Here is a 111,223-nt window from a genome sequence, read left to right as displayed (position 1 = left end):
GGCGAACCGAGGGAAGCCGTCCTCGCCCGCTGAACGGTCCGGCAGGCATCGGCCCGGCCTCGCCCCGGCAGCCCGAGATTCGCAGCTGTCGGCGTATCCCCTTGCGCTGATGGGGTTCGCAAAGTGTGCTGGGCGATGAGGTGCGTCTGCCGGAGCGGGGAGCCAGCACACTCCTTGTGCATAACTTATATGCAGAGATATTGTGCACTGGTGACCTCGACCAGCGACAGTGACCCGACCGGCCTCCAGCTCGATGCGGCAGCGCTCAAGGTGCTCGCCCACCCGCTGCGCTCCCGATTGCTGAGCGCGCTCCGACGCGGGGGGCCGGCCACCGCCACGGAGCTCGCCGGCGCGCTGGGCACCAACACGGGTGCGACTTCGTACCACCTGCGCAAGCTCGAGTCCGTCGGGCTCGTGACGGACACGGGGGAGGGTGCCGGTCGGCGGCGGCTGTGGCGGGCCGCCACCGACTCCCATCAGTGGACGGTCAGCGAATTCGCCGGGGACCGGGACTCGGAGGCCGCGCTGACCTGGCTGGTCCGGGACTACAGCCACCACCTCGGCCAGCAGTTCGAGCGCTGGCTCGACGTGGAGGGTTCCTGGCCGGGCCCGTGGCGCGATGCCGCCGGGATGAGCGACTACTTCGTGCTGGTCACCCCCGAGCAGGCCGAGGCGCTGAAGGCCGACGTCGACCGGCTCGTGACCAGGTATCGCACCGCGGGGCAGGGCAGCCCTGACGCGAAACGGCTCGCGGTGTACACGGTGCTTTTCCCGATGGACCTCGACGACCCCACGGGGCGGTGAGGGTGATGACAGCCTCGCCGGTCTCGGCCGCCCAGGCCCGCGCGACCCTGCTGGTGCTGACGGTCACCCGCTGGTTCCCGGTCGGCCTCACGGTCGGCATCACGACGCTGCTCGCGCTGGAGCGGGGCATGAGCCTGTCCCAGCTCGGGGTCATCCTGGCGATGCAGGGCATCGTCGTGCTCGGCCTCGAGCTGCCCACCGGCGGGTTCGCCGACGCCCTGGGTCGTCGGCCGGTGCTGCTCGCGGCGGGCGTGGTCGCGCTCATCTCGGGCCTGGTCTTCATCACCGCGCACACGTTCGCCGCGTTCGTGGTCGCGCTGCTGCTCCAGGGCCTGTTCCGGGCCCTCGACTCCGGGCCGCTGGAGGCCTGGTATGTCGACACCGCCCAGGCGGACGAGCCCGGCGTCCGGGTCGAGACGACCCTGGCTCACGCGGGTACCGCGCTCGGGCTGTCCATCGCGTCCGGTGCGCTCCTGTCCGGCGCGCTCGTGGCGTGGGACCCGGTCGACTCGATGACGGCGCTGGAGCTGCCGTACTGGGTCGCCCTGGCGTTTTACGCCGTCAACCTGGTCGCGATCGCGGTCCGGATGCGCGAACGCCGGTCCCCGGTCGACTCGACCCAGTGGGCTCGGGCGCTGCGGTCGGGCCGGGACGCGCCGCGCACGGTCGCCGCTGGTCTGCGGACGTTGTCGACCTCGCGGATCCTGCGTTCCCTCGTGCTGGTGGAGGTGTTCTGGTCGGTCGGGATGATCGCCTTCGAGACCCTCATGCCGATCCGCCTGGCCGAGCTGGTCGGCGGTCAGACCCAGGCGGGCGCCCTGATGGGACCCGCGTCTGCGGCCGCCTGGGGACTCTTCGCGGTCGGTTCGACCTTGGCCGGGCTGGCCAGCCGGCGCATCGGCGTGGGTTGGACGGCACTGCTGGCCCGCGTCCTGAACGGAGCCCTCATCGTCGTGATGGGCCTGATGGCGGGGCCGACCGGGCTGATCACCGCGTTCCTGCTCACGTACACGTTGCACGGTGCGGGTGGGCCCGCGCACAGCACGCTGCTGCACCGCGAGGCCGACCCGGGCAATCGTGCGACCGTCCTGTCGATGAACTCGATGGTGGCCGGCGGTGCGTACACCGTGGGCCTGCTGGCCCTGGGCCCGCTCGCCGAGCACACCAGCACGGCGCTCGCCATGATCGTGGCCGGGGCGTTCAGTATCCTCGGTGCGGCCTTCTACCTCCCGGCGATCCGAGCGCGGGACCCTCAGCTCAGTCCCGCGGCGGCAGGAGAGCCTCGGTGAGGACTCGGCCTTGAGCTGCCTCGGGCGCACGGACGCCGAGCAGCCGGGCGATCGTCGGCGCGATGTCGACGTGTCGCGGGCCCCGGGGGCGGCACCCGGCCTGATCCCGGCTCCGCTGAGGAGGAACGCCACGCTGAGGTCTTGCGTGGTCCCGTGACGGCCGCGGGTCAGGTCCGAGTCGGTGGCGAACATCCCCCAGCCCGGCTCTGGCTCCACGACGAGGTCGCCGTACGCCGGGGCCATCCGCATCGCGGCCTGCTCCCGCTTGTCGAAGACCCGGCTGATGCCATCGACCTCGCTGAGGGCGGCCGCGATGCGCGCCCGGGCGTCATCGTTCCCGGCGAGGTCGCCGACGAGGTGAACCGAGGTGAGGCCGCCACCGACCAGGACGACCTGGGTGCCGGGCGACGGGCTCGCGTTGGTGCTGACCCACTCGGCCTGGTAGCCCAGTGCGTCGATGGCGGCATCCGTCTGGGGTCCGTTGACGTTGTCGTAGGACGTGAAGCCGTGGTCCCCGGTCAGCACGAACGTGGTGCGGTCGTAGGTGCCGGCGCGCCGGGTCGCGTCGACGACCCGGCCGATCTGGGCATCGACCCGCGCCAGGGCGTCAATCGTCTCGGGGCTGTCCTCGCCGGTCGCGTGGCCGGCGCCGTCGATGTCGTCGCAGTACATCGCCAGCAGGTCCGGCACCTCCGGCACGGTGACCGCGCTGCCGGCGGAGCTCACGGGTCGGCCCTCGAGGATCGCGACGGCGTCGTCGCCGCGGCGCTCGCAGGTCCCGCCGGGCTGGGTGTACAGCGCGCCCGGGTCGCCGTACGTGACGCCGCGGTTCTGCAGGATGAACCACTGCACGGAGGCCACGCTGCGGCCGGCCGTGACGAGCGTCTCGGCCAGGGTCGGGGTGGCGATCGCCCGCGACTGGCCGCGCGCGATCCCCGCGGCGGGGTCGAAGTAGTACGCCGCGTTCAACGTCCGTTCGGGGAAGGCGCCGGTGGCGACCGAGGCCCAGGACTGGTTCGTGACCGAGGACATGACGCCCGTCCCGGTGGTGAGGGTCCCGCGGCGTGCGAGCTTCCGAAGGTGGGGCAGCGGGACGCGTCCGTCGAGGTAGTCGGCGTCGAACCCGTCGATGGCGAACAGGACGACCTTGTGCTCGCGCCCCGGGCGGCCGTCGTCCCCTGCCGGCGCGGTGGCACCCGCGGGCAGGGCGGTCGCCGCGACGAGCGCGACGGCCATCGTGGTGGTCACGAGGCCAGCGGTCAGGCTGGCAGGGGTCAGGCGGGCAGCGGTCAGGCGGGCAGCAGTCACGGAGGCGGGTCTCGGCTGGATGCGGTTCATCGTGGGCCTTCCGGTGCGGTGGAACGAGGCCGGCCGGACACACCGGAGCGGTCACCGACGTGGCGTCGGTGACCGCTCCGGTGGACGGGCACGGGGGTCTGGTGCCTAGTGGTGGCTGCGCGCGGGGTAGGCGCGGGGGAGGGCGAAGCCGTTGCGGGCCATCACGTCGCGCGCGATGTTCGGGTAGTCGGTGATGAGGCCGTCGACGCCGGCGTCGATCAGCGCCTGCATGGTCGCGTCGTCGTCGATGGTCCAGGGGATGACGAGCATGCCGGCGGCGTGGGCGTCGGCGACCATGGCCGGCGTCGTGTACGGGACGTAGCCGGGATCGGTGACCTTCCCGCTCTGCGGGTCGCCCGCCACGGGCGAGATCGCGTCGGCGTGGAACGAGGCCGCCGCGGCGACCAGGGATCCGCCGAAGTCGTCGATGTCGATCCCGCCGAGCCACGGCGAGGCGCCGGGCTGGCCGGCCTGGAGGAACTGCTGGCCGTTCGTGAGCGCGACGATGGGCAGTCGGGGCTCGACCTCACGCATCCGCATCAGCGCGCCCCAGTCGAAGCTCTGGATCGTTACCTGGCGCAGCAGGTGGGCGGCCCGGACCTCGTGGGCGACGACCTGGACGAACTGCTCGCGGGGCGCGGTCTGCTCCGGTGCGCCGGCTTCGACCTTGGTCTCCACGTTCAGCTTGACGCCCTTGGCGTGTCGGTCGTTGACGAGGTCGAACACCTCGGACAGCAGCGGCATCTGCGCGCCGGGCGACAGCTCTTGGCCGGGGAACTGCGGCTGGGCCAACGAGCCGCAGTCGAGCGTGCGCACCTGGGCGAGGGTGAGATTCGCGATGTAGGTCGTGCCGGGCACGTAGGGGAACTGGGGGTCACCGGGGGTGGCCGGCGCCGTGTCGGTGCACTTGGCGGCGCTCGGGTCGCGGTCGTGGGAGACCACGGCGTAGCCGTCCTTGGTGATCTGCACGTCGAGCTCGAGGGTCGTGACGCCGAGGTCGAGGGCCTTGCTGAAGGAGGCGATCGTGCTCTCCACCGTCAGGCCGATCCCGCCGCGGTGGGCCTGCAGGTCGAACGTGCGGGCTCGGGGGCCCTCGCCCTCGCGGGGGGCGGTGCGGTCGTCGGCGTGCCCGACGGCGGCGCTGGCCGGGCCGGTCGCGCCGAACAGCGCGATCCCGCAGGCCAGGGTGGCGGTCATCAGGGTGGTGGTGGTCCGGTGCGGGGCAGGTGAACCGAGCGAGGTGAGGCGCATAGGGCGAGCTCCTGGGGGTTCGGGCCGCGGGTGCGGCCGTGGGTGGCTGACATCGGGAGTGTGCGCGGCCCACACCACGGCCGGACGCGTCCTGGATGAATGGGCGACGGACAGAGCCCGAACTGTCGAGCCGTTAGCCTCGCGGCATGGATCAGGTGGTTCTGATGTGCGGTCACGCCGGATCGGGCAAGTCGACGCTCGCTCAGCGGCTCGAGGCCGAGGGCTACGTCCTGCTCTCCTTCGACGAGGAGGCCTGGCGTCGTGGGTATCGCACCCACCCGGTCGCCGCGGAGTCCGCGCGCCAGGTGCACGAGTACCTGCAGCGCCGACTCACCGAGCTGGCGGCGCGCGGTACCTGCGTGGTGATCGACACCTCGTTCTGGGCGCGAGCGTCCCGCGAGGCGTACCGACAACTCCTCGCCCCGCTCGGGGTGCAGCCTGTGGTCTACCACCTGTCAACGGATCGGGACGTCTGTCTGGGGCGACTCGCGCGGCGTCAGAACACGGGCCCCAACGACGTCGTCGTCCCCGTCGACCGCGCGATCGCGTACATCAACGGCTTCGAGGCGCCGACTCCGGACGAGGGACCGGTGCGCGTCATCCGCACGTGAGCCGGCGGCCGGCCCTCAGAGCGCGCGGCGGCCGAAGATCCTGCACGAGACGAGCGCGGAGACGGCGAGCAAGGCCAGCCCGGCGACGGTGAGGGTGACCGTGACGGCGGCGGCGGGGGCGAGGTCCGCGCCACCCTGGGGGAGCAGCGACGCGCCCACGACGAAGATTCCGACGATGGCGGCGAACGGCAGGTACGAGAGCATCCGGGCCCGGGTGTAGCCCAGCGCGAAGTACAGCGGGAACTGGATCCCGACCGTCAGCGCGAAGACCACGAAGCTCGTCGCGAGCAGCACCGCAGCCGTCGCGGGCTCGACGGGCAGCGACCGGGCCGCCGCGACGGCGAGCATGGCCAGGGTCGCCAGGACCACCGCCCCCAGGAACGTCAGCGTGGCGAACAGGTAGCGGCCGAGGACGACGGCGCTGCGCCGGACCGGCAGGGCGCCGAGGAGGGTCGAGAGGTCCGCCTTGTCGCCGATCGCGAACGGGTACGCGGCCGCGAGGGCGGCGTACACCGCGGCGGCCGGAAGCGCCACGGACGGGTCGGGCATCGAGATGGTGATCGCGAGGCCGACCGCGACCAGGACGAGGAGCTGCTTGCGGTACGGGCGCACGGTGAGCAGGTCGAGGCGGACGATCGCCTGGGTTGCGGACATGTCAGCTCCTGTTCTGAGCGCCGAAGTGGATGACGATCTGGTCGAGGTTCGGTGCCTCCACGGCCAGGCCGGTACCGAGCAGGTCGACCTGCTCGGTGCGCACGAGGGCTTCGAAGCCGGAGTCGTGCCGCCGGGTGCCGATGAGGTTCACCTGCCGTGGATCGGGCAGGTCGTCCGGTCCGCCACGGACGAGTCGGAACTCGTCGAGCAGGTCGTCCTTCGTGCCGCTGGACACGATGCGCCCGCTGTGGATGAACGTCACGTAGTCGGCGATGCGTTCGAGGTCGGCGGTGATGTGGGTCGAGAAGAGCACGCTGTGGCCGGGATCGGCCAGAAAGTCCCCGAGGATCCCGACGAGGTCGTCCCGTGCGACCGGGTCGAGGCCGCTGGTCGGCTCGTCAAGCACCAGCAGGCGCGCCTGGTGGCTGAGCGCGACGGCGATCGTGAGCTTCATCGCCATCCCGCGCGAGAGGTCCTTGACCCGTAACGTCCGGTCGAGGCCGAAGTGGTCGAGCAGCCTGCGGTACTCGCCGCGGTCCCAGCACGGGTAGAACGGCCGCAGCGCGCGTTCGACGTCGTCCAGGCGCCAGTCCTCGACGTAGCACGTGCGGTCCAGGACCACGCCGATGTGCTGCCGGATCTGCGACGGCGCCGGCATCCGGTGCCCGAGGACGTCGATCTGGCCGGAGCCCGGCACGAGCATCCCGAGGAGGCACCGGATGGTCGTCGTCTTGCCGGAGCCGTTGGGACCCACGAATCCCATCACGAAGCCGGTGGGCAGCTCGAAGCTCACGTCGCGCAACGCGAACGACCCCAACGACACGGAGAGGTCACGCACGGACAGGGCAGGTGCGGTGGTCACCACGGTGGCGGCGGTCATGCGAGGTCTCCTTGGTCGTCCGAGGCGAGAGCCTGGTCGAGCATCTCGATGAGGTCCGACGGCGTCAGGCCTGCGATCCGGGCCGAGCGGACGGCCGCGGACAGGGCCTCCTCGACCGCGCGGAGCAGCTGCTCGCGCACGAGGTCGGAGTTGGTTGGCAGCACGTAGCTGCCCTTACCCGGAACGTTGATGACGAAGCCCTCGTGCGCCAGGTCCGCATAGGTGCGCGTGACGGTGATGACGCTGATCCGCAGGTCGCGGGCGAGGGCGCGGACCGAGGGCAGCAGGTCCCCCTCGGCGAGCTCCCCGCTGAGGATCGAGGCCTTGATCTGTTCCTTGATCTGCTCGTACAGGGGGACACCGGCACTGTTCGAGATGACGACGCGCACGGGGCCTCCGGTTGTCCTACTGTGCATATGCAGTAGGTACAGTATGCACGCCCGAGCGACTGCACGTGTTCGCGGCTCAGGCGCCGACCAGGTCGCGGCGCTCGAAGGCGATCGTGCCGACGACGGCGGCGGCGGCGCCGATGGCCACGAGCGCCACCGCCGCGGTCAGGTCGAACGCTTCGATCGGGACGGCGCCGAGGTGCCAGAACGGCGATGCGCCCATGACGGCGTCGGGCCAGCTGAGCGCCGGTCCGATGATCGGCAGCAGATAGGCCACGGCGGCGCCCGACGCGGCCACGGCCACTGTGGCGCGCGGCGCGAGCCCGAAGACCAGGACCGCGAGCCCCCCGAAGACGACGGCGACGGGAACGGTGTTGAGGACCGCCGCCATCGAGTCGCTCAGGGTCAGGTCGGAACCCATGACGGCCGCGCCGGCCCAGGTCGAGAACCCCGCGACGAGGGCGAGGACGATCACCGACGCCAGGGTCAGCAGGACGTGCCCCGCGAGCCAGCGTCGGCGGAGCACCGAGCGCGTCGCGACGTGGTCGAGCCGCGTGGTCGCCTCCTCGGTCCGAGCGGCGCCGATCCGGGTGGCGGCGTAGATCGACAGCGCCACCCCGACGACCGTGGTGGTCATCACGATGTACCCCAGGGAGAGGTCAGCCACGTTCATCCCCATGCCCGCCAGGACGTCCCGGAAGGACGGGTCGGCGGCGACGAAGTCGTTCATCGTCGGGAGGAGGGCGCCGGTGGCCACGCTCCAGCCGGCGAGCGCGACCGCCCACGTGGCGAGCGTGCCGAGATTGGCCCGCCACGCGAAGGCGAGCGGGCTGGTCAGGCCCCAGGCGCGCGAGGGCCGCACGTTTCGCTCCGGGACGAGGCCGGTGCCGGAGTCCCGTCGCACCCGAAGCGCGATCGCGCAGCCCACGAGCCCCGCGACGACGACGGCCGGGACGGCCAGGGCGAACGCGTGGTTGTCGCCGAACGGCTGGAGGTGGTCGGACCAGCCGAAGGGGGTGAACCAGGCGAGCCAGGTGCGCGAGTCGGCGCTGTTCGCGGTCATGCGCAGCACGAGCGCTGCGCCGAGAAGACCCGCACTCGCGCCAGCTGCCTGCGAGCGGGACGCGAAGATCTGCGAGGTGAGCGTCGCCAGGCCCACGAAGGCCGCGCCGACCGCCCCGATCGTGGCGCCGAAGAGCAGCGCCCCCGACGCCGGGGTGCCGGCGGCGACCAGGGCGAGGCCGGTCGCCAGGCCGACGCCGACGCACAGGGCGAGCAGGGTCACGGCCTGACGCGCGAGCAGGCGTGAGGCCCGGACGGGCCCGGCCAGGACCACCTCGGCCCGCCCGTCGCTCTCGTCGCCGCGCAGGGTCCGCACGGTGGTCAGGATCGCCCAGACCCCGACGATGAGCGAGATGACCCAGCCGGCGTCCCACGCGGCGAGCGCGCCGGTCTCGGTGCTGTACGGCACCCCCTGCATGGTCCGCAGCATCGGGAAGTCGCCGAAGGTCAGGAGCGAGGCGCGGGAGGCGTCGTCCGGATACTTCGCCTCGATCACGCTCACCTCGAGCGCGGCGTAGCCCGCTAGCGCGAGCGACACCAGCAGGGTCGAGCGTCGGGTCAGGCGGACGGTGAGCCGCTCGACGGCCCACCTGGTGCCACGGTTCTCACTCATCGTGCGGCTGCTCCTTCGGTGTCGCGGACCCGGGGTCTGGTCCGCAGGTGATCAGTAGTAGGTGAGGAAGATCTCTTCGAGCGACGGCTCGTCGGTCCGCATCCGCTGCACGGGCAGCGTCGCGAGCCGGGTGAGCAGCGCGGCCGGCGAGCCGGTCACGGACAGGCGGGCCCCGCCGGGGATGAGGTCGACGCTGGTGACGCCCGGCACGTCGTCGAACGCGGGGAAAGGGCCGTCGACGGCGACCTCGATGACCGTGGTGTGCAGTCGGCGCAGGTCGTCGAGCGTGGCCACCTCGATGAGCTTGCCCTCGCGCAGGATGCCCACGCGGTCGCACAGGTCCTCGACCTCGTCGAGGATGTGCGACGACAGCAGGATCGTCTGTCCGCGTGCGCCCGCCTCGCGTGCGATGGCCTGGAACACCGCCTCCATGAGCGGGTCGAGGCCCGACGTCGGCTCGTCGAGCAGGAGCACGTCGGGTCGGGTCATGAACGCCGCGACGAGCGCGACCTTCTGCCGGTTGCCCTTGGAGTACGACCGCACCCGCTTGGACGGGTCGAGCTGGAGCCGCTCGATGAGCTCGGCACAGAAGGTGGCGTCGGCGTGCCCGGAGAGGTTGCCGAGCAGGTCGAGGGTCTCGGTGCCGGTGAGCTGGGGCCACAGGGCGACATCGCCGGCCACGTACCCGACGTGCTGGTGCGCGCGCTCCACGTCCCCGACGTCGATGCCCATGATCTCGGCAGACCCGCGGGTCGGGCGGATCAGGTTCAGCAGCAGCCGCACCGTGGTCGACTTGCCGGCCCCGTTCGGGCCGAGGAACCCGAACGTCTCGCCCTGCCGGACCTCGAGGTCCAACCCCTCCAGGGCGGCAACGGAACCGAAGTGCTTGGTCAGGTCGTGGGTGGCGATCGCGGGAGTCATCGGAGGTTCCTTCTCGTGAGCGGGCTGACGTGGGCTACGGCAAGGCGCCCTCAGGCGTCGGTCGTCTTCTGGACGCGCAGGTCGAGGATGTGCTCCACCGCCTGGCGGACGAGGGTGACGATGTGGGGGTCCACCACCCGGTACAGGAGGTAGCGCCCCTCGCGGCGCCGATCGATCCACCCGGCCAGCCGGAGCTTGGCGAGGTGCTGGCTGATCCCGGCCTTCGTCCCGCCGACGGCGGCGACGAGCGTGGTCACATCGACCTCGTCGTTCGACAGGATCCACAGCAGGTGCAGCCGGCCCGGCGCGCTGAGCAGGGCGAACACCTCGGCGGCGTCGTCCAGGACATCGCGCTCGGGTACGGCCGGGCTGGGGTTGTCGTTCATCACTGCCTCCTCGGGTCTCTTTTACTTACTATAGTTGCGCAATCACTTAACTGTCTAGATCACCCGTCCCGGGTGAGGTCGTCGGCTCGTCCCGGTCAGAGCCTGGGATGGAAAGCGCGTCGCGCCGATGGTCGGCGCGACCCGGCTGGGGCGCCGCAAGGGCCACCGGCAGATGGAGGGGACAGTTGACATGGCGATCGTGGAGTACCCGGAAGGAACCCCGTTCCCTGGTGTGATCGGCGGCACGACCGATGAGTCGAGCCCGGCGTGGCCGGCACCGGTCCGCGCGACGGCGGGAGCGCCCAACGTGCTGATGGTGGTGCTCGACGACACCGGGTTCGGCCAGCTCGGCTGCTACGGGAGCCCGATCGCCACCCCGAACTTCGACGCGCTCGCCGCGAGCGGCCTCCGGTTCACCAACATGCACACCACCGCCCTGTGCTCGCCGAGCCGGTCGTGCATCCTGACCGGCCGCAACCATCACAGCAACGGCATGGCCGCCATCACGGAGCTCGCCACGGGCTTCCCGGGCTACAACGGCATCATGCCGTTCGAGAACGGACTGCTGTCCGAGACCCTGCTCGAGCACGGCTACAGCACCTTCATGGTCGGCAAGTGGCACCTGGTCCCGAGCAATCAGGAGACCGCCGCCGGGCCGTACTCGAGGTGGCCGCTGGGGCGCGGGTTCGAGCGGTTCTACGGCTTCCTGGGGGGCGACACCAGCCAGTGGTATCCCGACCTGGTCTACGACAACCACCAGGTCGAGCCGCCGCGCCGGCCGGAGGAGGGCTACCACCTGACCGAGGACCTGATCGACAAGTCGATGGAGTTCATCGCCGACGCCAAGCAGATCGACCCCGCCAAGCCGTTCTACCTGCACCTGTGCTTCGGTGCCACCCACGCCCCGCACCACGTGCCGAAGGAGTTCGCCGACAAGTACGCCGGGGCCTTCGACGACGGCTGGGACGCGTATCGGGAGAAGGTGTTCGCGCGGCAGAAGGAGCTCGGCATCATGCCGGGCGACGCCGAGCTGTCGCGGCACGACCCGGACGTGCCCGACTGGGACGCGTTGCCGCCGGAGGCTCGCCGCCTCTTCAGCCGGATGATGGAGGTCTTCGCCGGCTTCCTCGACCACACCGACCACCACCTGGGTCGGTTGCTCGACTACCTGCGCCAGACGGGCGAGCTCGACAACACGATCGTCATGGTCATCTCCGACAACGGCGCCAGTGCCGAAGGCGGCCCGAGCGGCACCACCAACGAGGCGCAGTTCTTCAACAACGCCCAGGAACCGCTCGAGGACTCCCTCAAGGCCATCGACGAGCTGGGTGGTCCGGAGCACTTCAACCACTACCCGTGGGGCTGGACCTGGGCGGGCAACACGCCGTTCCGGCGGTGGAAGCGGGAGACCTACCGGGGCGGGTCGACCGACCCGTTCATCGTCTCCTGGCCCGCCGGGATCGCCTCGAAAGGCGTGGTGCGCGACCAGTACGCCCACATCATCGACATGGTCCCGACCGTGCTCGACCTGCTCGGTATCCAGGCGCCGACGGCGATCCGCGGGGTGACCCAGGCACCCCTGCACGGCGTGAGCTTCGCGGGCGCGATCAGCAACTCCACCGCGCCCAGCCGCCACCACACCCAGTACTTCGAGATGCTCGGCCACCGCGCGATCTACAAGGACGGCTGGCGGGCCGTGTGCCCGTGGCCGGGGCCTTCGTTCACCGAAGCGGGCGTGGGGTTCGGCGAGCCGATCTCGTCCGAGAAGTTGTCCGAGCTCGACGCCACGGGGTGGGAGCTCTACCACGTCGCGCAGGACCCGGCCGAGAACCACGATCTCGCCGCAGACCACCGGGAGCGGCTCATCGCGATGATCGCCGCCTGGTACGTGGAGGCGGGCAAGTACGGCGTCATGCCGATCGACGGCAGCGGGCTCGCCCGGATGGTCTCGGAGAAGCCCCTGGCCGCGTTGCCCCGCGACCACTACACGTACCGGCCGAACACCCAGTCGATCCCGTACTTCGCGAGCCCGCACGTCCTCAATCGGCCGCACTCCATCACCGCCAGCGTCGAGATCGCGGAGAGTGGGGCCGAGGGTGTCCTGCTGTGCCAGGGCACGGCCGCCGGCGGCTACTCGTTCTACGTCAAGGACGGGCACCTGCACTACGTGCACAACTACGTCGGCCGCGAGCTGTACACCGTCACGTCCCCCGACGAGATCCCCGTCGGTCGGCACGAGCTCCGGTTCGAGTTCGAGCCGACGGGCAAGCCCGACCTCCCGCACGGGCGTGGAACCCCGGGGCGTCTGCAGCTCTACATCGACGGTGGTCTCGTCGCGAACGCCGACGCCCCGGTCACGACGCCGTTCGTCCTCAACCCCGGAGCACTCAGCTGCGGGGCCAACCCGGGCTCGCCCGTCACGTCGGACTACGCGAGCCCGTTCAAGTTCACCGGGACGCTCCACGAGGTGAACGTCGACGTCGGCGGCGAGCTCATCCACGACGCCGAGGCTGAGCTCCGGATGCACATGGCCCGCCAGTAGCGGGCTGGTCGAGCGCCCAGCTCTGGTCGTGGCGGACCCAGCGTCGGCCGGACGTCGCGGGCCGCACGGCGTCGGCCAGCCACCAGGTGGAGTCGGGGTCCCAGCCGGCCAGGGTCGTCGTCGTGCCGGGTCCCACGGGGACGGCCTGGCCGGAGGTCATCAGCCAGGCGAGGACGCTCACGTGCACCCCGTCGTGGTCCGCCGCCACGGCGGACCAGTCGGGGATCAGCCAGGCGCCGTCGCGTGCGTCCACCGCGCCCCACCAGTCGGGCGCCCGCGTGGCGGTGACGTCGAGCGGGTAGGTCGCCACGAGCGCGGCCCAGGCGGCCGGCCCGTCGATCTCCAGGACGCGGGCAGCGGGGTCGACGGCGCACGGCACGAGTTCGGCGGCCACCCAGCCGAACTCGTCCTCCGTGAGCCACAGCGACGCAGACCCCGCGCCGGCGAGGGCGCGAGTCGTGGCGTCCAGCCCGGCCAGCGCCGGGGTGACCCACCACTCGCCGCCCATCTGGACCCTGGGGTGCCGGGCGCGCTGCCGCGCTGCCGTGCGCTCCTGGTCCGCGACGCCGTCCCGCCACCGGTGCAGGCGCTCGGAGGCAGTTCCCTGCGGCGGGTCGGAGGCTGTCGACGGCTCGAACCGGGTGGCGATCTGGGCGTCCCGGTCCACCGGCGCCGACCACCACCGGGCGCCCGGCTCAGCCAGGACGACGTCGGCGATCGGACCCAGTTCGGACCTGACCCGGGAGCGGGCCAGGACGACGTCCTCAGCGTGCGGCGGTTGCCAGTACATGGCAGACGAGACGGTCTCGGACAGCGCTGCCAGCAGATCGTCCGGACCCAGCGTCAGGGCGGCGGCCGCTTCGGTGAGCACGTCGGCGAGGGCGCGCGCGGGCGGCGGCCGCGGCACGGACCTGCCGGCGTTCTCGGCCACCAGGTAGGCGACGCTCCTGCCCAGGACCCCGCGCTGCTCGTCCACCCGATGTGCCAGGGCGGACATGGCGATGCGGATCTCGTCCCCGTGCGCGCTGCGCTGCGCGAGCTCGTAGCAGAGCCGGCGTCCACGCACGGTGCGGATGAGGTCGTCGGCAGTGTGCATGGCCTCACCCTAGGCAGTGGCGGTGGTCAGGAGTCCGTCGAGCCGCAGCGCAGTTCTGGCCAGTTCTCCTCGGCACGGTGGCACCCTTGGGTCAGGGGCTGGCGCCCCATCGGGGAGGTCGAGCAACGACCGGAGAGGAATGATCACCGTGACGGAGCCCGTTGTTCCGCGACCAGGATCTGACAAGGCGGGCGCGGTGGACTTCCGGGTCTTCCCCGAGCACGTGAACCTCGAAGACACCATTGCTACCCAGGACCCTGCCGTCCCGCCTGACCCCACGATGGGACGCGACGCCGACCTCAACTGGTTGCTACGCACTGCCGGCTAGCTGTAGTTCCCTCGGACCTCAGCGCGAACTCCTGCTTGGCACCCTGTCAGCGACGTTCCAGATCGAGAATGCGCGGGCCGCACAAGTGCCGTGACGGCGCGGGATTCAGGGGCGCTCGCGAGAGCGGCGACGGTTCTGGCTCCACATGATCACGCGAGCGACCACAGATCAACACGGCCGGCCAGGCCAGACCGCACGACCCGGTCGGGCACCGCGGTTCCTCGCCCTCGGGATGGTGCTGGCCGCGGACCTGCTGCTCACAGGATGCGCCGGCACCTGCTCGGGTGCGGACGCCGGGTCCACACCTTCCTCCCCGGCCCCTCCGGCCGGCTCGACGCCGGCAACCTCACCCACGCCGAGTGCCACCCCCGCCGCGGGGCCGGGCGACGACGCGACGTCCGGATCAGACACCGCAGGCGCGACCAGCACGCCCGGCAGCATGCGGTCCGACCGCTGCCGGTCCCGCGACCTGGCGGGCAGCATCACTGCTGGCGACGGCGGCGCCGCTGGCAGCGTTGAGCCCTTCCTGACAACTACGACAGTGCGACGTGCGGCCCGACGCCGGCCGACGGGTTCCGGGTGTACCCGCCCGGAGAGAAGGACTCGCTGTACGTTGCTGCGCCCGGGTTCACCGGCTGCTCGAGCACCACCGTCGAGCTGCTCACGGTCCAGGCGATCCGGCCAGGCGTGACCTGACCGGCCCCGGCGCACCGGCCCATGCCTCCGGCCATTGACAAGATTTATTGTCAATGGAACGTTGGTGTCATGCAAGACGTCGAGGTCATCGAGAGCGCCGGCGCAGCAGCGGCCGCGTTGGATCCGGTCCGGGCTCGACTGCTCGGCGAGCTGGTCGTCCCGGCCTCCGCCGCCGGGCTCGCCGCCCGGGTGGGCATCACGCGCCAGAAGGTCAACTACCACCTCAAGGCGCTCGAGGCGCACGGCCTGGTGGAGCTGTCCGAGGAGCGCCGGCACGGCGGGCTCACCGAACGCGTGCTGCAGGCATCGGCGGCGTCGTACGTCGTGTCACCGGCAGCGGTCAGCGCGTCGGCGGCCGACCCGGACACCAAGGCCGACCACCTGTCGGCGGGCTACCTTGTCGCGCTGGCCGGCCGGCTGGTGCGCGAGGTCGGCGTCCTGGCGCACCGGGCCGACGCGTCGGGCAAGCGCCTGCCGACGTTGACGATCGACACGCAGATCGGCTTCCGGTCGGCTGCCGACCGGGCCGCCTTCGCGGACGACCTGACCGTCGCGGTGCTCGACCTGGTCGCTCGCTACCACCATGACGACGGGCGCCCGCACCGGCTCGTCGTCGCAGCCCATCCCCTTCCTGAGGAGGCATCATGAGCACGATCCCGAACGTCCCGTACCGCCTGGAGTTCGCCGTCGAGGTCCCGGGCACCCCGGAGCAGGTCTGGCAAGCGATCGCTACTGCCAAGGGCATGAGCGCCTGGTTCCTGCCGACCGAGATGGAGGAGCGCGAGGGCGGTTCGCTGCACTTCGCCATGGGCCCCGAGATGGGCTCGGACGGCCGGGTCACCGGCTGGGACCCGCCGCGCCGCATCGCCTACGAGGAGGACTGGGCCGCCCTCATGGGCAAGGACCCGGATGCGCTCAGCCCGCTGACGTCGGAGTTCCTCGTCGAGGCGCAGTCCGGCGGCACCTGCGTCGTGCGGGTCACCAGCAGCGGCTTTGGGACAGGCGCCGACTGGGAGTCGGAGTTCTGGGACGACATGGGCGCCAACTGGATGCCGTTCTTCGACAACCTGCGCCTCTACCTCGCGCACTTCCCCGGCCAGGAGGCCACGCAGCTGGAGGTCACCGCCTCGCACCCCGGCGACGCGAAGGTGCTCTGGTCGACCCTGTACGACGCGCTCGGGCTGGGCGAGGAGGGTTCGGCGGTCGAGGTACGCGGCTCCACCGGCACGGTCGAACGGGCCGGCGAGCGGCAGACGCTGGTCCGGCTCACCGAGCCGGTGCCCGGGATGCTCAGCGTCTTCGTGTTCGGCGAGGGCAACGGCTCGGCGACGGTGGGAGTGCGGGGGTACCTGTTCTCCGCCGACGCGGCCGACTACGTGCGGCGCGAGGAGCCGGCATGGCGAGACTGGTTGCAGGGACTCTCCGTCCCGAGCTGACAGGAGTCCGACCTGCCCACGGCCCGCACGACCGGTGGTGTGGCCCTCTGCCTCGACCGTCAATCTCGTCATGCCGGGCCCTGTTCCGGCAGGTGTCGGGGTTGTTAGCATCTGGTCCCGAGATGGATATTCCTGAGCAGATCGAGGCCTACCTCGCCAGTCAGCCTGAGCCCAAGCAGACCGACCTCCGACAGTTGCACGCCCGGGTGGTCACGGAATCGCCGGGGTGCAGGTTGTGGTTCAGCGACGGCACCAATGAGGGCGGCAAGGTCGTGGCCAACCCCAACATCGGCTACGGCGTCTACACGATCAACTACGCCAACGGGTCTTCGCGCGAGTTCTATCGCATCGGCCTGAGCGCCAACACGACGGGTATTTCGGTCTACGTCCTCGGCCTCGACGACAAGACCTACCTCGCGCGCACCTACGGCGCCTCGATCGGCAAAGCAAGCGTCACGGGCTACTGCATCAAATTCAAGCGACTCTCCGTCATCAACGCTGACGCGCTTCACTCAGCCATCCGATACGGCATGACCATCGATCAGGCCGGTTGAGCGCAGGGGGCAACGTGATCGCGGCGCGCGTCCGTGCGGCGCGAGACTGTCACCATGTCGTTCAGCGATCACGAGCGCGGGATCCAGGCCCGATCCTTCGGTGTGGCGGCGCACCAGTACGACACTGGTCGACCGAGCTATCCCGAGGTCGCGGTCGATTGGCTGCTCCCGGTCGGTGCACGCACGGTCCTCGATCTCGGAGCTGGCACCGGCCAGCTCACCCGAAGACTCGTGGCACGAGGCCTGGACGTGGTGGCAGTGGAACCCTCCGACGGAATGCGGGACGAGCTGACCCGCGCACTTCCCGCGGTGCGGGCTCTGGCGGGACGGGCCGAGGAGATCCCCCTGCCCGACGACTCGGTCGACGTCGTGCTGGTTGCCCAGGCATGGCACTGGGTCGACGTCGAAACGGCAGTCCCCGAGGTCGCCCGCGTGCTCAGGCCCGGGGGCCGGCTCGGCCTGGTCTGGAACATCCGTGACGAGCGCGAGGACTGGGTCGCCCAGCTCGGACGACTCATGCACCAAGGCATCGAACAGGACATGGGAGCCGCGAACCCGCGCATCGGGCCTCCGTTCGGACCCGTCGAGCGGTTCGACGTCGAATGGACGCATCACCTCACCCCGCCCGACCTGCTCGACCTGGTCGCATCCCGGAGCTACGTCATCACCCTCCCCGCGGACGAACGCCACGACCTGCTCGCCCGGGTGGGGCACCTCATCGACACACACCCGTCGCTCGCCGGCGCGCAGCACATCCAACTGCCCTACATCGCACGATCCTTCCGAGCGAACTGGAGTCGTCGGGTCGCTGCCGGGGCACCGGCCAGGTAAGCGCCAGCCGGTAGGTAGGTCTTCTTCGACGAGAAGCTCGTCGTTCGCGTGATCGCCGGGCGTTGAAGCAGCAGGTCCGCAGCGAGGTGCTTGCTCCGCACCGCCCAAGGCTGGGTGGCGAAACACCTCACCCGGCGCGGTCAGGCGGGCGCGTGAGGGCCGCTCGCGAGCTGCAGCCGACCCAGGCCGACGGCGCGCGTGACGCCGATCGCGCGGGTCCGCGCGATCACGCTCAGCGCCGACGTGTGACGGTGCCGGGTCTGTGGACCTTGGCGAACGGTGAGAGCGCAAACCAGTGGGGGAGTGCTCGGCGAACCGGCTCGGGCCCCTCGAGAGCGATCCCGCCAGACCGCAGCGCTTCGCCCCAGCTGAGGTCACCGCGCCACACTTGGACCATCGACCGGAGGTCTGCGGTGACTGTCGCTGCGGTGTCGAACCCGGGGTCGAAGTCGCACACGTCGGCAGTTGGCGGGGTGATGACGACCCACCACTCGCGGCCTTTGCCGCGCAGCGCCGGGAATGAGAACCGGACGACGGTCCGGCCCGGCGGGACCGCTGATGTGTCGACGTTGCGATGCACGTCCCACATGAGCAGGTGCGGGTCGAGGTCTTCGTCGCCGAGCTCGGGGATCCAGCGCGTCCCCCACGCCCCCAACGCCTCGACGACCGGGCGGAGCTCCTCACCGGCGGGGGTCAAGACGTAGCGGACCTCGCCCGCTTCCGTGGACCGAGCCACAACGCCCCCGGCGACCAGTCGGTGGAGCCGCTTGGACAGCAGGGTGGGCGACATGCGCGGCAGTCCTCGACGAAGGTCGTTGAAGTGCTCGCTCCCGGTGGCCAGCTCACGGATGACAAGCAGCGTCCAGCGCTCGTCGAGCAGCTCCATCGTCTTCGCGACGGGACAGAACTGGTAGTAGGACGATCCCATCGTTGCAGGGTAGTCCCGGCCACGCGACGAAGTAAGGGTGGCCTCACGATCGGCCGGTACAGATCGTGTACCGGGTGGGTACAGATCGTGTACTGGGCTGGTGCTCACTCGCATTCCTACGTTGATGGCGATGGCGAATCCCCGCCACACCCTCTCAAACGAAGGATCGTCTGATGACTGCACAGACCGACACGGTCGACCCCGACCGTGCGCTGAAGACCAAGCACCGCGCGATGTGGGCGCTGGGTGACTATCCCTCGGTGGCGACCGAGATCATCCCGGAGCTCGGCCACATCCTGGTCGAGGCGGCCGGGGTGGGGCCCGGCGCCCGGGTGCTCGACGTCGCGGCCGGCTCCGGGAACGCGGCGATCCCCGCCGCCCTGGCCGGCGCCCGCGTTGTGGCATCCGACCTCACGCCCGAGCTCCTGAACGTCGGCCGTGCGGCCGCCGCGCTCCATGGCGCGGCACTGGCATGGGAGGAAGGCGACGCCGAGGCGCTCCCGTACACCGACGACGCGTTTGACATCGTCATCTCGTGCGTCGGTGCGATGTTCGCCCCGCACCACCAGACCACCGCGGACGAGATGCTTCGGGTCACCCGGCCCGGGGGCACCATCGGACTGCTCAGCTGGACACCAGGCGGCTTCATCGGCCAGATGTTCGCGACCATGAAGCCCTTCGTGCCGCCGGCCCCGACCGGAGCCCAGTCGCCCCCGCTGTGGGGCGACGAGGACCACGTCCGGTCACTGCTTGGGGACCGGGTGCACGACTTTCGTGCCCGACGCGGCACGCTCACGGTCGACCAGTTCGACGGCCCGGAGCACTTCCGTGACTACTTCAAGGCTCGCTACGGGCCGATGATCGCCGCCTACCGCGGCCTGGCCCACGACGCCGAGCGGACCGCCGAGCTCGACCGGCAATTGGCCGAGCTTGTCCGCCGCTTCGACCGCGGGCACGCGTCGACGGTCATGGACTGGGAGTACCTCCTCGTAACAGCTCGATCGCAGTGACGCGAGCACTGACGCAAGCGCTGGCGCGACCGAGCCGATCCTGGGTCGCGCCAGCGCTAGCCAAGGCTCTTCTTCCGACCGTCGCTCACTGGTCGCCACGAGGGCAGCCATGAATCTGGAGGCATGAACATGTTGTTGGCTCCGCAGGAGTACGTAGCAGCAATGCTGGCTTGCCGCCGTGACGCTGAGCTGCACGACCAGCACAACAAGGAGACGCTAAGGCCGACCCAGGGGGAATGGCTCCGCCAGGTCGTGTCCAACCTCGCGACGCGGCCGGCTCGGGCCTCACGTCAACGGACCCGGGTTGCCGGGACGCTTTCGCCCGCGATGACAAGCGTGCACGACGACCACGGCCCGCAGATTCACCTCGATCCGCGATGCTCGGCCGTTAATTCTCAGCCGAACCGAACACTCGCCCGATCCCCGAGCCAAGACCAGGCCTTGACACCCTGATGGCTAGTCGCTTCATAGCCCGGTCTGCGCCTGCATGGCTTCGTTGTAGCGCGCGCCCGTGACGCCGATGCGGGCAGCTGCGTCCCCGAGCGAGGCGATGTCGGCGCTGGACAGGTTGAGGCGGGTCGCCCCGATGTTCTCGTCCAGGCGGGACAGCCGGCGGGTGCCGGGGATGGGGACGAGCGCGGGGCGCTGGGCGAGTAGCCACGCGAGCGCGACCTGCGCCGGTGTGGCGGCGTGCGCGACGGCGACCTGGCTGACGAGGTCGACCAGAGCCTGGTTCGCGGCGCGGTTCTCCTCGGTGAACCGGGGGATCGTGGTGCGGATATCCCCGGGGGTGAATGCGGTCGTCGCGGCGACGGTGCCCGTGAGGAAGCCCTTGCCGAGCGGGCTGAACGGGACCAGCCCGATCCCGAGCTCGTCGAGGGTGGGCAGGATCTCGGCCTCGATGTCCCGGGTCCACAGCGAGTACTCGCTCTGCAAGGCGGTGACCGGGTAGATGGCGTGGGCGCGCCGGATGGTTCCCGCACCGGCCTCGGACAGCCCGAAGTGGGCGACCTTGCCCGCTGCCACCAGTTCGCCGACCGCACCGGCGACGTCCTCGATGGGCACGGCCGGGTCGACGCGGTGCTGGTAGAACAGGTCGATCCGGTCCGTGCGCAGTCGCCGCAGCGAGTCGTCGGCCACCCGGCGGATCTGCTCCGGGCGACTGTCCTGGCCGACGGACTTACCGTCGCGGATGTCTGCGCCGAACTTCGTGGCGATGACAACCTGGTCGCGCAGCGGCTGGAGTGCCTCGCCGACGAGTTCCTCGTTGGTGAACGGGCCGTAGACCTCGGCGGTGTCGAAGAGCGTGACGCCGCGCTCGACGGCGCCGCGCAGGACGGCGATCATCTCGTCGCGATCGCCCGGGTTGGGGCCGTAGCTCTGGCTCATGCCCATGCAGCCCAGGCCGAGCGCCGAAACCTGCAGGCCCTGGCCGAGTGTCCGGATCTCCACGATTACCTCCTCTGGTCCGCCGTCGGTGCGACGCGACGAACCGCTCGATCGGCCGTCGCGACGACGCTATCGGCGAGCGCCGTGTTAGCCACCGCGGACAGCCTGCGGTGTGCGCTTTGGCCAGAGCGTGTAGTAGACGGGCCAGCCGACCAGCCAGATGACGAGGGGGATCGTCAGTCGCGCAATCCATCCCTGCAGTTCCATGGTGCGGGTGGGGTCGCCGATCAACGCGATCGCCACCGCAAGCAGGCCGCACGCGATCAGCCAGCCGAGGAAGGCCTTTCTCCATTCCATCCATTCGTACCTGGTACGTGCCGCGCCGTAGCGCGGGGGCTTGACCGGCTTCGGCCCATCGGCGAATCGGTGCGCGACCCGCTGATCGGCCCAGCGGATCGTGCTGTGCCCAAAGGCGACCGAGAACCCGATGTACGCCGCGGCCAGACCGTGGACGAACGTCGCGGTGCTGCCGCCTCTCAGGTCGAGCACGGTTGCGGCCAACAGCACCAGGTCGACCAGAGGCACGCCAACGAGCAGCGCAGCACCCAACCGCGGTAGACGCAGGGCGTAGCGCGCCACCAATCCGGCCCCGAGCAGAACCCAGAACCCCACCTCACACGCGACGATCACGGCAACGAGCACGGCCAGCTCCCTCGGGTTCAACGCACGGCCGTCATACTGGCACGAGTGTGCTAGAACGGTTGGATGCCACGTTACGTCGACCCGGTCGCCCGCCGCAAGGACATCGCCGAAGCGGTCTCGCGTGTGATCCATCGCGACGGGGTCGACGGCGCATCGGTCCGCGCGGTCGCCCGCGAGGCGGGTCTGTCGTCGGGATCGTTGCGCCACTACTTCGCCACCCAGAACGAGCTGCTCGCGTTCACCATGCAGCTCGTCACGGAGCGCGTCCGCACCCGAATCCAGGCGATCACACCCTCATCCGACGTCCGCGCCCACGCCGAAGCCGTGCTGGCGGAGCTGCTCCCGCTCGACGCCGAGAGGTTGTCTGAGATGGAGATCTGGCTCGCGTTCACCGGACAAGGCCTCATCGACCCCACGCTGCGGACACTTCGCGCGGAGAGCGCTCAGCTGATGCTGGGGATCTGCCACCGGCTACTCGCTGAGCTGATCACCTCGGGGGATGTCGACCCCGGCCTCGATCTCGAACTCGAGGCAGAACGGCTCCATGCCGTCCTTGACGGCATCGCCCTGCATGCATTGACCATGCCCGAGCGAGTGACTCCTGACGTCATGCGCGCCGTGATCAGCGCGCACCTCACCAGCCTGCACACCCAGCAATAGCGCACCCCCGTCGACAACGTCTCTCAACGACAGCGTCGCGGTCGGCGAGGTTCGAGCGCGACGCGGCCCGCTCCTGCGGTGTCTTGGCAGTTCACGCTAGATATCTAGGTGCCCCGAGTGGGCTTCGAGGTGGTCCACCGTCGGCCGCTCCGAGGACGGCCTCTCGGACCGCCTGGTTCGTGGCCCGCACGGCTGAACCTCACGTCGATGGCCCGGGGGACCTAGGTCTCGGTCTTCCCGACAATCGGCTGTTATCGTCTGTTCTGGTGATGAAGCCGCCTCGTGGAGAGAAGTGAACCCGGGGGCCGGGCAATGACACAGGACTACAACTGGATCGACGACGCCGCACACGAGCGCCGGTCGACAGCGGTATTCGCGGCTGCCGACGTCACCGACGAGATTTTGGGGCTGGCTAGATCCCTCGAAGACGAGTGGTTCAGCCGCGATGTGTGGATCGACTGGTCGAGCTTCTTCGCCGACCTGAGCTGCGTCGTGATCCCCTCCACCGGGCGAGAGCTGGATTTCGGGATCGAGCCCGGGTCGCCCGCGAAGGATCGGGTCCAGCGTCACATCCGTATGCGTCGCATGGCGAGCATCGCCCGGTGGAAGCTCGCCGCGGACCGAACCATCCTGGTGGTCGACTCCGCGGCGCCTGCCTTGCGGGTGGTCTATGGCGGAAGCTCGGTCAGTGACCTGGGCTGTCCCGAGGTTCCGGATACCTCGTGGGAGACATGGTGATCTCCGCACCGGTCCGGGTCGGCGTCCGAGCGACACCGGACCCGAACGTCGGGCCAACGGTGCACGGTACGTGGGGCGACCCCTGCTACGAGCAGGGCAGCGGCTTCTACGGTGGGCTCTGCCTAGGACGCGGGCAGACGTCCACGTCCTTCGTCCCGAATCTGGGCACGGCGCAATCCCGCCCGCTGGCCGTGCAGGCCGAGCAGTGGTTGCGCCCGGCGGTCGGTGCGACTGCGACCCTGATTCAGGGCTGCAGCGGTGCGCTCGATTCCGGCGCTCTCCGGTCAGCGAAACGGATTCGTCTGTTCGCGCAGATCGAGTCGGAAATCCTCGTATTCCAGGCGGCGCGCCGGCGCAGCATCCTGGGCATCTCCGAGGCAGACCTCGAGCTGCGGTCTCGGGGCGAGGCAGTGGCAGCGCTCCGCAGGGGTCAATTCGCCGAGTCGGCGCGCCTCGCGCGGGTCCGTCGACACGGCGAGCCCGCTGCAGTCGCGTCGGGTTGCATTGCGGGGATACCCGACAGCGCCCGTCGTCGTCCGGCCGCCGGCGCTCGGTAGCTGCAGAACGCACTGGACCCAGCAGGCAAGGGAAGCACCCGAGCAGGACGATGCGGTGGCCGGAAGAGGGGGCACCTGCGTCAGGCGCTTCGTCTCTTCCTCAACTCACTCGGGCGCCGCGAAACCCTCTTCGACTGTTTGGCGGATGAGCGTGACCGGCGAGGTCTCGGGCAGGTGGAGTGCCTCGAGAACCTCGACACGTACCAGGTCGTCGTTGACCTCGGCGGCGGAGAACCGGACGTTCCCCGCGGCCTGACCCGAAGCCGTGTGCATCAGTTCCAGTGTGAGGATCGATTCAGGAGCCACGATCTTGTCTGTCACCTGCGCGTCCTGGTGGATCTGCTGGTCCTCGTAGGCGACGATGCCCACCCAGGTCTTGACCTGATCGTTCGGCAGTTCCACGGTTCCTTCTTCCGGGTCGCGGTCGTGTTCTTCGCAGCCCTTATCCCCGATCGTGCCGCGGGAACAAGGCTAGCGGGGCCAGGTCGAGGCCCGGGACACCTCAGCCGACGACCGTCGGAGCGGCATTGTCAAGGGCCATTGAGTTCTGCCCAGAGGCGGTCGTGAGACCTGCCCGGTGACGGCCACGAAATGTGCCCGGTGATGGCCATGGGATCTGCCCAGTGCTGACCATCGCCGGCCCGGGTTCTCAGCTCAAGGGGCTCACCCCTTGGCCCGCGAGGGCTTGTGCCTGTCGGACGCTCTCGCCGCTGGTCTGGCAGACGTGCGCGTGGTGCAGGAGCCGGTCGACGGTGGCCGTCGCCAGGGTCTTGGGCATCAGCTCGTCGAACGCGGCCGGGTGCAGGTTGGACGAGATCGCCACCGAGCGTTTCTCGTAGGCGGCGTCGACGAGCCGGTAGAGGCCCTCGGCCGCGTCCTGCGCCACCGGCAGCAGCCCTATGTCATCGACCACGACGAGGTCGGCGCGCAGGACCCGGGCGATGGCCTTGGTCACCGAGTCGTCCGCGCGGTGGCGGCGCAGCAGCGTGCCGAGGTCCTCCAGGGTGAACCAGGCCACCCGTAGTCCTTGCTCGACGGCGTGCTGGCCCAGGGCCTCGAGCAGGAACGTCTTGCCCGTCCCGGACGGTCCGCAGACGACCAGGTTCTCGCGGCGGTGCACCCATTCCAGGGTGCGCAGCGCTTGCTGGGTCGGGGCCGGGATCGAGGACGCGGCAGGGTTCCAGGCGTCGAACGTCTTGCCAGTGGGGAACCCCGCGCCGGCCCGCCGGGTCGCCAGCGCGGAGCGTTCGCGCCCCGCGGCTTCCTCGACCAGCAGCGCGCGCAGCACCTCGACAGGTTCCCACCGTTGGGCCTTGGCGGTGGCGATCACGTCCGGGGCGTGGCGGCGGATGTGCGGCAGCCGCAACCGGTGCAACAGCGCCTGGACGTCCTCGGGCATCGCCGGCGCCGACGGGACCCCGATCACCGGCACGGACGCCTCGCGGGTGCGGGTCGGGGCGCTCACGCGGTCACCTCCGTCGCAGAGGTCGCCGTGCCGAGGGTGGCCCAGCCGCGGGTGCCCTGGGTCAACGACCGGTCCTCGCCGGCCTGGTTGACCGGTCCGGCCGCGGTGGCCGCGTGGTGGTGGTCCAGGATCGAGGCGAGGTCGGCCTCGGCGAACCGGGCATGGACCGCGGCGTGGCCCAGCGCCCAGTCGACCTCGCCGGGGGTGAACAGCTTGGCGAGCTCCACGGCCTGGGCCATCTTCACGCGCATCTTGGTCGTGCCCGCTGCGGCGGCTTCGGCCAACCACACCCTGGCGCCGTCGCCGAGGACCAGGAACGCGGCCTCGGCGGTGGTCCGCGCGAGCGGGACCCGGCCGAGCGCGCCGGGCGGCGGAGGTGGGAAGTGGGCGTCGATGATCTGCGGGCTGCCCGGGGTCGCGCGCGGGTGGCGGGCGACCTCGAGCGGTCCAGTGGCCCCGACGTGGACGATGACGACCTGCTCGTCGGCGCCGCGCCCATGGACCCGCACCCAGACCGTGGCCCCGAGCAGTTCGTGCGGCACGGAGTACTGCCCGGAGTCGAACGTGACCATCGGCGTCTTGGGTGGCACGACCCGTGTCAGGCCGAACGCGACCGTGTGCGGGTCGACCGGGACCGGGTGCAGGCGGGTGTGTTCCTCGGCGAGCATCGCGTCCGGAGCACGCCTGGTGACGCGGTGGACGCGGGCGTTGACCTGCGCGCAGAACGCCTCGCACGCGTCCTCGAGGTCCGCGAACGACGCGTAGGCGTCCAGGAGGTTGGTGTCCTTGGGGACCAGGTCCGCCTTGGCGATCTTCACCGACGACTCGCTACCGCCCTTGGTGGCCGGGTCCACCGGGACACAGGTGTGCAAGGTGACGCCGTAGTGGCGGGCGAAGGCAACCATCGCCGGGTTGCGAACCGGCATGCCGGCCACGTGCTCGACGGTCACGGTCTTCTCGTTGTCGGTGAGCAGATACGTCGGCGCCCCACCGATGCGCCGCAACGTGACGTCCAGGGCGGCCATCACCGACGGTGAAGTCTTGTCCCTGATCGCGAGCACCACCCGGAACCGCGACCACGCCAACCACGCGATGAACAGCGTGGTCTTGGCCCCGTCGATGACGGGCCCGTCGCCGAAGTCGTACTGCAGCCACATCCCGGGCTCGGTCACCCACGGCCGGTGGACCCGGGTCCGCCCGACCCGGAAGCTCGCCTTGACCACCGCCACAGCCCGGCGCGTGGTGCGCTCGGAGCCGGTGAAGCCCAACGCGACGAGCTTGTCGTGGGCGACGTCCGCGCGGACCTTGCCCTTGGACCTCTCGACCCACTCCTCGATCTTGGGCAGAAACTCGTCGATCAGCTGCGCGCGGGCCGCGGCCCGATCGGACAACGCACCCGCGTCGCGGGCCGCGACATAGCGGGCCACGGTGTGGTGGGACACCCCGGACAGCTCCGCGGCGTCACGCAACGACCCGGTCAAGTCGAACGCTTCCAACATGTTCATGATCTCCTCGGCAGACTTCACGGTGTCCCTCCTGGGGGCGAACGGCGCATCAGCACCGCCAACCGCACCCCGGGAGGGGCCTCAGCCGCGGGAAGCGGCGAGGCGAAGAACGTCGTGTCGGGCAGATCTCATGACCGCCAGCGGGCAACTCTCATGTCCGCTACCGGGCAGTTACTTGGCCGCCTCCGGGCAGTTTCTCGTGGCCGCTGTCACGGCATTCACAACCGCACCGAACCCTGGACAGGCCTGACCGGCATTACCTGTGCGGAATCTCGCGTCCGGAGGGTGCGGGGCCACCGTCGGACGGGGGCCCGCAGATCTCGTTCCCTCGGCAACGGGACGGCGCAGTAGCTCAGACCTGGTTCAGACCTGATTCAGACGCTTCGGTAGCGGGCCTCGAACAGCCCGTAGACCCCGAAAACGATCAGTCCCGTCGCCACCACGGCGAGCAGCAGCGCGCCGAAGGGTTGGTCGCGCAACGTCTGCAGGGCGCCATCGAGTCCGCCGGCCTTTGCCGCGTCGTAGGTCCAGGCCGCGGCGGCCACCAGGACGCCCGTGAGGGTGAAGACCAGTCCTCGCGCGATCGTGCCGACCTGGCCGAGGTGGCGGACGGTTCGCCGTGTGCGGGGCGGCAGGCTCCCGGCAGGGAAGTAGCGCATGAAGGTCAGCTTGACCCCTTGAGCCACCATCACCACACCCACGACGGTGATCGTGACCCCGACCAGGCCCACGACCCAGCGCCCGAAGGGCTGCGCCATGAGCTGGGCGGCGTACCCCTGCTGCTGGCTGCTCTGATCAGCGCCCGCGCCCCGGATCAACGTCACGGCCGTGTATGCCAGGAAGGCGTAGGCGACTGCCCGGGCCAGGGACACCAGGCGCGGACCGACCGCGCGCCCTTCGCCCGTGACGCCGAAGGCCACCTCCGTCAGCCGCCAGGCGGCGTACCCGACGAAGCCGGCGGCGAGCAGGGCGACCATCACCGGTCCGAACGGCTGGGCCAGCACCTGCGCCAGAGCGCCCTTCTGGTCCATCTTCGCCCCGCTGCCGCTCGCCACGGCCAGGGCCAGGGAACCGATCAGGAGGTAGACCACCGCGCGGGCCGTCAGGCCGGCCCGCGCCGCCCACCCCATCTGTCGGCTGTCGGCGGCCTGCCGGGTCGTGGCGGACACCTGTGCCGCGGCGTCGTTTGCGGGTGTGTCAGCCATCGGGGAGTGCCTCTCGGGAAGCCGTGAAAAGTGCGACCTAACTGACGACAGGCACCCTGCAGATCGGGCGATTGCGGTGATGGCTGTCCCGGTTGCAGCGTCCCACGGGAACTGATTCGAGCGTGAATCGGGGGTCCACGATGGTGCCCGCCGCGCCGGGTGGACAATCTGGGGATGCGCCCAGCAGCTGCCGACGGTGACCAGGATCCGCTCGAGCAGGATGCGCCCGAGCACGAGGCGACCGACCCGGCGATCCGTGCCTGGTTCCTGGCCGACGGCGAGCGGGTCAATCGGGCGTCCGACCTGAGGGGCTTCACCCCCGGAAACCGAGTGGTGCCGCTCGTGGACGGCCGCGACTACTTCGCCCGCCTGTGCGCCGAGCTGGTGGCCACGGCGTCCGGTGATCAGGTGTACTTCCTGGACTTCCGCGGTGATCTCGATGAGCGCCTCAACGGCATGGGGACCGAGGTCGGTGAGCTCCTCAGCGGCGCGGCGCGGCGCGGTGTCGGCGTGTTCGGGATGCTGTGGCGTTCCCAGACGAAGCTCCTGCACCAGTCTGAGGAGGCCAACGCGCAGTTCGCCCGGGTAATCGATCACAACGGTGGGCACGTGTTCTTGGACGCGCGGACCCGGCGCGGGGGCAGCCACCACCAGAAGCTGGTCGTGGTGCGCCACCCCGGGTCACCGGCCCGCGACGTCGCGTTCGTCGGCGGGATCGACCTGAGCCACAGCCGAAATGACGATTCGGGGCACACTGGTGATCCGCAGGCGTTCACTTTCCCGGAGGTCTACGGGCCTCGGCCGCCCTGGCACGACATTCAAGCGGAGGTGCGGGGCCCGGCGGTGCACGATCTTGAGCACACCTTCCGGGAGCGGTGGTACGGCAGCAGTCCGTTGGACCTGCCCGACCCCGTCCGTGAGCTCTACGACCGCGCTTACCACATCGGTGTGACCACCCGGCGGCCGCTGCCCGAACCCGTGCCCGACGACGACTCCCGTCCGGGCACGCAGGCGGTGCAGGTGCTGCGCACCTACCCGGCGCGGCTGCGGCGCTACCCCTTCGCCCCGTTGGGCGAGCGCAGCATCGCGCACGCCTACCGCAAAGCCTTCGCGCGGGCGCGCAGCCTGGTGTATGTGGAGGACCAGTACCTGTGGTCGCGCCCCGTGGCTGACCTGATCGCGTCGGCTCTGCGGGCGAACCCGGACCTGCACGTCATCGCGGTCGTGCCGCGCTTCCCCGATAGCGATGGCGCGATCAGCCGGCTCCCCGGCCTGCTGGGGCGCCACGACGTGATCCGGACCTGCGCGCAGGCCGGGGGCGAGCGCTTCGCGGTGTACGACTTGGAGAACCCCCAGGGCACACCGGTGTACGTGCATGCCAAGGTCGTCGTCGTGGACGACGTGTGGGCGATGGTGGGCTCGGACAACCTCAATCGCCGCTCGTGGACCCACGACAGCGAGCTGTCGATCGGCGTGCTCGACGCCCGCCTCGACCCCAGAGCGCCCCGCGATCCGGCCGGCCTCGGCGACGGCGCCCGGGTGTTCGCCCGAGACCTGCGCCTGCGCCTGTGGCGCGAGCACCTCGACCGGGATCCCACCGACGACGCGGACCTTGTGGACCCTCAAGAGGCGTTCGAGGCGTTCCGGCGCCAAGCCGAGCAGCTAGCGGCCTGGCACGACGGCGGCGAGCAGGGCGCCCGGCCACCAGGACGGGTACTGGTCCACGATCCGGGGAGCATCAGTTCGCTCCAACGCGTGTGGGCCGAGCCGGCGTTCCGGTTGGTCTTCGACCCGGACGGTCGCCCGTGGCGGGACCGGATCCGCGCCCGGCCCTGACCATGAAGGTCCTCGCTCCCCTCGGACACGCCTGCCGTGCGCGTGCAGGGTGACATCGCGCCGACACGCGAGAAGGAGGATGATCGCACTATGGCTCAAGTGCACGTCCTCAATGAGCAGCTCGCCGCTGCTGCGCGTTCTTTTGAAGCCGAGACGGGCAAGCAGGACCTGCTCGACAGGGGCGTCGCGATCGCGACCGAGATCTTCAGCGGGTGCGACTACGCGGGGGTGTCGATCGTGCACCGCAAAGGCGTCATCGATACCCCGGCGGCCACCAACGAGGCGGTCAGATGCTTGGACGAACTGCAGTTCACGTTGAAGGAAGGCCCGTGCTTCGATGCCATCTGGTCGGGTGAAACGGTCCACGTCGTCGACCTCGCTCGCGACCCCCGGTGGCCGCGATGGGGTCCTCGGGTGGTGGCTGACCTCGGCGTGGCGAGCATGCTCAGCTACCGGCTGTTCACCACCGGGGAGACGCTCGGGGCGCTGAACTTGTACTCGCGCAGCCTCGACGCGTTCGATCCCGACGACATCAACAACGGCTACGCCCTGGCGGCGCACCTTGCCATCGCGATCGCGGGAGCCGACACCACTGAGCAGCTGACCTCGGCGATCGCGAGCCGGACCGCGATCGGACAGGCGGAGGGGATCCTGATGGAACGCTTCGACCTGCAGCCGGCCCAGGCGTTCGCTGTCCTGACGCGCATCTCCCAGCACAGCAACGTCCGACTCCACCTGGTCGCGCTGGAGCTCGTCAAGACCCGCAAGCTCCCCGAAACGAGCACGGACGAACCAGGACCTGACGTCGGCTAGCTCCCGAACCTGCGCACGCACCGGGTGCAGTTCCGCCGACTTGTTCACAATGCTCCAGGCGACCCGGACGGCCCGCGCCTAACTCTTCGACGCAAGGCCGTCGGACTCGTTCGGAGCGCGTGATCCTGCTCAGGTGAAGATGCTCACGCCGCCCGGGCCGACGAGCAGCCCGACGACAATGAGGACGGCGCCCCACAATAGTTGTTTCCGTAGTATTGCGACGATCCCGGAAATGACCAGAATAACGGCGAGGATCCACAACAGTGTAACCACGGAGCAACCTTCCATTGTTCTATGTCGCGCCCCCTGTGTAGGCAACATACCGCATCGTGTGGCGTACGGGATTCGGTCAAGATCTCGCGCGAGCGCACCGCCCTAAAGCGATGCCCTTGCCCAACTAGCTGAGATCGAGGTGCTGGACGACCTGGATCGACGCCTGATTCTCGGCCCTCCGTGAGGTGAACGGTCGCCCATTTTCGAATATGGGCGACGTCAACACCGAGCCCCGGCGCAGGTGAGAGCCTTGAACCCGATTCTCGTGACGCCGTGGCAGGGGGATGGGGCTCGAGGCAATCGAGACGGAACTGGTCGTCGGCTTCCGCGGTCGCGGCCCGGGCAGGGGAGTCGCGTCACGCGCCCTGCGCGGTAGGTCCCTCGCGAAGATTTGTCCGTTCTGCTCCCGTTCGGGAACAAGAGCCGATTTGAAACGATTTCCGCGGCGAGCAAGAGGGCTCGGAGCGCGATCCTGCGTTGCGGTCCGACGGGTAGCTCGCGCGGGGTCAAGGGCTCTGCCGGTCGTCCTGGTTGCCGCGCTGGATGACGGTGTGCGCACACGAACGAAGTGAAGGCGTGTTCGCCATTGTTGACTATGGCCGGGTTTGATTATTTGTGACGAGTAGTGGTGAGTTACGAACACGGCTACGGCGCCGGCTCGCCCTCGACGGTGCCTCGATGAGAGGGCTGTATTGCAGCATGACGTCGACGTCGGTGCGACCCCACGCCTTCGAGGCGGCCTCGATCAGGGGGCGTCGCGGATCGGGGGTCGGGCGGTAGAGAAGGAACGTGCGGGCTTCTCTACAGCGCGGTGAAGCTCGCAATCCCGGCGAGCGTAAGCACCTCAGCTCCGACGTCGGGGCATTCCTCCTGCGTCAAGGTGTCAAGTTCGGTTCCATTGGGCACCGCGCCCTGTCCGTCGTACCAGGCGAAGAGGTTCGCGGTCACGTTGGCCATCACCCCCACCTCCGAGCCGATCTCCCGCAGCTGGGGTAGTTGACCGGTGAGGTACTCGCACAGCGCTGTGGCAGAAACGCCGCTCGAGGCGTCGCTCGCAGGTGGCGTGCTTTCCGAGGCCGATGGCGAAGCGCTCTCGGCCGGTGCGGCGGTCTCCGTCGCGGCGGGATCGGGCGTCGACTCGCCAGCCGGATCGGCACCTGAGCAAGCCGCCAGGCAGAGCGCAGCGCCGCAGCCCAATGACCACACCATCCAGTTCGTCCTGTTTCGTGTCACCACGTGATCCTGGCATCGCCGGCCGACCTCGGCTACTGCGGGATCATGTCGAGCCGCTAGCAGGACGGCACTTAGCGAGCGCTCAGTGCTGAGGCTCCGCCTCGTGGGAGACTCCCGAGGTGGTCGACGATGAGCTTGCAGTGGTTAAACAACGCGAGCTCGCCCTGCTTACACCCGCGGTGCGTGGCTCCGCAGTCCGACTCGAGGAACTGCTCGACCCGGATTATTCAGAAACCGGCCAGTCGGGACGTCTGTGGACGCGCGCCGAGGTGATTGCAGCGCTGGTCGCTCAGGGCGACCCAGAGCGCACCGTCGAGCTCAGCGACCTGAGCGGCACGGTTCTCGGCCCCGGCTTCGTGCTCCTGACCTACATCACACAGGTCGAAGGACGACGAGTACGCCGCAGTTCCCTCTGGCGCCAGTCGGTGAACGGGTGGCGAGTCGTGCACCACCAGGGCACCCCGATTCTGTAGACCGATCGGTGTCCATCCACGCTGGATGTTGGCGATGGCCGGGACGTCTGCGAGTGCACACGCTCGGTTGACAAACATACTTGACACAATGACAACAAGACTGTACTTTTCGTGCCATGAGCCAAAGTCCTGCAGAACGCAAGAGTGTCAGTGACGTCGCGCGGGAACGGGCAGCGACTCGGGACCTGATCCCGGGGCTCGTCGTCCTGGTGGTGACGCAGGGAACGCTGATCGCCCTCGACCCGGACACGACCTCGAGTGCCTGGCACCTCGCCTGGGCGCTCTCGCCGCTGATCGGGATCGGCTTGCTGGTGTGGGGCCAGGTGCGCATCCTGCGCCGGAGCGACGAGCGGGAGCGGCTCGCGCAGCTGGCGGCGATGGCCTTCGGGTTCGGCGTCTTCGCGGTGTCGCTGGCGGTGGTCGGTGTGCTGCAAGGGGCCGATCTCGGCAATCCGATTGCGCAGACGCAGATCACCTTCGCGGTCGGGATCGTGGCCTGGGTCGTGGCGCTCGAGGTCGACCGGCGACGGACGTCGTGATCAATCGCCTGCGCGAACTGCGGGCCGTGCACCGGTGGAGCCAGGCCGACCTGGCCGATCGGCTCGACGTCTCCCGCCAGACCGTCAACTCGATCGAGACCGGTCGGCACGAGCCCAGCCTCTCGCTGGCCTTCAAGATCGCCGACGTCTTCGGCGAACCCATCGAGTCCCTGTTCGTCCGCGACACGTGAACGGCAGCACCTGACCCACCCCGCCACGTCCGAGAGGGAGACGCACCATGACCCACGCCTGGCTACCTCAGCATCCCGCCGCGATCGGCGTCGCCCTGACTCTCGCCGTGGCCTTGGTGGCGGGGTGCAGCGACGACGGCGCCTCGTCCGCGCGCGGCTCCGCCGATCCCGTCCAGGGCCTGCTCGACGGCTGGGCGGGTCAGGGGCGCGGCGGCGTCGCGGTCGCGATGGCTGGCAACGACAACGAGCTGACTCTCGCGGCCGCCGGCACCGACGGGCCCGACGGCGGCTCGCTCGAGCCGGACGACGCTTTTCGGGTCGGGAGCCTGTCCAAGACGTTCGTCGCGGTGATGGTGCTTCAGCTCGTGGCCGACGGCGCCCTCGGGCTCGACGACCTCGTCGTCGACCACGACCCCGAGCTGACGATCGCCGACGGCGTCACGATCCGTCAGCTCCTCGCGCACCGCAGCGGCATCCCCGAGCACACCGACAGCGAACTTGCCCCTGTGCTGCTGGCCGACCCGGCCCATGCGTGGACGCCGGCGGACGTGCTCGATCTCGTCGCCGACCAGCCGCGCGACTTCGAGCCGGGCGAGGAGTTCGCCTACTCCAACACCAACTACGTGGTCGCCGGGCTGCTGCTCGAGTCCGTGACCGGGATGAGCCTCGCGGACAACCTCTCCCTGCGCATCGTCGAGCCGCTCGCCCTGACCTCTACCTGGTTTGCCCCTGCGGACGGTCGGACGCCGATCGGAGGATTCTCGCGCTCGCTGCCCGGTGGAGACACCGGCGGTGCGTCCTACGTCGGGCTCGAGACCGCGGCGGGTGCCGCGGGTGCGCTGGTGTCGACGGCGTCGGACCTCGCCACCTTCCTGCGCGCGCTCGCCCACGGCGAGCTGCTGCCCGCGAGCACCTACGCCGAGATGACCCGAGACCTACCGAGCGAGGGGTGGTCCCTCGGGGTGTTCGCCGCCGACCCGCCCACGGTGACGGGCATCTCCAACTCCGGAGCGATCCCTGGCTTCACCGCTTACATGCAGTACGACCCGGCCACCGAAGACCTCTTCGTGCTCCTGCTCAACGATGACAGCCGCTCGCCCGAACAGCTCGGCACCGCCCTGTCCGCGATCGTCCAAGCCCGCTAGAGCGAGAACGCAGCCGGAGATCAAACCAGGGCCACGGTGTTGCCGCTCTTGTCCGTCGGCGCGCTCAGCCACCTGTGGACGAGCGCTGCCAGGCCTGGGGCATCCAGGCTAAGGCGCCTTAGTCCGATCGTGCTGCTCTCGCGCGCGAGAGTCTGGGCATCCTCCGGATCCGGACGGGCCCCCCTCAGCCCGACCGTTGACATCACGCAGGCACACCGCCTCGTGTGAATCCGGGAGGGCGAGATGGACATGCTGATTTTGGGTCCGGGGTATGACTACGAGCTGGACAATCGCCGCGAGAGCCTCAGCAGGCTCTGGGGTCGGCCTGCGTGGCTACCTCGGCGGGCCGATCGCGCGGCTCGGGACCGTGCGCAAGCGCCGGGCCGACGCGAAGCTACCGCCCAGCGCGCTACCGGGCGTGGGCGGGCGCTGCGAGGATCGGGGGCATGGCCCACCGCGTGACACCCGTACCGTTCGTCGCTCGCGAGGAGCACGTGGTTGCGCTCGAGGCCGCGCTGGCCCGCGCAGCGGTGGGTCAGCCGGGCGCGGTCCTGCTTGGCGCTGACGCCGGAGTCGGCAAGAGCCGGCTGCTCGCCCACGTCGCCGGGCTCGCCGCCGGCGCCGGCGCAACGGCGATCACCACACATTGCGTCGACCTCGGGGAGGTGGGCCTGCCCTACCTTCCGTTCGCCGAGGCGCTCGCGCAGCTGCGGGCGCAGGGCGACGTCGTCGACCGCGTCGTGCAGGCCCGACCCGCCCTCGGGCTGCTGCTCCCGTCGGGACCGGCAGCCGGGAGCAGCGCGATCGAGGACCAGGCGAGCCGCCTCCAGCTCTTCGACGGCATCGCAGCGGTGCTCGCCGCCAGTGGGCGCGCAGGCGCTCCGCTGCTGCTCATCGTCGAGGACCTGCACTGGGCGGACCCCTCGAGCCGTGACGTGTTCCGGTTCCTCGTCGCGCGCATGCGGGCCGAGCACGTCTTGCTCGTGGCGAGCTACCGCACGGACGATCTGCACCGGCGTCACCCGCTGCGCCCGATGCTCGCCGAGCTCGCCCGCCATCCGCGGGTCGAGCGTCTGGAACTGCCGACGTTCACCGCCGACGAGCTGCGCGAGTTCACGACCGCGGTGACAGGCCGGCCGCTGTCCGACGACGCGTTGCGGCGGGTGAGGGAGCGGAGCGAGGGCAATGCGTACTTCGCCGAGGAACTGGCGGAGGCCGGCGCGGGCGCCGCTCTGCCGGGGTCGCTAGCGGACGTGCTCCGGGCACGGCTCGAGCAGCTCGACCCGTCGGTGCAGCAGCTTGCGCGTGTCGCCTCGGTGGCGGGCCGTCGGGTGGCCGAGCCGTTGCTGCGGGCCGTCGCCTCGCACGGCGAGCTGGCAGCCCCGGACGCCTTCGACGGCGCCCTGCGGGAGGCGGTGGCCCGGAACGTGCTCGCGGGAGAGGACGGTCGCGTGGCGTTCCGGCACGCACTGCTCGCCGAGGCGGTGTACACCGACCTCCTGCCGGGCGAGCAAACCGCTCTGCACTCGGCCTACCGGCAGGCACTCGTGGACGACCCGGGCCTCGGCACTTCGGCGCAGCTCGCGCACCACGCGTCGCGCTCGCATGACCTGCCAACTGCGCTGCACGCGTCCCGCTCGGCCGCTCGCGCGGCGGCGCATGTGCTTGCGCCAGCTGAGGAGCTGCGCCACCTTGAAACCGTTCTCGAGCTGTGGGACGTCGTTCCTGACGCGGCGACGCTCCTCGGGGAGGGCCGGATCGCGGTGCTGACCTCGGCCGCCGGGGCGGCCAGCCGGTCAGGGCTCGACGACCGCGCCGTCGCCCTGGTCCAGGAGGCAGTCACGGCCGCGACCGGCGATGCGGCGCGGCAGGCGCCGCTGCGGTCCCAGCTCGCTCGTAACCTGATGACCGTCGACCGCGACACCGAGGGGTTCGAAGAGGCGACTCGGGCTCTTGCCGACCTGCCGGCCGGGGAGCCGAGCGGGGACCGCGCGTGGGCACTGGCGATCCACGCCTGGGCAGCCCTCGCCGCCGATCAGGACGGCGAGGCGGAGCGCAGCGCCGAGGCAGCGATCGAGGAGGCACGCGCGGCCGGGGTGCCGGCGGCGGAGGCGGACGCGCTCGCGACCCTCGCGGTCCTTGTCGTTGACGATCCTGATCGGGTGGTCGCGCTTCTCGACCTTGCCCGGGACCGCGCCCGAGAGGCGGGTGACCTTGTGACGGAGCTGCGCTGCCACCTGCACCTCGCTTCGAACCGCTACTACGCAGGTCTCCTCGCGCAGGCCGCGGAACTGACGGCCGGGGGACTGGCCCGCGCACAGGAGGCAGGGCTGGAGTGGAGCGTGTACGGCGTTCAGCTCCGGCTCTTTGCCGAGCTCGTGCGGTACGCGCGGGGGACCTCTCGGCGCCGCAGGCCGACGCCCAGACACCGCCGCCGAACGCGCAGGCGTCGCTCGCCGCCGTGCAGCTGTACGCGGCGGTCGCCCGAGGCGACTCCGACGTCGTCGAACGCGGGCGCGCGCTCGGCCCCGAGTGGGACCGCGACGCGCAGGTCGCGCTCCTCTCGGGCGGGTGCACGATCGATGCCCTGACCTGGGCGGGGGAGCCGGGCGCTGCGGTCGAGCTCGCCCTCGGCCTGATCGAGCACATGGGCCAGGTGTGGGACGACTACTTCCTCGGTGGGATCTGGCTTGCAGCGCTCGCCATCGCCGCGCTGGCTGACGCCGCACATGCCGATCGGTCCGCGGACACCGATCCTGAGGAACGGGTCCGGCTCGGCACCGAGTTGCTCGAACGGGCCGTCACGACGGCGCGGCGTGGGCGACCGCGCGGCGGCCGGCTCGGACCGGAGGGACGTGCGTGGCTCGCGCGGGCGCACGCTGAGCATGGCCGGCTCGTGGGTGACAACGACCCGGCGCGGTGGGAGGCCGCCGCGACCGAGTTTGGCTACGGTTACCGCTACGAGCAGGCGCGGACCGCCTGGCGGTGGGCAGAGGCGCTCCTCGAGGCGGGGGACCGCGACGCAGCGCAGGTCCAGGCGAGAAACGCGGAGCAAGCCGCTCGTGAGATGGGCGCCAGCCCGCTCCAGGCCGCGCTCCACGCACTCGGGCGCCGTGCTCGCCTCGACCTGCCCGGCGCCCGGAGGTCATCGACCGACCTGCTGACCTCCCGCGAGGCCGAGGTCCTTTCGCTCGTCGCGCTCGGGATGACCAACCGGCAGATTGGCGAACAGCTCTTCATCAGCGGCAAGACCGTGAGCGTGCACGTGTCGAACATGCTCAGCAAGCTCGGCGCGTCAGGGCGGGCCGAGGCCGTCGGGATCGCGCACAGCCGTGGCCTGCTCGCCACCCCCAACCCCGGATAGATGGCATGACGGCGCGGTCCGTGCCTCGTCCGGCCCCGTGTCCGGTCGTGACACAGGTTGGTATCGAAGGCTTGCCAGGAAACTAGTAAGCGCGCATAGTAGATGGCATGACGATCGCAACCGCCTCCGCCACCTCCACCGCACCGATCAGCGCCTTCCTTGCGAGGTGGGCGGCGATGGCCACGTGGCCCGAGTGGAACCTCGATACCGAATGGGCGCGCCTGGAGGGGCCGTTCGAACAGGGTGCGACGGGCACGCTCAAGCCCAAGGGTGGACCGAAGGTGCGGTTCACCATCGCCCGGCTCGACGACGAGGCGTTCGTCGACGTGAGCTCGATGCCGGGGGCCAAGGTGGTCTTCGACCACCGCTTCGCAAGTACCCCCGGCGGCGGCACGCACCTCGACGTGACCGTCGACATCCGCGGGCCGCTCGCCATGGTGTGGCGAAAGATCCTGGGGAGCGGATTCGTCACGACCCTCCAGCCCGACCTCGACCGACTGGTGGCCATGGCCGAAGCCGACCAGGCCGCCATCGGATGAAGCCCCCACCGGCACCCCGCCGGCTGGCCACTGAGTACGAGGACGCCAGCGCGAGCCCCGGCCTGCTCCTGTGGCAGGTCACCAACCAGTGGCAGGCGGCCACACGAGCCGCCCTGACACCGCTCGGCCTCACGCACGTGCAGTTCGTCCTGCTCGCCTCCCTGACCTGGCTCGACACCCAAGGCCCGGTCACGCAGAAGCGGTTGGCCGACCACGCCGTCACCGACCCGATGATGACCAGCCAGGTGCTGCGTGCACTCGAGTTGCGCGGGCTCGTGGAGCGACAGCCGCACCCCGACGACAAACGAGCACGCGCGGTGAGCGTGACCACATCAGGCGTTGCCCTGGCCAACGAAGGAGTCAAGGCGGCCGAGGCCGTCGACCGCACGTTCTTCGGTGTCCTGGGCGACGGCCTGCCGATGCTGACGGCGGCCCTCGCCGCCCTCGCCGAAACAAGGAGCGACTCGGCCCGCCAAGCGGCGGCCCCACTGAAATAAGGCCGGGTCAGAGGACCGCTTTCGGCGGATGGCTCGGCAATCGCATCGGTGACCGGGTGACGAGATGCGCTCATCCACGCGCAGGCGCGGTGGCGGACGGCGCAGAAGATGTCAAGTTCCCGACCCATTGGCCGATGGGGGGATGCATGGGGGACATGATGGCGCAGGCCTGGGGACGCTACTTGGTGTTCGGCAGTGTGGTGGCCGCAGCCGTCGTTCTGTTGCCGGCTGGACCCGGTCGTGACGTGGTCCACTGCTTCGTGGCAGCATCGGGCGCCCTCGCGATGGTCGTGGGTGCTCGTCGGAACCACCCGGCCGAACCGATCGCGTGGTATCTCATCTCGGCCGGGATGGTGACCTGGGTCGTGGGGGGCGCGCTGAATGCCGCGAACCAGTTGGCGGGTCGTGTCGGCGCGGCCGCCTCCCTGGACGACGTGCTCTACCTCGCCACGTATCCACTGGTCGTTTGGGGCCTGGTGCTGTTCGCCCGGAGCCGCGGACCCGAACGCCGTCCGACGGCGCTCCTGGACAGCGTGATCCTGACGGTGGGGGTCGGGCTGCTCTCCTGGGTCTTCCTGATCGAACCGAGCTGGGAAGCCGACCAAGGACCGACCTTGGACCGTCTCGTCGGCCTCGGGTACCCGCTCGGGAACGTGCTGCTCTTCGGTGCGCTGGTGCGCCTGGCGAAAGCGCCGGGGGTCGGTCGCACCGCGTCCCGGGTGCTCGCGGGACTGGTCGGCACGATGCTGGCGGTCCAGAGCCTGTCGCAGGCCGCGATGCTCGGGCCCGTGATCGACGTTCACCCGGCCCTGCTCGACCCGAGGTGGCTCGTGGCCTTCGTGCTCGCGGGCGCGGCCGCCCTGCACCCGGCAATGCGCTCGTTGTCCGCGCCTGCCCCCGCTCGCGCGGAGACGCTGTATGCGGGGCAACTCATCGGGCTCGCTGCGGCGTTGCTGATCGGCCCGGCGATCCTTGGCAGCGAACTGGTTGCCGGTGTTGAGCTGCGCGCTGGTCCGGTCGTGGTCGCTTCGGTGGCCCTGGTGCTGCTTGTCCTGGTGCGGATGGTGCGGATGGTGCGGCACGTGCAGGATCAGGCCACAACGGACGAGCTGACCGGGCTCCCGAACCGGCGGGCGCTGTACGTGCAGGCGGCCCTGAGGTTCGCGGATCCGCACGGGCCCCGCCAGGCGCTCCTGATGCTCGACTTGGATCGCTTCAAGGAGGTCAACGACTCCCTCGGTCACCACGCAGGCGACCGGTTACTGGTCGAGGTCGGCGCGCGGCTCGGCCACCAGCTGCGTGCCGGGGACCTGCTGGTCCGCCTCGGGGGCGACGAGTTCGCCATCTTGCTCGAGGATGCCAGCCATGACCGGGCGGTGGCCGTCGCCGGGCGCCTGTGCGGCGCACTGGCCGAGCCGTTCATGCTCGGCGACATGGCCGTGCACAGCGCAGTCAGCATCGGCATCGCCCTGTTCCCCGACCACGGCCTGGACCTGTCCGCCCTGCTCCGCAAGGCGGACATCGCCATGTACAAGGCCAAGGCGTCGGGTGACCCGCACCTGTACGGCGGGGGGACGACGGCGGCATCAATCGGCTCCACCTGGTTGAGGAGCTTCGGGCCGCCCTGACCGGAGATCAGCTCGTGGTGCACTACCAACCGAAGATCAACCTGCAGACCGGCGCGATCGAAGGGGTGGAGGCGCTGGTGCGCTGGGACCACCCGACCCGCGGCCTGCTGTACCCGGCCAGCTTCCTCGAGCTCGTTGAGGAGACGGGGCTGATGCGCACGCTCACCCGGATCGTGCTGCGGATCGCCCTGGACCAGGCCGCGGTGTGGCACGCCAACGGGCGCGCCCTGACCGTCGCCGTCAACCTCTCGGCGAGCTCGCTGGTCGACGTCGATCTGCCCGACGAGATCGCCGCGATGCTCGCCGCCCGCCACCTGCCGCCGGGCGTTCTCCAGTTGGAGATCACTGAGGAGTTCTTGATGTCGGACCGGGAGCGGGCCCGCAGCATCCTGACCCGGCTGCGCGACAGCGGCGTCCAGATCGCTGTGGACGACTTCGGCACCGGCTACAGCTCGCTGTCCTACCTCCGCGACCTGCCCATCGACGAGCTCAAGCTCGACCAGTCGTTCGTCTTCCCGATGGCCGACGACGCCCGGGCCGCGGCCTTGGTCGCGTCCACGATCACCATGGCCCACAGCCTCGACCTGCGCATGGTCGCGGAGGGCGTCGAGGATGTGACCGCCTACACCGAGCTCGCCCGGCTGGGCTGCGACCAGGCCCAGGGCTTCTACCTGTCCCGCCCCGTCTCCGCCGCCCAGCTCGACCACTGGCTCCAGGGGCGTGCGTCCGGTGTGCTCACCGACGGTGCGCCGGACCCGTTGTTGACCGTTGGCGCGTCCACCGCGGAACTGGCAGCGCCTCGATGAGCACAATGAAGAGGCGTGTGTTTCTCACGGGCGCGCGACCGGCAACATGGGCAGCGAGGTCCTGCGCGAGCTGGTGAATCGCGATCCATCAAGATGAGCAGGGCCGACATGAACATCGCCGGTGGTGACGACGTCGCCGCCTGCCATAACCCCTGACTGATTGAGCTGAAGATCAGGCCGAACGAGATGGGAGTCGGGCCGGTCTGCGTTTCGAGCGCCACGGTCAGCACCATCGGGCCCACGGGGGTATTTGCCTGGTGGGGGATTGAAGCGGGTGGTTGGGAGGCGCGGTCACGTTCGGTTCTGTCGGCGCCTCGTCGGCCCGTCCTGAGTTGTCATCGCTGTGACCAAGGCGGTGGACGGTTCGCAGGTGCGGCCAATCGAATGTGCTGCACGGCTCCATGAATGAGGTGCTCAAGGTGCGGGCTCTCGAGCAGTGGCCGCTCGTCGCTCACGCAGGCTCCGGGTGAGCTTCGGTCAGGGCACGAAGCCGCGGTGAAAACGAGTTCTCCACCTGCGCCTTACCTGGATGAAGACTGGGCTTTCCAGATCACTTTCCATAGTCAGAAGCGCGCAGCGGGGAGTGAGTCCACTGTGGTGGTAAGACAGTTGCTCAGCACATGCTGAACCGGTGGCGCTGTCGTTGGCGCGTCGCAAGGTTGCCAACCATTGCCGCTCGTAGGTGGGAGAAGGGGATCTGGCTGATGGCCCGGCGAGAGGTCGAGCAGGGGGTGCTTGGCGGCGGTATGGCGTACCTCAAGCTCGGTTCCGGGGAGCCCGTCTTGGTGGCCGCTGGGCTATCGCCGGACCATCACTTGCCGCGCGGACTGGGGCTCTGGGCCCAGGTCCGTCAACTCAGGCCACTCGCACGACAGCGGACGGTGTGGTGGGTCAATCGACGGCACGGCCTGGACCCGTACGCGAGCATGGCCGACATCGCGGACGACTACGCGCGCGTGCTGAGCGCCAACTTCGATGGCCCCGTCGACGTCGTCGGGATCTCCACCGGCGGTAGCGTCGCGCTCCAGCTGACGATCGACCACCCCGAGCTCGTCCGCCGCCTCGTCCTCGTCGCTTCGGGCAGTCGCCTCGGGACGTGGGGACGGCGCGCGCAGCAGGAGCTGGCGGTCGAGATCCGCGCCAACCACCCTCGGGCTGCTGCCGCACGGGCGAGCGGCATGGCAGGCGCGACCTACTCCTCCCGAGCGGCACTTGGAGCCGGCGGTTGGCTCCTGGCGCCAACTCACTTTGCGCTTCGCTCGCCCCAGGACATCCTCGCCACGCTCCAAGCCGAGGATCGGTTCGATGTCAGCGACAGGCTGGGTGAGATCGGTATCCCGGTGCTGGTGGTGGGCGGCGGGCGCGACCCGATCTATGAGAACGGCCGCGTGTTCATCCAGACAGCAGCTCGAATCGCCGGGGCTCGACTGATCCTGTATCCCGAGAAGGGACATCTGGGTGTTCTCGGCGGCCGGGTGATCGGTCGCGACGCCCTCGCGTTCCTCGATGAACGGATGCCAGGGCCCCCGCCACGACCGGATAAATTCGCGATTCCCCCTGGTTAGCAGGGCGTCGCCGCACGACCCGGCCCTGCGCGGCCAACCGCTACAAGCTTTCAGGTCGTTCACCGGTCACTCCCAGGTTCGGCTGCGCATAATTGGCTGACGAAAGTGGTGAGCGACGATGGGTTTGCTGGCGGTTCCCGGCCGGGCGCCCTGTTGGACGGGTGAGTCACTCATGAGGGTCCCCCCACAGGATGCGGGCTATTGATGAGCGGCGTGACGGAGTTCTTGCTGCGCATCGAGGTGCTCACGCCGGGTGTGCTGATCACGGCTTTTGTCATCGGCGGGATCGTTGTGGCCCTCTTGCTCGCCCGTCGCGTCCCCGGGTGGCCGATCCGGGCGGTTGTTGCGGTCGTTGCTGGCGCTGCGATCGGAGCCCTGGTGCTCTGGGTCGTGGAGAAGTGGGTGAACCTGCTCGGTACGCCGCTGATGTGGAGTGCGCGTTGGTGGGTCATCGCGTTCTTCGCCGCCGTCGGCCTCGCTGTCGCCAACGCCTCGCACTCCACGTGGCGGCGCAAGGTCGGCGCCCTGTTCGGTGTCGTCGTCCTCCTCCTGACCACCTCGCTCGGGATCAATGCCGCCTATGGGCTGGATCCGACCGTCGGTTCTGTCCTGGGTATCTCCACCCAACCTCAGATCCCATTGCCGCCCTTGACGACCGCGGCATCGCTCCCAGCCGCGACTCCCGGTGCGTCATCGGCCCTCTGGCAGACCTGGACCGCGCCTGCCGGCATGCCCGCCAAGGGCACGGTCGGATCCGCTGTCATCCCCAATACCGTGTCGGGCTTCGTCGCCCGCCCCGCCGGGATCTACCTCCCGCCGGCAGCACTGACCGCGCACCCGCCACGGCTTCCCCTGGTGGTCTTGATGATGGGTCAGCCAGGCAACCCTGAGACCCAGTACATCGCGGCCACCCTCGACAGCTACGCGGCCGCGCACCACGGCCTGGCGCCGATCGTGATCGTCGCCGACCAGCTGGGGCGCCCGACGAACGACACGTTGTGCCTGGATACCGCGAAGTTCGGCAAGGTCGAGACGTATGTCAATACCGATGTCGTCACCTGGGCCAGGACGCACCTCAACATCCTCACAGACCGGGCTAGCTGGACCGTTGCCGGGTATTCCCACGGTGGGCAGTGCGCGATCTCGTTTGCCGCCAAGCACCCTGACCTGTGGGGCAACGTTCTCGACATCTCTGGCGAAGAGTTCCCCGGGGCCGAACATGCCGCGAAGACCCTGAGTCAGATATTCGGGGGCAAGCAGAGCGCGTACGACGCGCAGAAGCCGATCGTGGTCCTCGCGCACCACACCTACCCCGACACGACAGCGATATTCACCGCGTCTGTCGATGACCCTGTGTATGTCGCGGCGGCGAAGAAGGTCTCGGCTGCGGCACAGGCCGCGGGAATGCGAGCGACGTACGTCGAGCTGCCATCAGGAGGGCACACGGTCGACACCCTTCGGGGGGACTCGACAAGGGGTTCGCGGCCCTGTACCCCCGACTCGGGCTGAGCCCGCCGTAACTGACCGGTACGCCGAGCCGTCGATCTCGTTGTCGGACGGCCGAGCCGTTTGCGGCGAGGGTGGTCAACCGCATTTTCCGCGGACAGTGTGTGCCCGAACGGTGCGGCTGGCCCGGGGAGCTCAGGTCGGCAACTGCGCTCGAAGGGCTGAGAGCCTGCGCTCGACGGCGAGGCGTTCCCCGGCAGGGGCTGACTCGAGGCTGATCAGCCGGTCGTCGGCGCTCGGCAGTGCATGCAGGATCTCGTCGAGCTTGAGTTGCAGGGCCGCCTGTTGGCGGGTTTGCGTGTGTTGCAGGACGAACAGCATGGTCAACGTGATCGCTCCGGCGATCGCGCCGAACCAGGCGAGGATCTGGTCGGGGTGCCAGGAGTCGACCGCCCAGGCCAGCACGCCGGCGCTCACGCCGATGGCGAGCGCGGAAGCTGAGGTCTTCGATGACAGCGACTGCACGACATGCAGGATCCTGCTGAAAGGCGAGTCCCCGACGGGGAATGACTGTGCCAGCATGAGGCCTCCGAGGTCCGTGATCACGTGATCGCCCTCACCTGCCCGTGGGGCGCGCCGCGGCGCCGGTCACGGGTGTGGATGGGCACGGAGAACACGATGCCAAGTCCCGCTGAACGCCGGCTGGCCGCGACCTGGGTTCCCGCCTAGGGCGGGCTGAGTGCCAGGCGGGGGTAGAGGACGGCGAAGCCCTGGTCGAGGCCGCCGTTGAGGGCGCCGATGACGTGCCCGCCGTTGAGCACCTCGCCGTAGGTGACGTGCATCCCGGCGGCCTGGGCTGCGGCTGAGACCCGCTTCACCCCCGGCATGAAGGCAGGATCGTCGGTGGAGACCGTGAAGATGGCGGTCGTGTCGGGATAAGTGTTGCGGGACAGGATGTTGACGGGTTTCTGGGCGTCATAGGCCGCCTGGCTGCCGGTGAAGACGTCGGCGAGAGTGGCGGGGGCGTGTTCGGCGCCGGGGTATTCCTCGCCGGAGATGTCCAGGACGTTGCCCCACAGGTCCGGGTGCTTGGCGGCGAACGAGATCGCGCACTGGCCGCCGTGGGAGTATCCGGCGATCGTCCAGCTGTCGCGGGTGCTGAGGATGTTCAGGTGGGTGCGCGCCCAGTTCACGACGTCGGTGTTGATGTACGTCTCGACGTTGCCGAACTTCGGGGTGTCCAGGCACAGCGTGTCTACGGTGGGGTCGCCGAGCTGGTCGGCGACCACGACGATCGGGGCCAGCCCGTGGTGGGCGGCGGCGTACCTGTCGAGGGTGGCCGCGATGTACTGGGGGTCGGGGTTTCCGGGCTGGCCCATGAGCAGGACCACGAGCGGAAGCTTCGGCGGGTTCGCGGTCAGGGCGGCCGGCGGGAGGTAGACCCCGGCGGGGCGGGCGACGAAGTGCGAGGCCGTATTCGGGATGACTTCGGTGCCGACGGTGCCCTTCGTGGGCATGTCCGGCGGTGCGGTCCACGCCTGCCACAACGGCACCGGCGCCGCGGCGGCCGTCGAGGTGGCGCTCGGGGCCGAGACGGGCGTGGGCAGGGCGAGGGTGCCCACGGTGGCGACGCCGAACAGTGAGCCGAGCGTGGGGTTCAGCCCGTAGATGGAGTTGATGCCCAGCCCCGTGGTCGCCAGGATGACGACGGCGCTCGCCAGCGCCGCGGCCTTTCGCCGCAGGGTGGACCGATGAAGGTTCGCGATCGCCAGCCCGAGGGCGGCGAAACACGCGACGACCCACCACCGGGTGCTCCACCCGAGCGGGGTCCCGAACAGGTCGACCGGCTTCTCGATGACCCACAGCGAGAGCGCGCCGGCCGCGGCGCCAAGGGTCGATGCGGCGATCGCCACAGCCGCCCAGCGGGGCACGCGGCGCGCCAGAAGAAGCGCCACGACGATCCCGCCCAGCACGAATGCCGTGATCAGGACCGCGGGGGACAGGACTGGCAGCCGAAGCAGGAATCCAGCTGGCCCGTTCATCGATCGCTCGACGACGGTGCGCGAGAGGGGCTAGCGGCGGACACGTGGCTGTCTGCGGACTTCTGGGGCTGCGGGAGCACGGGGACGGCGGGCGGCCGCGGGCCGTCGCTCCGCTCCGATCGTGGCGGGGTGCTCGGTCCAGGTGTGTCGCGGTGCTTGAACATGATCGTGTTGGCGACGTGCAGCAGGGTGGACAAGGAGGCATCGGGGACGTAGGCACGAGCGACGGCCCGCCCGATGGCGGGAAGGGACGCGGCATCGGCGTACACGAGGTACATCGGCCTGTACTGGGGGTTGAACTTGGCCTTGAACCGCAGCAGGGAGCGGAACCCGTAGACCGGTTCCAGGCGGGTACCGAGCTGGTCGAGCAGCCGGTCGAGCGGCTCGGGTCGGGCCGCGGCGGGAGCACCAAGAGGTTCGGTGTCCGGGTGCTCGGCGCGAGCCAGGGGGGCTCCGGACAGGCTGAGGAGGGCGAATCCTTCGTCTTGGAAGTCAAGGGCGCCGCGGGCAATGAGGAGCTCGGTGGCGTTGCGGAAACCGTTGGTGCGTTTGCGCATGAAGTCCAGGGTCCAGCCGATGACCGTACCGGCGTCGTAGATCGGGAGCCAGGACGCGACCGCGTGGACGACCCCGGCGTCGTCGACGGCGACGGAGCAGCGCACGTGGGGGTCGTCGAGCTGGTCGATCCCACCCAGGGTGAAGCCCATCTCGGGCAGGGACTGCTGCGAGACCCAGTCTTCGGAGATGGCCTGGATCTGCAGCACGGTGGACAACGGGGCGGTGGGGTAGTCGAGCCACTGGACGTGCAAGCCCTCGCGTTTGGCGTGGTTCAAGGTGGTGCGCAGGTCCTGGAACTTCTTGCCCGTGAACGCCAGGTCCCCGAGCGGTAGCACGGTCTCTTCAGCTATCTGGACGCTGCTCCAGCCTCGCTCGGTGCACAGAGCCTCCAGGCCCGCGGAGGCAGAGTAGAACGCGGGCACTGCGCCGATCGACTCGCAATAGTGCGCGAACTCGAGGACCCGATCGGTGCGTTGGTTCACCGGACCGACAGGATCGCCGATTGTCAGCGCCACGCCCTGGACCAGGCGGTAGGCGACGAAGGTGGAGTCGTTGGTGCTGAACCAGTAGCTGTTCCCCTCCCATAGGCCCATCCACGCGAGGGAGCTGCCGCCATTCGCGATCAGGATCTGGCGGGCTCGGTCGCGTTGGGCGGGGGTACCCGCGGCGTCCTGGCGGAAGGAGCGCAGCACGATGATTGCCCCGCACGCCCAGAAGGCGATCCCGATCCAGTCGAACAGGACCTGGGCAGCCGGACCGGCCGGGACGTGCTGTGCGAGCGCGCCGAGGGTCAGCTCCTCAGGTGCGAGCCGGAGCGGGAAGTCCGTCAGGAGCGACCACGCGGTGGGGGTGGTCTCCCATTGATCAGCGACGACGAGGCCAAGGCTGACGTACACCACGGCCGATCCGGCGGTCAGGATGGCCAGCCGACGGACCAGCGCCCGGCCCGCACCGTGCGGGGCCTTGACGGTGAACAGGTCGCGACCCAGGACGAGCACGACGACGGCGGCGGTGACGGGGACCAGGCACGGCAGGATCAGCTGGGTGAGCAGCCGCAGGGGTTGCTCATCGGTCAGGCCGGCGATCGGCAGCACCGGGCCGGCGTCGGCCATGGCCATGGCGAAATCCGCGATGGCAACACCCGCGAGCACCCCTTCCAGGGCGAGCGTGCCGATCCAAGCCATCCGGCGTCCTCGGCGAAGACCGTCGGCGAACAGCAGCAGTAGTAGAGCGGGCAGGCACGCCATCAGCGTGGCGCCTACCCCGGGGTGCAGCTCGAGGTGTCCCATTGCGCAGCCGACGGATGCCGGCGCCCGGTTGCACAGCTCGGCGATGACGGCCGGCGGCGGCCGGTGCACGTCGGCGACCAGGAAGCCCAGCTTCGCGAACGGGCCGGTGGGGGCGGGGGTGAGCATCGCCAGGAGCGGTCCGAGCGCGGTGGCGGCCACGATCAGAGCCGCGAGCACCCGGGCTTCGTGCACGGACCCGACCGGGCTGGGCTGCAGGGTCTCCGATCGGAACACCCGGCCCAGGACCAGCCCGTAGATGGCTGCAGCAAGGAGCAGCACCGCCAAACCACCGCCGTAGAACAGGACCATCGCGACGAACAACGTCAGGAGGCCTACCCGGACCCGCCGCCGCCACAGTGTCGTCAGCGTCGCGGAGGCTGCCAGGACCGCGCCGATCACCCCGAGTGCGGGGCCGCCGAACGGGACGGTCAGAAAGGCCCGAGCCCAGGTCGGATAGAACTGACCGGTGCCCCAGGCGAGCACGACGACCGTCGACGCCGCGAGCACGTGGGTGGTGACCAGGGCGATGGCATACCGACCTGTGCCCAGCCTGCGCTCGGCAACGATCCCCAAGGTGATCAGAACCACCGTGGAGCCCAGGTATCCCAGGAGGTCCGGTGCCCACCACAGGCTCAAGCCGATCGACTCCAGATGGGTCAGCGAGCGGGCGCCGTCGAGCAGGACGTCGAACCGCTCGTGACGTGGCCCGTGCAGCACGCTGCCGGTCGCTGTGGCGATGACCCACAGTGCGACCACGAGCGCCAGAGTGAGCGGTGCACTGCGCACTATCCGGGTGACTAGGCCCGGCTGCGTGCTCAGCGCTCGCCCGCGACGCCAGAAGGGCGCGATCGTGGCGGCGTCGCGGCTCGAGCTCATCGGCGCACTCACAGGGTCTTTGCCTTGAACTGCCATGACAGCGGAATCTCGATTCGGCAGGTTTACCGTTCGTCACCGCCCAGCGGTGACCAACCAAGCAAGCAGTCATCAAATCCTAGAAGGCTGCCCGTCATCCCGTGTGGACTTCGCGTGTTCCGGAAGGCTCTCAGCACAATGATGCGCCCGGGCGTGGCGGGTCTGCCAGCAGTGTGATCCCGCCGCGCGTGCATCGTGAGTCTGGTTCGGCGACCACGGCGCGCCTTGGGTCTTGACCCGACGTCGATCAATCGTTCAGTAGGACCCTTCTCGTCGGGGCGCACTGTGTTGTCGTGGGCGTACCACGCAGGACAGTCCGTCCAGACTCTCCGCAGACGCGAATCAGGGGAATCACACCGTCACGTATCACTGTATGGTGGAGGTTCAGGTTGGCGCGTCGGTCCGAGAGTGGGTGCTGTGGTGGGCGAGAAGCTCTTGCGCATCGGTGAGCTCGCGGCGCGGGCGGGGGTGAGCACGCGCACGGTCGACTTCTACACCAGCCGTGGGCTGCTGGCCCCGGCCGGCCGTAGCAGCGGCAACTTCCGGCTGTACGACCCGTCGGAAGTAGCGCGCATCGCGGCGATTCGTCAGATGGAGGCTCAAGGGATCCGGCTGGACGAGATCGCCCACGCGCTGACGTCGTCGGCCTCGGATGAGCACACGCGGTGCGCAGATCCTTCTGTGGGGCCGTGCCCGGCCGATCCGCTCGCGTTCGAGCAGTACCTCAGCGCACTCGATGAGCAGGTGCACTCCCTGCGCGAGACCGCGGGCGGCGTCGACGACGCCCACCGGGGTGCGGTCGGGGTCCTGGTCGCCCGCGCGCACGTGCTGATCGCGACCGCGCTGTCCCTGAGCACCGAGATCCTGCCCGTCGTGCACCTGATCCCACCGATCTAGCACGCTGGCGCACGCACACCTACCGGAGGTTGAGATGTGGGAAACGATCAAGAAGGCCCTCACGGGCATCACCGAGGCCACCGGGATCGAGATTCCGGGACTCCCCGTGGACCTCGGCGCCGTGGGTGACGCGGCGACGACCGGCGTGCAGAGCTTGACCGAGTCTGCGACCGGGTTGACCGAGACAGCGTCCGGGGTGGTCGAGTCCGCGACGAGTGCCACCGACGTGGTGTCCGAGACCCCGATCGGCGACGCCCTGCCGAAGTAGCCCCACCGGGCATCGATAGCCCCACACCGAAGCACGATCGCCGTCATGCGGGTCGCGGAACTGTTGACATGCCAAGTGTTTTTGCCTGACCTTCGACGGGCGATAGGGCCGCTGGTCGACTTGGAGTCAGAGGTGGGCTTGGTCGAGTGCGCTCTGGAGCGACTGCACGTAGGCGTTGGAGGTGTAGGTCGCGCCCGAGACCATGGCGATCTTCGCCGACTGTGCGGCCAACGACTCCTTGACGAGGATCGGGACTGCGTGCTGCTTGACCTGATCGTCGTAGGAGTTGCCGGACGGGAGTTGGATGGCGTCGGCGGTGGTGATCTGACCGCTGACCACGGTGATGCGCACCTGGACGGGCCCGTAGCGCATCTGGACGGTCGTGCCGTCGTAGGTCGCATCGGTGGCCGCTGCCGCACCCGGCGCGGCGGTGGCAGCGCCGGAGGTCACTGGGGCCGCGCTACCGGTGCCGACGTCGGCGACCTTCATGGTGCGGTCCAGACTCGTCGGGTAGGCGAACAGCAGGACGAGCCCGGTCGTCGTGGTGGCGAGGGCGGCAGCTATTCGGCGCACCTGTGGTCCCGTCACCAGGCGAACGATTCGATGTGGAGGGCGTCCTCGGGTACCCCGGCAGCCCGAAGGTCGTCGGCGACGGCCTCGATCCACGGTCCGACGCCGCAGAGGTAGATGTCGCTGTCGAGAAGACCGGGGAGCATCTGGCGCAGGGCAAGGCGGCCAGGGAGGTGTCCGAGCTGCGCGGGCAGCCACGATGTACCCGTCCGGCTGCGCGGACCAACGAGGTCGATGAGTGTGATGTCCCCGGATGAGATCAAGCGGTCGATGTCTGCCTGCAGCGGTTGTCCGGTGGACTTGCGGGCGCGGCGCACGAACGTGGCGGGTCGAAGTGCGGTCTTTCGGGTGGAGGCCGCATCCTGCAGGAGCGCCACGAGGGGGGTGACCCCCAGGCCGTTTCCGATGACGATCAGGCCGGGGCGGGTCTGGGTGTCCAGTGTCAGGCGCCCGTAGGGCCCTTCGACCAGCACTGCCGTTCCAGGCGCGAGTTGGGCAAGTCGGTCGCCGTCGTCGCCGGTCGTGGCCAGCGTGATGCGCAGCGCGCCGGAGTGCGGGGCGGCCGAGAGCGATAGCGGATGCCCTCGGGTCCAGCCGGCGCCGGTATAGAACCTCCACACGAAGAACTGGCCGGCCGCCACCGAGAGGGTGGCGAGCCGGGGACCGCTGACGTAGACCGAGACGACGCCCGGGCCTTCCGACACGACCCGGGTGACCTTGAGCCGGTGCCGCAGTGTGATGGCGATCGGGACTGCGACTCTGAAGAGGAGCACACAGGTGAGGGCGAGGAGGTAGATCCCCCACCAGTACGCCGAGGCGATGGGAGAGAAGAGGAAGTCGGACCCGGTCCACAGCTGATGTGGCAGCGCGAGGCCGGCACCGAGGTAGGCGTACAGGTGCAGCAGGTGCCACGACTCGAACCGAAGACGGCGCCGCGCCGCGCGCACGCTCGTGACGGCGATCAGCACGAACAGGGCAGTGGCCGCGGTCGCAAGCAGCATCCCCGGCGCGGTGGTGACCAAAGACCACAGCTCACCCCAGAAGCCGGTCTTCTCCAGGGCGGCGTAGCCCAGCGTTGTCGCCACCACGTGCGCGATCATCAGGTTCAGCGACGTGAACCCGAACAGTCGGTGCCACCGGATGATCTTGTCCTGGCCCAGGGCCCGCTCGGCCCAGGGGATCCGGGCCATGGCGAACACCTGCAGGAGCAGCAGGTTCGAGCTGACCAGGGCCAGCAGGCGTCCCGCACTCGACAGGGCCGAGCCGTAGCCGAGGAGCAGCGTGCTGATTCCGTCGTTCGATACCCACAGGGCGACCACGAGAAGGTTCGTCGACCACACCGCGACCCCGACCGCACTCGTCCACCACCCCCGACGTAGGGGCGGGCGTAGCCGTGTGACCCGCGCCCGAGCGACGTTCGTCGAGTAGTTCAGGGCACTGACCGGGGCCATGCAATTCACAATTGCGACACGTTTCTAAGGTGTCAACGCAGATGCCGGAATGTCCCCCATCTGCCGATTCTTGGCGAACCGCCACTTACCCCTTTCGTCCTTAGAGGGGGCAATTGTCGGAACTTTGAGTGCCGGAACCGGTCCGAGTTCCGCAGACTCGCGGGGTTCGCGCGGGCCGCCCTGAGTCCGCGGTCGTCAGTCTGGCGATCGGCGAGCGTGAGTCGTCTACCCGCCGTCGGCCTCGCGCATTCTCAGGCGACGAAATCCGGTCGGGTGGTCCGTTTGGGAGCAAGTGCGGCGCGCAGTTGGCGTCCGCGTCGCGCGGCGCCCCAAGCGGTGACCTTCCACATCGCCTCGACGACGATCGCTCGGCTCATTTTGGATTCGCCGATCTCACGTTCGCGGAAGGTGATGGGCACCTCGCGGACGGCGTAGCCGGCGTCGATGAGTCGCAGGGTCATGTCGATCTGGAAGCAGTACCCGTAGGAGTTGACGGACTCGAGGTCCATGGTGGCGAGCGCGTCGGCGCGGTAAGCGCGGAACCCTGCGGTGGCGTCCTTGACCGGGATGCCGAGCGCGACGCGCGCGTAGAGGTTCGCGGCGCGACTGAGGGCCTCGCGGGATCGGGGCCAGTCCACGACGCTGCCGCCCGTGACCCAGCGGGATCCGATCACGAGAGCCGGTGAGCCCGCGGGCGACATCGGGCCGATCGCCGCGATCAGGGCAGGCAGCGCGGTCGCGGGGTGTGACCCGTCGGCGTCCATTTCGATCAGGACCGCGTAGCCGCGGGCCAGGCCCCACGTGAAGCCCTCGATGTACGCCGAACCGAGCCCGAGCTTCCCGGACCGGTGCATCGTGAACACGCGCGCGTCACGTGCAGCGAGCTCGTCGGCGATCTCTCCGGTGCCGTCGGGGCTGGCGTCGTCGACGATGAGGAGGTGCGCGTCGGGAGCGTTGGCGAACAGTGCAGCGGCAACCAGGGGGAGGTTCTCGCGTTCGTTGTACGTCGGGATGATGACCAGGGTGCGCGCGTTCATGGGGAGTCGGTCTTCTCGGGGTAGTGGTGCACGAGTGGACTCGTCCCCGGGCACGGTAAGGGGCGCGAGTTGGTGTGTTGATCGACCTCGGACGGTACGCGCTCTCGGGCCCCCGGGGGCCGTATTCGCGGTTGACCATCGACCGCCGACTGTGGTCGGTTCTGCAGGGGGTTCTCCGGCCCTGGGCGACTGGGAACGTGGTTCACCTGACCAGCAGTCACGCGCGGGTGCTCGCGGACAGACGGACCTGGCTCGCGAGAGCGCGGGGCTGAGGGGCTGGGGGGCTGAGGCCGACGAGGCTAGGCTCACGCTTCGTGAACAGCAGCAGCCCTGCCCCGACGGCCCGGCTCCGGCACACCCTGTGGCAGTTCGGCCGGTTCGCCGTGGTGGGCGCCTCCGGTGTCGCGGTGAACATGGTCGCGCTGATCCTGGTGAAGTCGCTCGGCCCGCATCCCGAGGTGGCGATACTTGCCCTGCCGCCGACGGAGTTCCACGTGCGGTGGTATCACCTCTACTCGACCATCGCGTTTCTGGTGGCCAATCTCTGGAACTTTCAGCTCAACCGCCGTTGGACCTTCCGCAGCTCGAGGCGGACCGCGTGGTGGAAGGAATACTGGCCGTTCCTCGTGGTCGGGCTGCTCGGCCAGGTGATCGGCTTGATCCTGCTCACTCTGCTGATGCATCGCGGCTGGCCGACGTCGCTGCCGACCGACCTGCTCGACGACTCGAGCGGATTGCGTACGCGGCTCTACTGGGCGCAGCTGATCGTGATCGCGGTCGTCACGCCGCTCGCGTTCGTGCTCAACAAGGTGTGGACGTTCAAAGGCGCCCGCGCCCGCGAGGTCGAGAGTGCCCCCGCGGGCGAAGGCAATTCCGCAACCGTCAGCTGAGTGCCTCGCCGCCCGCGACAGATGTGCCAGCCCGTGGTCGGTCCCAACAGTGGCCCGCGGGTACGCCCCGGCCGTAAGGGGCGACGACGACCGCGGCTGCGTGCCAAGTCGATCCTGGGTCAGGCTTGAGGCGAGGCACGGGATCGGTGAACCTCGGAGTCCTCTTCGCCACGCTGGTGAGCTGCCTCACGAACACCGCGAGCGTGATGCCGGTCGCGGGCGCGCACGGGATCTGCTCGTAGATCGGTCTTCGGACTAGCATCCAATTTGAGAGGGATTGTGGTGAGCGACGGAGAACCCCATGTGCGGGTATGACTGTTTACCGACTCAACTTCCGCGAGGATCGGTGTCGTCGTGATGGCGACCGATCCTGCGGGTCCGTCGTCACGGCCGTCTCCGGTGCCGGCTGCCTTTCTCGGGCGTCATGATCTCGCGTTGGCGGATCTTGACGTGTTCAAGGTGAGCAGCCCGCCGGTCGGCTACCCGGCGAACATGAGGACCTTCTACAGCCCCGAAGACCATGTCCCGCAGGTGCTGCAGTCCGTCGTGTCGAGCGTGTCGAAATCCATTGTCGTGGCGATGTACGGCTTCGACGACGACGTCCTGGCAGGGATGCTCGACGCCGCGCTGAGGAACCCGGCGATCTACGTCCAGATCACCCTCGACAGGTCGCAAGCCGCAGGTGCGCATGAGAAGGCGATTCTCGCGAAGTACGCCAATGACATGACGGGCAACTCGGTAGCCATCGGTCATTCGGAGCGGGGCGCGATCATGCATCGCAAAATGGTGATCGTCGACGGCCTGTGGCGGATCTCCGGCTCGACGAACTGGTCGACGTCTGGCGAGACCCTGCAAGACAACGAGCTGACCGTCATCCGCGACGCCGTCGTGTGTGCAGAGGCGCGCCCGGTCTTGGACATCGAGCACGACTCCGCCCTGAAACAGATGGCGGCGCAGCATTCCAAGCCCTAGTGCACGACCAACCTGCCGAAGTTCGTGATCGCTCTCATCTCGCCTGCACGATCGCAAGGGATCGACGATGGGCGGGCCGTAGCCACGCCTGTCGTTGGGGTGCCGGATCGACTCCTGGACACACTCCTGGATCCGTTTCCGGTGAGTTCCCGTGAGTAAACGGTGAGTTGGCCAGTCTTTCGATCATGTCGAGGTCAAGTACGTCGAACGCTTCCGCAGGTGAAGCGTCATAACAAGGTGCCCCGAGTGGGATTCGAACCCACACTGGATCGGGTTTGACTGGCTGGCTCTGGTTGCCACTATTGTTCGCGGTTAGTGCCCGTGACCTGCGCGAACGTCAGCTCCGCTGGCCTGGTTGCCATGGGTGGTCAGGGCTGGTCTCAATCATTTGCGACGAGTAAAAGGTCAGTTCGCGGGCACCTCCTGGGCTGAGCGCAAGGCGCTGCCGGTCATGTTCCCAGACGATGCGCGGGCCCAGTCAATGCGTTCCGGTTCGCGGTCAGTGGCTTGAGAAGTCTATCGAGAGCACTGCCACGACCTTGTGTGGGTCACCGTCGTCGGTCGTCCGGTACTCCTCGTTGTGTTGGTAGTTCACCCGCGCCATGCTCGACAACTCATAGTGGATAGTCCGCGACCAACCTGGGCCCTGAGGTAGACCCGCCTTCCCTCGCAGGATGCACGTCGACCCAACGGGGGGTGCTTCTCCCGGCAGCATCGCAATGTGATCCCAGAAGCGCTGCGCTGCGTCGATCCCAACGCGTTCGGGCAACTCTTCCCACTTCTCAGAGAACTTCCGGCGCACGAGGACGCGGTAAACCGGTGCGACCTCCGGTCGACCGCCAGGGCGCCGGCCCGGCCACAGAGGTTGATATGCGCTGTGCTGGCTCACGCGTCGCGGACCTCGATGAACTCGCGCTGGTCATGGCGCGAGAGCAAAACCGAACGGCGCAAAGGGTCGTCGAGTTGCTGTGCGGTGGTGCGCCACGCCCGCAGAGCTTCCTCAAGCACAGCGAGATTGCGGTCTGCGGATGCAGCAATCAGGCAATCAGACAACTCGTCTTCGAAAGCCTCGACGTCATCGCGGTCGAATGCACGCAGCCACGCGAGGTCGCCGAGTCGGTCAACGGTGAGCTTCTCCGTGCCGTGGAGCAGTCGACTGAGTCTCCGGTGCTGGGCTGACCAGTAGGCCAGCCCCTCTAGAACTTCGAGTTCCTCTGCGCGGAGTGCAACCAGGTTTGTACCGTCAGTGTCGCGTAGGTGCGCGCGGCCGGCGCGTGCCGCTTCAAGGAACTCTCGCCGCTTCGTCGCCAGGTCACTCGCTTGGTAGATGATGTCCATCGTCATCCTCACTCGGTAGGATCCTACCCAAGATGGTAACTCGGATCTTAGTCACGATATCGACAGCACGCGCATGGGTTTTAGCGATCTTGGGACGTGTGAGTCTGGAAGGATGCGAGTCATGGGGGTAGATGCACAGCCACGGACCGCGTCGGCGCTCCTTCAGAGTGCACATGACCTCGTCTCACTCCCCCCCGCTCCCCCCGAATCACTTGAGGCACGCCTGCTGGCTGTCCGGGGTCTCGCCCGCGAATTGGACAGGCGAGGCGCCGACGGCATCTCGCTCATCAGGTTCGGACTTTCTGACCTCTTCGCCGCACAGGTGATAGGTAGCGTTGCCCTGGCCGTCCTACTTGAGGCGCGTGGCGAGGACATGCCCGATGTACTCGACCCGATAGACGTGGACGGGTGGCGCCAGGCGCTCGGCATCCAGCCGCTCGAGGTTGGTCAGGAACCCGATTTTCATTCGGTGCTGCAGGGCGCTTCTCCGCTTGTCGAAGGGTGGATTGCCTCGGCGCCGTTCGATGACCTCGTGCAGTTGGCGCCCCCCGATCGCGACCAACTGGCTACCTGGTCCTCTATCGATCAAGCAACTAGACATGCAGCCGAGCACTATCTGTGGCTCGTTCAGCGGAACCTCGAACCAGATCTTGGTCGTTGGGCGACGCAGTCGCTGAGCCTCGAGTACCGCTACATGGTGCAGGGCGAGTCCTCGATAGTGGCGCCAGCTGGGCTCGGTGACATCGCTACCGTGGACCCCGATGCACTGGCTCACGCGTTGGCGAGCCGATTCCTTCGCGAGCGAGATTTCTCTGAGCACCGTGATTGGCTCAGCCTGGTGGAAGCCGTACAGGAGCAGGCGAAGACGCTCCTCGCGCAGGGTCGCGGCCTTGAGGCCGCTGCGCTCTTCGAGTTTCTTGCGGCGAGAGATCCTTCGGATGCCGGGGTTCGTAACAATCTTGGCTTCTGCCTCCTGACATCAAGTCCCGAAGCTGCTCTGAACCACTTCAGGGATGCGCTACGCATGGGCTACAGGCCGAGAGCCCTCCTTCACTACAACCGCACTTGCTGCGCGCGGACGGAACTGCAGTTGCGAGAGGTTCTCTTCGAGGCTAACCGGCACTGGCTGTCGGACCTCGAGCCGAATCCCGTGCGGGCGTTCATATGGCGCGTCGAGGACGGGCGCTACCTCCCAACGGACTCGCTCGATGTTCGGGTGGACCTTGCCGTCGCCGCACAGCGTCTATCGCTCGAACTCGGCGAACCGGCAAGAGCTGAGGAATGGAGACGTCGGGAGTTCGCCGTCAGTGGCGCGCGACTCGAGTAGACGCAAACGATTCGAGTGAGCAACGCCCGCGCGTTGTTCGCGGACTGGTTGGCGCGGGTTAGCTCCGTATTGGCGGCTCCTCGCGCGGGGTGCCGGCCGCGAGGAGCAGCTTGCAGCATCCCGGTCATCCGGAAGCCGCCGCAGAAAGAAACCCGAGATCCCCGATGCTCGCCGCGGGGCGCACAACTTCTGCACCTGCATGCCACGCCAGGCGGCTGGCGTCGCGAGAACAGATCGAGTTGTCGCTGTCTCGCAAGGGGAACGCTCTACGGGATCGTCGTCGCCATCCGGATCAGGGTGTCCATCCAGCTCATAGCAGTTCCCATATGCTCGGTGCGAGAAGATCCGCGGTGAGCACGGCTCCGCTGAGGCTTTCCGCCTCGCGCACAGGGATCAGCGGCAAGGCATTCATCCTCAGGGCTGTGGCCGTGCGTCACGAAGGTTCAGGGACACGAATGGCAGATGGCATCAGAATAAGTAGTCCCCCGTCGCTGGCAGAGCCGGACCAGACGTAGTGGTCGACCACACAAGCGCTTTCGCCGTCGATCGTGATGCTGATCCGAACGGCCCCGGACTCCGCGAGCAGTTCCCTTAAGGACGCGGTGGCCATCCACGAAGATACTTCCATCGCCGACGCTCGCGGCACGGCTTCAGAAATGTCGAGCTGAACCTCTCTGCCGACCACGCGCGCGCCGACGACACGATGAACCTGGCCGAAGAGCCCGGATACCGCTAGATGCCGTGGCTCACCCAGCGCGTCTTGGATCGAGGCAGTGGCAACTTCGCTCACATCGCGTTCCAGCTGATCGACGTACTCCTTGCACGAAGCGGCTGCGGCCCGGACCATCTGCGCGGGGACACCCGCATCGGTCGTCAAGTGCTGGATGACGGTATCGGGGTCCGGGTTCACGATGTCGATGTTTGCGCCGCTGACTCGCTGCGCGTCGACCAGCATGGCCGATGCCACAAGGTCAGTCAGAGGGACTGAGTAGCCAATAATCACGATCTGGTCGCACGCACCTAACCTGTCCGCGGCGGTCCGCCAGAGCTGCCGCGTGATCGGATTCGTAAAGAACGCGCTCTTCGCGGATGCCGGTGGCACGATGAACGGCACCCGCCCAGGGGCCTGGCGAGCGATGTTCAGGTTCGGGCTACTCATGCCCCCTTCTGCGTGCCATGACGAGTCCGCAACGCGCACGATCGTTGACCCTGCAACGTCACCGGGGACCCAGTACGTGTCCACGGAGCCGTGCAGTTTCAGCAGACGAAAGGACGGGATCCAGGCAGGCCCGTACATCCCTCCAGACCTCGTCTCTGGTATCCCGTCCGTTAGGCTGAACGTGTTGAGCATTTGCGCAGTCTCCTGATCCGCCATCCGCGTCGAAGCCCCCTCGACCAACGTGTCGTAGTTGAACGTCACGACCGTTGCTCGAGTTGTATGGAGCAGCCCGAGGAATCGCAGAAGCCACCATGGAATCCGGCGCTGGAACGCCCGGTGTTCAATTCCCACCATTTGCGCATGAATCGCAGCGGTCACTAATTGGAAGTCTCTCGCGTTTCCGAGATTCGCCGCTTCGCTCAAGTCAGGCTGAGGCTCAGCGATCCGGGACAACCACCGCTCGAAACCTCCTCCGACTGCGAAAGTGGGCGGGGCCGTCGCCAAGGCACCAGGTACTTGTTCTCGCACTAACTCACCGAGCATGTCGACGGTAGGGAATTCATCATCGACCGCTTTGGAAAATCCCGCACCGAGGACCACTCCGAGTTTCACAGCCCCAAACTACGCGGTTGTGCACGCTCCATCTCCCACGCGAGGCTATTTGGAGTGCCGTCCTGTTGGTGTCGGTCCACCTCCGAGTCGACCCCCGCGGAGATTCGTAACCGACGGCCGGTGCCTGACTCCGCGGTCGGCGGTCCGGCCTGTCGTCCCGGCGTCTTGATTCATCCAGCATGACGTGGCGCCCGCGTCAGGCCGACCGTGTTCAGACGAGGGCAGTTGAAACCGATCGACCCACGTAGGCAGCGGCGAGGCAACCTAGCGAGTGTGCCCACTCCTTGCATCGCCACCGACGCCGACCCCTCGCCCGAGTCACAGATATAGCAGGCAGCCGTTTGCGAGTCGTAGAATACTTGACGGATTACGTGACGTCATGGCGACTCCAGCGAGTGCTCTTCGGCGTAGTCACGTATTCGGCCGTATAAGTGACAGGAGGGTGGCGGCGATGCTCGTCGGCTACATGCGCGTCTCGAAAGCCGACGGAAGCCAGACCACGGACCCGCAGCGAGATGCCCTCCTTGAGGCAGGGCTTGACCACAGACACCTCTACGAAGACAAGTCATCCGGTCGACGCGATGAGCGACCCGGACTGGCTGCATGCTTGAAATCGCTCCGCGACGGGGACACGCTCGTCGTGTGGAAGTTGGACCGACTTGGCCGTGACCTCCACCACCTGGTCAACACCGTGCATGACCTCACGGCCCGCGGCATCGGACTGAAGGTACTCACCGGTCAGGGCGCGGCGATCGACACGACCACCGCAGCGGGCAAGCTCGTCTTCGGGATCTTCGCCGCCCTTGCTGAGTTCGAGCGTGAGCTGATCTCCGAGCGCACGATTGCGGGCTTGGCCTCAGCGCGCGCCCGAGGGCGAAGCGGGGGCCGGCCGTTCACGATGACGCCGGCGAAGGTGCGGCTGGCGATGGCCTCGATGGGGAAGCCCGAGACGAAGGTCAGCGAGCTGTGCGAAGAGCTCGGGATATCCAGGCAGACTCTGTACCGGCACGTCTCGCCGACCGGCGAGCCAAGGCCTGACGGCGTTCGTGTCCTCACCCGAAAGTAGTGGGGACGACCGGGCGCCTTGGCTGACCGGCGAGGACCTCGTGCGAGTGAACGGGGGAGTACGCCCCTCCGATCTTGGTTGGCGCGGTCTGGGGTCGACAGCCTTCATCTCGACGCTCGCTAACCTCGTGTTCTCGCCGGTACCGGCGCTACTTCACTGCGACACGCCTACCTGGGTAATGGCAAGTACGCGAGATTGCGCCCTCCTCCCAGTAGCCTCCAGCTATGTCGACCACGCCTCACCGGCCCTGCGATCAGGCGGACGACGAGTTTCTCGTCCAAGAAGACCTACCTGCCGGCTGGCGTCTGGCCGGCCTGTTCCCCGGCGAGCGGCCCGACGACGCTAGTGGCGAGATCGATGCCGTGCTCGGCTACGACGACCAGTCCGTCACGGGCCCGGAGCAGCAGGCACTTCTCGACTCCGAGCAGAACGAGACGTTGGACGGCCGTTGGCGCTACATCGAGCACACCAAGACCGCGACTCGGGTGTACCTCCGGCTTCAGCGCCAGACGTCCTCGGTTCCCGAGGAGATCCGCATCACCGGGGTCGTCTACCTGCCCTGGCGGCCCGGTGAGCCGATCACCAGCCAGCTTCTGCGGGAGCTGCCGACGGCTCGCATCGAAGCGGCGATCAACAAGCGGCTGTTCGCCGTGAAGCGCACCAGCACGATCACCGGCGGCAAGATCGAACTGCCGAGCGGGCGCAGGGTCGCCGAGCGCGACCTGCTCAAGCCACTCAGCGACCCGAAACAGACCCCCGACTTCTACGAGCTCGTCGCGCTCCAGCACGGCCGGCTCACCGCGAGCGGGGACGCGAACCCCTCCTCGACCATGGCCGAGCTCAGTGGCGTCGCGCTCAGCACCGCTCAAGGCTGGGTCGCGAAAGCCCGCACCCGCGGACTCCTGCCACCCGGACGCCGAGGACGCGCCGGATAACGAATGGGGGCGGCGCAGGTAGCGAACTTTGCATAGCCTCGCCTACGGCACATAGCGCCAAGTAAGTAGTGGTGGGCTGAACTGGCCGCAGTTTCATCTGGTGTGCTACTGCGGTCAGGTGGAACACGGCGTATCGAGACTTGTATTGCTGCAGGTCAGGGCACTGACACGCCGGTCACTCGCCGTCGAATCCGCCTCTTGACGGAGCGTCGACGCGGCCGCAGGAGAGCTTCTGACCTGCGCGTCTAGGAGCAGATTGCATCTGATGAAGGATGTCTTCATCTGATGAAGGGCGACGAAGGATGGCTCCCCGGCCTGCACGGAGTTGATTGAACTGAACTTCCGGACGCCTACGCTGACCGACCATGAAGCCGCTGACGATCCACCGGTACGGCAACTCGAACGCGAGGACCGCGGTGCTCGTTCACGGGCTCACCGAGGCCGGCACGACGTGGCCGGACCTGGTCGGGCACTGGGCCGACGACTGGCATGTCCTGGCCCCTGACCTGCGCGGTCACGGGCAATCGCCGCGCTTCACCGAGGATGAACTGGCCACGGCACCGGAGGTCTTGCTCGCCGACGTCATCGCCGTTCTGGACGCGCAGTCGGAGCCGGTCGTACTCGTCGGACACTCGCTGGGTGGTCTCCTGGCGCTGCGGGCCGCGATTGCCCGGCCGGACAGGGTCTGGGCGCTGGTGCTCGAGGACCCGGCCCGGCCCACCGGGGGTCGCACACCCGACCCGGGATTCGTCGCACAGAACGAGGACTTCCTCGACGCCATGGCCGACCAGCCGGGCCAGGTGGCACTGATGTTGCGGACAAGCACCTGGAGCAGGGCCGAGATCGACGCGTGGGCTGCGTGCAAGCCGCTCGTGGACCGGACGTACATCCGAAGCGGCCTGTACCTCGGCGACGACGCGTGGGAGGAGTTGTTCGAGGCGCTACGCGTGCCGACCCTGCTCCTCGTGCCGGTGGACGCGCCGATGGCGCCCCGGCAGGAGGCGTTGCACAACGATCTCGTCCGGACCGTCGTGGTGCCAGGTGCCGGCCACTGCGTCCGCCGCGACCAGCCCGCCACCTACCTTCAGGCCGTCGACGCGTTCCTCGCCGAGGTGGCCCCGACATCGCAGGCCCGGGACGAGGAGAAACTCGACGAAATAGGTTCTTCCCCCCAAAGCGACAAGGACGAGCAGGTTCGGACTCGGGGAACACAGACCACTTGATCAACGGTCATTACCAGTAACACCGCTTCGCGCCCCGTCCGGCCCGCGGCAAGGTCAAGAGCACGGCGTAATCACACCGCAAGCCGATGGCGGTCCCCTGAGGGGTCAGCGGCCAAGACGGCGCCGGAGGACGACGGTAATCGCGGCCAGGACGGCGGCCAGCAGGAAGAAGACGAGTCCGCGGACGAGCGCCTCGTGGGCGCTGTGGAGCAAGCCGTAGACCCACTCCCACGACGTTCCGTCAGACGCGCGGGCTTCCCGAGCGAAGACTTCCGAGATGTACCAGCGGTTGCCCCACCGCACGAGGTCAGCGACACCCGCCAGGCCCAGGAAGACGGCGGCCAGGGCACTCCATCGAGCAACTTTCTCAGGTGCCATCCCGCGGCGCCGACTCGTCCCCGTTGACCCTTGCTCCGTAGCCACGATGGTCTTCCTTCCAGTGCTGCGTCTGAAGGGTGCGCTCTGCACACTCTGCCGCAACCGGGTCAGCACGCAGACCGCTTTCGCTCGAGCGGCGCCACAGCAGTCCGAAGCTGACCCTCCCACCGCAACCGCATAGCGGGCTCATCCGTCGCCGACCCCGCGTTGACCGCCAAAATCACACCGCAATCCAATGGTGGGCCCGCGGGAATGTCCGTCCGCCGCCACGAGATGGCCCGGCCGACCACCAGCGTGTAGCGACAGTCATGCGGCGGGTGCCGTGGTTCCGTGCGGGGTGATTCGTGTCCGGTGACGCTGGGAGACTGGCGCGGTCAGGTGAGGTCCGTAGAACTGCTACCCAACGATTCGGGTCCCTGCTTCGTCTAAGAGTGTGCAAGTGCGCATCAGGCGCACGGACAGCGACTACGGGGGACGTTCGGTGGCCTGGGGGGACGATCTCGGCGCGTTGGCCGACCAGCGGGGTCCGGCACTGGTTGGCTACGCGTATCTGCTGACCGGTGACCTGGATCGGGCCGAGGACCTCGTCCAAGAAGCCTTGGTCAAAGCCTTCTCGCGGCGTGCACCCGGCCGGGACGACGTCGAGTGGGCTGAGGCGTACGTGCGCCGGGCGATCCTGAACACGTTCCTCGACGGTTACCGGCGCGGCCGGCTCTGGCGCGGGGTGCGCCACCTGTTGACCGAGGCGCCCGCTCGTGAGGGCCCGGCGGCGGTCAGCGAGGCGCGCATCGACGTGCGGGCCGCGCTGCTGCGGCTGCCCCCGCAGGAGCGGGCGTGTGTGGTGCTGCGGTTCTACGAAGACCTCACCGTCCCGGCCGTGGCCGAACGGCTCAACATCAGCGCGGGGGCCGCCAAGCGGTACCTCAGCGACGGCGTGCACCGCCTCGAGCGATTGCTCGGGCCGCTGCCCGATACCCACCTGGAAGACATCGAACTGGTCGAGACCGGGAGGATCCGATGAACGAGACCTTCGAGGGATCGCTGCGCGAGCTCGCCGCAGGCGCGTCGACGGCCCACGCCGCCCGCGCCACCGCCGGCGCGGGTCTGCCGCTCGGGCAGATCACGACCCGAGTCCGCCGCCGCCGCGCCGTGCGGGCCGCCGCCGGGGCAACCGCGAGCGTGACCGCCGTGACGGCCCTAGTGCTGGGCGGCGCCGTGCTGCGTCATGCCCCGAGTGACTCCGCCGCCCAGGTGGCGTCTCAACCCCAAGAGAAGGCCGCCATCATGCAAGGCATCGAGATCATCCATTCCGGCCCGTCGGGCTGGCTCATCCTCGCGCTCGTCCTATTCGCTGCGACCGCGGCGTTCTGCGGCGTGCGGCTGGTCCTCGCACGGCGGTCGGGGGCGACTTCGAGCTCCGCCCGTCAACTAGTCCTTCGACTCGCCGCAGGCATTGGCGTGGTGGGTCTGATCGTCTCGGCTGTCGCCATGGTGAACAGCACGCGAGATCTGGCGCCCGACAAGACCCTCACGGCGTTGGAGCAGCACTACGGCTTGACCTTCGACGGGTCGACCACAACGATTCCTGCCGATGGGGGCGCCAGCACCGTCCAGTTCTTCCTCGACGAACCTACCGGGGCCGGGACTCTGGGGGCCGGTGCGCTCCGCCGCGATGGCAACCGGGTCCAGGTGCTCCAGCTCGCACCGGGACCTGGCGGGGCGGCACTCACCGACAGTCAGGCCATCGACCAGACCGGGGCGATCTCCGAGATGATTAGGGACGGCTCTTACTCAGGTTTGGTCGAGATGTCCGCGAAGTAAGCGATCCCGGCCACGCACGCTGCCCCGTTCGAGCGCGCCGGCAAACCGTCAGGTAGCGACAGCCAAGCGCTGGTGGGCAAATCAGGATCTGTGCCGACTTCGCCCAGGAGTTGCCAATCACTCCGAGTCCATCGGACGGGTGCAGAGTGCGGATCAGGATCTTGAGCTGCTGAATGTCGCTACTCTGGATTTTCAGCCGAGAGATTCTCGCGAAGGAGCGGCAATATGGCGACGACCGCAATACCGCCCCTCGGCTCGAAAGACGAGGACTCGGAGCGCTTTCGAGTCCTGCCGGAGCACGTGAAGCTTGAAGACACCATCGCTACACAAGACACCGACCCACCACCGGACCCGACGATGGGTCGCGACGCCGACCTCGCGTGGCTTCTCCGAACCGCGGGCTAGCCAGCACGGGATCGTCACCGTGGGCACTGGCGTGTCCAGGAGTGCGGTGCGGGTGTGATGGCGGCGCACGTCCGACTCGTCAAGGCACCATGCCTTCTTGCAGGTCAGCGATTTGTTTGACAGAGTAGAAGTATGAAAGCACCAGGGGCACTGGAGGTTGACGTGCTGCTCGCCGTCGGGCGGCACGACGACGAGGCGTATGGCCTGCTCGTTCTCGACGAGGTGAGCGAGGCGCGGGGCCGGCAGTACTCCGTCGGCGCGATCTATACGACCCTGTCGCGGCTGGAGGCCAAGGGGCTGCTGTCCTCACGGACCACTGAGCCCTTGGCGATGCGTGGTGGACGATCGCGGCGTCAGTACCGGCTTACCGCGGCCGCGCGAACTGTCCTGGACGCCGAGCGCGCCCGCACCATGCAGCGGTGGACCGGCGAGACGGGGTGGGCCCAGGCATGAACCAGCACTCAGGCGCGCGGCACGACGACGCATGCGAACGCGGCGGTCTGGCCGAGCTCGTGCTGGCAGGCCTCGTCCCCATCGCCGATGAGGACGAACTGCTCGGCGACCTCGCCGAGGGCCGCGCGAGGTGGGCCGCAGTGCACGGTGAACGCTCTGCCCGGCGCTGGTACCGGAGTCAGGTTCTGCGCGCGCTGCCGTCCTTGATCTGGCACGGACTGACGACCCACTTTGGGTTCGTGATGCTCGGTGTGCTGAGTGCGTGCACGGTCACGGCCGTTGTCTCCTTGGGCGGCGGGATGGGCGGGTTTTACGACAGCCGGATCTCCCCAGAACCCCGGGACGTGCTGGCGGGGACGATCCTGCGCGGAGCGGCCCTGCTGCTGGCCGGCGCGGTGGGCGGCGCGCTCGCCGCACGGCTGGCGAGAGGCGCGCGGCTGGTGCCCGTGGTCTTGGTGGCGGCCTACTGGTCGCTGTGGGCGTGGCAGGGACCGTTCTACGCGGTTTACGGCTCAGCGGTGCAGGTCAGCGCCGATGAGTACGTCGTCGATCTCTCGCCAACGTCCGACCAGTTGGTCATTCCCGTGTTCTGGCAGCTTCCGACGATGGCGGTCGCGATGCCCGCGATGACGCTGCTCGGCGGGGTTGCTGCCGTTGCCTGGCTGCGCCGACGGAACCGCCGACGAGCCGCTCTCTCTTTGCGTGAGTCATGACCCGACCGCAACGATCACCCGCGCGAGCACAAGCCAATCTCTTCAGCCGCTCCGATGCGGCGCCCGCATGCGTCGCCACAGGGGTGACCGGCGGTCGGCCGTCCGGCGCGGGACTGTGACCATGCCGATCAGCGATCACGAGCGCGCGGTCCAGGCCCGATCCTTCGGCGCGGCGGCGCGCCAGTACGACACCGGCCGACCGAGCTATCCCGAGGTCGCGATCGATTGGCTGCTCCCGGACGGTGCGCGCACGGTCCTCGACCTCGGGGCCGGCACCGGCCAACTCACCCGACCACTCCTGACGCGGCACCTGGACGTGGTGGCCGTGGAGCCCTCCGACGGGATGCGGGACGAGCTGTCTCGCGCACTTCCCGCCGTGCGGGCGCTGGCAGGACGGGCCGAGCAGATCCCTCTGCCCGACCACTCGGTCGACGTCGTGCTGGTTGCCCAGGCGTGGCACTGGGTCGACATCGAGATGGCGGTCCCCGAGGTCGGCCGCGTGCTCACGCCCGGCGGCCGGCTCGGCCTGGTCTGGAATATCCGCGACGAACGCGAGGACTGGGTCGCCGAGCTCGGACGCCTCATGCACCAAGGCATTGAACAAGACATGGGCGCCATGAACCCGCGCATCGGGGCTCCGTTCGGGCCCGTCGAGCGGTTCGACGTCGAATGGACGCACCACCTCACCCCCCACGACCTGCTCGACCTGGTCGCATCCCGGAGCTACGTCATCACCCTCCCCGCCGACGCACGCCACGACCTGCTCACCCGAGTCAGGCATCTCATCGACACGAACCCCTCGCTCGCGGGTGCGGAGCACATCCACCTGCCCTATATCGCACGATGCTCCCGGGCGACCCTGATGTGAGCCGAGCAGCCAAGGACACAACGCAGGTCGGCACCGAATGCACCTTGGCGACAGGTATGTGGTGGATCGCGGGCGCCGATCGAGACCCTCGCAGGCCGCAAGTGGAACTACCTCCAGGGGTGTCCGGTCAGCCAGAGTCGAAGGCTGCCTCCGGCTGTCGAACAGTGCGTGCAACCGGCACCCAGAAGCGTCACGTCAGCAAGAAACGGGTGCTACGTTCACGACGTCGAAGCCAGATCCGTTCGTTCCAGCAGCCAACAATGGGGTCAAGATGGAACCGATGCGGAGCGTAGACGAAAATGCGTACATCGGACCGTCCGGGGTCTCGCTGAAGCGCTCGTGGCCCACTGTTCTTGCATGGGTCGTGGGTACGTCGCTAGGACTACTGTTCCCCGACCACCTGCTCTTGGTCGTCGTAGCAACCGTTCTCGCCATCACGTTCCTCGTAGTCCTCGATCGGATGCGCCAACGCGCGATGACTCGCCCAGCGGACCGAGACGCGCACTGAAATATTGACCCAACCTGATCGAGCGTTTCGCACTCATCGACGGTTGATGGGTCACGGTCCGCTACGACGGCCCGGTCATCGCACCGCTCGTCATCGACATCCACGACAGTGTGGCCGGCGGCACCGTCGTGCCCGGTGGCTGGAGTCGAACGGCTCATCCCACGAGCGTTGCGTTTGCGGTAGACGATCCACACGACCTGAGTTGAAAGGGGTGCACGACGGTGGAACTTGGTCTCAATCCGGAGGTGAGAACTCCGCGAACTGTGCGGTGGGCGAGGCGCACCATTTCCTGGTCGCTCGGTATTGGGCTGTTCACGGTCCTGCTCGGCGCCTGGAAGGTCGGCGTGTGGGCGAACCACTGGTACATCGCCGAGCACTTCTACTACGTCGATGTGAACGAGGCGGCCAAGACCGGTCCGTACTGGGACATCACGCAGCTCCTGAGGTCGGGGAACGAGTCACTGCTCGAGGGCTTCGTCTACCTCGGCATTGCTGCAATTTGCTTCGGACTTTTCGCCGTCCTGAGCCGCCGCCACCCGCGGTAGGGACTCCGAACTCCGAGGCCACAATCGAGTCGTTCCACCCCACCGGCGGCCACCAACCGGGCTTTGAGGCAGGTTGCCGGCACGCGCGATGCTGAGCGACAGCGAAGCGGTGGCCACGGCCGTTGTTGACGATGTGGGAGGACGGGACCGTGACGAGCAAGCCTGACCGTCAACATGCCAGCCGCGGTTCCCTCGGCCCGCGCGCTTGACCCCGTCATCTTCATCAGATCTTCATCGAATCTCGACCCTACGAGCGGGGTTCGCCAACGAACTTTGGGATGCCCAGCGGGCGGTCATCGCAGCGCCTCGCGGGTTGCAGTAGACCGATGAATCTGGAATTGATCGTGGGAGGTGCATGTTGGTCCCGAAACGCCCTCTCCCTGGGGGCCGAGCCGTCCCCGCCGACGTGCGTGATTCCGGTCGCGTCGGTGGGGGTTCTCGGTGAACGGCGAACTACGCGTGCACCGCCTTAGGGCACGGCCGCCCCGCGCTGCTCCTTGGGGAACGCCGTCGGGCCACCAATGCGAGCACGTGCCTTCGCGCGCACCCACCACCCTTACAACGCCGCACACCACTCGAAAGTCATTGCCACGAGCCGATTGTCCTGTTGTCCACCGAGCCTTGGAGAAACACCATGAACGTCAAGACCCGCATGACAGCTGTCGGCGGCGCGCTCGCGCTCGCCGTGGTCCTGTCCGCGTGCGCCGGTCAGGAAAGTGCGCCAGCCGCGAGCAGTCCCTCCAGCGCTTCGTCCCCGTCCGTGGCCGTGCCGGTCGACGCCAGCCACAACGACGCCGATGTCACGTTCACCCAAAACATGGTGGTGCACCACGAGGGTGCCGTCCTGATGGCCGATCTTGCAGGACGCACCGCCAGCACCGCAGAGGTCAAAACCCTGGCGGAACGCATCGCTGCCGCCCAGGATCCTGAGATCCGCGAGATGCAGTCGTGGCTGATGGCGTGGGGTGAGCAGAGCGCGGCCGACGTCGACATGGACGGGATGGACATGGGCGGCATGGACATGGGCGGGCTGAGCCAGACAGAGGCGATGGCTGAGCTCAATGCCGTCACCGGGACGGAGTTCGATCGTCGCTTCCTCGAGCTGATGATCGATCACCACCGAGGCGCCATCGAGATGTCCGACTCTCAGCTCGCCGCGGGCAGCAACCCCCAAGCTCTCGAACTCGCCCAATCCATCATCGACGCACAAAAGGCGGAGATCACCGAGATGGAGCAGCTCCTCAAGGGCCTGTAGTTCGATCCCGCATCATCCGCGGCCGGGCGCGCTGTGCACCTGTCGGCTGCACTCAACTTGCTCTGTGCCCTGATCGCACGATTCGGGAGGGTCGGCGACTGGGCGGCCGAGAGGTGCGAGTGCCGGAGCAAGGAACGCGAGACGCCCAGCGGCGTGGCCGCTGGGCGCCTCGCGCTTTTCAGCTCACCCGGATGAACGTGGGGTTGGACTGCCAGATGCTCCGGATCTGGATGGTCTGACCGGGCTTTGGTGCATCGACCTGCAGGTCGCCGCCGGCGTAAATCGAGATGTGACCTGGGGACCAGATGAGGTCGCCTGGCTGGGCGTCGGCACGTGAGACAACCGTGCCGACGTTGCGCTGAGCCGACGAGGTTCGGGGCAAGGTGATGCCGACCTGCGCGTACACGTAGGACGTGAAGCCCGAGCAGTCGAACCCGGACGGTGTCGTACCGCCCCACAGATAGGGCACACCGACGTAACGGGATGCGATCTCGACAATCGCACTGCCGTTCGCGCTCGCCGGTGCAGTCGCGCCGATTTCCGTGGCCGGGGCGGCCTCCGCGGGGACCGCTGCGCGGGCCGTGCTGCGCGATGCGGCAGGCGGGGCCACACGGACCGGCGGGGGCGGTGGGGGCGGCGGGTCGGCGACGATGGTGAGCGTGGGAGTGTCCAGAGACCAGGACGCGTCGACTGGCACGCTGACGACCGGTGAGGTTGCGAGGACTGCGCGTGCACCGGCCGTCAGGCTGGAGGTGTCCACGGCGGGGTGGCTGGTGTTGATCTCGGCGGACACGGTGGCCGTCGCAGGTGCAGCGAACACCGACATGACCAGTCCGGAGGACGCCACCACGACGACGGATCGACGACCCACGACCGAGATGGCCCCGGTCGCGGTGGAGGCGAGGTCGGACAGGGCTGTGACGGGCCGACTGGCTGATCGGTGGCGGGCGGGGATTGAGCTCACGGGCATGGGGGACCTCTCCGGTCGCCTTCGGGGTGAGCTGTCGGGTTCGGGCGGGAGTATGCGCCCGGCCGATCACACAACGATCGGCTTCACCCCAAGGACACCGAGTGCGATGTCCATCGTGCTTGGGTCCCCCGCTCCTGCCAGCGAGACTTCGCGAGGTCCATCGGTGGTGGCAGGATTCGGCGGTCCACCTCAGGGCACCCGGGAATGGCCCCCGGGTTGACCCGACCCTAAATGAAGCGCGCCCCGATTGTCACGGTCAGGTCACAACGTGCTGATTGGTGAGAACGCCAGTCGACACGGCCCAGGCTGTCACAGGGCGCTGCTCGCTGGCCCAGCACCTCTGGCCCGGACCCGGCCCTCGGCGCGAGTCCGGTGGCCGTCCGCCTTGTCGCTCATGCCGCGGTGATCAGATGTCAGAGATCGGGCGGCCCTCCTGGGCCTACGGGTCCTGGCCGTCGAAGCGGTCCCGATGATCCTGCCGCCCGATGATCCCTCGACAGGACCCGGTCCCGCGCCAACAACTGGCACCCGCGCGCAGTATCAAGACGGCAGAGTCAGTCGACTGCGAATGTGGTCGCGGTACAGGAATGAACCGGCACCAGGGCAGGTGACGAGTGTCAGGTCACCGTGAGTTCGGTGGACATCCCGGCGGCGTAGTGGCCGGGGAGGTTGCAGGCCAGCTCGTAGTGGCCGGGGGGCAGGGTCAGGGTGACCCATCCGGAGGTGCCCGGCGCGATTCCTTCGCCGGTGCCCTCGGCGTTGGTGCTCGACGCCTCGCCGAGGCTGCCGGTCTCGTCGATCTGGTTGTCGGCGCCGATGGTGCGGTTGCCGGCCGATTCGCCGTCGGCGAGCGGCAGGACGACCAGCTCGTGGTCTCTGCGGCCGTCGTTGGTCACCAGGAACGACACCTGTCCGTGGGCCACGGTGGTGCGGTCGGCGCGTAGATACATCATCCCGCCGCCCATGCCGGTGCGGCCGCCCATCATGGGGCCGCCCATGTCCGCCGCCGAGACGCGAACGACCTGCCCGGGCAGGTCCGGCGCCGCCTGCGCCGCGTCGGACCCGTACCCCGAGCCGCCGAACCCGGAACCCATGGACGAGCCCTGACCCCAGGTCCCGCCCCACGCCACTGCGGCGAAGATCGAGCCGAGCAGGACCGTCAGGGTCGCGGCCAGGGCCGCGATCAGCCATCCCCGGCGGGGCTGCCGCGTGGTGGTCGAGGGTGCCGTCATCGGTTGCCTCCTCGCGCCGCGGTGATTGCCGCGCGGTGTGCCTGGTAGGTCTCGCCGTCGATGTCGCCCTGGGCCAGTCGGCGGTCGAGGATCTCGAACGGGGACTCCTGTCCGGGCGTTGCCGGCCACGGCGTGGGGGTCGCCCCGGTCTCGGTGCGCCTGCTGTTCGACGGCAGGAGTCGGAGCACCAACCACACGGTCAGTGCGATCAGTGCGATCCAGAACAGGCCCATGAAGACCCACCCGCCGCTGTTCATGCCGTTCCCGTACCAACCCATCATGTCCGTCTCCTTCGCTCGCGCGTGTTTCGTCGGTGCTGACTCCACCCTCTCGTCGCCACACGAGGATCCCGGCGAGGAACGACAAAGATCCGACGAAGATCCGAGTTGCGTGGTTCATCCGGGGGTTGTTGGCCTGAAATTCCGCGAGATGCGCAAAGTGCCCGACGTCGTCGGTTCGCTGGACCCCGAAATCGACGCGGGCTCTCGCCGCGACAACCCCGCTCGCCGAGCTCCCGCCGATTGACTTCCACGCGAGGTGAACGACGCGGGATTGCGCTATTCCGGGGTGCCGACTCCGTCTGAGTAGGAGGCGCCAGGCTCTGGGGTCTGGGGTCTGGGGGCCATTGACGTAGGAGCCAAGGAAGACGGGCAGTCGCTCGTCGGATGCCGAATCGAGCGCGAGCTGGATGCCCCAGGCGCTCGCCACGACGGGCGAGGCGAGCCCCTCGCGGGGGCTCACCAGGACGTAGTTGTCCTTGGCTGCGAAGTCGCGCAGCGTGTCGACCTGGCCGGGAGGCAGGCTCGGGTCGTAGGTGATCCAGACGGCGCCGTGCTCAAGAGAATGCACGGCGTTCTCATCGACGATCGGCTCGGAGTAGAAGCCGCAGACCTGCTCGATCGCGGAGTGCGCACCACCGGTGGGCGGGTTCTGGGCGTAGTCGACTTTGGTGTCGACGTGGTCCTGCGAGAGATCAGTGAAGGTCTTGAGGCCCGGAATCGGGTCCTTCGCCTGGGCAGCGAGATCGGCGTTCTTGGCGCTCTGATCGACCACGATCGCAATCGTGGTGCCGACCAGGCCGAGGACCAGGACGCCCGCGAGCGAGGCGATGACCCAGGCGCGCTTGCGCTCGGCCCTCTTCTGCTCAGCCTTGACCTGCGCGAGCCGTGCCCGGCGTTAGGTCAGTTCGGTCTTGCGGTTGCGGTTCACGAGCGGGGCTCCTCTTGAGCGACGGGTTGTAGGTGACGGCAACCTCTCTCTCGCACGGGGCGAGGGGCGCGATATCGACGGTACGTGGCTCTGAGACGACAACCCAGCAAAAGTGGCAGCCCGCGACGGATCTTCAGCAACTCTTCATAGTTCACTGCTCTCCCGGGTACAGCGCCCGGCGCCCGCCGCCGACAACCGAACACTCAGCCGAAGACCGCCGCGCCGTACTTCGCCAGGATGAGCGCGATCAGCAGGATCAGCCAGGCGACCACCAAGAACACGTCGTTGTCGCTGCGCACGAACTCGAGCGCCCGACGTTGCAGACTCGCGGGCAGGAACAGGTTGCCCTCGCGCAGGTTGTAGTGGGTCAGGCTCCAGAAGACCAGCGTGGTCGACACCGTGATGAGTAGGCACCACGGGCACAGCGCGTGGATCACGAACGTGGACTGGGCAAAGAGCCAGTAGGCAAAGATCAGTCCGAGCGTGTAGACCAACTGGGCCGACGCCATGAACCATCGCGGGAAGCGCACCCCGCCGAGCAGCGCGACCGCGACGGTGATGACGACCGACTCGGCGATGAGGCCGAGGAACGCGTTGGGGAACCCGAACAGGCTCGCCTGCCACGAGAGCCCGACCTGCCCGCAGCTGATCACTGTGTTGATGTTGCAGCTCAGAGCAGCCTGTGGATCGCGGGCGAGTTCGACGGCGTCGACCGAGAGCACGAACGACGCGAGCAGGCTGAGGCACGCGGAGAAGAGCATCGTGCCGAAGATCCAGCCCTCGGAATGGCGCAACCGGTGCATCCGATTGACTCGGTCGTCGGTCACCACTCCCGCCCGCCTTTCGGTTGCCGGGTCAGCATGTTCGGTCTCGCGGTAGCGGTTCACGAGCGTGGGCTCCATTTGAGTGGCGGGATTGAAGGTGACGTCGACCTCCCCTCCGCGGGCGGTGTGGGGCGCGACATCCATGAAGGGGCCCGGGTCGTCCTGGTCAGTTTCGGTCGGTGGGCTTCGGCGGGTGGGCCGCGGTGTAGCTGGTCGAGTCGGACCACACCGGCGGTGCGTCGTGATCGTGGGGGCGTGGGGTCGGGGTGGTGTTGCCGTGCTGGTGGCTGTTGCCTCCGCCGCGCATCATGTACAACATCCCGATCATCATCAGTGGGCAAGCCAGCAGGAAGGCGAAGGGCAGGGCCTCCCCGAAGGACCTACCAGCGAACAGCAGCACGACGAGGACGAACGCCCCGATGCCGACCATCGCGAGCAGGTGGTTTTTCCCGCCGTGGTTGTGTCCCTGCATGTTGGTGTTCATGGTCGAGTTATCTCCTGTGGATTGTCGGGATTGCTTGACGTACTGAAACGTCGGGTCTCAGCTGGCCGACCGGGCGCCAGCGGTCGCGACGTCGGGCATCGCGACTGCTTCTTGTTGAGTGAGGGTGAGCGGTCGGGTGCGGGCGATCAGGGCGCCGCCGACGACGAGGCTGGCCAGTGCCCAGAGCTGGGGTTGGGTCAGCCCAAGGAGCGCGGGTTCGTTGATGCGCAGGTATTCGACGAGGAACCGTGAGAGCCCGCTCAGCACGAGGTAGGCGCCGAAGACCGCCGGCGGGTTCCACCGCTTGCCGATCGCCCACAACCCGCCGGCGATCACGATGGCGGCGAGGGTCTCGTACAGGGGCGTCGGGTGCACGGGGACGCTCGTGGGCACCACCCCGTGCGGGAACGTCATCCCCCATGGCAGGGAGGTGGGTCGACCGTAGGTGCCGTCGCCAGCGAGCAGGCACCCGATCCGCCCGATCCCGTAGGCGACCGTTAGCGGGACAGCGGCCGCGCCGGCGACCGTGCCGAGGGCAAGGTGGTGGCGCCGCACGATCACCACCGCGGCGATGACGCCGCCGATGAGGCCGCCGTACCAGGTGAAGCCCATCCCGCCGAGGTGGTGCAGCTCGAACGTCGGCTGTTCGAGCAGGAAGTAGATCTTGGCGCCGACGAACCCCCAGATCGTGGCCCACAGCACCAGTGAGTACGCCGAGTCGCGCTTGAATCCCAGCCGTTCGAACGCGCGGGCGAGCAAGTAGGCGGCCACCAGGGCTGCCAAGGCCTTGCTCACCCCGTAGGACTGGATGTCGAGCCCAAAGATTGAGAACAGAACCGGCCGCACGTGTTGCTCCACTCCTTCGTGGGCGCAGACGGGCGTGGCGGTTCACTCCCGGACCGTGCGTCCGGGACCAACGGTGGTGCACGGTGATGAAGGACCACCCCGGGGAACGGTCAACGTTTGATGAAGGGCCGCCGGTGCGACCGGCCGGGACGTCGGCCTTCGTCCCGGCCCGTCAGCGTGCCGGCCGGGCCCGGAGGCCTGGATCTTCAGGGGATCTTCATCGGACCTCGACCCGACATGCCTGGTTGTCAGGAGAACCTGAGTAGTCAGGGCCCGAACGCTGTTGCGTCCTGCCTCACGAAATTGAGCACCACCGTTGGAGGAATGCATGTTTGTCGCAATTGCCAGCTTCCCCGAAGTTCCCACCGATCGAATCGACGAGTTCCAGGCGTGGTTCGCCTGGTCCAACGCCCAGTTGCGCGGGACGGACGGTCTGGAGGGTCGGCGTCTGCTGCGCGCGACTGACGGCGGCTACGTCGGCCTCGTCGAGCACCACAGCGCCGAAACCTTTGCCGCGATGCACACCAGCGACCAGGCTGCCCGGGTGCAGGCGCGCCTCGAAGAGATCCTCGCCGACAAGCCCCAGGCGGCGGTGTATGACGTCGTCGTCGCGTCCCCCGCCGCAGGTTCGTGCTGCGGCGGCGGTGGCGGCCATGGGCGCGCGCAAGAGGCCGTCGCTGTGGAACATGTCGAGCTCCAGGTCGCCGGCCGCTGCTGCCAGGACGCCTGAAACGCACCTGGCTCGGACTGCCGCCCCGTCACCTCGGGTTCGACATGTATACCCCTAGGGGGTATACATGAAGGTGGGTTCGCTCGGCGGGCCGAATCGCTGTTCGCACCATTGACTCCAGGGAGATCGACATGAGCACCACGACGTACACCGTTTCCGGGATGACCTGTGGCCACTGCGTGGCCGCCGTGACCGAAGAGGTCACCAAGCTCGACGGCGTGAGCGGCGTCGAGATCACGTTGGTCAAGGATGGACAGTCCCAGGTGACGGTCACCAGCTCGGCGCCCCTGACCGAGGACTCGGTTCGCGCGGCGGTGGACGAGGCCGGCTACGAGCTTGTCGGCGCATCGGCGTGAGTGACGCGGGCCGGCTCGCGGGATTCGGCGTCGTGCTGGCGGCGGCGTTGGGCCTCGGGTTCGGGATCGGCGCCCTGGTCGGCCCCGTGGAGACCGGTGGGGCGCCCGCCGTCATGCACGAGAGCAGCGCGACGGCCCCCGGCGGGCCGGGCGCGGTGGAGACGGAGACAGTTGAGTGAGCCAGACGATCGAGTTGGAGATCGGCGGCATGACGTGCTCGTCGTGCGCCGCGAGGATCGAGAAGCGCCTGAACCGGATGCCCGGGGTGGAGGCGAGTGTCAACTACGCGACCGAGAAGGCCAAGGTCGAGCTGCCCGAGGGCACCACGCTCGAGGACGCGGTCGCGACGGTCGAGGGCACCGGCTACACCGCCCGTGTGCGTGAGCCGGTTCGTCCCGTCGCAGACGCCGCCACCGGGGGTGCGGTCGCCGAGCCCGTCGACGAGACCGCGGAGCTGCGGCACCGGTTGATCGTGTCGGCGGTCTTGACCGCACCGGTCCTGGTGCTCGCGATGGTCGAGCCGCTGCAGTTCGACAACTGGCAGTGGCTGTCCTTGACTTTGGCCACGCCGGTCGTGGTGTGGGGTGCGTGGCCGTTCCACCGGGCCGCGTGGGCCAACGCCAAGCACGCCGCCGCGACGATGGACACCCTGATCAGCGTCGGGGTCCTGGCCGCGTTCGGGTGGTCGCTGTACGCGCTGTTCTTTGGTGCCGCCGGCGCGAACGGCATGCGGATGGCGTTCAACCTCACCCCGCAACGAGGGTCCGCCTCGGGTGAGATCTACCTGGAGGTCGCCTCCGCGGTGACCGTGTTCATCCTGCTCGGGCGCTACTTCGAGGTCCGCGCGAAGAAGCAGTCGGGCGCGGCCCTGCGGGCGCTGCTTGAGATGGGCGCCAAGGACGTCGGCGTCGTGCGCGACGGCGTCGAGGTGCGCATCCCCGTCGACCAGCTCGCCGTCGGCGACGAGTTCGTCGTACGACCGGGCGAGAAGATCGCCACCGATGGGACCGTCATCGACGGGGCGTCCGCGGTGGACGCGTCCATGCTCACCGGGGAACCCGTCCCGGTCGAGGTCGGCCCCGGGGACACGGTGGTGGGAGCCACCGTCAACGCCGGTGGACGCCTGCGGGTGCGGGCCACCCGGGTGGGCGCCGATACCCAGCTCGCGCAGATGGCGCGCCTGGTCGAGGACGCCCAGACCGGCAAGGCCCCGGTCCAGCGCCTGGCCGACCGCGTCGCGGCCGTGTTCGTCCCGATCGTGATCACCTTGTCCGTCGCGACGCTCGGCTTCTGGCTCGGCGCCGGGGCCGGTGGCGAGATGGCGTTCACCGCGGCCGTGGCCGTGATGATCATCGCGTGCCCGTGCGCGCTCGGCCTGGCCACACCCACGGCACTGATGGTCGGTACCGGGCGCGGTGCCCAGATCGGGATCCTGATCAAGGGCCCGCAGGTCCTGGAGTCCACCCGTCGCGTGGACACCATCGTGCTGGACAAGACCGGCACGGTGACCACCGGCAAGATGCGCCTCGTGGACGTCCTTCCCGCTGCGGGCACGGACGCCGATGAGCTCTTGCTGCTGACGGGGGCCCTCGAGGACGCCTCGGAGCACCCCATCGCCGGCGCGATCGCGGCCGGCGCGCGCGAGAAGCTGGGGGACCTGCCCGCGGTGGAGTCCTTCGCCAACAGCCAGGGGCTGGGCGTCTCGGGCGTCGTGGACGGCCACGCGATGGCCGCCGGGCGGGTCGCGTGGATGGCCGAGCAATGGGCGCAGGCCCTGGATGAGGACCTGGCCGAGCAGCTCGAGGAGGCTGAGGGCGCCGGGCAGACCGTCGTCGCGGTGGGCTGGGACGGCGAGATCCGCGGCCTGATCATCGTGGCGGACACAGTCAAGACGACCAGCGCGCAGGCAGTCACCGAGCTCAAGGCCCTCGGGCTGCGCCCCGTCCTGCTCACGGGCGACAACGCCCGGGCCGCGCGCTCGATCGCCGCCCAGGTCGGCATCGACGAGGTCATCGCCGAGGTGCTGCCCGCCGACAAGGTCACCGTCATACGTGACCTGCAAGCCGCCGGCCGGGTCGTGGCCATGGTCGGCGACGGCGTCAACGACGCCGCGGCGCTGGCGCAGTCCGACCTGGGTATCGCGATGGGCACCGGAACCGACGTGGCGATCGAGGCAAGCGACCTCACACTCGTGCGGGGGGACCTGCGCGCCGCCGTGGACGCCGTGCGCCTGTCCCGGCGCACCCTGGCGACGATCAAGGGCAACCTGTTCTGGGCGTTCGCCTACAACGTCGCTGCGATCCCGCTCGCGGTCGCGGGGCTGCTCAATCCGCTCATCGCGGGTGCCGCGATGGCGTTCTCCTCGGTGTTCGTCGTCAGCAACAGCCTGCGGCTACGCCGGTTCCGGGCCGTGTCCATCGACCCCACCACCGAGGCCCCCGCGGCTCGCACCCAGGAGCCCGAACCAGCGGCAGTCGCCGGCTGACCAGGATCGGGTCCGGCCTGACGATCGCGCGGACGATCGTCAGGCCCACGGCGGGCCATTCTCGCTGCCCGCGGCCCCTCGGCCTACCGGCCGCGGGCGTGCAATCCGCGCAGCGATCGACAACTTCGCCCGCATGCCACCCACCGACCCGGTGTCGGACATCGAGCGCGATCAACAAGAGGAGCACGACATGTCAGAGACGTCCCCGAAGGCGACCGACCCGATCTGCGCCATGACCGTCGACCCTGCCAAGGCGGCCGCCAGCGTCGAGTACGACGGCCGCACGTACCACTTCTGCTCCAAGCACTGTGCGGCGACCTTTACCGCAAAGCCCGAGAACTACGCCAGCGCGACGGTGTCGTAGCGCGACCGTCGCCGGGGGCGGAGCGTCCGCTCCCGGCGGGCGACCGCTGGCCGGCCGCACCGAGAAGGAAAGGAACCCGGGATGACCGGCGAGAGTAGTTCCAAGCGCGATCAGCTCATCCGGTTGCGCCGCATCGAGGGTCAGGTACGCGGGATCGCCAACATGGTCGAGCAGGACACCTACTGCATAGATGTCCTCACCCAGGTCTCAGCAGCCTCACGAGCACTGCAATCCATGGCCCTCGGGCTGCTGGAGGAGCACATGAGCCACTGCCTGGTGGCTGCCGCCCGAGTTGGCGGAGACGAGCAGGAAGCCAAGCTCAAGGAGGCCACGGCCGCGATCGCTCGCCTCGTACGGAGCTGAATCGGTCGTCGCCCACCCGCCCACTTGCACAAGGCACCACCGCCCTTCCCGATGCTCGGGTCCGGCCACGAAATCCCGAGAGGAACCGAACATGAACGCTCGGACCACAGTCCTGCAGGTCGGGGGGTTGAGCTGGGCGTCGTCGGCCTCGGTGGTGGAGCGGACGCTGCTGCGTCGCCCTGGGGTGCTCGCGGTCGAATGCAACGCTGTCGCACAGACCGCGACCGTCACCTACGACCGGCACCGCACCGACGTCGCCGAGCTGACCGGCTGGATCAGGGACTGTGGATTCCACTGTGCGGGGCAGTCGGTGCCCCAGCACGTGTGCGACCCGATGGCCGAACCCGCTGCCACGATCACCGCCAATCCGCCCGCCGCCCACGCGGCGCATGATGAGCACGACGCGCACGACGCGCACGACGCGCACGACGAGTCTGCCGGGCACGCCGGGCACGCGACTGCCGGGGTGTCATCGCATGACGCGATGGGTCATGGCGGGGGACATGGCGGCGGGTCGATGGCGGCCATGGTGCGCGACATGCGCAACCGTCTCATCGTGGCGGCCGTGCTGTCCGTGCCGATCCTGCTCTGGTCCCCGATCGGGCGGGACGTGTTGGGCTTCACGGTCCCCGCCCCGTTCGGGCTGCGCGATGACGTGTTCTCGTTGATCTTGTCGTTGCCGGTGATCTTCTACTCCGCGTGGATCTTCTTCGACGGAGCGGCCCGGGCGCTGCGGGCCTGGACGCTGGACATGATGGTCCTGGTCGCCGTCGGGGTCGGCACCGGGTGGCTGTACAGCGTCGCGATCACCCTCACCGGTGGTGGGGACGTGTTCTACGAGGCTGCCACCGTGCTGACGTCGTTCGTGCTGCTCGGGCACTGGCTGGAGATGCGTGCCCGGGGTGGGGCGAGCGAGGCAGTGCGGACTCTGCTCGAGCTGGCTCCGGCGATGGCGCTCGTGCTGCGCGATGGCGAGCCGGTCGAGGTGCCGACCGCTGAAGTGCGGGTCGGGGACCTGCTCCTGGTGCGTCCGGGGGCGAAGATCCCGGTCGACGCGGTGGTCGAGGAGGGCGAGTCCGACGTGGACGAGTCGATGGTGACAGGTGAGTCCCTGCCGGTGGCCAAAGGGCCGGGCGCGGACGTGGTCGGGGCCTCGATCAACACCACCGGGACGCTGCGGGTGCGCGCGTCGAAGGTCGGCGCGGACACCGCCCTGGCCCAGATCGTCGCGATGGTCCAGGAGGCGCAGAACTCCAAGGCCCCCGGGCAGCGGTTGGCGGACCGGGCAGCGTTCTGGCTCGTGCTGGTCGCCCTCGTGGCCGGCAGCGCGACGTTCGTGGTCTGGTTCGCGACCGGGGCGAGTGTGCAGACCGCGATGCTGTTCGCGATCACCGTGGTGGTCATCACCTGCCCGGACGCTCTGGGCCTGGCCACCCCGACGGCGATCATGGTCGGTACCGGCCTCGGTGCCCAGCGCGGGGTGCTGTTCAAGAACGCGACCGCGCTGGAGACCTCGGCGTGGATCGATACGGTCGTGCTGGACAAGACCGGCACCCTGACCAAGGGCGCACCGGAGGTTACCGACGTGATCGTCTCCGGGTTGCCGGAGGACGAGTTGCTGGCTCTGGTCGCCGCCGTCGAACGCGAGTCTGAGCACCCCCTGGCCCGGGCCATCGACCAGTACGCGGCCGAGCGTGGGGTGGCGAAAATGGAGCTGTCGGACTTCCGCAACATCCCCGGCCACGGCGCGAGCGCGCAGGTGGACGGCCGCCGGGTGCTCGTGGGCAACAGCCGCCTGATGCAGGCCGAGGGGATCGACCTCGGTTCCCTCGCGGGTCGTCGCGACGAGCTGGCTGCCGAAGGGCGGACCGCTGTGCTCATCGCGGTGGACGGTCAGGTGGTCGGGGTGATCGCGCTGGCGGACGCGGTCCGGGACACCGCGGCGGCGGCCGTTGCGGCCTTGCACGAGTCCGGGATCGAGGTCGTCATGCTCACCGGCGACAACGAGGCGACCGCCCGTCGGATCGGCGACGAGCTCGGCATCGACACCGTGATCGCCGAGGTCCTTCCCGGGGACAAGGCGGCAAAGATCGCCGAGCTGCAGGGGGCCGGCAAACGGGTGGCGATGGTGGGGGACGGCGTCAACGACGCCCCCGCCCTGGCCACGTCCGACCTTGGCATCGCGATCGGCGCCGGGACCGACGTCGCGATCGAGGCGGCCGACGTCGTCCTGATGCGCTCGGACCCGCTGGACGTTCCGGTGGCGCTGCGCATCGGCAAGGGCACGCGCCGCAAGGAGCGGCAGAACCTGGGCTGGGCCGTCGGCTACAACGTGATCGCCTTGCCGATCGCGGCCGGGGTCTTCGCGTCCGGGTTCGGCCTCGTGCTTCGCCCGGAGATCGCGGCGCTGTCGATGTCCGGGTCGTCGCTCATCGTCGCGGTCAACGCCCTGCTGCTCAAGCGGCTCAACCTGCCGACCCCGACACCCGCCCCCGCACCCGGTGCGGAAGCAACCGCTGGGGCGGCGCAGCGGTCTTGATCCCTGCGGGGTACCCAGTGCGAATCTTCAGCGATTCTTCGTCAATTCTGGGCCAATTCACGCGGGCTAGTCGGTCACGCTAGCGGTGACGCGGATCTGGGGAGGTACGAGGTGGATGTGAGCACGTGGCTCGTCCTCGGCGGCGTCAGCTTGATATATGTCGCGCTCGGGCTGTGGGCGGTGTCCCAGATCTTCCCCGCCGACGCGTCATCGCGCGATAGTTCGCGGGCCACGAGGGAGTCGGACCTGAACCGAACCGACTGAGCTTCGGCCGCCTGTGTCATCCCTTTTCGGCAGCGGCGGCCGTGAACTCCCAGTCGCATGGTTCGAAGGATTCGCCACCACTGCGGCGGCGCGCGGGATTGGGCCTCCCAAGGATGGGCCCTACATCGGCCAGCGTCGTTCTCGTTAACCGCGCCTGTTCCTCGTCTCAGAGTTGCGCGACCTGCCGGCAGGCGCCGGTTTGCGGCATGCGGCCAAGGCGTCCGGCAAAAACTCGCTCCGACCGTCCGGCGCGGCACGGTAACCGTCGCAAGTTGGGTGATGCGAGACGGCGTTCGCGCCTCTTGCGGCCGCTCACGCAGCGAGTAGGGCGGTGACCTTGTCGAGGAGCTTGGCGGGTTCGAGCCACATGGATGGGTACTCCCCGTACCAGAGCTGGGTGCCGTCGGGGCTGATCAGGACGAAGGAGTGTCCGGGAAGGCCTTCGTGCATGCCCTTGCCGAGGGTGTCGTAGGCCTGGGAGACGGTGCCGTCGTCGAGCAGCACGGGGGTGGTGGCGCCGTACTGGTCGAGGTCGGGCTGGATCTGCTCGCGGGTGTTCATCACGATGGGCAGGACGCTGATCCCTGCTGCGGCGAAGCCCGGGTCCTTCTCGATCGCGGCTAGCTGCATGGTGCACGCGGCGCAGCCGGCGCCCTCGTTGAAGTACAGGATCACTGGACCGCCGCGGTAGTCGCTGAGGCTGACGCTGGTGCCAGTCGTGGTGGGCAGGGTGAAGGCGGGGGCTGTGCGCTGGGTTGCGGACGCGTCGGGACGAGAGGTGAGCAGGCCAACGGTAACCAGTGCGGCGATGAGGACGAGCGCCCCGGCCCACGCCCCAAGCTGGTAGCGGCGGCGGTTGCGGTGCGTCGTGGCGCGTGCCGTCGCCTGAGCTTGGACGATCGCGGCGTGCTCTGCCTTGCTTCGGGTGCTCATGTGTGTGGCTCCTTGGGTGCACCGACGGCCTGCGCCGAGTCGGCTGATGTGGTGTGGGCGGGGCAGTCCGCCTGGTCGCCGTCGTCGTCGTCGGTTGGTCTGCGGTGCAGGGTGGCGATGATGAAGATGGAAGCGACGGCGAGCAGGCCGATCCCGAGTACGACCTCAGGGACGGGCGCGAGCCAGATCTGGACGCGCTCGAAGCTGCGGGCGAGGTTCTGGCCGATGGCGCTCTGGAGCGCGGACCCGCCGGTCATCTCTCCGGCCGCGGCCAGGTAGAAGATCCCAGCGCTCATGATCGTGAATGCCACCGCGACCCCGATGTTGAGGGTGTTGGTCGCCAGAACCCGGCCGGCGATGCGGATCCGGACCGGGCGCGCGCGCATCCACCGGCGCTCGGACAGGTGCGCCTTGTCCCACACCAGCGCCATGACAAACAGGGGGAAGACCATGCCGAACACGTACGCAAGGCCGAGGGTCAGCCCGCCGATAGCGGATCCGGACAGTGCCGACAGGGTCATCACCCCGGCCAGGACCGGGGCACAGCAACTGGAGGCGATCCCGGAGAACACCCCGAGGGAGAAGAAGCTCGCCGTGTCTGCGCGGGTGGTGTCGGGGGAAGCGATGAACGACGGCAGCGACCACATGCGCCCGGACAGGGACAACGCGGCCAGGACCAGCATGAGGACCGCGCCCGCGTAGTAGAGCGGTGCGTGGTAGTTCGCGATAGCGCCGGCGATCAGTCCCATGCCGAGGGTGATCGGGACCAGGACCAGGGCCAGACCCGCGGCGAACACGAAGGTGAGCGGCAGGAGGCGCCAGCGCCGGTTCTTGACCGCCACGGCCATGTAGCTCGGTGCGAGGAACACGATGCAGCACGGCGCGAACAGCGCCACGCCGCCGGCGAAGAACGCGGCCAGAATGCTGCCGGTCGTGAGCAGGTCGCCCATGGTCAGCCCGCCATCGGGGAACGGTCGCGGGCTGCGACCTGCTCGACCGCGACCTGCTCGAGCAGCGCGGTCAGCTTCTTGCGCGGCAGCCGGCCCGCGCTGAAGAACCGTCCGTCGATCAGGACGAGCGGGTTCATGGCGGGTCGGTGCTTCGCGGTCAGGAGCCGACCCTCGTCGGACTCCAGCGCGACGATCCGCACGGCCAACGGGAATCGCTCTGCCAGGAGCGACAGCGACTGTTCCGCGTCGTCACAAAAGTGGCACGCAGGGGCATGCACAACCGTGATGTTGATCCCCGTCGCCCGGCGCGGGAGATCTGGTGCGTGGCGGGTTGTCTTGCCGAACATGGGTCCTCCGAAGCGATGACGGCGCGGGCGCTCCGGGCGCCGCTGGTAGGAATCCTCGGGCTTCTGACCCGCAGGGAGCCGGTAGAAGTGATGAAGATTCGATCAAGCCTTCGCTCGTCTTCGGACGGGTGGAACTCCCGGTGGAGCTGGCGCGCGAAGATGGGCACATGGCAATTCCCGCCCCCGAGCCTCGAACTCCCGCCGCCCGCCCGCGCGTGCTGGTCGTGGACGACGAGCTTCCCCTGGCCCGGCTGGTCGCCACCTACCTTGACCGCGACGGGTTCGAGGTCGAGACCGTCGGTGACGGCGAGGAAGCGATCGCCCGCGCCCGCGCGTGGGAACCTGCCGTGATCGTGCTCGACCTAGGGCTGCCCGGTGTCGACGGCGTCGAGGTGTGCCGGGCTGTGCGGACCTTCTCCGACTGCTACATCGTCATGCTCACCGCCCGCGTCGAGGAGATCGACAAGCTCGTGGGCCTGTCCGTCGGGGCAGACGACTACCTCACCAAGCCTTTCAGCCCCCGGGAGCTGGTCGCCCGGGTTCGTGCCATGCTTCGCCGCCCGCGGCAAGACGATCCCGGGGTCTTCGAAGAGGCTCCGGTCGAGTTCGGAGACCTCTCGATCGACCTCGCCGGGCGGGAGGTCCGCGTGGCGGGAGATCTCGTCGACCTCACCCGCACGGAGTTCGACGTCCTCGCGGCCCTGGCCGCGCGCCCCCGCATGGTCTTCACCCGGATTCAGCTGATCGAGGCGGTGTGGGGTGGTGGGTGGGTAGGGGACGAGCACCTCGTCGACGTCCACGTCGGGCACGTGCGCCGCAAACTGGGGGACGACTCCGCCGCGCCGGTGTTCATCCGGACGGTGCGCGGCGTGGGCTACCGGATGGGCCTGGGCGAGTGAGGTGGGGGCGACCCTGGATCGGCGGGCAAAGGAGCCTCGGTGCCCGCCTGCTCGGGGCCATCGTCGTGGTCGTGTTCGTGGGCGGCGCCACGGCCTGGGTCGTTGCGGCAGGCATCGGCCCGGCGATCTTCCACGAGCACATGGCCCGCATCGGCGGCAATGATGCTCTCGCGGTCCTGCACGCCGAAAGGGCATTCCGTACCGCCTCGGCGCTGTCGCTGGCGTTCGCCCTGGCAGCAGCCCTGCTCACCTCCGTGGTGGTCAGCGTCTTCGTGACCCGGCGCATCACACGCTCGCTCAGCCCGGTGACGGTGGCCGCCGGGCGAGTCGCAGACGGTGACTACACCGCGCGGGTCCCCGCCGTAGGTATAGGCACCGAGTTCGACGAACTCTCCGAGGCGTTCAACACGATGGCAGCGGACCTGGGCCGGATCGAGGTGAGTCGATCCCAGATGCTCGGCGACCTCGCCCACGAGATGCGCACCCCGGTGTCCACTCTGGCGGCCTACCTAGAGGCGATCGCCGAGGGCGTCGAAAAGGCCGACGCGCCAACCTTGGCCATGCTCTCTGACCAGGTCGCGCGATTGGCGCGGCTCAGCGAGGACATTGCCCTTGTCACCACCGCCGAGGAAGGCCGTCTGACGATGCGGCGCACGCCCCTCGTCGTCGCGCAGGTCGTGGCCGACGCAGCCGCTCAGGCGACCCAGCGGTACGCCAGCGGTGGGGTGGACCTCGAGGTACGGGTCTCGCCGATCGCCGCGACGGCCATCATCGACGCGGACGCAGACCGGCTCGCCCAGGTCCTGACCAACCTCCTCGACAACGCGCTACGGCACACGCCATCTGGGGGCAGGGTCGCGCTGATGGCCGACCGCGCAGGCGCGTTGGTCCGCATCGTGGTGGCTGATGACGGTCAGGGAATCGCCGCTGACCACCTGCCGCACATCTTCGATCGGTTCTACCGCGTCGATACTGCCCGCGACCGCGCCCACGGCGGATCGGGCGTCGGCCTCGCGATCGCCAAGGTGATCACCGAAGCTCACGGCGGAACGATCACCGTTCATAGCGAGGGGCCGGGCCGAGGCGCGGTGTTCACCATCGCGCTGCCGGTCAGGGGCGTCTCGGGCAGGGAGTCGGGAGAGTAGATCGGTGGGGGCCGGACGCCCTCGCCGCTCGAGTTCATCACGAGTCTCGGGCATCTCGGCATCTCGGCATCATGGTGACCGGCGGGCCAGCGACATCTATGTCGAAACTTTATGGTCTGCTGACCCGATCGATACACGGGCACGACAGGATGGACGTTGACCGGAGCTCGAGACAAAACGCGCCGGAGACATTGACTGTAGGTAGCAGACAGAATTTGTGACGCGGGATGGATTCCAACTTAAGGGAGGATGACAGAATGGCGATCCTGAGCGCTTCTCTGGAGAAAAATCTTGATCGGCAAGGATTTGCAGATCTCGACGCATCGGCCAAGTCCTGCTTCGCGATGCCGCTGCGATTTACTCCTGCGGTGGGAACTATTCTGATTGTAACCGGACTATTCTTTCAGTCGGTAATTTGGATCGGAATCATGGCCCTTGTAGCCTTCAGCGGCGCTATCTGGCCGCGAGGGATGGCTCTCGATTTGATCTACAATCACGTCATCCGACATCTTTTCGGGTCTCCGTCTCTTCCGTCCACGCCAACTCCGCGACGATTCTCGTACCTGCTCTCCACTGCGATGCTAACAATTTCGGCAGCATGCTTCTATTACGGAGAGAGCCTGCTCGGGTTCATTTTTGGAGGATTCGTCGTCTTCGGAGGGGCGATTCTGACCGTCAGCCTTTGGTGCCTCGGGTCTTGGATATACAGACTGGGTTTCAGGTCTCGAGGAGGAGTTCAAATATCTGACTGAGACGTTCCATTTCGCCTGGGATCGCGTGTGGATCCGGTCGGACCGAGCGGAACTTGATCCCGGGATCGACGTCGCCGGTCGTGACCAGCATCTACCGGTCGTCTTCACGTGAGGTCCCGTTTCCGTTCGCCGTCACGCTGAATAATCGCGGACTGTGTTCGGCCTCGCTTGCTCCTTGTTGAGAGTTCGTCGCGGACTCCTGCCCGCGGGGCGGCCAGGACTGGCGTTGGACGATTGCGCTTCCCATTTCATTGGGGCAACCACGGACTCGATCCAAGAAAAGGGAGAGAAGCGATCGCCGCATAGTGCCACGTAAGTGATGGCCTGGGTAAGCCGCGATTCGGCTTCTCGGCGCTGACGACGACTGTTTCAGAACCGATCCGCTCCTCCGACGGCGGGGCCGGGCGTGGGGAGTGCTGAGCGAGCGGGTGGGCTATCGAGACAACGTTTGGGGTGCTGGCGCTGACGATCGGCTGCGTCTGGTGCCGGTGCGGGTGATGGTGTCTAGGGCGCTGCGGGTGGTGCGGCCTGCTTGGCGTTCGCTGAGTCCTGCGCTGACGGCGGCTTCGACGAGCGGGCTGAGGTCGGCGACACCGGCTTCGGCGGCGCGGCAGGCGGCCCAGAACAGGGCGTTGTCGCGGTTGCCCTCGGTCTGACGCGCGACGTGCGCGGCGAGCCACGCGGTCGGGTCGACGCCGTCTGGGCGGCCGTCATACGGTGCTGGGCGGCGGGTAGGGGTGGGGGTGAGTAGTCGTCCGATGGCGGTCCAGTTCACGGGGTTTCCGGGTCCGGGTTGTTCGCGGATGACGTCGTAGCGGCGGCTGTAGGTCTTGGTCTGTCCGAGGGAGGGAGGCAGCAGGACGTATCCGCCGACGCCGCGGAAGTCGAGGTGTAGTCCGCGCAGGCTGCCGTTGCGTTGGGTGGTGCCGGGGTAGTGCAGGTGGAGCCCCCGGAGGGTGTGCGCACGGCGCGGATCCAGCCGTCGATAAGTCCGGCATGTTTGGCCTGGTCGAACGCGGGCCAGCCGGTGCCGTCGGGGCGCACGTCGACGTCGAGGACATCGAAGTTGGGGGCGCCGGTCGGGGTGGCGATGTTCGCGGTCGGGCGGGCGATCCACCAATCGCGGATCTGGACGGTGTCGATGGTTGCGTCGTGGAACCCATTCGTCGTCAGCGGTGGTTTCCCCCCGGGCAGGCACGGGGAGACGGGAATCCCGGCGGCAGCGAAGGTCAGTGCGCGGCGCAGCATGTCGGGCTGCTGGGTGTCGGGGGTGTTGTCCATCGCTGGTGCCTCCGCGTGGTGGGCGTCTTCCATACAGGGAGCTCGTCGAGTGCGCACACGCAGTCTCGGCCGAGCCGGTCAGGTTCGGCGGTCGGCGTCGTCGGCCACGTGTGCCTTGAAGCCGTCGGCGTAGTCCTTCTCGGCCGGTTCGCTCGCCCAGTCGATGGCGGCGGGTGGGCGGTGCTCGCGGGGTTTGCAGCCGGTCCGGGACACCGAGAGCTGGAGGTGGGTGCGGGTCGTGGCGAGGGTCTGGTGCCATTCGGCGGGCCCGCCGGCGGGCCCGCCGGGGTCGTACGCGCCGCGGTGGGCGGTGTGCAGGGCGGAGAGCTCTTCGACGAGGTCCGAGTGGGCGTACCAGCACGGTGGGACGTCGCGGTGGTCAAGGTTGTACCGGCGAACCAGCCAGCGCACCCATCGGTCCAGCGCCACCCAGTGGGTCAACGCCGTGCCGTGGGTGAGGTTGGCGAAGTTGACGGGGCGCGGGACGTTTCCTAGTACCCGGTCGACGAGCGCGTCGACCTCGGCGGGGTCGAGGTCAGGGTCGATGTCGAAGGCGTCTTGGTCGCCGGTCGGGGTGGGCCGGGTCATCGTTCGATGAGGTGGCCGCGGTTGATGGGGAAGTTCCCTTTGAGGACCAGGCCGGTGGGCTGGGTGGGTCGCAGTTGAACCTGGCGGCGGGCGAGCGCTGCTTGCAGGTCCAGGATCTGGGCGACGTTCGCGATCTTCGGCGCCGGCGCTGGCCGGGTCTGCGGTGGTCTGGGGGCTCGACCGGCGGCAGAGGCCGCGCGGTCCAGACCGGTCAGCAGAGCGGTGAGGTCACTGGGTTGGGTGGGGCGCCATCCGTGGGCGGCGTCCTCGGTCCGGTCCCGGACGAGGATGTCGCGGCGATCGTGCAGGGCGGCGAACTCCTGCCTGATCGCGCGAGTGGTCTCGCTCACGACGGCGGCGTACTCGAGCAGGTCCGGCGAGGTTGCCTCGGCCTGTGTGGGGCGTGGGGCGAGGTCGCGCAGGCGGGGCAGGGCGATTGCGCCGATTTCGCGAGCCTGTCCGAGCAGCAGCGCCGATCCGCGCTCAAGGGCGCCCAGACGGGTCTGGTGGCCGACCACGGCCCGCGCGAGGGCGACCGCATGTTCGTGCAACGCAGCCGAGGTGGCTGTGAGCATGGCGGGGAGCGCGGCGCCTGGCGCGTGTGCGGCGGTGTTCAGGGCTGTTGCTGCGGCTGCGGAGACCTGCGACAGGACCCGGGTCACCGCGAGCAGATCGGTGGCCGACGCGGTTTGCGTGGACAGCAGCCGGGTGAGGTTCTGCGTGGCCGCGGGGAGCGCAGCGAGGCGGGGCACGGTGAGGACCCGGTCGGGGCCGAGGTAGTCGGCGTCTGTCAGGTCGGCGGGGCGGGGGGTGCCGGCGAGGTGGATGACTTCGCGGGCTTCGACGCCCAGGGCGGCGAACGCCCCGCGGGCCAGGCGGTCGACATGGTCGAGTCGTCGACGCTCGCGGGAGGGTCGGTTGATGGAGTTGAGCAGATCGCTGTTTGACACGGCGAGCATGTGGGCCAGGGTCGCGAGGTCGCCCACGGCGGACCAGCGCGCGGCCTCGGTGAGCTCGGGCTCGATCATCTCGAGCTCCGCGCCGGCCAGGAACGCGTCGATGGCGAGCCCTTTCCACACCGCCACGGGATCCAGGGCGGCGGCCGGTCCAGCTGGTCGGCCGGCCCATCGCTCCGTCGGCGGACCAAGGTGGTCGGGTGCGGGGCCCAGGCGCGGCAGCGCGCTGAGGCGGTCGACCAGGGTGCGCACGGGGTGGCGGGCCAGGGCGAACGTCTGAACGGTCCGCGGTTGGGTCGGGGCGATCAGGGTGACGCGCCGCAACGCTTCGGCCAGGGCCACCGCGACGTCGTCGTGCAGTGCGCTGAGGTGGTCGAGCTCGTCGGGGTGGGCGTCGCGGTCGGTTAGGGCGAGCGCGGCGTACCGGGCGGCGCGGGCGATGTGCTGCTCGTACCTCACGGGCGGTCCGGGGCGGGGGCGTCGTCGAGCTCGGCGATCAGGTCGAACAGGCGCCGCAGGCTGGCGCTGATCGGCACGCACCGAGCAGCAGGCTCGATGGTGGGGATCGCGGACCTCAGCGCATGGCGGGCGTGCTCAAGGCAGGTCAGCGGGGTGACGTCCTCGCTCAGGTCCGGGTCGACCGCGTCGGGCAGGTGGCCGGGGTCGTCCAGGTCGGACCAGGCCGCGCAGATCCGCAAGGCGACCTCGGAGTCGGCGGCGCACCGGTCCAGTGCGGCAGCGAGGTACCCGCGGGCCACCGCCACTTGGTCGAGGTCAGGCTCGGGATCCGGGGGGTGGCGGTGCCGTTCGAGGTCGGTGTTCACCGGGGTGCTCCTTCGGGTGGTTGTGCAAGCAGGGAGCCTGGCCCGTGCGCACCTGTGGGTGGCGCAGAAGTGGGACGGGTTGTGGACAGCCCCGCCGGGGCGGGGTCCTGTGGGTGGGTCGGGTGGGCGAGGCCGCTGGCGGCCAACGGCGTCGGCGTCGCTGAGGTGCGCAGTTGCTGTTCGACGCCGGTGCGCGCTGTGGTGAGCGTGGCGGCGTCGCAGCGGGCGGTCCAGGGGTGCAGGTCCAGCACGATGGGTGGTGCGGTGCGCAGTAGGAGCACCCCGGTGCCGAACGGCAATGTGCGCAGCTGGGAGGTGTCCATGACGGGCACGCGGCGTACGGAGGAGGAGGTGGAGCGCGCGCCGTGGGAGTCGCGGGAGACCGATTGGGTGTCTTCGTCGCGGTCGCCGATCAGGGCGGCGAGGTCGGCCAGGTCGCGGGCGTTGCTGCCCCCGCCGAGGATGATCTTCGCGATCGCCGCGTCCCACAAGGTGTTGGCCTGCTGCTCGCCCCACTTGTCGCGCGCCTGGGACAGGGACTGCAGCACGGCCAACGTCGTCAGGCCGGTCCCGCCTCCTTCGGACATCAACGACGGCAGGGAGGGCAGGGGGGCGAGGTTGCCGATCTCGTCCAATGCGAGCAGCAGGGGTGGGTCAAGGCGTGCGCCGGGCGAGGCTGCGGCCAGGCGTCGCGCGGTCTCGACCATGTCCTCCACCAGGGCGGCGACCAGGGCGGCGGCGGCGCCGGCCCCCGATGCGGTGCCGAGCAAGTACAGGGTGCCGCGTTCGCGCAAGAACGTGGCCGGGTCGAACTCCTCCCCGTCGCGGGGAGTCACGGCGTCAAGGACCCGGGGGTCGGCCAGGGACCCGAGGGCTTGGCGGACCCCGAGCCAGATCGAGTCCCGGGTGCGCGGGTCGGACCGGGCGGCTTGGTCCAGGGCGTCGTCCCACCCCGGGGCGGCTCCGGGGCGGGCCAGGATCGTGACGGCTTCGGTGACCGCGGTCGGGTCGAGTGACCACCGGTACAGGTCCCGGGCGCCGCGCCCATCCAGCGCGGCGGCGTGCAGCAGGGCGCGCAGGACTGCTTCGGATTGGCTCTGCCAGAAGTCCCCGTCGTCCATCGTGCGTGACATTCCCGTGCCCGCGGCCAAGCCGCGGGCACGGATCATCGCCGTCTGGGGCAGCTCGCACCCGCGCACCGGTGACCAGCGCAACCCGCCGGGCACCCCGGCGGCCAGATGCTGCGGGTCGAACACTGCGACCGGGCGATCCTTTTGCCGGGCGCTGAAAGTGACGGCCAGGTTGTCCGGGCGGGTGGACGTCGTCACGACAGCGCCGGGTGCGTCCAGGATCATCGGGATCACCAGGTGCAGCCCCTTGCCGGACCGGGGCGGTCCGACGATCAGCATCGAGTCCTCCACCGACGCCCACGCCTGGCGGCCACGCGAGCGCCCGAGCAGGTAGCCGACCTCGACCGGTTCAGGCCGGTGCACCGACGGGCGAGCGTGGCGCGCGCGACGGGTCACGGTGCGCCCGCTGGCCGCGGCACTGACTTCCGCCGCGGTGGCCGTGCCCGGCAGGGTCCGCGGATCGGCGCGCAGTCGCCGGTCCTGACCGCGCCACCACCGGACCCCAAACATCCCGGCCGCAACGACAGCGACGGCCAGCACGCCAGTGATGGTCCAGTAGGGGACAGGACCGGGCATGGCAGTGCCCCAGGCCGCGGTCGGGTCACCCGGATGCTTGAACACACCGAACGCACCGCTGAGCCCCACCCGGGGTGGGCGGTGCCCCGTAGCCCGGGCAGCCAGCCACGCACCCGCCTTCAGGACGGCCGCGGCACCCACCAGGGCGCCGAGGCCAATCAGGGCGACATCCGTGAGCTCTGTGCCCGGCTGGGGTCGAGAGCCTTGCTGCCCGCTCACCGGGTGACCCCCTGCCGCGCGGGTACTTCCCGTACCGGTGCGCGGCGATCGCGGGGCCGCTCGAGTATCAGGTCCGCACCCGGCGGGCGACCGCCCAGCCCGTGGTCGGTCGCCAGGGTGTCCAGGATGCCGCGCGCGGCGCGCACGACCCGTTCGGCGGTGGCGCGCACCGTGGCGGCCGGGTCGGCGCCGCCCGCCCACGACGCGACGTACGGGAGCGTGTACGCGGTGGTGGTCATCCCGTGCGCGGCGCCGATCAGGTAGGCGACCGACTCGGCCTCGACCTCACTGACGTGCCGGGGCACCGATGGCCCCACGAGTTGGCCCGCCACGATGTGCGGCGCGTGCAGTACGACGTGCCCCAGCTCGTGGCTGAGCGTCTTGGTGCGCGCTGCGGGGTCCATGTCCGCGCGGACCCGCAGCTGGCGCGACCCGAAGTCCGTCACGCCGTTCGCCCCGTCCAGCACGGCCGCATTGGCGACGTCAGCCAGCTCGAACCCGGCCACGCGGACCTGCTGGGCCAGGCCCGCCCACAATCCCGCCGGCGCCTGACCTTCCAGGAGCACCGGACGCGGGGCCAGGGGTAGCACGGCGCCGTCGGTCTGGGACAGGGAGAACACGGTGCCCGTGGTCCACCCGACCACGTTGCGGCGCGTGACGGCGGTCTCGCCCGGCGCGGGCGTCGCGCCGCGGTCGATGGGTCGGCGTTCGCCGTCGGGCGTGACGGCTTCGTGGATCGTGCGGTTGCGCGGGCACAGAATCGTGTGGCCGTGCTGCCCGGCGATCACTTGACGGCCCAGGGCCTTCCACGTCGCATACCCGGCGACCACCTCGGGCACCGGATCAGAGACCAGGCCTGCCTGGAACGCGCGGGCGTGCGAGGACGCGATCAGCAACGAGTTCACGAAGCTGTACCGGTGGAAGTGCGCCGCCGTGGCGAGCGCGCGTTGCCAGTCCGCACTGGACTGCAGGCCCTGCACCAGGGCGACCAGGCTCTCGTGGGCGAGCGCCAACCGGTCGACCGAGGAGCTTGACCCAGACTTTTCGCTGCGTGTCGTTGTCATGTGTCAGGGAGGTCGGCGGGTGCGCACGCGACCGCGGGGTGGCGCGGCCGCGCGGGCCGCGCGATGGTGGAGGGGACGACGCCCAGCAGCCCCCTGCCTGGGCGTCGCCGCACCGGGAGCGGCCGGTCGCCACCTGTTCGTGTGACCACGGCGCGCGAACCGGCAGCGTGAACCGTCGCGAGATTGTCCACACCACAGCGCGGTTTGCTCGCGGTGCGATCGCTACCCGGGGGCTGTCTTGCTGCCGTTCGGGCACGGCGAGGGTCCAGCGCTCATGTTCGGTTCGGATCCGTCGAGAATCTCGCGAACCCGTTATTTTCGTCGTTCATGCGTGCGGTGGTGTCGAACACGGCGAGCTCGCCGCGGGTCATCTGGTGTTGCACCACGAATGCGCGATCGCGGATGCGCCACAGTCCCTGTCCAACACCGAGGGTGGGTAGCAGGTCACGTTCGGTGGCGGTCAGGCCGAGGGTTGCCGCGGAGGTGTCGAGCTGGTCGGATTCCTGGCGGTAGACGATGCGGGTGGAGCAGTCGGCGAGCAGTCCTTGGGCCAGGGCGCGGGCTTCGCTGCGTTGGTCGCCCACGGCGTCCAGGTCGGAGAGCCGGTGGATGACCATGAGGTTCGCGATGCCGTATGCGCGGGACAGCTTCCATTGGGACTGCATCCGGCGGATCAGGGCGGGGTGGCGCATCACGCGCCACGCCTCGTCGTACACGACCCAGCGCCGCCCCCCGTCGACGTCCAGCAGGGCCGCCTCCATCCAGGTCGACGCGCACGTCATCACCAGCGACAGCAGCGTGTCGTTGCCCGAGACCCCAGACAGGTCCAACGACACCATCGGGGAGTCGGGGTCGAACCGGATCGTCGACTCGCCGTCGAACAGGCCCGACAGGTCGCCGTGGACCATGCGCCGCAGCGCGTGGCCGGCGTCGCGCCCGTCCGCCCGCAGCAACGCCACCTCCGCAGGGCTCGCACCCGCCGGGTCCAGGAGTTGGTCCACGACGGTCGGCAAGGTCGGCACCGCGGTGGTGGTCACCGCGGCGCGCAGTGCGGTGTCGATGGCGGTGTGCTCGACGGGCTGCAGGGCGCGGCCCAGAACGGTCTCGGCGAGCACGCCGAGCAGTTCGCGGCGTCGGGTCCACACCATCATCTGCCACTGGTCGTCGACCAGTCCGGGTGGTCGGCGCCCTTCGTCCAGGGGGTTCAGCCGGGTGGTCAGGCCGTGACCGAGGGTGATTGCCGTCCCGCCGACCGCGCGGGTCACCGCGGTCCATTCACCCTTGGGGTCGCCCGGGACGTACACGCGGATCCCGAAGGCGAGGGACCTGGTGGCCAGGGACTTGGCCAGGGCGGACTTGCCGGTGCCGATCACCCCGGCCAGCAGCACGTTGGGGTTGGTGAGCATCCCCTGCCGGTACAGCACCCAGGGGTCGTAGACGAACGACCCACCCGAGAGCATGTCCGCCCCGATCAGGACCCCTTGGGAGCCCAGGCCCGCTTCGGCCAGGAACGGGTACGCACCGGCCAGCGTCGCCGACGTCGCCGCGTGCGGGGGCACCCGAAACGGCAGCCACGACCGCAGCGCCGCCGGGCCCGGCTCACCCGACCGCGGCACCCACCCAGTTTGTGAACGACCCGCGCGCGCGGCCTTCGCCGTCGAGGCGCGGTCGTCGCGTGTGCGGGTGCGGGTGGCGCGCTCGAGGTCGGCCACCTCGCGGCGCCGCTGTCGGCGCTGGGCGCGCGGGCGCCCGGGTGGGGTGAGCAGGGGTGTGGTCAGGAGGCGGGGGGCGTCCATCGCCGGTCAGATCCCTCGGGCCAGGGGCAGGGCGGCGGCGGTGAACGCTTGGGCTTGCTGGCCGAGAAGGAGCCGGGTCTCGCAGCCGGCTTGGACGGCGGCCTGCTCGATCGCGGACCTGGCGGCCTGCAGGGAGTCCAGGTCGGGGGCGGTCACGCACAGGAATCCGGCGTAGCGCAGGTCGCCGTGCCCGGCGACGAGATCGCGTTCGCGTTGGGTGACGTCGGCCCATTCCTGTTCGGCGCCGAAGTCGGCGATCTGCCCGATGCGTTGGCGTTGGGCGGCGTCGGTCTGGTACTCCACGCGTTCCTTGCGCACCGACCGCATGGCCTCGGCGGTCGTCAGCGGGTGGGCCACGATCGAGGTGGCCCGGCGCACCCCGGCGGCCAGCAGGATCGAGGACAAGAACGAGGGGTACACCTCGTAGCGCGGCCATTCGGAGATCCAGTACACCGCGTGCACCCCGGAGTCGGTGCGCAGGTGGTCGAAGTGCTCATGCACCGCGACCGGGCCCGCCGCCTCCAGGTTGCGGCCCACCCCGGTGCGGTCCAAGCTCTGGGCGGCGCCCGGGTCGTACGCCAGGCGCAGCATCACGGCCAAGTCGTCAGGCTCGACCCACCCGTCCACGGTGATGTCCGCCGCGCGCAGCGCGGCCACCACCGTGGCCAGCTCGCGGCGCAGGACCGCGGCCGCCCCGCCCACGCCGCCACCTTCGGCCCGCACGGCCCGGCGTGTGCGGGTCATGTCCAAACTGATGGAGATCGTGGTTTCGTGGCGTTCGGCGGCGGGGCCGGCCTGCTCGACGAGCTCGTCGTACTGGCGGGCCGACCAGGAGCCATCGCGGCGCCCGCGGTCTCTCCAGTGCTGGCGCACGCCGTGCCCGGAGTCGGGCAAGGTGCGTTCGAGGATTTGGACGCGGGCGATGCGCCCCGATGCGCAGCAGGTGGCCAGCACCCGCCCCCACCCGGCCACGCGCCGGTCCTGGTCGCCGGGGGCCAGCAGGACGAACGAGGGGTGGCGGACTTTCGCCACCGCGGTGAGGGTGTTCGCGTACGGGTCGTGGATCATGGCCGCTCCGGTGAGGGTGTCGTGGTGGAAACGCAGGCACGCGGCGTCCCCGGGCAGGGCGAGGGTCCCGGCCGGGCGGGGGCGCAGCACGCGCACGCCGTAGATGTTCTGGCCGCGCGCACGGCGCAGCACCCAGTGCCCGTACACGGGCACCCACTCCACCGCCCGGCGCCCGCCGACCCACACGAACGCCAACCCGAGCGCGGACCCCCACGCCGGTGCGGTCCACACCAGGGCGCTCATGCCGCCCAGGTACACCGCGGGCACCGCCACGAGTAGGGCCACGCCAATCGCGGTGACCCGGGCGGTGGACAGCCCGAGCAGGACCCCACGCGAGGACCGGCGCCCGAACCGCACCGTGCGGGCGGTCTCGCCGTTCTCGGTGGGCCGTGCGGGTGCGATCGTCATCAGGACTCCTTGCTGGACTGGGCGGCAGGCCGGGCGGCGCGCGACGTCCCCGCCGGTGGGTCGGGGACGAAGCCCGGGGTGGAGGCACCGGAGCGACCCCGCGGCGGACCGGTCGATACTGCGATTGCTGGCGCGCTGGACGGAGCCAGGCCGCCTGGCAGTGGCGCCCCACCGGTCGCGGCGCGAGACCCACCGGCCCCACGGGCGCCGGCGGCGCCGGCCGAGCCACCGGCCGCGCCCCCGACGATGGGGGCCACGGTGCGCATCATCGACTGGGCGCTGGTGCGGCCCTGGTGGACCGCGGCCAAGGTGGCGCCGTTGGTGGCGCGGTGGAACTCGGAGGCCACCGCAGTGCCGGCGAAGTCGAGGAACTTGAAGCACGCCCACGGTGCCAAGCACGCCAGCAGCAACAAGATCAGACCGGACATCAACGCACCCAAGCCGGTGCGCTGACCGACCATCCCGACCGCGACGATGAACACCACCACGATCGCCAGCTTGGACAAGACCAGCGCCAAAGTGACCTGCACCCACCGGCGCACCCACCCGGTGGTGATCCGCGCCGTGCCGCCCGCGAACGCCAACGGGGCAACCACGACGGCGACCACGATCAGGGCCTCGCGGACCAGCAGGGTGCCCAGCGTCAACACGGCGCCGACGATGAACAGCAACCCGAACACGATCATCAGCGCCGAACCGCCGCCGCTCATCGTGCCCAGATTCATCAGCAGGGACACGTCCAGCAGGGACCGGGCGGCGGCCTCGATGCTCGTGCCGGCCATCCCCGCCAGGGCGTCGCAGATGCCGTCGACGGCGAGCAGCAGGGACTGGGTCACCGTGGCGGCCACGGCGGCGCCGAGAAGCGCACCGCCGGCGCCGATGACCGCGCGCAGCAGACCGCCGGGTTCTTGGCGCACGGCGGCCATGGCGACCTGGACGACGAACAGGCCCACGACCAAGATGGCGGCCACCGAGGCCAGGGCCGCGGCGTTGCGCGCGACGTAGCTCGCGCCGAGATCGAGGGTGGACGTCGTCGAGATTGCCCCGAACACGGCGTCCATCACGGACGCCGCCCCGCGCGCGATCCCTTGGCCGACCGCGTCCAGGACGCCGCCGGCGGTGGAGCCGGCGACGTTGCCGGCCACCCCGGCCACGGCGCAGGCGGGGGACAGGGGGAGCAGGTCGCACATCTCCATGACGGCGGCCCTCAGACCAGGTTGCCGGCGTTGGAGAAGAACGTGACGATCGCGTTCGCCGCCCCGATCAGCAGCGCGGCGCCCGCGGCCACCACGACACCACTCTTGCCGCGCCCGGCCAGGTGCGGGTTGCCGGAGTTGGACCCGAACCCCCACACGACCGCCGAGGCGACCAGCGCCGCCACACAGACCACCAGGCCGAAGGTGAGCATCGCGCCGACGATGTCGCGCAGCTGGGTCAGGCCGGGCAGCCCGGTGGTATTCGAGGTCACGCCGGGGTCGTCGGCGAAGATGCGCAGCGCGTGGGTGAACGGGGCGGTCATGGGGACTCCTAGGCCGGGCGGGTCCGCTGCAAGCGGCTTCCCCCCAGAGAGGACCCCCGGTGCGCACACCACCCCCACCGCGCGCCGCCGGACGCCGGTCGGTGTTCGGGGTGGTGTCAGCCGGTCAGGCGCAGTGCGCCGATGAATCGCGGCGACCAGTACGAGTTCGACGAGACGCCGGTGACGATCTTCACGACGTCGCCGGTCTGGGGGGCTTCGAGCATGGAGTCGCCGCCGGCCGCGAGCCCGACGTGGAAGATCGTGGCCGGGTCGGTGATGTCGGTCGCGAAGAAGACCAGGTCTCCGGGCTGCAGCTGCGACATCGACGCGATGCGCATCCCGGGGGCGAACCACTGCTCACGTGAGGTGCGGGGCAGCGTGATCCCGGCGTGCGCCCACGCGTACCGGGTCAGACCGGAGCAGTCGAACCCGACCGTGCCCGCCCCGCTGCCGGTCCCTCGGGAGGGCCCATTCAGGTCACCGCCGCCCCATGCGTACGGCGTGCCGACCCAGCGTGCCCCCGCTTCAAGGGCCACCGCGGCGGACCCGGACGCTGGCGCGCACCCACCCGCGGCGGGCGCATCGCCGGGGGCGATGGCTGCGAGCCACGTGGTGGCCGCGGACTGCCATCGGGCGTACGCGTTGGGGAACGCCGAGCGTTGGACAGCTTGCGCTGCCACGGTCAAGGGGAGCTGCTGCCACCCGGCGACGTCGAGCAGGCCCGAGTTGGGGGTGGGGGAGGACGGCCCGCCGTAGAACGCCGCCGCGGCGTAGGCGGGGTCGCGGACCTGGGTGGGGGTGCCCCACCCGGTGGAGGGTCGCTGCTGGAACAGGCCCAGGGAGTCCCGGTCGCCGTAGTCCAAGTTCCGCAGCCCGGACTCTTGCATCGCGGTCATCAACGCGATCACCAACCCGCGCGCAGGAACACTGCGCTGCTGGCCGACCGCCACGATCACCCGGGCGGCGGCGGACTGCTCCGCAGTCAGGTCCGCGACCGGCGCGCCACCCAACGGTCCGCACCCGGCCGGAACCGGCGTCGCCGCGAGCCCGGCGAACGCGCCGGTCAGCGCGATCAGGGTCACGGTGGCGAGGGTGGCGGCTTTGGTGGCCGCGCTCACGGCACCACGGAGGTGCCGACCAGGACCAGCTTGCAGCTGTCGACCTGCGCGCCCGGGGCGGGGCAGCGCATCCCGATCGTGATCGTCCGCTCCCTCGTGGCGCTCTTGACCTGACCTGCTTCGACGTAGTGGGTGGTCTGTTGCCCGGTGACGTTGCGCATCGCCCACCCGGCCTCGGCCTGCCCGCTGGTCACGACCTGCTCCCAGGATCCCGGCTCCCACACGTCGCCCGGGACCCATTGTGAGTACTGCTCGTTGGCGCGCATGCGCGCCCACAGGTCATCGGCGGGGATCCGCTCGTCGACCATGGCTGCAAGGTCTGCCACCCCGGACGCCGACATCTGGGGGTCCGCGCCGGCGAGCAGCAGCTCGCGGTAGTCGGCTGCCTCGGTGGTCCGGGCGTCCATCCCGAACACCACCGCGGTGACCGCCCGAGCGAACTCGTCCGGGTCCGCTGTGACCGCGATCGCGCCGGCGACCACCGGTGCGGGGCCTGACGGCGACGGTGCGGCCGGCGGAGCCTCGCCCGTCACGGCGGGGGTTGCGGCTTTCGCGGTGGGTGTGGGCAGGTTGCTGCGGTACACCAGCACCGCGCCGATGAGCAGCACACCCACCAGTACCAGCGCCGCGAGTATGCGACCGGTTCGCCTCATGGCGTCCTCCCTTAGGTTCACCGCAGGGAGCGGTCGTGGTGCGCACCAGGCACATGGGCGCCGGTCCTGTTTCTAGCCCAGGACGGACATACCTCGCCACTTATCCACACAAATACAACGATCTTCGTAGAAGCCTTCAGCAAGTGCCGAAGTGCCTGCAGGTCCTTCTTGTGGTCCTGACCAGGGTGTTTGCTGCGGCACTTGGGCTCTGGCATCTGCCGGTCACCTGCCGCAACTGCCGCCCGCCGGACCGCTTCGGCGCGGCACTTGCGGCACTTCACGGCGCACCGCGAACCCAGTCCGCGGACCAAGTGCCGCCCACCGGCAGTCGTACACTAGTTCGATGGGCGAGGTGGATTGGTCGCGGTGGCGGCGCACCGCGACCGGGTACGAGCTGATCGCGCCACCGGGGTGCCCGAACGGGCACCGGTGGACCAGTGACGGTCCCGGGCGGCCCGCGCAACGCTCGGTGACCTGCTCGTGCACGATCGAACGCCGCCACCTGGTGTGGGTGTGCCCGGCGTGCGGGACCTACTGCGCCGAGGGCTGCACGGACGTCGCGGCGTGGGCCGGGTCAACCGTGCCCGCCACCGTCGGGCTCGAGCGGCGGGCCCGCCTGCACCCCAGGTGAGCAGCCAGCTGCTCACTCGTGCAGCTCACTCGTGCAGGCGCACGCCGACGCGGACGCTGCCGTGGGTTCGGTCGGCGCTTACCGGGAAGCCGCGTGCGGTCACGCGTTGCGCGAAGCCCTTCATCCCGAGCACCCGGCGGACCCCGTGGCGCCGGCACCACTCGGTGTAGTCCGCGTGCAAGGTGGCCGTGGTGATGGCTGCTGTGGGCGTGACGTGGATGCGTTCGTCCCACCACTCGTGCAACGGGTCCATCTCGGCGAGGTAGCTGGACAGCTGCTCGCGCACCTGGGCGGGGGGTTGCAGGGCGGCGAGGTCCGCGCCGCCGGCGTGCCACCGCACGGCGCCCGTTACCGCGAACGCGAGCAGCGCGGCTCGGCCCTCGATCGTGTTCTCCAGGATGTGGCGGATGGTGGAGTCCCGGGTGGCCACCGGGGTGGCCACCCGCAGCGGCAGCAAGCGCCGGCGCAGCCCGTCGTCGTCGTCGGGGATGACGGCGAGCTCGTTGGCGGTGAACGCCAGCTTGCAGCGCGGCCGGAACGTGACGGGGTTCTGGTGCAGCAGGCGGGCCACGATCGGGTCGCCGCCCACGATCTGCTTGACCCTCGCGACGTCCAGGCGCACTCCGCCGGCCTCGGGGATGTACACGAAGCGTTTGCCTGCCAGACGCGCAACCTCAGGGGAGGCGCCGCCGGTGGGTGGTCGCCACGCGAACGATTCCGCGCTGGCGGTCTCGGCGTAGGTGCCGAGCATCCGGGTGAAGGCGGAGAACAGGGTGGACTTGCCGGACTCGGCCGCCCCGGACAGGAACAAAAACACCTCGGCGGTCATCGACCCCGTCAGGCAGTACCCCAGCCATCGCCCCAGGAACTCGACCACGTCGTGGTCGCCGCCGCCCAGGTGTGACAGCACCCGGTCCAGCGCCGCGCTGCGCGACCCATGGAGGTAAGGGGCGTTGACTACGGCGGTGCACAGGTGGTCGCGGAGATGGGGTCGAAGTCGTCCGGTACGCAGATCGACCAGGCCATTGAGGGTGTTCAGTACGAACGGGTCGGCGTCCCAGTCCGGTTCGTGGACGGTCGTGCCAGGCAAGGTCTGTGCGCACTCCAGGGCGGCCATCATCCGCCGCGGTGTCTCGCACGAACGGCCCCACTGCTTGCGCTGCTCGCGGGCCGAGCGACGTCGCCCGTCACCGGACAGCGCCGGCAGGGCGCCGGCCTCGAGCTCGCTGACGGAGCGGACCACGTGGGCGATCGCGGCCCGCACTCCCTGGTCGTGCTCGTCCCAGCACCAGCGCAGCCCGTCGTATCCCATCCACCCAATCCCGGGCCGGTACCGCCAGTCCGCTCCGCACCACAACGCGAACCGCTCAGACAGGCCCAGGTCGGTTTCGGGCAGGTCCGCGGCCGCCAGGACGCGGTGGTCGTTCGCGCGCCAGGGCACCACGACGCGACCGCGCGACCCGTCCCCCTCGACGCTCGCGGCGGGGTGGGAGTCCGGGGTGCGGGCGTAGTCGTGGTCGGCGGTGGTCATCGGGGCGTCCCGCCAGCGCGGTGGTGACCGTGGTCATGCCGCACGGGTGCGCTGCGGGCAGTGGTTCCCGTGCGCGCGGGCGTGCAGCAGCGCGATCCGCGCCACCGCACCGGTCACCGTTTCGGGCGGTGTAGTCGGGTCCCGATGCAACGCCAACAGCAACGACTGCGCGACGCGGTCCCCGCGCCGGGGCCCGATCAGCAACGCGCCCAGCGCGCCGAGCTCTGCGGGGGTGAATCCGAGCCGCTCGCGCAGGTAGGGGTCGCGGCGCAAGAAGTGCTCCTCGTACGAGCGGCGGCTGCCGGCCATCACGTCGATCGCCCGCCCGACCGCGTCCGCCCAGAATTCGACGTCGCCGCCTCTGGCCGCCAGCAGCGCCACGAGCGCCGCGACGCTCGCCGACTGCTCTGAGTCGGACGGTCGGGGTGCGTCGTTCGTGACTGCGTCCAGGAGTGGGTCGTCCAGGCCGAATCGCACGACCCGGAACGGGAGCATCGTTGCCCTGCGCAGTGGCGCCTGCTCGCTGAGCATCGCCTCGGCGGCGCCGGCCACGGCGAGCGTCTTGCTCACGCTGACCCACAAGTACGCCCACGGCCGCTGTGCTGCGGCCACCGTCCTGGCGTGCCGGTCAAGGGTGTACCAGGCGACCGAGAGCACGTCGACGGGATCGACGGCCTCCCACGGCAGCCCACGTCGGCCCGCACTGAGCCGTGCCCACGGCGCAGACCTCGCGGCGACCGCACCCAGGATGGCGCGTCCCACCGGGCTGTCCCACCCGTCACCGATGAGCAGAAGCAACGCCTTGCGCAGGCCGTCATCGGTGCTGGCATCACCCCAACCATCGGCATCCGGGCTGATGATCGGGTGTGTGGGAACGGTGGCGGTGGGGGCGTTCATGGCTGACCTCGCTGCTCGACGTCGGTGGTGGTCGAGACCCATCGGACGGGAACAGCCAGGACGTTCCAACCGTGTTCCGGGACGATTTCAGGACGTCTTGACGACCCGCGAAACGTCTAGATGGAGCCGAACGGCGCAGACTGCCCGGAATGCACACCAGGTGAGCCGCCCCAGGCCACGGTGCTGCTCGGGGTGCGAGGTGACGACGTCGTTGTCGACACGGCGAGGGCGGTCGCCGTCCGCGATCTGCCCAAGTGCCAAGCGCAGCCAAAACTCGCAGGGCGTTGAGTGAGCGCCGGAACCGGCGGCGCGGCCTTTGATCTGCAACAACGCGGGTCGAGGTCCGGATCGCTCATCGGTCCTCACCTACGTGGTCAAGATCAACGTCGACCCCATGAGGCAACCCGTGACGAACATCAACAACTACTCCGACAGACGCCACCGCACCGAAGGCCTCACGGACCCGCACACGACTGTGCTCGCAGTCGATCACATGAGGCTCGAGGCACCGCTCCTCCGGGAATCACCGTCCGGGGGACTGTCCACCGGTCACCAGCGCGTTGACGTTGTCCACAGATCGCACGGTGGCTACTGCCACCGCAGCAGCTCCCGCGCAAGCGTGACCGGTATGCACCACAACGCGGTGAGCCAGCGCGACGACCGGTTCGTTTTGAGGAAGTTGCGCTCTCACCACCGTCTTCTACCCCTGCGCTGCACACCTGCGGGTAAGGACACCCCGTTCGAGGTGGCCGGTGGGGCACTACCGACGACCGCGTCAGGCATCGCACTCCTGGCGTCGACGAGCAGGAAGTGAGCGAACCGATGACGAAGGAACGACTGAACAAGCCGCTGCTGGCATGCATCGAAGCGTCAGGTCTCACCCGCGAAGAACTCGCCCGCCGCTGTGAAGTCAATGCGAAATCCATCTGGATGTGGACCCACCGAGGCCAGATCCCCCATATGCGCACCCAGCTCCTGGCCGCAGCGGCGCTCGGTGTGAACCGAACCTACCTTTGGCCCGAAACCTCCAAACAGGCCACCATCGCGAGCGACGCCGACTTCGTGGCCCGATACGAAAACCGCGGACTGGTACCCGCCGACCTGTGGTCCAGCCCGGCCCGGCAAGCGCGCGAACAGATATCTGTGGCCGCCTACGCCAGCCTGTTGTGGTTCCAGACCAGTCCCGGCCTACTCGACAGTCTCAAAGAACGCGCCGACCATGGCGTTGCGATCCGGATCGCACTGGGCGACCCCGACTCTGATGCCGTCGCCCGTCGCGGGCAGGAGGAGGGCATCGACATGGGCGCGCGTATTCGCAACACCTTCAAGTTCATCGAACCCATCGTCGATCATCCCGGTATCGAGGTCCGTCAGCACGACACCACGTTGTACAACTCGTACTACATCGCCGACAGCGTGATGCTCGTCAACAGCCACAGCCTCGGTGTGCAAGCCTGCAACGCGCCCGTACTTCATTTCCAACGAGTGACCACCGGGCACAGCTTCGACTTCTACCAAGGCAACTTCGAAATCATCTGGGGGCAGGCCAAACCCCACGCAGGTTGAGGTCCTGTCGGGGTCCGTACCTGCGGGCCCCGCCGCGTTGGCGAGGACTTGATGGCGGCGACGACCGAGCTTCGCATGCAAAACGTCCCCGTTCGCGCGGCGCCCCCTGCCCGGCACTGTGAGCATCAGCGAGGGGGCAGGCGCGGGCTCGCCGACTCCAGATGAACCCGCTGTCACCAGTTCGAAGCCCAGGTCGGAGGCGATGCTGGTCGTCGTGACTGCTGCGTCCTGCTCCGGAGAGGGGCAGACCCCGACCGATCTCGCCTCGAACAGCGCGGGAGAAGGATTCCCCTGCTTCACCTCGGCGAAGGGGAGCGTCCCGCACCGGCTCAGCGAACTCCGGGATGGTTCTTCGGCAGCGCGACGCAATGCGCTCTACTTTGGTTGCTCTGGCTCGGGAGCAGAGCCCCACTGCTCGTCGAAGGAGCACCCTTGGCCCGCATCGACTACTACGACGACAAGGCTGCACCGCCGGCGAACAGCGTCGTGCCGGCGGCGGTCGGTTGCGTCATCGACGACCGCGGGCGCTTGCTTTTGGAGCATCGGGTCGACAACGACCTGTGGGCACTTCCTGGTGGAACACACGACTTCGGCGAATCGATCACCGACACCGTCGTGCGCGAGATCCGCGAGGAGACGGGCCTCGACGTCGAAGTGATCGGGCTGGTCGGGATCTACACCGACCCCAAGCACGTCATCGCCTACACCGACGGCGAAGTCCGCCAACAGTTCACCCTCGCGTTCCGGTGTCGCCTGCTGGGCGGGCAACTCGAGAAGGACAGCGAGAGCCACGAGCTGCGCTGGGTCGCCAAAGACGAGCTCGACGAGCTCACGATCCACCCCTCGATGCGCAAACGCATCGACCACTTCTTCGACGGCGCCGCCGAGCCCTATCTCGGCTGAGAGGCCAGGCGTTCCTCGACGCGGCAGGTCGCCGCGAGGATCTGTGGGGTGGCGCGGACGATCGACTCATGCACGACGTGACCGGCCGGGTAGCGCACCAAGATCTCCGCCAGACGATCCGCAACGCTCACCGTCAAACCAGTCGGTCCCGTGGTCATGTCGGCGTACGTCAGCGCGTCTGCGACCGAAGAGATCTCGGCAGGGAACTCCTCGTCAAGCGTCGCCGTCAGGTCTCGAGTCTGAGCCTCCGCGGCCGCGCAGGTGTGGTGGGCGACCAACCGGCAGAGCCGGTCAGGTGCACCCAACGTGCGCAGGTACCGGGCCCCGTCCAGGGGGTGGAACCCCGTCGTCGCAAGCTCTTCGGCGTACCCGATGTCGTGCAACCACGCGGCGGCGACCAAGAGCTCGCGGTCGCCCGCCGCGACCACTTGAGCGACCCGTTCGGCGGCCGCAGCGACGCCGGCGACATGGCGCGAGCGATCGGAAGAGGAACCCAGCAAGAGTTCCGCTTCGGCGCGTGCGGGCGACACCTCCGTCAAGGACGGCACCCTCCGACGCTAGCCGAGCCGACGGCGGGGCTCGCACTCGCTGTGACGACGACAAGAAGCGCCAACTCCTTCGACTCCGATGGCGAGACTCGCGTGATCGTCGTCTCGACCTCCCGAGTGCGCCCTTTCGCGTCCCGACGCGCCGCGTGACCAATGTCGACTACTCATCTGGCATGTGAGGCCGCCGCTGTGACGCTGTGCGCAGGCGCGCTGCTCCCTTCGGCGTGGACACGAAATCGCGCTCAGCCCGAGCCTGGCCCGCCCAGGAGTGGATCCAGGCTGCCCAGCCGCGTCCGGTTGGCGGCCGGATCCAGGCCGAGTGCACGGAGTGCGGAGGGCCGTTCACCCCGATCCGCCGTGACGCGTGGTTCTGCTCCCGGGCCTGCCAGGGCCGGCAATGGCGTCGCCGAAACCGGCCCCGGCGCTGCGCCGTGTGTACCGCGCCACTTGGTCGTCGGACCCGCGCCCACGCCCGGTTCTGCTCGGCCCGGTGCCGCCAACGCGCCGCCCGCGAGCGCGCCCGCCTGCGCCGTGTGGGCAGTCGGCCGGGTGGAGTGGGTGGGGCTCAGTGATGAGCATGTGCGTGCGGTACGCGGGCGACTCCTACACGTACCTGCTGGACTCCGTTACCAAGGACCACGGTCGCGCCGCGGCGTCGCTCATGACCCGCTACTACTCCGCCCATGGCACCCCGCCCGGTACCTGGCTCGGCGCGGGCCTGGCCGGACTCGCCGACGGCCAAGGCCTTGAGGTGGGCTCGTTCGTCACCCCGGTGCAGATGGAGCGACTGTTCAAGTTCGGGCAAGACCCGGCCACCGCGGGCCAGCTCGGCCAGTCCCCGCACCTGTACTCGCGAGGCCACGACGCACGCCGGCCGGTGGCGGGATTCGACTGCACGTTCACCGTGCCGAAGTCCGTCAGCGTGCTGTGGGCTCTGGCCGATCCCGCCACCCGCGAGGCCATCTACGCGTGCCACCGGCAGACCATTGCCGACATCGTGACCGTGATCGAGCGTGACGTCGCGCGCACCCGCATCGGCACCAACGGCGTCGCGCAGGTCGAGACGCGTGGCGTTGTCGCGGCCGCGTTCGACCACTGGGACTCCCGCGCGAACGACCCCAACCTGCACACCCACCTCGTGATCGCCAACCGCGTCCAGGGACCCGACGGCCGATGGCGGACCCTGGACTCCCGTGCGTTCCACAAGGCCGCCGTGGCCATGTCCGAGCGGTACGACGCCACCCTCGCCGACAACATCACGGCGCGCCTCGGCCTGGGCTGGGAGTACCGGGAGCGCGGGGCCCAACGCAACCCCGCCTACGAACTCACCTGCGTCCCGCAATCCTTGCTCGACGAGTTCTCCCGCCGCTCGGCGGCCATCGACGCCGAGACTGCCGAGCTGGTCCAGGTGTGGGTCGACGAGCACGGCCGGCACCCCGATGCCGTCACCGTGCTGCGCCTGCGCCAACAGGCCACGCTGACGACCCGCGACGCGAAGACCGTGCACTCCCTGGAGAACCTCACCGTCGACTGGCAGCGCCGCGCCGCAGTGATCCTGCAGACGAACGCGGGGGAGTGGGCCACGCGCGCCATCGCCCGCCCCACACCGCTGTACATCGAGCCCGCACGGACTGAACTGGTCACCGCGATCGTGGATCAGGCGGCCGAGATTGTGCTCGCCACCCTGCCGACCAAGCGCTCCACCTGGACCCCGTGGAACATCGACGCGGAAGCCTCACGAGCCCTCAAAGCGCACCGGTTCGCCGGTGCTCAAGAACGCGACGTCGTCACCGTCGCGGTGGTCGCCGAAGTCGAACGGCGATCCGTGCTGCTCACCCCACCCGAAACCGCGTCTACCCCCAAAGCGCTCCAACGCAGCGACGGAACCAGCGCGTTCCGGCACCACCGCACCCAGCGCTATACCTCCCACCGGCTCCTCGAGGCCGAGGCCCGCCTCCTGACCGCGGGCCGAGACCGCACTGCTCCGACCCTCAATGAATTGAGCAGTGTCGGGGTTGAGAGCGACGCGCTCTTTCCTGATCAGCTCGCCGCGGCGACGGCGGTCCTTACGTCCGGGCGAGTCGTGGACGTGTTCGTTGGACCCGCCGGGTCGGGCAAGACCCGCACCCTGACGGCCATGCGCTACGCCTGGGAGTCGCACTTCGGACCCGGCTCGGTCATCGGACTCGCGCCTTCCGCAGCAGCAGCACAGGTTCTGTCCCAGCACCTGTCGATCGCGTGCGACAACACCGCGAAGTGGCTCGTCGAACACGCCGCCGAACCCGACCGACTGCAGCGTATCGACCGCTTCAGGGCAGCCCTGAATGTCGCGCCGGAGCCGGTGATCGGGCGGCGAATCGAGACCCAGTTGCAGCTGCTGACGGCCGAGGTCGACTGTTGGCGGTTCCACCCTGGCCAGCTCGTCATCCTCGACGAAGCGTCCCTGGCCGGAACCGTCGCGCTCGAGCAGATTGCCGCATGCGTCGGCGAAGCCGGCGCGAAACTGCTCCTGGTCGGCGACTGGGCCCAACTGTCTGCGGTCGAGGCTGGCGGCGCATTCGGGTTGCTCGTCCGCGACCGCGGAACCACCACACCCGAACTGGGAGCCGCCCGGCGGTTCACCCACGCCTGGGAACGCGAAGCCTCCACCCAACTCCGGCTTGGCGAGGCCGCGAGCCTGGACGCGTACGCCCAGCATGGGTGCATCACCGAAGGTGACCTCCCCGCGATGATCGACGCCGCCTACAACGCGTGGGTCATCGACGAGAACGCCGGGAAGCGATCCCTGCTCATCGCCGCCGACCGCGACACAGTCCACGCCCTCAACGAGCGCGCCCGCGCCGAACTCGTCGTCGCCGGCCAAGTCCACGCTAACGGCGCACGACTGCACGACGGCCTCGCCGCCGGAGTCGGCGACCGAATCACCACCCGACACAACGACCGCCGTCTACTCGTTGGACGCGGCTGGGTGAAGAACGGCGACACGTGGACGGTGACCCACCACCATCTCGACGGCGCCCTCTCCGTACTGGCCCGCGGCGGGCTTACCGTCACGTTGCCCGCCGAGTACGTTGCAGCCCACGTCGAACTCGGCTACGCCACCACCGCCTACCAGGTCCAAGGCACCACCGTCGAGACCGCACACGCCGTCGTCACCGGCGCGCACACCACCCGTGAGGTCCTGTACGTGATGCTCAGCCGCGCCCGCGATTCCAACCGCGTGTACGTCAACACCGACACCGGAGTTGAACCCCTGCACAGCTTCGCCGACGACAACCCAACCGGCCGAGAGGTCCTCGACGCCATCCTCGGCCACGTAGGGGCCGCGATGTCCGCGCACGAGGTCCGCGAACTCGAACACGAAGGTGCGTTTTCTATCCGTACCCTGGCGGCCGAGTACGAAACGCTCGCCCATCACGCCCAAGCCGCCCGATGGACCGCGATGCTCACTCGGGCCGGTCTCACCCCCGAACAACTCACCGCGGTCGGCTCCTCACCCGCCCTGGGCGCCCTGTACACCGCACTTCGCCGCGCCGAAGCGCACCACCTACCGGTCGACGCCGTGCTCCCCGACCTCGTTCAGGGTGCTGAGGTTGGCGCCCAGGATCTCGCCGCCGTCCTCCACCACCGAGTCCACCGATGGACCGATGCCGCGCGCGCAGCCGGGCACGGGACACATCCCCGTCTCATCGCAGGGCTCATCCCAGCGGTCGAACGGACGGCCGATGACCAGTTTGCCGCCGCACTCAGCCAGCGCGAGGTACTCATCGAATCTTGCGCAACCACGCTTCTCCAACGCGCCCACCTTGCGGAGGCACCCTGGCTTGGCCAACTCGCCGCGCCACCGACCATGGACACGAGCGGCCCCGACTGGTGGACCGCCGCGCGGATTGTTGCCGCCTACCGCGACCGGTACGGCGTCACAGACCCCAACAACGCCCTGGGCGCAGACGTCGGCATCTCGATTCAACAGGACACGGAGCGCCAGCTCGCTGCCGAAGCACTCGGCACAATGGGCGAGCCCTCACGCCGTCCTCTTGCTACGAGTCGCCGGCAACCGGCGCCCGCACGCGAGTCGTTGTGTCAGACCCCATTGGGAAGGTGACGATGTGAACCAGCGACCAACACGCGGCGACATCCGGCGGTGCATGACCGCCGCCGGACGTCCCGCGATCGCGCTCACGGCACTGGTATGGATTCAAGTCAGCCTGGCCGCCGCCCGAGTTCGTCCGACCACAAGCATTCCAATCTCGGGTATTCAGGTTGCAGCCGCGGCCGCCATTGTGCTCGCGAGCGTCTGGTTCGTCGCGGCGGCCGCTCGCGCCGTTACGTCCCCACGTCGTGACTCCCAAGCGGCGGATCGACTCGACTGCCTGCGTGAGCGGGCCACACAGCCGGGCTACTCGCTCTGGGAGATCCAGGGCATCGAGTGGGCGAGCGCTGCCGGCCAGCGAGCCGTGGGCGTTGATGTGCTCGGTGGCGAGGTGCGAGTGCTCTGGCTGGAGCGGGCTTGTCTTGACCGCGGCACGTTTGTCCTCCTTGCCGTCGAGGACGGGCGCCACCGCCTCATCCAAT

The 111,223-nt window shown here is 69.2% G+C and carries 114 protein-coding genes, 2 pseudogenes and 1 riboswitch (2 of these 117 only partly in view); of the genes and pseudogenes, 63 read left to right on the top strand and 53 right to left on the bottom strand.

Going from position 1 to position 111,223, the window contains the following annotated elements; all coding sequences use genetic code 11:
* The 3 genes from VTA80_RS01405 to VTA80_RS01395 all read left to right on the top strand — a co-directional run.
* Positions 1-33, top strand: the 3' portion of a protein-coding gene (locus VTA80_RS01405) for a DedA family protein (RefSeq protein ID WP_407343639.1). It extends 624 nt beyond the left edge of the window; only the last 33 of its 657 coding nucleotides appear in the window; its start codon lies beyond the left edge, outside the window; it ends in the stop codon at positions 31-33.
* Between the two features lie 177 nt (positions 34-210).
* Positions 211-804: an ArsR/SmtB family transcription factor gene (locus VTA80_RS01400; RefSeq protein WP_407343638.1), complete on the top strand. Its 594-nt coding sequence runs from the start codon at positions 211-213 to the stop codon at positions 802-804.
* A 5-nt stretch (positions 805-809) separates the two neighbouring features.
* Positions 810-2,093: an MFS transporter gene (locus VTA80_RS01395; RefSeq protein ID WP_407343637.1), complete on the top strand. Its 1,284-nt coding sequence runs from the start codon at positions 810-812 to the stop codon at positions 2,091-2,093.
* 210 nt (positions 2,094-2,303) lie between these two features.
* Here VTA80_RS01395 and VTA80_RS01390 read toward each other — a convergent pair.
* A pseudogene (locus tag VTA80_RS01390) lies at positions 2,304-3,329 on the bottom strand (alkaline phosphatase family protein); the annotation flags it as partial.
* 207 nt (positions 3,330-3,536) lie between these two features.
* The gene (locus VTA80_RS01385) at positions 3,537-4,682 is read right to left on the bottom strand and encodes a glycerophosphodiester phosphodiesterase family protein (RefSeq protein ID WP_407343636.1); all 1,146 of its coding nucleotides are present in this window, start codon (positions 4,680-4,682) and stop codon (positions 3,537-3,539) included.
* Positions 4,683-4,828: 146 nt separating this feature from the next.
* On the opposite strand from VTA80_RS01385, the gene VTA80_RS01380 reads away from it, so the two are divergent.
* On the top strand, positions 4,829-5,293 hold the full coding sequence (locus VTA80_RS01380) for an AAA family ATPase (RefSeq protein WP_407343635.1): 465 nt from the start codon (positions 4,829-4,831) through the stop codon (positions 5,291-5,293).
* A 15-nt stretch (positions 5,294-5,308) separates the two neighbouring features.
* Here VTA80_RS01380 and VTA80_RS01375 read toward each other — a convergent pair whose 3' ends face one another.
* From VTA80_RS01375 to VTA80_RS01350, 6 genes are all read right to left on the bottom strand, one after another.
* Positions 5,309-5,947 (bottom strand): ABC-2 transporter permease, encoded by a 639-nt coding sequence (locus VTA80_RS01375; RefSeq protein ID WP_407343634.1) that lies wholly within the window; start codon positions 5,945-5,947, stop codon positions 5,309-5,311.
* 1 nt (position 5,948) lies between these two features.
* Complete coding sequence (locus tag VTA80_RS01370) at positions 5,949-6,827, bottom strand: ABC transporter ATP-binding protein (RefSeq protein ID WP_407343633.1); 879 nt, start codon at positions 6,825-6,827, stop codon at positions 5,949-5,951.
* Positions 6,824-7,216, bottom strand: coding sequence for a GntR family transcriptional regulator (locus VTA80_RS01365; protein ID WP_407343632.1), 393 nt, complete (start codon positions 7,214-7,216; stop codon positions 6,824-6,826). The genes VTA80_RS01370 and VTA80_RS01365 overlap by 4 nt, the downstream gene beginning before the upstream one ends.
* A 76-nt stretch (positions 7,217-7,292) precedes the next feature.
* Complete coding sequence (locus VTA80_RS01360) at positions 7,293-8,891, bottom strand: ABC transporter permease (protein WP_407343631.1); 1,599 nt, start codon at positions 8,889-8,891, stop codon at positions 7,293-7,295.
* Between the two features lie 51 nt (positions 8,892-8,942).
* The gene (locus VTA80_RS01355) at positions 8,943-9,812 is read right to left on the bottom strand and encodes an ATP-binding cassette domain-containing protein (protein ID WP_407343630.1); all 870 of its coding nucleotides are present in this window, start codon (positions 9,810-9,812) and stop codon (positions 8,943-8,945) included.
* A 50-nt stretch (positions 9,813-9,862) separates the two neighbouring features.
* Entirely contained in the window at positions 9,863-10,198 is a 336-nt protein-coding gene (locus VTA80_RS01350; protein ID WP_407343629.1) for an ArsR/SmtB family transcription factor, read from the bottom strand.
* Positions 10,199-10,388: 190 nt separating this feature from the next.
* On the opposite strand from VTA80_RS01350, the gene VTA80_RS01345 reads away from it, so the two are divergent.
* Positions 10,389-12,740: an arylsulfatase gene (locus VTA80_RS01345; protein WP_407343628.1), complete on the top strand. Its 2,352-nt coding sequence runs from the start codon at positions 10,389-10,391 to the stop codon at positions 12,738-12,740.
* Here VTA80_RS01345 and VTA80_RS01340 read toward each other — a convergent pair.
* Positions 12,691-13,836, bottom strand: a complete 1,146-nt coding sequence (locus VTA80_RS01340; protein ID WP_407343627.1) for a hypothetical protein — start codon at positions 13,834-13,836, stop codon at positions 12,691-12,693. The two genes, VTA80_RS01345 and VTA80_RS01340, sit on opposite strands and share 50 nt — an antisense overlap.
* Before the next feature lie 148 nt (positions 13,837-13,984).
* Here VTA80_RS01340 and VTA80_RS01335 point away from each other — a divergent pair, with 148 nt between their 5' ends.
* Positions 13,985-14,164 carry a heme biosynthesis protein HemY gene (locus VTA80_RS01335; RefSeq protein ID WP_407343626.1) on the top strand — a complete coding sequence of 60 codons (180 nt, stop codon included), beginning with the start codon at positions 13,985-13,987 and terminating at the stop codon, positions 14,162-14,164.
* Between the two features lie 533 nt (positions 14,165-14,697).
* On the opposite strand, the gene VTA80_RS01330 is transcribed toward VTA80_RS01335, so the two are convergent.
* On the bottom strand, positions 14,698-14,895 hold the full coding sequence (locus VTA80_RS01330; RefSeq protein ID WP_407343625.1) for a hypothetical protein: 198 nt from the start codon (positions 14,893-14,895) through the stop codon (positions 14,698-14,700).
* A gap of 34 nt (positions 14,896-14,929) precedes the next feature.
* On the opposite strand from VTA80_RS01330, the gene VTA80_RS01325 reads away from it, so the two are divergent.
* The 4 genes from VTA80_RS01325 to VTA80_RS01310 all read left to right on the top strand — a co-directional run bounded on the left by VTA80_RS01325 (position 14,930) and on the right by VTA80_RS01310 (position 17,681).
* Complete coding sequence (locus VTA80_RS01325; RefSeq protein WP_407343624.1) at positions 14,930-15,508, top strand: winged helix-turn-helix domain-containing protein; 579 nt, start codon at positions 14,930-14,932, stop codon at positions 15,506-15,508.
* Positions 15,505-16,296 carry an SRPBCC family protein gene (locus VTA80_RS01320; protein WP_407343623.1) on the top strand — a complete coding sequence of 264 codons (792 nt, stop codon included), beginning with the start codon at positions 15,505-15,507 and terminating at the stop codon, positions 16,294-16,296. The genes VTA80_RS01325 and VTA80_RS01320 overlap by 4 nt, the downstream gene beginning before the upstream one ends.
* A gap of 122 nt (positions 16,297-16,418) precedes the next feature.
* Entirely contained in the window at positions 16,419-16,850 is a 432-nt protein-coding gene (locus VTA80_RS01315) for a DUF1801 domain-containing protein (protein ID WP_407343622.1), read from the top strand.
* 54 nt (positions 16,851-16,904) lie between these two features.
* Positions 16,905-17,681 (top strand): class I SAM-dependent methyltransferase, encoded by a 777-nt coding sequence (locus VTA80_RS01310; protein WP_407343621.1) that lies wholly within the window; start codon positions 16,905-16,907, stop codon positions 17,679-17,681.
* A gap of 232 nt (positions 17,682-17,913) precedes the next feature.
* Here the strand turns inward: VTA80_RS01310 and VTA80_RS01305 are convergent, their stop codons facing one another.
* Entirely contained in the window at positions 17,914-18,609 is a 696-nt protein-coding gene (locus tag VTA80_RS01305; protein ID WP_407343620.1) for a winged helix-turn-helix transcriptional regulator, read from the bottom strand.
* A gap of 173 nt (positions 18,610-18,782) precedes the next feature.
* Here VTA80_RS01305 and VTA80_RS01300 point away from each other — a divergent pair, with 173 nt between their 5' ends.
* A complete protein-coding gene (locus VTA80_RS01300) occupies positions 18,783-19,619 on the top strand; it encodes a class I SAM-dependent methyltransferase (protein ID WP_407343619.1) in 837 nt (278 codons plus the stop codon).
* Between the two features lie 465 nt (positions 19,620-20,084).
* Here the strand turns inward: VTA80_RS01300 and VTA80_RS01295 are convergent, their stop codons facing one another.
* Positions 20,085-21,071: an aldo/keto reductase gene (locus tag VTA80_RS01295; RefSeq protein WP_407343618.1), complete on the bottom strand. Its 987-nt coding sequence runs from the start codon at positions 21,069-21,071 to the stop codon at positions 20,085-20,087.
* An 84-nt stretch (positions 21,072-21,155) separates the two neighbouring features.
* Positions 21,156-21,710 (bottom strand): hypothetical protein, encoded by a 555-nt coding sequence (locus VTA80_RS01290; RefSeq protein ID WP_407343617.1) that lies wholly within the window; start codon positions 21,708-21,710, stop codon positions 21,156-21,158.
* A gap of 63 nt (positions 21,711-21,773) precedes the next feature.
* On the opposite strand from VTA80_RS01290, the gene VTA80_RS01285 reads away from it, so the two are divergent.
* From VTA80_RS01285 to VTA80_RS01275, 3 genes are all read left to right on the top strand, one after another.
* Complete coding sequence (locus tag VTA80_RS01285) at positions 21,774-22,370, top strand: TetR/AcrR family transcriptional regulator (RefSeq protein WP_407343616.1); 597 nt, start codon at positions 21,774-21,776, stop codon at positions 22,368-22,370.
* Between the two features lie 312 nt (positions 22,371-22,682).
* The gene (locus tag VTA80_RS01280; protein WP_407343615.1) at positions 22,683-23,108 is read left to right on the top strand and encodes a hypothetical protein; all 426 of its coding nucleotides are present in this window, start codon (positions 22,683-22,685) and stop codon (positions 23,106-23,108) included.
* Positions 23,102-23,665, top strand: coding sequence for a hypothetical protein (locus VTA80_RS01275; protein ID WP_407343614.1), 564 nt, complete (start codon positions 23,102-23,104; stop codon positions 23,663-23,665). Before VTA80_RS01280 ends, VTA80_RS01275 begins: the two co-directional genes overlap by 7 nt.
* 105 nt (positions 23,666-23,770) lie before the next feature.
* On the opposite strand, the gene VTA80_RS01270 is transcribed toward VTA80_RS01275, so the two are convergent.
* From VTA80_RS01270 to VTA80_RS01255, 4 genes are all read right to left on the bottom strand, one after another.
* Entirely contained in the window at positions 23,771-24,034 is a 264-nt protein-coding gene (locus VTA80_RS01270; RefSeq protein ID WP_407343613.1) for a hypothetical protein, read from the bottom strand.
* Positions 24,035-24,314: 280 nt separating this feature from the next.
* Positions 24,315-25,130 carry an IS21-like element helper ATPase IstB gene (istB, locus tag VTA80_RS01265; protein WP_407341914.1) on the bottom strand — a complete coding sequence of 272 codons (816 nt, stop codon included), beginning with the start codon at positions 25,128-25,130 and terminating at the stop codon, positions 24,315-24,317.
* A complete protein-coding gene (gene istA / locus VTA80_RS01260) occupies positions 25,127-26,656 on the bottom strand; it encodes an IS21 family transposase (RefSeq protein WP_407341915.1) in 1,530 nt (509 codons plus the stop codon). The genes istB and istA overlap by 4 nt, the downstream gene beginning before the upstream one ends.
* Positions 26,657-27,009: 353 nt before the next feature.
* Positions 27,010-27,840 (bottom strand): DUF1206 domain-containing protein, encoded by an 831-nt coding sequence (locus VTA80_RS01255; RefSeq protein ID WP_407343612.1) that lies wholly within the window; start codon positions 27,838-27,840, stop codon positions 27,010-27,012.
* 174 nt (positions 27,841-28,014) lie between these two features.
* Between VTA80_RS01255 and VTA80_RS01250 the strand changes: the two genes are divergently transcribed.
* Both VTA80_RS01250 and VTA80_RS01245 read left to right on the top strand, forming a co-directional pair.
* A complete protein-coding gene (locus tag VTA80_RS01250) occupies positions 28,015-29,676 on the top strand; it encodes a phospholipase D family protein (RefSeq protein ID WP_407343611.1) in 1,662 nt (553 codons plus the stop codon).
* 90 nt (positions 29,677-29,766) lie between these two features.
* The gene (locus VTA80_RS01245) at positions 29,767-30,489 is read left to right on the top strand and encodes an ANTAR domain-containing protein (RefSeq protein WP_407343610.1); all 723 of its coding nucleotides are present in this window, start codon (positions 29,767-29,769) and stop codon (positions 30,487-30,489) included.
* A gap of 129 nt (positions 30,490-30,618) precedes the next feature.
* On the opposite strand, the gene VTA80_RS01240 is transcribed toward VTA80_RS01245, so the two are convergent.
* Together VTA80_RS01240 and VTA80_RS01235 are read right to left on the bottom strand one after the other, a co-directional pair.
* A complete protein-coding gene (locus VTA80_RS01240; protein WP_407343609.1) occupies positions 30,619-30,762 on the bottom strand; it encodes a GPGG-motif small membrane protein in 144 nt (47 codons plus the stop codon).
* 801 nt (positions 30,763-31,563) lie between these two features.
* On the bottom strand, positions 31,564-31,719 hold the full coding sequence (locus VTA80_RS01235; protein ID WP_407343608.1) for a hypothetical protein: 156 nt from the start codon (positions 31,717-31,719) through the stop codon (positions 31,564-31,566).
* A gap of 67 nt (positions 31,720-31,786) precedes the next feature.
* Between VTA80_RS01235 and VTA80_RS01230 the strand changes: the two genes are divergently transcribed.
* The 13 genes from VTA80_RS01230 (at position 31,787) to VTA80_RS01170 (ending at position 44,251) form a co-directional block, all read left to right on the top strand.
* Positions 31,787-32,002: a hypothetical protein gene (locus VTA80_RS01230; RefSeq protein ID WP_407343607.1), complete on the top strand. Its 216-nt coding sequence runs from the start codon at positions 31,787-31,789 to the stop codon at positions 32,000-32,002.
* Between the two features lie 112 nt (positions 32,003-32,114).
* Positions 32,115-32,468, top strand: a complete 354-nt coding sequence (locus VTA80_RS01225) for a DUF4440 domain-containing protein (RefSeq protein WP_407343606.1) — start codon at positions 32,115-32,117, stop codon at positions 32,466-32,468.
* A gap of 116 nt (positions 32,469-32,584) precedes the next feature.
* Positions 32,585-33,007 carry a hypothetical protein gene (locus VTA80_RS01220; protein ID WP_407343605.1) on the top strand — a complete coding sequence of 141 codons (423 nt, stop codon included), beginning with the start codon at positions 32,585-32,587 and terminating at the stop codon, positions 33,005-33,007.
* Complete coding sequence (locus tag VTA80_RS01215) at positions 33,004-33,198, top strand: helix-turn-helix transcriptional regulator (RefSeq protein WP_407343604.1); 195 nt, start codon at positions 33,004-33,006, stop codon at positions 33,196-33,198. The genes VTA80_RS01220 and VTA80_RS01215 overlap by 4 nt, the downstream gene beginning before the upstream one ends.
* A gap of 47 nt (positions 33,199-33,245) precedes the next feature.
* Positions 33,246-34,343, top strand: a complete 1,098-nt coding sequence (locus VTA80_RS01210; protein WP_407343603.1) for a serine hydrolase domain-containing protein — start codon at positions 33,246-33,248, stop codon at positions 34,341-34,343.
* Between the two features lie 446 nt (positions 34,344-34,789).
* Positions 34,790-36,934, top strand: a complete 2,145-nt coding sequence (locus VTA80_RS01205; RefSeq protein ID WP_407343602.1) for an ATP-binding protein — start codon at positions 34,790-34,792, stop codon at positions 36,932-36,934.
* A 56-nt stretch (positions 36,935-36,990) separates the two neighbouring features.
* Positions 36,991-37,707 (top strand): LuxR C-terminal-related transcriptional regulator, encoded by a 717-nt coding sequence (locus VTA80_RS01200; RefSeq protein WP_407345642.1) that lies wholly within the window; start codon positions 36,991-36,993, stop codon positions 37,705-37,707.
* A 107-nt stretch (positions 37,708-37,814) separates the two neighbouring features.
* The gene (locus VTA80_RS01195; RefSeq protein WP_407343601.1) at positions 37,815-38,246 is read left to right on the top strand and encodes an SRPBCC family protein; all 432 of its coding nucleotides are present in this window, start codon (positions 37,815-37,817) and stop codon (positions 38,244-38,246) included.
* The gene (locus VTA80_RS01190; protein ID WP_407343600.1) at positions 38,243-38,743 is read left to right on the top strand and encodes a MarR family winged helix-turn-helix transcriptional regulator; all 501 of its coding nucleotides are present in this window, start codon (positions 38,243-38,245) and stop codon (positions 38,741-38,743) included. Before VTA80_RS01195 ends, VTA80_RS01190 begins: the two co-directional genes overlap by 4 nt.
* A 260-nt stretch (positions 38,744-39,003) precedes the next feature.
* Complete coding sequence (locus VTA80_RS01185; RefSeq protein ID WP_407343599.1) at positions 39,004-40,371, top strand: diguanylate cyclase domain-containing protein; 1,368 nt, start codon at positions 39,004-39,006, stop codon at positions 40,369-40,371.
* A 14-nt stretch (positions 40,372-40,385) separates the two neighbouring features.
* A complete protein-coding gene (locus tag VTA80_RS01180) occupies positions 40,386-41,177 on the top strand; it encodes a putative bifunctional diguanylate cyclase/phosphodiesterase (protein ID WP_407343598.1) in 792 nt (263 codons plus the stop codon).
* Between the two features lie 620 nt (positions 41,178-41,797).
* A complete protein-coding gene (locus VTA80_RS01175; RefSeq protein WP_407343597.1) occupies positions 41,798-42,742 on the top strand; it encodes an alpha/beta fold hydrolase in 945 nt (314 codons plus the stop codon).
* Between the two features lie 204 nt (positions 42,743-42,946).
* Entirely contained in the window at positions 42,947-44,251 is a 1,305-nt protein-coding gene (locus VTA80_RS01170) for an alpha/beta hydrolase (RefSeq protein ID WP_407343596.1), read from the top strand.
* 132 nt (positions 44,252-44,383) lie between these two features.
* Here the strand turns inward: VTA80_RS01170 and VTA80_RS01165 are convergent, their stop codons facing one another.
* From VTA80_RS01165 to VTA80_RS01155, 3 genes are all read right to left on the bottom strand, one after another.
* Positions 44,384-44,770: a low affinity iron permease family protein gene (locus tag VTA80_RS01165; RefSeq protein WP_407343595.1), complete on the bottom strand. Its 387-nt coding sequence runs from the start codon at positions 44,768-44,770 to the stop codon at positions 44,384-44,386.
* Positions 44,771-44,913: 143 nt separating this feature from the next.
* Positions 44,914-46,230, bottom strand: a complete 1,317-nt coding sequence (locus tag VTA80_RS01160) for an alpha/beta hydrolase (RefSeq protein WP_407343594.1) — start codon at positions 46,228-46,230, stop codon at positions 44,914-44,916.
* Positions 46,227-48,953 (bottom strand): bifunctional lysylphosphatidylglycerol flippase/synthetase MprF, encoded by a 2,727-nt coding sequence (locus tag VTA80_RS01155; protein WP_407343593.1) that lies wholly within the window; start codon positions 48,951-48,953, stop codon positions 46,227-46,229. The genes VTA80_RS01160 and VTA80_RS01155 overlap by 4 nt, the downstream gene beginning before the upstream one ends.
* A gap of 456 nt (positions 48,954-49,409) precedes the next feature.
* On the opposite strand from VTA80_RS01155, the gene VTA80_RS01150 reads away from it, so the two are divergent.
* Complete coding sequence (locus VTA80_RS01150; RefSeq protein ID WP_407343592.1) at positions 49,410-49,886, top strand: MerR family transcriptional regulator; 477 nt, start codon at positions 49,410-49,412, stop codon at positions 49,884-49,886.
* 34 nt (positions 49,887-49,920) lie between these two features.
* Entirely contained in the window at positions 49,921-50,154 is a 234-nt protein-coding gene (locus VTA80_RS01145; protein ID WP_407343591.1) for a hypothetical protein, read from the top strand.
* 126 nt (positions 50,155-50,280) lie between these two features.
* On the opposite strand, the gene VTA80_RS01140 is transcribed toward VTA80_RS01145, so the two are convergent.
* From VTA80_RS01140 to VTA80_RS01130, 3 genes are all read right to left on the bottom strand, one after another.
* Positions 50,281-50,727 carry an FMN-binding protein gene (locus VTA80_RS01140; protein ID WP_407343590.1) on the bottom strand — a complete coding sequence of 149 codons (447 nt, stop codon included), beginning with the start codon at positions 50,725-50,727 and terminating at the stop codon, positions 50,281-50,283.
* 11 nt (positions 50,728-50,738) lie between these two features.
* Positions 50,739-52,175, bottom strand: coding sequence for a ferric reductase-like transmembrane domain-containing protein (locus VTA80_RS01135; protein ID WP_407343589.1), 1,437 nt, complete (start codon positions 52,173-52,175; stop codon positions 50,739-50,741).
* A 251-nt stretch (positions 52,176-52,426) separates the two neighbouring features.
* A complete protein-coding gene (locus VTA80_RS01130) occupies positions 52,427-53,212 on the bottom strand; it encodes a polyprenol monophosphomannose synthase (RefSeq protein WP_407343588.1) in 786 nt (261 codons plus the stop codon).
* Positions 53,213-53,526: 314 nt separating this feature from the next.
* Between VTA80_RS01130 and VTA80_RS01125 the strand changes: the two genes are divergently transcribed.
* Both VTA80_RS01125 and VTA80_RS01120 read left to right on the top strand, forming a co-directional pair.
* Positions 53,527-54,102: a GtrA family protein gene (locus VTA80_RS01125; protein WP_407343587.1), complete on the top strand. Its 576-nt coding sequence runs from the start codon at positions 53,527-53,529 to the stop codon at positions 54,100-54,102.
* 357 nt (positions 54,103-54,459) lie between these two features.
* Positions 54,460-55,074, top strand: a complete 615-nt coding sequence (locus VTA80_RS01120) for a phospholipase D-like domain-containing protein (RefSeq protein WP_407345641.1) — start codon at positions 54,460-54,462, stop codon at positions 55,072-55,074.
* An 885-nt stretch (positions 55,075-55,959) separates the two neighbouring features.
* On the opposite strand, the gene VTA80_RS01115 is transcribed toward VTA80_RS01120, so the two are convergent.
* A complete protein-coding gene (locus VTA80_RS01115) occupies positions 55,960-56,412 on the bottom strand; it encodes a hypothetical protein (protein WP_407343586.1) in 453 nt (150 codons plus the stop codon).
* A 121-nt stretch (positions 56,413-56,533) separates the two neighbouring features.
* On the opposite strand from VTA80_RS01115, the gene VTA80_RS01110 reads away from it, so the two are divergent.
* Positions 56,534-57,739, top strand: coding sequence for a hypothetical protein (locus VTA80_RS01110; protein WP_407343585.1), 1,206 nt, complete (start codon positions 56,534-56,536; stop codon positions 57,737-57,739).
* Positions 57,740-58,172: 433 nt separating this feature from the next.
* Here VTA80_RS01110 and VTA80_RS01105 read toward each other — a convergent pair whose 3' ends face one another.
* The gene (locus VTA80_RS01105; protein WP_407343584.1) at positions 58,173-59,510 is read right to left on the bottom strand and encodes a hypothetical protein; all 1,338 of its coding nucleotides are present in this window, start codon (positions 59,508-59,510) and stop codon (positions 58,173-58,175) included.
* Positions 59,511-59,961: 451 nt separating this feature from the next.
* On the opposite strand from VTA80_RS01105, the gene VTA80_RS01100 reads away from it, so the two are divergent.
* The 3 genes from VTA80_RS01100 (at position 59,962) to VTA80_RS01090 (ending at position 62,734) form a co-directional block, all read left to right on the top strand.
* Positions 59,962-60,576, top strand: coding sequence for a recombinase family protein (locus VTA80_RS01100; RefSeq protein WP_407342212.1), 615 nt, complete (start codon positions 59,962-59,964; stop codon positions 60,574-60,576).
* A 224-nt stretch (positions 60,577-60,800) separates the two neighbouring features.
* Positions 60,801-61,511, top strand: a complete 711-nt coding sequence (locus tag VTA80_RS01095; protein ID WP_407343583.1) for a hypothetical protein — start codon at positions 60,801-60,803, stop codon at positions 61,509-61,511.
* A 365-nt stretch (positions 61,512-61,876) separates the two neighbouring features.
* The gene (locus VTA80_RS01090) at positions 61,877-62,734 is read left to right on the top strand and encodes an alpha/beta fold hydrolase (RefSeq protein WP_407343582.1); all 858 of its coding nucleotides are present in this window, start codon (positions 61,877-61,879) and stop codon (positions 62,732-62,734) included.
* A 105-nt stretch (positions 62,735-62,839) separates the two neighbouring features.
* Here VTA80_RS01090 and VTA80_RS01085 read toward each other — a convergent pair whose 3' ends face one another.
* Positions 62,840-63,112 (bottom strand): hypothetical protein, encoded by a 273-nt coding sequence (locus VTA80_RS01085; RefSeq protein ID WP_407343581.1) that lies wholly within the window; start codon positions 63,110-63,112, stop codon positions 62,840-62,842.
* Positions 63,113-63,551: 439 nt separating this feature from the next.
* Here VTA80_RS01085 and VTA80_RS01080 point away from each other — a divergent pair, with 439 nt between their 5' ends.
* The 8 genes from VTA80_RS01080 (at position 63,552) to VTA80_RS01045 (ending at position 69,680) form a co-directional block, all read left to right on the top strand.
* A complete protein-coding gene (locus tag VTA80_RS01080) occupies positions 63,552-64,133 on the top strand; it encodes a sigma-70 family RNA polymerase sigma factor (RefSeq protein WP_407343580.1) in 582 nt (193 codons plus the stop codon).
* Complete coding sequence (locus VTA80_RS01075) at positions 64,130-64,933, top strand: hypothetical protein (RefSeq protein WP_407343579.1); 804 nt, start codon at positions 64,130-64,132, stop codon at positions 64,931-64,933. The genes VTA80_RS01080 and VTA80_RS01075 overlap by 4 nt, the downstream gene beginning before the upstream one ends.
* 225 nt (positions 64,934-65,158) lie before the next feature.
* Positions 65,159-65,338, top strand: coding sequence for a heme biosynthesis protein HemY (locus VTA80_RS01070; RefSeq protein ID WP_407342156.1), 180 nt, complete (start codon positions 65,159-65,161; stop codon positions 65,336-65,338).
* A 132-nt stretch (positions 65,339-65,470) separates the two neighbouring features.
* Positions 65,471-65,791 carry a PadR family transcriptional regulator gene (locus VTA80_RS01065; protein WP_407343578.1) on the top strand — a complete coding sequence of 107 codons (321 nt, stop codon included), beginning with the start codon at positions 65,471-65,473 and terminating at the stop codon, positions 65,789-65,791.
* Positions 65,788-66,504: a hypothetical protein gene (locus VTA80_RS01060; RefSeq protein ID WP_407343577.1), complete on the top strand. Its 717-nt coding sequence runs from the start codon at positions 65,788-65,790 to the stop codon at positions 66,502-66,504. Before VTA80_RS01065 ends, VTA80_RS01060 begins: the two co-directional genes overlap by 4 nt.
* Positions 66,505-66,625: 121 nt before the next feature.
* Positions 66,626-67,372: a class I SAM-dependent methyltransferase gene (locus VTA80_RS01055; protein WP_407343576.1), complete on the top strand. Its 747-nt coding sequence runs from the start codon at positions 66,626-66,628 to the stop codon at positions 67,370-67,372.
* A gap of 753 nt (positions 67,373-68,125) precedes the next feature.
* Positions 68,126-68,425, top strand: coding sequence for a hypothetical protein (locus tag VTA80_RS01050; RefSeq protein WP_407343575.1), 300 nt, complete (start codon positions 68,126-68,128; stop codon positions 68,423-68,425).
* Between the two features lie 634 nt (positions 68,426-69,059).
* Positions 69,060-69,680 (top strand): DUF305 domain-containing protein, encoded by a 621-nt coding sequence (locus tag VTA80_RS01045; RefSeq protein ID WP_407343574.1) that lies wholly within the window; start codon positions 69,060-69,062, stop codon positions 69,678-69,680.
* A gap of 178 nt (positions 69,681-69,858) precedes the next feature.
* Here VTA80_RS01045 and VTA80_RS01040 read toward each other — a convergent pair whose 3' ends face one another.
* From VTA80_RS01040 to VTA80_RS01030, 3 genes are all read right to left on the bottom strand, one after another.
* Positions 69,859-70,650, bottom strand: a complete 792-nt coding sequence (locus VTA80_RS01040; protein WP_407343573.1) for a C40 family peptidase — start codon at positions 70,648-70,650, stop codon at positions 69,859-69,861.
* 2 nt (positions 70,651-70,652) lie between these two features.
* Positions 70,653-70,842, bottom strand: a riboswitch (cyclic di-AMP (ydaO/yuaA leader).
* 425 nt (positions 70,843-71,267) lie between these two features.
* Positions 71,268-71,882 (bottom strand): plastocyanin/azurin family copper-binding protein, encoded by a 615-nt coding sequence (locus VTA80_RS01035; RefSeq protein ID WP_407345640.1) that lies wholly within the window; start codon positions 71,880-71,882, stop codon positions 71,268-71,270.
* Positions 71,879-72,163, bottom strand: a complete 285-nt coding sequence (locus tag VTA80_RS01030; RefSeq protein ID WP_407345851.1) for an SHOCT domain-containing protein — start codon at positions 72,161-72,163, stop codon at positions 71,879-71,881. The genes VTA80_RS01035 and VTA80_RS01030 overlap by 4 nt, the downstream gene beginning before the upstream one ends.
* Here VTA80_RS01030 and VTA80_RS01025 point away from each other — a divergent pair.
* Entirely contained in the window at positions 72,162-72,407 is a 246-nt protein-coding gene (locus tag VTA80_RS01025) for a hypothetical protein (RefSeq protein ID WP_407345849.1), read from the top strand. The genes VTA80_RS01030 and VTA80_RS01025 overlap by 2 nt on opposite strands.
* A gap of 132 nt (positions 72,408-72,539) precedes the next feature.
* Here the strand turns inward: VTA80_RS01025 and VTA80_RS01020 are convergent.
* A pseudogene (locus tag VTA80_RS01020) lies at positions 72,540-72,782 on the bottom strand (DUF3105 domain-containing protein); the annotation flags it as partial.
* On the opposite strand from VTA80_RS01020, the gene VTA80_RS01015 reads away from it, so the two are divergent.
* The gene (locus VTA80_RS01015; RefSeq protein WP_407345848.1) at positions 72,714-73,109 is read left to right on the top strand and encodes a hypothetical protein; all 396 of its coding nucleotides are present in this window, start codon (positions 72,714-72,716) and stop codon (positions 73,107-73,109) included. The pseudogene VTA80_RS01020 and the gene VTA80_RS01015 overlap by 69 nt on opposite strands.
* 185 nt (positions 73,110-73,294) lie before the next feature.
* On the opposite strand, the gene VTA80_RS01010 is transcribed toward VTA80_RS01015, so the two are convergent.
* The 3 genes from VTA80_RS01010 to VTA80_RS01000 are packed head-to-tail and all read right to left on the bottom strand — an operon-like array spanning position 73,295 to position 75,245.
* A complete protein-coding gene (locus tag VTA80_RS01010) occupies positions 73,295-74,059 on the bottom strand; it encodes a vitamin K epoxide reductase family protein (protein ID WP_407343572.1) in 765 nt (254 codons plus the stop codon).
* 22 nt (positions 74,060-74,081) lie between these two features.
* Positions 74,082-74,399 (bottom strand): DUF2933 domain-containing protein, encoded by a 318-nt coding sequence (locus VTA80_RS01005; RefSeq protein WP_407343571.1) that lies wholly within the window; start codon positions 74,397-74,399, stop codon positions 74,082-74,084.
* Positions 74,400-74,456: 57 nt separating this feature from the next.
* Positions 74,457-75,245 carry a prolipoprotein diacylglyceryl transferase gene (locus tag VTA80_RS01000; RefSeq protein WP_407343570.1) on the bottom strand — a complete coding sequence of 263 codons (789 nt, stop codon included), beginning with the start codon at positions 75,243-75,245 and terminating at the stop codon, positions 74,457-74,459.
* A 316-nt stretch (positions 75,246-75,561) separates the two neighbouring features.
* Between VTA80_RS01000 and VTA80_RS00995 the strand changes: the two genes are divergently transcribed.
* The 7 genes from VTA80_RS00995 (at position 75,562) to VTA80_RS00965 (ending at position 82,082) form a co-directional block, all read left to right on the top strand.
* On the top strand, positions 75,562-75,975 hold the full coding sequence (locus tag VTA80_RS00995) for an antibiotic biosynthesis monooxygenase family protein (protein ID WP_407343569.1): 414 nt from the start codon (positions 75,562-75,564) through the stop codon (positions 75,973-75,975).
* 131 nt (positions 75,976-76,106) lie between these two features.
* Positions 76,107-76,331, top strand: coding sequence for a heavy-metal-associated domain-containing protein (locus VTA80_RS00990; protein ID WP_407343568.1), 225 nt, complete (start codon positions 76,107-76,109; stop codon positions 76,329-76,331).
* Positions 76,328-76,510 (top strand): hypothetical protein, encoded by a 183-nt coding sequence (locus VTA80_RS00985; RefSeq protein ID WP_407343567.1) that lies wholly within the window; start codon positions 76,328-76,330, stop codon positions 76,508-76,510. Before VTA80_RS00990 ends, VTA80_RS00985 begins: the two co-directional genes overlap by 4 nt.
* Positions 76,507-78,816, top strand: a complete 2,310-nt coding sequence (locus VTA80_RS00980; protein ID WP_407343566.1) for a heavy metal translocating P-type ATPase — start codon at positions 76,507-76,509, stop codon at positions 78,814-78,816. Before VTA80_RS00985 ends, VTA80_RS00980 begins: the two co-directional genes overlap by 4 nt.
* Positions 78,817-79,006: 190 nt before the next feature.
* Entirely contained in the window at positions 79,007-79,180 is a 174-nt protein-coding gene (locus VTA80_RS00975; protein WP_407343565.1) for a YHS domain-containing protein, read from the top strand.
* A gap of 81 nt (positions 79,181-79,261) precedes the next feature.
* Positions 79,262-79,543 (top strand): metal-sensitive transcriptional regulator, encoded by a 282-nt coding sequence (locus VTA80_RS00970; protein WP_407343564.1) that lies wholly within the window; start codon positions 79,262-79,264, stop codon positions 79,541-79,543.
* Positions 79,544-79,634: 91 nt separating this feature from the next.
* Positions 79,635-82,082: a heavy metal translocating P-type ATPase gene (locus tag VTA80_RS00965; RefSeq protein WP_407343563.1), complete on the top strand. Its 2,448-nt coding sequence runs from the start codon at positions 79,635-79,637 to the stop codon at positions 82,080-82,082.
* Between the two features lie 576 nt (positions 82,083-82,658).
* Here VTA80_RS00965 and VTA80_RS00960 read toward each other — a convergent pair.
* The 3 genes from VTA80_RS00960 to VTA80_RS00950 are packed head-to-tail and all read right to left on the bottom strand — an operon-like array spanning position 82,659 to position 84,576.
* Positions 82,659-83,279 (bottom strand): peroxiredoxin family protein, encoded by a 621-nt coding sequence (locus tag VTA80_RS00960; RefSeq protein WP_407343562.1) that lies wholly within the window; start codon positions 83,277-83,279, stop codon positions 82,659-82,661.
* Positions 83,276-84,229 carry a cytochrome c biogenesis CcdA family protein gene (locus VTA80_RS00955; protein ID WP_407343561.1) on the bottom strand — a complete coding sequence of 318 codons (954 nt, stop codon included), beginning with the start codon at positions 84,227-84,229 and terminating at the stop codon, positions 83,276-83,278. Before VTA80_RS00955 ends, VTA80_RS00960 begins: the two co-directional genes overlap by 4 nt.
* 2 nt (positions 84,230-84,231) lie before the next feature.
* Entirely contained in the window at positions 84,232-84,576 is a 345-nt protein-coding gene (locus VTA80_RS00950) for a glutaredoxin (RefSeq protein ID WP_407343560.1), read from the bottom strand.
* Between the two features lie 167 nt (positions 84,577-84,743).
* Here VTA80_RS00950 and VTA80_RS00945 point away from each other — a divergent pair, with 167 nt between their 5' ends.
* The 3 genes from VTA80_RS00945 to VTA80_RS00935 all read left to right on the top strand — a co-directional run bounded on the left by VTA80_RS00945 (position 84,744) and on the right by VTA80_RS00935 (position 87,372).
* A complete protein-coding gene (locus tag VTA80_RS00945) occupies positions 84,744-85,475 on the top strand; it encodes a response regulator (RefSeq protein ID WP_407343559.1) in 732 nt (243 codons plus the stop codon).
* Positions 85,472-86,620, top strand: a complete 1,149-nt coding sequence (locus tag VTA80_RS00940) for a sensor histidine kinase (RefSeq protein WP_407343558.1) — start codon at positions 85,472-85,474, stop codon at positions 86,618-86,620. Before VTA80_RS00945 ends, VTA80_RS00940 begins: the two co-directional genes overlap by 4 nt.
* Positions 86,621-86,847: 227 nt before the next feature.
* Positions 86,848-87,372 (top strand): DUF4395 family protein, encoded by a 525-nt coding sequence (locus VTA80_RS00935; protein ID WP_407343557.1) that lies wholly within the window; start codon positions 86,848-86,850, stop codon positions 87,370-87,372.
* Positions 87,373-88,143: 771 nt separating this feature from the next.
* Here the strand turns inward: VTA80_RS00935 and VTA80_RS00930 are convergent.
* From VTA80_RS00930 to VTA80_RS00875, 12 genes are all read right to left on the bottom strand, one after another.
* Positions 88,144-88,653, bottom strand: coding sequence for a bifunctional DNA primase/polymerase (locus VTA80_RS00930; RefSeq protein WP_407343556.1), 510 nt, complete (start codon positions 88,651-88,653; stop codon positions 88,144-88,146).
* A gap of 78 nt (positions 88,654-88,731) precedes the next feature.
* Positions 88,732-89,241 carry a hypothetical protein gene (locus VTA80_RS00925; protein WP_407343555.1) on the bottom strand — a complete coding sequence of 170 codons (510 nt, stop codon included), beginning with the start codon at positions 89,239-89,241 and terminating at the stop codon, positions 88,732-88,734.
* On the bottom strand, positions 89,238-90,656 hold the full coding sequence (locus VTA80_RS00920; RefSeq protein ID WP_407343554.1) for a hypothetical protein: 1,419 nt from the start codon (positions 90,654-90,656) through the stop codon (positions 89,238-89,240). The genes VTA80_RS00925 and VTA80_RS00920 overlap by 4 nt, the downstream gene beginning before the upstream one ends.
* Positions 90,653-91,021: a hypothetical protein gene (locus VTA80_RS00915; RefSeq protein WP_407343553.1), complete on the bottom strand. Its 369-nt coding sequence runs from the start codon at positions 91,019-91,021 to the stop codon at positions 90,653-90,655. Before VTA80_RS00915 ends, VTA80_RS00920 begins: the two co-directional genes overlap by 4 nt.
* Entirely contained in the window at positions 91,018-92,946 is a 1,929-nt protein-coding gene (locus tag VTA80_RS00910) for a type IV secretory system conjugative DNA transfer family protein (protein WP_407343552.1), read from the bottom strand. Before VTA80_RS00910 ends, VTA80_RS00915 begins: the two co-directional genes overlap by 4 nt.
* Positions 92,943-94,010 (bottom strand): ArdC family protein, encoded by a 1,068-nt coding sequence (locus tag VTA80_RS00905; RefSeq protein ID WP_407343551.1) that lies wholly within the window; start codon positions 94,008-94,010, stop codon positions 92,943-92,945. The genes VTA80_RS00910 and VTA80_RS00905 overlap by 4 nt, the downstream gene beginning before the upstream one ends.
* A gap of 272 nt (positions 94,011-94,282) precedes the next feature.
* Positions 94,283-95,806: a VirB4 family type IV secretion system protein gene (locus VTA80_RS00900; RefSeq protein ID WP_407343550.1), complete on the bottom strand. Its 1,524-nt coding sequence runs from the start codon at positions 95,804-95,806 to the stop codon at positions 94,283-94,285.
* Positions 95,807-95,812: 6 nt separating this feature from the next.
* Positions 95,813-97,282, bottom strand: coding sequence for an SCO6880 family protein (locus VTA80_RS00895; protein WP_407343549.1), 1,470 nt, complete (start codon positions 97,280-97,282; stop codon positions 95,813-95,815).
* Complete coding sequence (locus tag VTA80_RS00890) at positions 97,282-98,478, bottom strand: hypothetical protein (RefSeq protein WP_407343548.1); 1,197 nt, start codon at positions 98,476-98,478, stop codon at positions 97,282-97,284. Before VTA80_RS00890 ends, VTA80_RS00895 begins: the two co-directional genes overlap by 1 nt.
* 11 nt (positions 98,479-98,489) lie before the next feature.
* Positions 98,490-98,801 carry a DUF6112 family protein gene (locus tag VTA80_RS00885; protein WP_407343547.1) on the bottom strand — a complete coding sequence of 104 codons (312 nt, stop codon included), beginning with the start codon at positions 98,799-98,801 and terminating at the stop codon, positions 98,490-98,492.
* A gap of 116 nt (positions 98,802-98,917) precedes the next feature.
* Positions 98,918-99,919: a C40 family peptidase gene (locus VTA80_RS00880; RefSeq protein WP_407343546.1), complete on the bottom strand. Its 1,002-nt coding sequence runs from the start codon at positions 99,917-99,919 to the stop codon at positions 98,918-98,920.
* Positions 99,916-100,572 (bottom strand): hypothetical protein, encoded by a 657-nt coding sequence (locus VTA80_RS00875; RefSeq protein ID WP_407343545.1) that lies wholly within the window; start codon positions 100,570-100,572, stop codon positions 99,916-99,918. The genes VTA80_RS00880 and VTA80_RS00875 overlap by 4 nt, the downstream gene beginning before the upstream one ends.
* Before the next feature lie 343 nt (positions 100,573-100,915).
* Between VTA80_RS00875 and VTA80_RS00870 the strand changes: the two genes are divergently transcribed.
* The gene (locus VTA80_RS00870) at positions 100,916-101,203 is read left to right on the top strand and encodes a hypothetical protein (RefSeq protein WP_407343544.1); all 288 of its coding nucleotides are present in this window, start codon (positions 100,916-100,918) and stop codon (positions 101,201-101,203) included.
* A gap of 25 nt (positions 101,204-101,228) precedes the next feature.
* Here the strand turns inward: VTA80_RS00870 and VTA80_RS00865 are convergent, their stop codons facing one another.
* Positions 101,229-102,734 (bottom strand): phage/plasmid primase, P4 family, encoded by a 1,506-nt coding sequence (locus VTA80_RS00865; protein WP_407343543.1) that lies wholly within the window; start codon positions 102,732-102,734, stop codon positions 101,229-101,231.
* 33 nt (positions 102,735-102,767) lie between these two features.
* Positions 102,768-103,631, bottom strand: coding sequence for a hypothetical protein (locus tag VTA80_RS00860; protein WP_407343542.1), 864 nt, complete (start codon positions 103,629-103,631; stop codon positions 102,768-102,770).
* Between the two features lie 370 nt (positions 103,632-104,001).
* Here VTA80_RS00860 and VTA80_RS00855 point away from each other — a divergent pair, with 370 nt between their 5' ends.
* The 3 genes from VTA80_RS00855 (at position 104,002) to VTA80_RS00845 (ending at position 106,100) form a co-directional block, all read left to right on the top strand.
* The gene (locus VTA80_RS00855; protein ID WP_407343541.1) at positions 104,002-104,445 is read left to right on the top strand and encodes a hypothetical protein; all 444 of its coding nucleotides are present in this window, start codon (positions 104,002-104,004) and stop codon (positions 104,443-104,445) included.
* Positions 104,442-105,197 carry an XRE family transcriptional regulator gene (locus tag VTA80_RS00850; protein ID WP_407343540.1) on the top strand — a complete coding sequence of 252 codons (756 nt, stop codon included), beginning with the start codon at positions 104,442-104,444 and terminating at the stop codon, positions 105,195-105,197. Before VTA80_RS00855 ends, VTA80_RS00850 begins: the two co-directional genes overlap by 4 nt.
* 432 nt (positions 105,198-105,629) lie before the next feature.
* On the top strand, positions 105,630-106,100 hold the full coding sequence (locus tag VTA80_RS00845; protein ID WP_407343539.1) for an NUDIX domain-containing protein: 471 nt from the start codon (positions 105,630-105,632) through the stop codon (positions 106,098-106,100).
* Here the strand turns inward: VTA80_RS00845 and VTA80_RS00840 are convergent.
* Positions 106,088-106,648 carry an HD domain-containing protein gene (locus VTA80_RS00840; protein WP_407343538.1) on the bottom strand — a complete coding sequence of 187 codons (561 nt, stop codon included), beginning with the start codon at positions 106,646-106,648 and terminating at the stop codon, positions 106,088-106,090. The genes VTA80_RS00845 and VTA80_RS00840 overlap by 13 nt on opposite strands.
* Before the next feature lie 571 nt (positions 106,649-107,219).
* On the opposite strand from VTA80_RS00840, the gene mobF reads away from it, so the two are divergent.
* Together mobF and VTA80_RS00830 are read left to right on the top strand one after the other, a co-directional pair.
* Positions 107,220-110,753 (top strand): MobF family relaxase, encoded by a 3,534-nt coding sequence (gene mobF, locus VTA80_RS00835; RefSeq protein ID WP_407343537.1) that lies wholly within the window; start codon positions 107,220-107,222, stop codon positions 110,751-110,753.
* 43 nt (positions 110,754-110,796) lie between these two features.
* Positions 110,797-111,223 carry the 5' portion of a hypothetical protein gene (locus tag VTA80_RS00830; protein WP_407343536.1) on the top strand. It continues 164 nt past the right edge of the window, so the window shows 427 of its 591 coding nt (coding positions 1-427); its start codon is at positions 110,797-110,799; the stop codon falls past the right edge of the window.

Origin of the sequence: Pengzhenrongella phosphoraccumulans, assembly GCF_045689905.1 — a bacterium.
GTDB classification, from domain to species: domain Bacteria; phylum Actinomycetota; class Actinomycetes; order Actinomycetales; family Cellulomonadaceae; genus Pengzhenrongella; species Pengzhenrongella phosphoraccumulans.
This window is presented reverse-complemented; position numbering and strand designations above follow the sequence as displayed.

Coding starts and splice junctions, on each gene's coding strand:
- VTA80_RS01395 (WP_407343637.1), top strand. CDS start 810: ATGACAGCCTCGCCGGTCTCGGCCGCCCAGGCCCGCGCGACCCTGCTG.
- VTA80_RS01385 (WP_407343636.1), bottom strand. CDS start 4,682: ATGCGCCTCACCTCGCTCGGTTCACCTGCCCCGCACCGGACCACCACC.
- VTA80_RS01380 (WP_407343635.1), top strand. CDS start 4,829: ATGGATCAGGTGGTTCTGATGTGCGGTCACGCCGGATCGGGCAAGTCG.
- VTA80_RS01375 (WP_407343634.1), bottom strand. CDS start 5,947: ATGTCCGCAACCCAGGCGATCGTCCGCCTCGACCTGCTCACCGTGCGC.
- VTA80_RS01370 (WP_407343633.1), bottom strand. CDS start 6,827: ATGACCGCCGCCACCGTGGTGACCACCGCACCTGCCCTGTCCGTGCGT.
- VTA80_RS01360 (WP_407343631.1), bottom strand. CDS start 8,891: ATGAGTGAGAACCGTGGCACCAGGTGGGCCGTCGAGCGGCTCACCGTC.
- VTA80_RS01355 (WP_407343630.1), bottom strand. CDS start 9,812: ATGACTCCCGCGATCGCCACCCACGACCTGACCAAGCACTTCGGTTCC.
- VTA80_RS01350 (WP_407343629.1), bottom strand. CDS start 10,198: ATGAACGACAACCCCAGCCCGGCCGTACCCGAGCGCGATGTCCTGGAC.
- VTA80_RS01345 (WP_407343628.1), top strand. CDS start 10,389: ATGGCGATCGTGGAGTACCCGGAAGGAACCCCGTTCCCTGGTGTGATC.
- VTA80_RS01340 (WP_407343627.1), bottom strand. CDS start 13,836: ATGCACACTGCCGACGACCTCATCCGCACCGTGCGTGGACGCCGGCTC.
- VTA80_RS01330 (WP_407343625.1), bottom strand. CDS start 14,895: ATGGCCGGAGGCATGGGCCGGTGCGCCGGGGCCGGTCAGGTCACGCCT.
- VTA80_RS01325 (WP_407343624.1), top strand. CDS start 14,930: ATGCAAGACGTCGAGGTCATCGAGAGCGCCGGCGCAGCAGCGGCCGCG.
- VTA80_RS01320 (WP_407343623.1), top strand. CDS start 15,505: ATGAGCACGATCCCGAACGTCCCGTACCGCCTGGAGTTCGCCGTCGAG.
- VTA80_RS01315 (WP_407343622.1), top strand. CDS start 16,419: ATGGATATTCCTGAGCAGATCGAGGCCTACCTCGCCAGTCAGCCTGAG.
- VTA80_RS01310 (WP_407343621.1), top strand. CDS start 16,905: ATGTCGTTCAGCGATCACGAGCGCGGGATCCAGGCCCGATCCTTCGGT.
- VTA80_RS01305 (WP_407343620.1), bottom strand. CDS start 18,609: ATGGGATCGTCCTACTACCAGTTCTGTCCCGTCGCGAAGACGATGGAG.
- VTA80_RS01300 (WP_407343619.1), top strand. CDS start 18,783: ATGACTGCACAGACCGACACGGTCGACCCCGACCGTGCGCTGAAGACC.
- VTA80_RS01285 (WP_407343616.1), top strand. CDS start 21,774: ATGCCACGTTACGTCGACCCGGTCGCCCGCCGCAAGGACATCGCCGAA.
- VTA80_RS01280 (WP_407343615.1), top strand. CDS start 22,683: ATGACACAGGACTACAACTGGATCGACGACGCCGCACACGAGCGCCGG.
- VTA80_RS01275 (WP_407343614.1), top strand. CDS start 23,102: ATGGTGATCTCCGCACCGGTCCGGGTCGGCGTCCGAGCGACACCGGAC.
- VTA80_RS01255 (WP_407343612.1), bottom strand. CDS start 27,840: ATGGCTGACACACCCGCAAACGACGCCGCGGCACAGGTGTCCGCCACG.
- VTA80_RS01250 (WP_407343611.1), top strand. CDS start 28,015: ATGCGCCCAGCAGCTGCCGACGGTGACCAGGATCCGCTCGAGCAGGAT.
- VTA80_RS01245 (WP_407343610.1), top strand. CDS start 29,767: ATGGCTCAAGTGCACGTCCTCAATGAGCAGCTCGCCGCTGCTGCGCGT.
- VTA80_RS01235 (WP_407343608.1), bottom strand. CDS start 31,719: ATGGCCAACGTGACCGCGAACCTCTTCGCCTGGTACGACGGACAGGGC.
- VTA80_RS01220 (WP_407343605.1), top strand. CDS start 32,585: ATGAGCCAAAGTCCTGCAGAACGCAAGAGTGTCAGTGACGTCGCGCGG.
- VTA80_RS01210 (WP_407343603.1), top strand. CDS start 33,246: ATGACCCACGCCTGGCTACCTCAGCATCCCGCCGCGATCGGCGTCGCC.
- VTA80_RS01205 (WP_407343602.1), top strand. CDS start 34,790: ATGGCCCACCGCGTGACACCCGTACCGTTCGTCGCTCGCGAGGAGCAC.
- VTA80_RS01200 (WP_407345642.1), top strand. CDS start 36,991: ATGGGCCAGGTGTGGGACGACTACTTCCTCGGTGGGATCTGGCTTGCA.
- VTA80_RS01195 (WP_407343601.1), top strand. CDS start 37,815: ATGACGATCGCAACCGCCTCCGCCACCTCCACCGCACCGATCAGCGCC.
- VTA80_RS01190 (WP_407343600.1), top strand. CDS start 38,243: ATGAAGCCCCCACCGGCACCCCGCCGGCTGGCCACTGAGTACGAGGAC.
- VTA80_RS01175 (WP_407343597.1), top strand. CDS start 41,798: ATGCTGAACCGGTGGCGCTGTCGTTGGCGCGTCGCAAGGTTGCCAACC.
- VTA80_RS01170 (WP_407343596.1), top strand. CDS start 42,947: ATGAGCGGCGTGACGGAGTTCTTGCTGCGCATCGAGGTGCTCACGCCG.
- VTA80_RS01165 (WP_407343595.1), bottom strand. CDS start 44,770: ATGCTGGCACAGTCATTCCCCGTCGGGGACTCGCCTTTCAGCAGGATC.
- VTA80_RS01160 (WP_407343594.1), bottom strand. CDS start 46,230: ATGAACGGGCCAGCTGGATTCCTGCTTCGGCTGCCAGTCCTGTCCCCC.
- VTA80_RS01155 (WP_407343593.1), bottom strand. CDS start 48,953: ATGAGCTCGAGCCGCGACGCCGCCACGATCGCGCCCTTCTGGCGTCGC.
- VTA80_RS01145 (WP_407343591.1), top strand. CDS start 49,921: ATGTGGGAAACGATCAAGAAGGCCCTCACGGGCATCACCGAGGCCACC.
- VTA80_RS01135 (WP_407343589.1), bottom strand. CDS start 52,175: ATGGCCCCGGTCAGTGCCCTGAACTACTCGACGAACGTCGCTCGGGCG.
- VTA80_RS01130 (WP_407343588.1), bottom strand. CDS start 53,212: ATGAACGCGCGCACCCTGGTCATCATCCCGACGTACAACGAACGCGAG.
- VTA80_RS01120 (WP_407345641.1), top strand. CDS start 54,460: ATGGCGACCGATCCTGCGGGTCCGTCGTCACGGCCGTCTCCGGTGCCG.
- VTA80_RS01115 (WP_407343586.1), bottom strand. CDS start 56,412: ATGGACATCATCTACCAAGCGAGTGACCTGGCGACGAAGCGGCGAGAG.
- VTA80_RS01110 (WP_407343585.1), top strand. CDS start 56,534: ATGGGGGTAGATGCACAGCCACGGACCGCGTCGGCGCTCCTTCAGAGT.
- VTA80_RS01100 (WP_407342212.1), top strand. CDS start 59,962: ATGCTCGTCGGCTACATGCGCGTCTCGAAAGCCGACGGAAGCCAGACC.
- VTA80_RS01095 (WP_407343583.1), top strand. CDS start 60,801: ATGTCGACCACGCCTCACCGGCCCTGCGATCAGGCGGACGACGAGTTT.
- VTA80_RS01090 (WP_407343582.1), top strand. CDS start 61,877: ATGAAGCCGCTGACGATCCACCGGTACGGCAACTCGAACGCGAGGACC.
- VTA80_RS01085 (WP_407343581.1), bottom strand. CDS start 63,112: ATGGCACCTGAGAAAGTTGCTCGATGGAGTGCCCTGGCCGCCGTCTTC.
- VTA80_RS01075 (WP_407343579.1), top strand. CDS start 64,130: ATGAACGAGACCTTCGAGGGATCGCTGCGCGAGCTCGCCGCAGGCGCG.
- VTA80_RS01070 (WP_407342156.1), top strand. CDS start 65,159: ATGGCGACGACCGCAATACCGCCCCTCGGCTCGAAAGACGAGGACTCG.
- VTA80_RS01065 (WP_407343578.1), top strand. CDS start 65,471: ATGAAAGCACCAGGGGCACTGGAGGTTGACGTGCTGCTCGCCGTCGGG.
- VTA80_RS01060 (WP_407343577.1), top strand. CDS start 65,788: ATGAACCAGCACTCAGGCGCGCGGCACGACGACGCATGCGAACGCGGC.
- VTA80_RS01055 (WP_407343576.1), top strand. CDS start 66,626: ATGCCGATCAGCGATCACGAGCGCGCGGTCCAGGCCCGATCCTTCGGC.
- VTA80_RS01045 (WP_407343574.1), top strand. CDS start 69,060: ATGAACGTCAAGACCCGCATGACAGCTGTCGGCGGCGCGCTCGCGCTC.
- VTA80_RS01040 (WP_407343573.1), bottom strand. CDS start 70,650: ATGCCCGTGAGCTCAATCCCCGCCCGCCACCGATCAGCCAGTCGGCCC.
- VTA80_RS01035 (WP_407345640.1), bottom strand. CDS start 71,882: ATGACGGCACCCTCGACCACCACGCGGCAGCCCCGCCGGGGATGGCTG.
- VTA80_RS01025 (WP_407345849.1), top strand. CDS start 72,162: ATGTCCGTCTCCTTCGCTCGCGCGTGTTTCGTCGGTGCTGACTCCACC.
- VTA80_RS01030 (WP_407345851.1), bottom strand. CDS start 72,163: ATGATGGGTTGGTACGGGAACGGCATGAACAGCGGCGGGTGGGTCTTC.
- VTA80_RS01010 (WP_407343572.1), bottom strand. CDS start 74,059: ATGGATGTCGCGCCCCACACCGCCCGCGGAGGGGAGGTCGACGTCACC.
- VTA80_RS01005 (WP_407343571.1), bottom strand. CDS start 74,399: ATGAACACCAACATGCAGGGACACAACCACGGCGGGAAAAACCACCTG.
- VTA80_RS00990 (WP_407343568.1), top strand. CDS start 76,107: ATGAGCACCACGACGTACACCGTTTCCGGGATGACCTGTGGCCACTGC.
- VTA80_RS00975 (WP_407343565.1), top strand. CDS start 79,007: ATGTCAGAGACGTCCCCGAAGGCGACCGACCCGATCTGCGCCATGACC.
- VTA80_RS00970 (WP_407343564.1), top strand. CDS start 79,262: ATGACCGGCGAGAGTAGTTCCAAGCGCGATCAGCTCATCCGGTTGCGC.
- VTA80_RS00965 (WP_407343563.1), top strand. CDS start 79,635: ATGAACGCTCGGACCACAGTCCTGCAGGTCGGGGGGTTGAGCTGGGCG.
- VTA80_RS00960 (WP_407343562.1), bottom strand. CDS start 83,279: ATGAGCACCCGAAGCAAGGCAGAGCACGCCGCGATCGTCCAAGCTCAG.
- VTA80_RS00955 (WP_407343561.1), bottom strand. CDS start 84,229: ATGGGCGACCTGCTCACGACCGGCAGCATTCTGGCCGCGTTCTTCGCC.
- VTA80_RS00950 (WP_407343560.1), bottom strand. CDS start 84,576: ATGTTCGGCAAGACAACCCGCCACGCACCAGATCTCCCGCGCCGGGCG.
- VTA80_RS00945 (WP_407343559.1), top strand. CDS start 84,744: ATGGCAATTCCCGCCCCCGAGCCTCGAACTCCCGCCGCCCGCCCGCGC.
- VTA80_RS00935 (WP_407343557.1), top strand. CDS start 86,848: ATGGATTCCAACTTAAGGGAGGATGACAGAATGGCGATCCTGAGCGCT.
- VTA80_RS00930 (WP_407343556.1), bottom strand. CDS start 88,653: ATGGACAACACCCCCGACACCCAGCAGCCCGACATGCTGCGCCGCGCA.
- VTA80_RS00925 (WP_407343555.1), bottom strand. CDS start 89,241: ATGACCCGGCCCACCCCGACCGGCGACCAAGACGCCTTCGACATCGAC.
- VTA80_RS00905 (WP_407343551.1), bottom strand. CDS start 94,010: ATGACAACGACACGCAGCGAAAAGTCTGGGTCAAGCTCCTCGGTCGAC.
- VTA80_RS00900 (WP_407343550.1), bottom strand. CDS start 95,806: ATGGACGCCCCCCGCCTCCTGACCACACCCCTGCTCACCCCACCCGGG.
- VTA80_RS00895 (WP_407343549.1), bottom strand. CDS start 97,282: ATGACGATCGCACCCGCACGGCCCACCGAGAACGGCGAGACCGCCCGC.
- VTA80_RS00890 (WP_407343548.1), bottom strand. CDS start 98,478: ATGGAGATGTGCGACCTGCTCCCCCTGTCCCCCGCCTGCGCCGTGGCC.
- VTA80_RS00885 (WP_407343547.1), bottom strand. CDS start 98,801: ATGACCGCCCCGTTCACCCACGCGCTGCGCATCTTCGCCGACGACCCC.
- VTA80_RS00875 (WP_407343545.1), bottom strand. CDS start 100,572: ATGAGGCGAACCGGTCGCATACTCGCGGCGCTGGTACTGGTGGGTGTG.
- VTA80_RS00870 (WP_407343544.1), top strand. CDS start 100,916: ATGGGCGAGGTGGATTGGTCGCGGTGGCGGCGCACCGCGACCGGGTAC.
- VTA80_RS00865 (WP_407343543.1), bottom strand. CDS start 102,734: ATGACCACCGCCGACCACGACTACGCCCGCACCCCGGACTCCCACCCC.
- VTA80_RS00860 (WP_407343542.1), bottom strand. CDS start 103,631: ATGAACGCCCCCACCGCCACCGTTCCCACACACCCGATCATCAGCCCG.
- mobF (WP_407343537.1), top strand. CDS start 107,220: ATGAGCATGTGCGTGCGGTACGCGGGCGACTCCTACACGTACCTGCTG.